General features: G+C 70.8%; 101 protein-coding genes and 1 tRNA gene. 28 read left to right on the forward strand and 74 right to left on the reverse strand.

The features are described from left to right. The 22 genes from JD276_RS13130 to JD276_RS13230 form a co-directional block, all read right to left on the reverse strand. A partial coding sequence (locus tag JD276_RS13130; RefSeq protein ID WP_200116116.1) for a hypothetical protein occupies positions 1-490 on the reverse strand: 490 nt, incomplete at its 3' end. Then, positions 480-827: a beta/alpha barrel domain-containing protein gene (locus JD276_RS13135; RefSeq protein WP_200116117.1), complete on the reverse strand. Its 348-nt coding sequence runs from the start codon at positions 825-827 to the stop codon at positions 480-482. The genes JD276_RS13135 and JD276_RS13130, both read right to left, overlap by 11 nt. After that, positions 824-1,024, reverse strand: coding sequence for a hypothetical protein (locus JD276_RS13140; RefSeq protein ID WP_200116118.1), 201 nt, complete (start codon positions 1,022-1,024; stop codon positions 824-826). Before JD276_RS13140 ends, JD276_RS13135 begins: the two co-directional genes overlap by 4 nt. Continuing rightward, positions 1,024-1,344, reverse strand: coding sequence for a hypothetical protein (locus JD276_RS13145; RefSeq protein WP_200116119.1), 321 nt, complete (start codon positions 1,342-1,344; stop codon positions 1,024-1,026). The genes JD276_RS13140 and JD276_RS13145 overlap by 1 nt, the downstream gene beginning before the upstream one ends. Positions 1,345-1,477: 133 nt before the next feature. Beyond that, positions 1,478-2,686, reverse strand: a complete 1,209-nt coding sequence (locus tag JD276_RS13150; RefSeq protein ID WP_200116120.1) for a DNA cytosine methyltransferase — start codon at positions 2,684-2,686, stop codon at positions 1,478-1,480. A gap of 117 nt (positions 2,687-2,803) precedes the next feature. Continuing rightward, positions 2,804-3,469 carry a DNA methyltransferase gene (locus JD276_RS16365; RefSeq protein WP_200116121.1) on the reverse strand — a complete coding sequence of 222 codons (666 nt, stop codon included), beginning with the start codon at positions 3,467-3,469 and terminating at the stop codon, positions 2,804-2,806. After that, positions 3,466-3,834 carry a hypothetical protein gene (locus tag JD276_RS13160; protein ID WP_200116122.1) on the reverse strand — a complete coding sequence of 123 codons (369 nt, stop codon included), beginning with the start codon at positions 3,832-3,834 and terminating at the stop codon, positions 3,466-3,468. Before JD276_RS13160 ends, JD276_RS16365 begins: the two co-directional genes overlap by 4 nt. A gap of 85 nt (positions 3,835-3,919) precedes the next feature. Then, positions 3,920-4,093 (reverse strand): hypothetical protein, encoded by a 174-nt coding sequence (locus JD276_RS13165; RefSeq protein ID WP_200116123.1) that lies wholly within the window; start codon positions 4,091-4,093, stop codon positions 3,920-3,922. Beyond that, positions 4,090-4,383, reverse strand: coding sequence for an FDXHR family putative zinc-binding protein (locus JD276_RS16440; protein ID WP_443673898.1), 294 nt, complete (start codon positions 4,381-4,383; stop codon positions 4,090-4,092). The genes JD276_RS13165 and JD276_RS16440 overlap by 4 nt, the downstream gene beginning before the upstream one ends. Further along, positions 4,352-4,864, reverse strand: coding sequence for a single-stranded DNA-binding protein (gene ssb / locus JD276_RS13170; RefSeq protein WP_200116124.1), 513 nt, complete (start codon positions 4,862-4,864; stop codon positions 4,352-4,354). The genes JD276_RS16440 and ssb overlap by 32 nt, the downstream gene beginning before the upstream one ends. Next, complete coding sequence (locus tag JD276_RS13175) at positions 4,864-5,412, reverse strand: hypothetical protein (protein WP_200116125.1); 549 nt, start codon at positions 5,410-5,412, stop codon at positions 4,864-4,866. Before JD276_RS13175 ends, ssb begins: the two co-directional genes overlap by 1 nt. After that, positions 5,409-5,624: a hypothetical protein gene (locus JD276_RS13180; protein ID WP_200116126.1), complete on the reverse strand. Its 216-nt coding sequence runs from the start codon at positions 5,622-5,624 to the stop codon at positions 5,409-5,411. Before JD276_RS13180 ends, JD276_RS13175 begins: the two co-directional genes overlap by 4 nt. After that, positions 5,621-5,800: a hypothetical protein gene (locus JD276_RS13185; protein ID WP_200116127.1), complete on the reverse strand. Its 180-nt coding sequence runs from the start codon at positions 5,798-5,800 to the stop codon at positions 5,621-5,623. Before JD276_RS13185 ends, JD276_RS13180 begins: the two co-directional genes overlap by 4 nt. Beyond that, positions 5,797-6,543 carry a hypothetical protein gene (locus JD276_RS13190; RefSeq protein WP_200116128.1) on the reverse strand — a complete coding sequence of 249 codons (747 nt, stop codon included), beginning with the start codon at positions 6,541-6,543 and terminating at the stop codon, positions 5,797-5,799. The genes JD276_RS13185 and JD276_RS13190 overlap by 4 nt, the downstream gene beginning before the upstream one ends. Beyond that, positions 6,530-6,916, reverse strand: a complete 387-nt coding sequence (locus tag JD276_RS13195; protein WP_200116129.1) for a hypothetical protein — start codon at positions 6,914-6,916, stop codon at positions 6,530-6,532. Before JD276_RS13195 ends, JD276_RS13190 begins: the two co-directional genes overlap by 14 nt. Before the next feature lie 427 nt (positions 6,917-7,343). After that, complete coding sequence (locus JD276_RS13200; protein ID WP_200116130.1) at positions 7,344-7,853, reverse strand: hypothetical protein; 510 nt, start codon at positions 7,851-7,853, stop codon at positions 7,344-7,346. Positions 7,854-7,968: 115 nt separating this feature from the next. Next, complete coding sequence (locus JD276_RS13205) at positions 7,969-8,514, reverse strand: hypothetical protein (protein ID WP_200116131.1); 546 nt, start codon at positions 8,512-8,514, stop codon at positions 7,969-7,971. Further along, positions 8,511-9,377, reverse strand: coding sequence for a PD-(D/E)XK nuclease-like domain-containing protein (locus JD276_RS13210; RefSeq protein ID WP_200116132.1), 867 nt, complete (start codon positions 9,375-9,377; stop codon positions 8,511-8,513). The genes JD276_RS13205 and JD276_RS13210 overlap by 4 nt, the downstream gene beginning before the upstream one ends. 483 nt (positions 9,378-9,860) lie before the next feature. Next, on the reverse strand, positions 9,861-10,052 hold the full coding sequence (locus tag JD276_RS13215; RefSeq protein WP_200116133.1) for a hypothetical protein: 192 nt from the start codon (positions 10,050-10,052) through the stop codon (positions 9,861-9,863). Between the two features lie 618 nt (positions 10,053-10,670). After that, positions 10,671-11,168, reverse strand: coding sequence for a hypothetical protein (locus tag JD276_RS13220; protein ID WP_200116134.1), 498 nt, complete (start codon positions 11,166-11,168; stop codon positions 10,671-10,673). Then, positions 11,155-11,967 (reverse strand): hypothetical protein, encoded by an 813-nt coding sequence (locus JD276_RS13225; RefSeq protein WP_200116135.1) that lies wholly within the window; start codon positions 11,965-11,967, stop codon positions 11,155-11,157. The genes JD276_RS13220 and JD276_RS13225 overlap by 14 nt, the downstream gene beginning before the upstream one ends. After that, the gene (locus tag JD276_RS13230; protein WP_200116136.1) at positions 11,964-12,152 is read right to left on the reverse strand and encodes a helix-turn-helix domain-containing protein; all 189 of its coding nucleotides are present in this window, start codon (positions 12,150-12,152) and stop codon (positions 11,964-11,966) included. Before JD276_RS13230 ends, JD276_RS13225 begins: the two co-directional genes overlap by 4 nt. A gap of 89 nt (positions 12,153-12,241) precedes the next feature. Here JD276_RS13230 and JD276_RS13235 point away from each other — a divergent pair, with 89 nt between their 5' ends. Continuing rightward, positions 12,242-12,541, forward strand: coding sequence for a helix-turn-helix domain-containing protein (locus JD276_RS13235; RefSeq protein WP_200116137.1), 300 nt, complete (start codon positions 12,242-12,244; stop codon positions 12,539-12,541). Positions 12,542-12,680: 139 nt separating this feature from the next. Continuing rightward, positions 12,681-13,883 carry an MFS transporter gene (locus tag JD276_RS13240; protein WP_200116138.1) on the forward strand — a complete coding sequence of 401 codons (1,203 nt, stop codon included), beginning with the start codon at positions 12,681-12,683 and terminating at the stop codon, positions 13,881-13,883. 34 nt (positions 13,884-13,917) lie between these two features. Here the strand turns inward: JD276_RS13240 and def are convergent, their stop codons facing one another. Continuing rightward, positions 13,918-14,481 carry a peptide deformylase gene (gene def, locus JD276_RS13245; RefSeq protein WP_200116139.1) on the reverse strand — a complete coding sequence of 188 codons (564 nt, stop codon included), beginning with the start codon at positions 14,479-14,481 and terminating at the stop codon, positions 13,918-13,920. A gap of 112 nt (positions 14,482-14,593) precedes the next feature. On the opposite strand from def, the gene orn reads away from it, so the two are divergent. Beyond that, positions 14,594-15,310 (forward strand): oligoribonuclease, encoded by a 717-nt coding sequence (orn, locus tag JD276_RS13250; protein WP_200116140.1) that lies wholly within the window; start codon positions 14,594-14,596, stop codon positions 15,308-15,310. Between the two features lie 94 nt (positions 15,311-15,404). Next, positions 15,405-15,480, forward strand: a tRNA-His gene (locus JD276_RS13255). A gap of 49 nt (positions 15,481-15,529) precedes the next feature. On the opposite strand, the gene JD276_RS13260 is transcribed toward JD276_RS13255, so the two are convergent. From JD276_RS13260 to JD276_RS13270, 3 genes are read right to left on the reverse strand one after another with little or no spacing between them, the layout of a single operon-like run. After that, a complete protein-coding gene (locus JD276_RS13260; protein ID WP_200116141.1) occupies positions 15,530-16,705 on the reverse strand; it encodes a thiolase family protein in 1,176 nt (391 codons plus the stop codon). Further along, a complete protein-coding gene (locus tag JD276_RS13265; RefSeq protein WP_200116142.1) occupies positions 16,702-17,361 on the reverse strand; it encodes a 3-oxoacid CoA-transferase subunit B in 660 nt (219 codons plus the stop codon). The genes JD276_RS13260 and JD276_RS13265 overlap by 4 nt, the downstream gene beginning before the upstream one ends. Continuing rightward, complete coding sequence (locus JD276_RS13270) at positions 17,358-18,110, reverse strand: 3-oxoacid CoA-transferase subunit A (RefSeq protein ID WP_200116143.1); 753 nt, start codon at positions 18,108-18,110, stop codon at positions 17,358-17,360. Before JD276_RS13270 ends, JD276_RS13265 begins: the two co-directional genes overlap by 4 nt. A 289-nt stretch (positions 18,111-18,399) precedes the next feature. On the opposite strand from JD276_RS13270, the gene JD276_RS13275 reads away from it, so the two are divergent. Next, a complete protein-coding gene (locus tag JD276_RS13275) occupies positions 18,400-19,143 on the forward strand; it encodes an IclR family transcriptional regulator domain-containing protein (protein ID WP_200116211.1) in 744 nt (247 codons plus the stop codon). Positions 19,144-19,150: 7 nt separating this feature from the next. On the opposite strand, the gene JD276_RS13280 is transcribed toward JD276_RS13275, so the two are convergent. The 11 genes from JD276_RS13280 to JD276_RS13330 all read right to left on the reverse strand — a co-directional run bounded on the left by JD276_RS13280 (position 19,151) and on the right by JD276_RS13330 (position 32,965). Next, positions 19,151-20,773 carry an amidohydrolase gene (locus tag JD276_RS13280; RefSeq protein WP_200116144.1) on the reverse strand — a complete coding sequence of 541 codons (1,623 nt, stop codon included), beginning with the start codon at positions 20,771-20,773 and terminating at the stop codon, positions 19,151-19,153. A 4-nt stretch (positions 20,774-20,777) separates the two neighbouring features. Beyond that, positions 20,778-21,818: an ABC transporter permease gene (locus JD276_RS13285; RefSeq protein WP_200116145.1), complete on the reverse strand. Its 1,041-nt coding sequence runs from the start codon at positions 21,816-21,818 to the stop codon at positions 20,778-20,780. An 11-nt stretch (positions 21,819-21,829) separates the two neighbouring features. Further along, positions 21,830-23,290 (reverse strand): ATP-binding cassette domain-containing protein, encoded by a 1,461-nt coding sequence (locus JD276_RS13290; RefSeq protein ID WP_200116146.1) that lies wholly within the window; start codon positions 23,288-23,290, stop codon positions 21,830-21,832. A gap of 36 nt (positions 23,291-23,326) precedes the next feature. Then, positions 23,327-24,307, reverse strand: coding sequence for a sugar ABC transporter substrate-binding protein (locus tag JD276_RS13295; protein WP_200116147.1), 981 nt, complete (start codon positions 24,305-24,307; stop codon positions 23,327-23,329). Between the two features lie 327 nt (positions 24,308-24,634). After that, positions 24,635-25,408 (reverse strand): helix-turn-helix transcriptional regulator, encoded by a 774-nt coding sequence (locus tag JD276_RS16010; protein ID WP_233615716.1) that lies wholly within the window; start codon positions 25,406-25,408, stop codon positions 24,635-24,637. Positions 25,409-25,555: 147 nt separating this feature from the next. Next, positions 25,556-27,049 (reverse strand): APC family permease, encoded by a 1,494-nt coding sequence (locus JD276_RS13305; protein ID WP_200116148.1) that lies wholly within the window; start codon positions 27,047-27,049, stop codon positions 25,556-25,558. Between the two features lie 179 nt (positions 27,050-27,228). Beyond that, on the reverse strand, positions 27,229-29,550 hold the full coding sequence (locus JD276_RS13310; RefSeq protein WP_200116149.1) for an arylsulfatase: 2,322 nt from the start codon (positions 29,548-29,550) through the stop codon (positions 27,229-27,231). Then, on the reverse strand, positions 29,547-30,338 hold the full coding sequence (locus JD276_RS13315) for an ABC transporter ATP-binding protein (RefSeq protein WP_200116150.1): 792 nt from the start codon (positions 30,336-30,338) through the stop codon (positions 29,547-29,549). Before JD276_RS13315 ends, JD276_RS13310 begins: the two co-directional genes overlap by 4 nt. Next, positions 30,335-31,171: an ABC transporter permease gene (locus JD276_RS13320; RefSeq protein ID WP_200116151.1), complete on the reverse strand. Its 837-nt coding sequence runs from the start codon at positions 31,169-31,171 to the stop codon at positions 30,335-30,337. Before JD276_RS13320 ends, JD276_RS13315 begins: the two co-directional genes overlap by 4 nt. Before the next feature lies 1 nt (position 31,172). Further along, positions 31,173-31,952, reverse strand: coding sequence for an ABC transporter permease (locus JD276_RS13325; RefSeq protein ID WP_200116152.1), 780 nt, complete (start codon positions 31,950-31,952; stop codon positions 31,173-31,175). Continuing rightward, positions 31,949-32,965 carry an ABC transporter substrate-binding protein gene (locus tag JD276_RS13330; RefSeq protein ID WP_200116153.1) on the reverse strand — a complete coding sequence of 339 codons (1,017 nt, stop codon included), beginning with the start codon at positions 32,963-32,965 and terminating at the stop codon, positions 31,949-31,951. Before JD276_RS13330 ends, JD276_RS13325 begins: the two co-directional genes overlap by 4 nt. A 353-nt stretch (positions 32,966-33,318) precedes the next feature. On the opposite strand from JD276_RS13330, the gene JD276_RS13335 reads away from it, so the two are divergent. Further along, entirely contained in the window at positions 33,319-33,915 is a 597-nt protein-coding gene (locus tag JD276_RS13335; protein WP_200116154.1) for a TetR/AcrR family transcriptional regulator, read from the forward strand. Between the two features lie 32 nt (positions 33,916-33,947). Here the strand turns inward: JD276_RS13335 and JD276_RS13340 are convergent, their stop codons facing one another. Beyond that, positions 33,948-34,985 carry a formylglycine-generating enzyme family protein gene (locus tag JD276_RS13340; protein ID WP_443673899.1) on the reverse strand — a complete coding sequence of 346 codons (1,038 nt, stop codon included), beginning with the start codon at positions 34,983-34,985 and terminating at the stop codon, positions 33,948-33,950. A gap of 208 nt (positions 34,986-35,193) precedes the next feature. Here JD276_RS13340 and JD276_RS13345 point away from each other — a divergent pair, with 208 nt between their 5' ends. Beyond that, positions 35,194-35,343 (forward strand): hypothetical protein, encoded by a 150-nt coding sequence (locus JD276_RS13345; RefSeq protein WP_200116155.1) that lies wholly within the window; start codon positions 35,194-35,196, stop codon positions 35,341-35,343. A 22-nt stretch (positions 35,344-35,365) separates the two neighbouring features. After that, the gene (locus JD276_RS13350; RefSeq protein WP_200116156.1) at positions 35,366-36,817 is read left to right on the forward strand and encodes an aldehyde dehydrogenase family protein; all 1,452 of its coding nucleotides are present in this window, start codon (positions 35,366-35,368) and stop codon (positions 36,815-36,817) included. A 65-nt stretch (positions 36,818-36,882) separates the two neighbouring features. Here the strand turns inward: JD276_RS13350 and JD276_RS13355 are convergent, their stop codons facing one another. From JD276_RS13355 to JD276_RS13375, 5 genes are read right to left on the reverse strand one after another with little or no spacing between them, the layout of a single operon-like run. After that, entirely contained in the window at positions 36,883-37,446 is a 564-nt protein-coding gene (locus tag JD276_RS13355) for a TetR/AcrR family transcriptional regulator (RefSeq protein WP_200116157.1), read from the reverse strand. Positions 37,447-37,487: 41 nt separating this feature from the next. Next, positions 37,488-38,231, reverse strand: a complete 744-nt coding sequence (locus tag JD276_RS13360) for an SDR family NAD(P)-dependent oxidoreductase (RefSeq protein WP_200116158.1) — start codon at positions 38,229-38,231, stop codon at positions 37,488-37,490. Between the two features lie 3 nt (positions 38,232-38,234). Continuing rightward, positions 38,235-38,597 carry a hypothetical protein gene (locus tag JD276_RS13365; protein ID WP_200116159.1) on the reverse strand — a complete coding sequence of 121 codons (363 nt, stop codon included), beginning with the start codon at positions 38,595-38,597 and terminating at the stop codon, positions 38,235-38,237. Continuing rightward, on the reverse strand, positions 38,594-39,802 hold the full coding sequence (locus JD276_RS13370; protein WP_200116160.1) for an acyl-CoA dehydrogenase family protein: 1,209 nt from the start codon (positions 39,800-39,802) through the stop codon (positions 38,594-38,596). The genes JD276_RS13365 and JD276_RS13370 overlap by 4 nt, the downstream gene beginning before the upstream one ends. 28 nt (positions 39,803-39,830) lie before the next feature. Further along, the gene (locus JD276_RS13375) at positions 39,831-40,370 is read right to left on the reverse strand and encodes a flavin reductase family protein (protein WP_200116161.1); all 540 of its coding nucleotides are present in this window, start codon (positions 40,368-40,370) and stop codon (positions 39,831-39,833) included. A gap of 115 nt (positions 40,371-40,485) precedes the next feature. Between JD276_RS13375 and JD276_RS13380 the strand changes: the two genes are divergently transcribed. Together JD276_RS13380 and JD276_RS13385 are read left to right on the forward strand one after the other, a co-directional pair. Next, on the forward strand, positions 40,486-41,430 hold the full coding sequence (locus JD276_RS13380; protein WP_200116162.1) for a LysR family transcriptional regulator: 945 nt from the start codon (positions 40,486-40,488) through the stop codon (positions 41,428-41,430). 100 nt (positions 41,431-41,530) lie between these two features. Further along, on the forward strand, positions 41,531-42,910 hold the full coding sequence (locus JD276_RS13385) for an aminotransferase class III-fold pyridoxal phosphate-dependent enzyme (RefSeq protein WP_200116163.1): 1,380 nt from the start codon (positions 41,531-41,533) through the stop codon (positions 42,908-42,910). A gap of 59 nt (positions 42,911-42,969) precedes the next feature. Here the strand turns inward: JD276_RS13385 and JD276_RS16370 are convergent, their stop codons facing one another. From JD276_RS16370 to JD276_RS13400, 3 genes are read right to left on the reverse strand one after another with little or no spacing between them, the layout of a single operon-like run. Next, a complete protein-coding gene (locus JD276_RS16370; RefSeq protein WP_200116164.1) occupies positions 42,970-43,941 on the reverse strand; it encodes a PDR/VanB family oxidoreductase in 972 nt (323 codons plus the stop codon). After that, positions 43,938-44,513: an aromatic-ring-hydroxylating dioxygenase subunit beta gene (locus JD276_RS13395; protein WP_200116165.1), complete on the reverse strand. Its 576-nt coding sequence runs from the start codon at positions 44,511-44,513 to the stop codon at positions 43,938-43,940. The genes JD276_RS16370 and JD276_RS13395 overlap by 4 nt, the downstream gene beginning before the upstream one ends. Next, positions 44,506-45,804, reverse strand: a complete 1,299-nt coding sequence (locus JD276_RS13400; RefSeq protein ID WP_307866576.1) for an aromatic ring-hydroxylating oxygenase subunit alpha — start codon at positions 45,802-45,804, stop codon at positions 44,506-44,508. The genes JD276_RS13395 and JD276_RS13400 overlap by 8 nt, the downstream gene beginning before the upstream one ends. Positions 45,805-45,993: 189 nt before the next feature. Here JD276_RS13400 and JD276_RS13405 point away from each other — a divergent pair, with 189 nt between their 5' ends. Genes JD276_RS13405 through JD276_RS13415 form a run of 3 tightly spaced genes read left to right on the forward strand, consistent with a single transcriptional unit; the run spans position 45,994 to position 47,935 of the window. After that, entirely contained in the window at positions 45,994-46,365 is a 372-nt protein-coding gene (locus JD276_RS13405; protein WP_200116167.1) for a hypothetical protein, read from the forward strand. Continuing rightward, complete coding sequence (locus JD276_RS13410) at positions 46,365-46,649, forward strand: hypothetical protein (RefSeq protein ID WP_200116168.1); 285 nt, start codon at positions 46,365-46,367, stop codon at positions 46,647-46,649. The genes JD276_RS13405 and JD276_RS13410 overlap by 1 nt, the downstream gene beginning before the upstream one ends. Next, positions 46,646-47,935: an amidase gene (locus JD276_RS13415; RefSeq protein ID WP_200116169.1), complete on the forward strand. Its 1,290-nt coding sequence runs from the start codon at positions 46,646-46,648 to the stop codon at positions 47,933-47,935. The genes JD276_RS13410 and JD276_RS13415 overlap by 4 nt, the downstream gene beginning before the upstream one ends. Here JD276_RS13415 and JD276_RS13420 read toward each other — a convergent pair. The 3 genes from JD276_RS13420 to JD276_RS13430 form a co-directional block, all read right to left on the reverse strand. Then, a complete protein-coding gene (locus JD276_RS13420) occupies positions 47,925-48,581 on the reverse strand; it encodes a response regulator transcription factor (protein ID WP_200116170.1) in 657 nt (218 codons plus the stop codon). The two genes, JD276_RS13415 and JD276_RS13420, sit on opposite strands and share 11 nt — an antisense overlap. A 5-nt stretch (positions 48,582-48,586) precedes the next feature. Further along, positions 48,587-49,144, reverse strand: coding sequence for a nuclear transport factor 2 family protein (locus tag JD276_RS13425; RefSeq protein ID WP_200116171.1), 558 nt, complete (start codon positions 49,142-49,144; stop codon positions 48,587-48,589). A gap of 94 nt (positions 49,145-49,238) precedes the next feature. Then, entirely contained in the window at positions 49,239-50,015 is a 777-nt protein-coding gene (locus JD276_RS13430; RefSeq protein ID WP_200116172.1) for an IclR family transcriptional regulator, read from the reverse strand. A 165-nt stretch (positions 50,016-50,180) separates the two neighbouring features. On the opposite strand from JD276_RS13430, the gene JD276_RS13435 reads away from it, so the two are divergent. Next, a complete protein-coding gene (locus JD276_RS13435) occupies positions 50,181-51,236 on the forward strand; it encodes a maleylacetate reductase (protein WP_200116173.1) in 1,056 nt (351 codons plus the stop codon). After that, positions 51,233-52,135, forward strand: a complete 903-nt coding sequence (locus JD276_RS13440) for a hydroxyquinol 1,2-dioxygenase (RefSeq protein WP_200116174.1) — start codon at positions 51,233-51,235, stop codon at positions 52,133-52,135. Before JD276_RS13435 ends, JD276_RS13440 begins: the two co-directional genes overlap by 4 nt. Positions 52,136-52,174: 39 nt before the next feature. Here JD276_RS13440 and JD276_RS13445 read toward each other — a convergent pair whose 3' ends face one another. Then, positions 52,175-53,116: a ThiF family adenylyltransferase gene (locus JD276_RS13445; RefSeq protein WP_200116175.1), complete on the reverse strand. Its 942-nt coding sequence runs from the start codon at positions 53,114-53,116 to the stop codon at positions 52,175-52,177. Next, entirely contained in the window at positions 53,116-53,886 is a 771-nt protein-coding gene (locus tag JD276_RS13450) for an N-acyl amino acid synthase FeeM domain-containing protein (RefSeq protein ID WP_200116176.1), read from the reverse strand. The genes JD276_RS13445 and JD276_RS13450 overlap by 1 nt, the downstream gene beginning before the upstream one ends. Before the next feature lie 236 nt (positions 53,887-54,122). Here JD276_RS13450 and JD276_RS13455 point away from each other — a divergent pair, with 236 nt between their 5' ends. Beyond that, positions 54,123-54,977 (forward strand): hypothetical protein, encoded by an 855-nt coding sequence (locus JD276_RS13455; protein ID WP_200116177.1) that lies wholly within the window; start codon positions 54,123-54,125, stop codon positions 54,975-54,977. A 69-nt stretch (positions 54,978-55,046) separates the two neighbouring features. Here the strand turns inward: JD276_RS13455 and JD276_RS16375 are convergent, their stop codons facing one another. Further along, positions 55,047-57,371, reverse strand: a complete 2,325-nt coding sequence (locus tag JD276_RS16375) for a putative bifunctional diguanylate cyclase/phosphodiesterase (protein ID WP_200116178.1) — start codon at positions 57,369-57,371, stop codon at positions 55,047-55,049. Between the two features lie 152 nt (positions 57,372-57,523). Here JD276_RS16375 and JD276_RS13465 point away from each other — a divergent pair, with 152 nt between their 5' ends. Genes JD276_RS13465 through JD276_RS13475 form a run of 3 tightly spaced genes read left to right on the forward strand, consistent with a single transcriptional unit; the run spans position 57,524 to position 58,727 of the window. After that, positions 57,524-57,871 carry a metallopeptidase family protein gene (locus JD276_RS13465; protein WP_200116179.1) on the forward strand — a complete coding sequence of 116 codons (348 nt, stop codon included), beginning with the start codon at positions 57,524-57,526 and terminating at the stop codon, positions 57,869-57,871. Then, entirely contained in the window at positions 57,871-58,164 is a 294-nt protein-coding gene (clpS, locus tag JD276_RS13470; protein WP_200116180.1) for an ATP-dependent Clp protease adapter ClpS, read from the forward strand. Before JD276_RS13465 ends, clpS begins: the two co-directional genes overlap by 1 nt. Further along, complete coding sequence (locus JD276_RS13475; RefSeq protein ID WP_200116181.1) at positions 58,161-58,727, forward strand: DUF2017 family protein; 567 nt, start codon at positions 58,161-58,163, stop codon at positions 58,725-58,727. Before clpS ends, JD276_RS13475 begins: the two co-directional genes overlap by 4 nt. A gap of 43 nt (positions 58,728-58,770) precedes the next feature. Here JD276_RS13475 and dinB read toward each other — a convergent pair whose 3' ends face one another. Then, entirely contained in the window at positions 58,771-59,985 is a 1,215-nt protein-coding gene (gene dinB, locus JD276_RS13480; RefSeq protein WP_200116182.1) for a DNA polymerase IV, read from the reverse strand. A gap of 207 nt (positions 59,986-60,192) precedes the next feature. Here dinB and JD276_RS13485 point away from each other — a divergent pair, with 207 nt between their 5' ends. Continuing rightward, positions 60,193-61,914 carry a glycerol-3-phosphate dehydrogenase/oxidase gene (locus JD276_RS13485; protein ID WP_307866577.1) on the forward strand — a complete coding sequence of 574 codons (1,722 nt, stop codon included), beginning with the start codon at positions 60,193-60,195 and terminating at the stop codon, positions 61,912-61,914. Between the two features lie 83 nt (positions 61,915-61,997). Next, on the forward strand, positions 61,998-63,512 hold the full coding sequence (gene glpK, locus JD276_RS13490) for a glycerol kinase GlpK (protein ID WP_200116184.1): 1,515 nt from the start codon (positions 61,998-62,000) through the stop codon (positions 63,510-63,512). 127 nt (positions 63,513-63,639) lie between these two features. Here glpK and gatB read toward each other — a convergent pair whose 3' ends face one another. From gatB to JD276_RS13535, 9 genes are all read right to left on the reverse strand, one after another. Next, a complete protein-coding gene (gene gatB, locus JD276_RS13495; protein ID WP_200116185.1) occupies positions 63,640-65,154 on the reverse strand; it encodes an Asp-tRNA(Asn)/Glu-tRNA(Gln) amidotransferase subunit GatB in 1,515 nt (504 codons plus the stop codon). Beyond that, positions 65,154-66,707: an Asp-tRNA(Asn)/Glu-tRNA(Gln) amidotransferase subunit GatA gene (gatA, locus tag JD276_RS13500; RefSeq protein ID WP_200116186.1), complete on the reverse strand. Its 1,554-nt coding sequence runs from the start codon at positions 66,705-66,707 to the stop codon at positions 65,154-65,156. Before gatA ends, gatB begins: the two co-directional genes overlap by 1 nt. A 14-nt stretch (positions 66,708-66,721) precedes the next feature. Continuing rightward, a complete protein-coding gene (gene gatC / locus JD276_RS13505) occupies positions 66,722-67,057 on the reverse strand; it encodes an Asp-tRNA(Asn)/Glu-tRNA(Gln) amidotransferase subunit GatC (RefSeq protein WP_200116187.1) in 336 nt (111 codons plus the stop codon). 58 nt (positions 67,058-67,115) lie between these two features. Next, complete coding sequence (locus JD276_RS13510; RefSeq protein WP_200116188.1) at positions 67,116-67,751, reverse strand: DNA-3-methyladenine glycosylase I; 636 nt, start codon at positions 67,749-67,751, stop codon at positions 67,116-67,118. 197 nt (positions 67,752-67,948) lie between these two features. Next, positions 67,949-70,390 carry an NAD-dependent DNA ligase LigA gene (gene ligA / locus JD276_RS13515; protein ID WP_200116189.1) on the reverse strand — a complete coding sequence of 814 codons (2,442 nt, stop codon included), beginning with the start codon at positions 70,388-70,390 and terminating at the stop codon, positions 67,949-67,951. Continuing rightward, positions 70,387-71,574 (reverse strand): tRNA 2-thiouridine(34) synthase MnmA, encoded by a 1,188-nt coding sequence (gene mnmA / locus JD276_RS13520; protein WP_200116190.1) that lies wholly within the window; start codon positions 71,572-71,574, stop codon positions 70,387-70,389. Before mnmA ends, ligA begins: the two co-directional genes overlap by 4 nt. Positions 71,575-71,723: 149 nt before the next feature. Further along, positions 71,724-72,947: a cysteine desulfurase family protein gene (locus tag JD276_RS13525; protein ID WP_200116191.1), complete on the reverse strand. Its 1,224-nt coding sequence runs from the start codon at positions 72,945-72,947 to the stop codon at positions 71,724-71,726. A gap of 97 nt (positions 72,948-73,044) precedes the next feature. Next, entirely contained in the window at positions 73,045-74,019 is a 975-nt protein-coding gene (locus tag JD276_RS13530; RefSeq protein WP_200116192.1) for a tetratricopeptide repeat protein, read from the reverse strand. 3 nt (positions 74,020-74,022) lie between these two features. Then, complete coding sequence (locus JD276_RS13535) at positions 74,023-76,032, reverse strand: DUF8094 domain-containing protein (protein WP_200116193.1); 2,010 nt, start codon at positions 76,030-76,032, stop codon at positions 74,023-74,025. 301 nt (positions 76,033-76,333) lie between these two features. Between JD276_RS13535 and JD276_RS13540 the strand changes: the two genes are divergently transcribed. Together JD276_RS13540 and JD276_RS13545 are read left to right on the forward strand one after the other, a co-directional pair. After that, on the forward strand, positions 76,334-79,270 hold the full coding sequence (locus JD276_RS13540; protein ID WP_200116194.1) for a hypothetical protein: 2,937 nt from the start codon (positions 76,334-76,336) through the stop codon (positions 79,268-79,270). Further along, the gene (locus tag JD276_RS13545) at positions 79,267-79,797 is read left to right on the forward strand and encodes a ribonuclease H family protein (protein WP_200116195.1); all 531 of its coding nucleotides are present in this window, start codon (positions 79,267-79,269) and stop codon (positions 79,795-79,797) included. The genes JD276_RS13540 and JD276_RS13545 overlap by 4 nt, the downstream gene beginning before the upstream one ends. 9 nt (positions 79,798-79,806) lie before the next feature. On the opposite strand, the gene JD276_RS13550 is transcribed toward JD276_RS13545, so the two are convergent. The 12 genes from JD276_RS13550 to JD276_RS13605 all read right to left on the reverse strand — a co-directional run bounded on the left by JD276_RS13550 (position 79,807) and on the right by JD276_RS13605 (position 91,296). Further along, positions 79,807-80,103: an Rv1322 family protein gene (locus JD276_RS13550; RefSeq protein ID WP_200116196.1), complete on the reverse strand. Its 297-nt coding sequence runs from the start codon at positions 80,101-80,103 to the stop codon at positions 79,807-79,809. Positions 80,104-80,151: 48 nt separating this feature from the next. Then, the gene (locus tag JD276_RS13555; protein ID WP_307866578.1) at positions 80,152-80,748 is read right to left on the reverse strand and encodes an aggregation-promoting factor C-terminal-like domain-containing protein; all 597 of its coding nucleotides are present in this window, start codon (positions 80,746-80,748) and stop codon (positions 80,152-80,154) included. A gap of 95 nt (positions 80,749-80,843) precedes the next feature. Beyond that, positions 80,844-81,440 (reverse strand): DivIVA domain-containing protein, encoded by a 597-nt coding sequence (locus JD276_RS13560; protein WP_200116197.1) that lies wholly within the window; start codon positions 81,438-81,440, stop codon positions 80,844-80,846. Then, positions 81,440-82,336, reverse strand: a complete 897-nt coding sequence (locus tag JD276_RS13565) for a phosphatidate cytidylyltransferase (protein ID WP_200116198.1) — start codon at positions 82,334-82,336, stop codon at positions 81,440-81,442. Before JD276_RS13565 ends, JD276_RS13560 begins: the two co-directional genes overlap by 1 nt. A 5-nt stretch (positions 82,337-82,341) precedes the next feature. Further along, positions 82,342-82,896 carry a ribosome recycling factor gene (gene frr / locus JD276_RS13570; RefSeq protein ID WP_200116199.1) on the reverse strand — a complete coding sequence of 185 codons (555 nt, stop codon included), beginning with the start codon at positions 82,894-82,896 and terminating at the stop codon, positions 82,342-82,344. A 49-nt stretch (positions 82,897-82,945) separates the two neighbouring features. Further along, entirely contained in the window at positions 82,946-83,665 is a 720-nt protein-coding gene (gene pyrH, locus JD276_RS13575) for a UMP kinase (RefSeq protein WP_200116200.1), read from the reverse strand. Positions 83,666-83,853: 188 nt separating this feature from the next. Next, positions 83,854-84,681, reverse strand: coding sequence for a translation elongation factor Ts (tsf, locus tag JD276_RS13580; protein WP_200116201.1), 828 nt, complete (start codon positions 84,679-84,681; stop codon positions 83,854-83,856). A gap of 43 nt (positions 84,682-84,724) precedes the next feature. Beyond that, on the reverse strand, positions 84,725-85,594 hold the full coding sequence (gene rpsB / locus JD276_RS13585) for a 30S ribosomal protein S2 (RefSeq protein WP_200116202.1): 870 nt from the start codon (positions 85,592-85,594) through the stop codon (positions 84,725-84,727). Positions 85,595-85,809: 215 nt separating this feature from the next. After that, a complete protein-coding gene (locus tag JD276_RS13590; protein WP_200116203.1) occupies positions 85,810-87,447 on the reverse strand; it encodes an amidohydrolase in 1,638 nt (545 codons plus the stop codon). Between the two features lie 102 nt (positions 87,448-87,549). Then, positions 87,550-88,950 (reverse strand): APC family permease, encoded by a 1,401-nt coding sequence (locus JD276_RS13595; RefSeq protein WP_200116204.1) that lies wholly within the window; start codon positions 88,948-88,950, stop codon positions 87,550-87,552. Positions 88,951-88,996: 46 nt separating this feature from the next. Beyond that, positions 88,997-89,854, reverse strand: a complete 858-nt coding sequence (locus JD276_RS13600) for a carbon-nitrogen hydrolase family protein (protein ID WP_200116205.1) — start codon at positions 89,852-89,854, stop codon at positions 88,997-88,999. Between the two features lie 50 nt (positions 89,855-89,904). Then, positions 89,905-91,296: an amidase gene (locus JD276_RS13605; RefSeq protein WP_200116206.1), complete on the reverse strand. Its 1,392-nt coding sequence runs from the start codon at positions 91,294-91,296 to the stop codon at positions 89,905-89,907. A 105-nt stretch (positions 91,297-91,401) separates the two neighbouring features. Between JD276_RS13605 and JD276_RS13610 the strand changes: the two genes are divergently transcribed. The 5 genes from JD276_RS13610 to JD276_RS13630 all read left to right on the forward strand — a co-directional run. Continuing rightward, positions 91,402-92,049 (forward strand): TetR/AcrR family transcriptional regulator, encoded by a 648-nt coding sequence (locus tag JD276_RS13610; protein ID WP_200116207.1) that lies wholly within the window; start codon positions 91,402-91,404, stop codon positions 92,047-92,049. Between the two features lie 291 nt (positions 92,050-92,340). Then, complete coding sequence (locus tag JD276_RS13615) at positions 92,341-92,745, forward strand: YraN family protein (RefSeq protein ID WP_200116208.1); 405 nt, start codon at positions 92,341-92,343, stop codon at positions 92,743-92,745. Beyond that, on the forward strand, positions 92,742-94,337 hold the full coding sequence (locus JD276_RS13620) for a YifB family Mg chelatase-like AAA ATPase (protein WP_200116209.1): 1,596 nt from the start codon (positions 92,742-92,744) through the stop codon (positions 94,335-94,337). The genes JD276_RS13615 and JD276_RS13620 overlap by 4 nt, the downstream gene beginning before the upstream one ends. After that, entirely contained in the window at positions 94,334-95,617 is a 1,284-nt protein-coding gene (gene dprA / locus JD276_RS13625) for a DNA-processing protein DprA (RefSeq protein ID WP_307866579.1), read from the forward strand. Before JD276_RS13620 ends, dprA begins: the two co-directional genes overlap by 4 nt. Positions 95,618-95,621: 4 nt before the next feature. Further along, on the forward strand, positions 95,622-96,287 hold a 666-nt coding region (locus JD276_RS13630; RefSeq protein ID WP_200116210.1), incomplete at its 3' end, for a site-specific integrase.

Consider the following 96,287-nt stretch of genomic DNA (forward strand, 5'->3'; position numbering starts at 1 on the left):
TCTCGGGTGCAACAGCACGAGAGAGCGCCGGGACCACGGCCAGGATCGCGTCGGCCTGATCCCCGAGAACGTTCGTCCACAGCGGTTCGTGCAGGCGCGGGGTGATCGTCCGCAGAACTTCGATCAGCCGCTCCCGTGCGTCTCCGTCCGGTACCGTGAGCGCCTCGTCCAGGGCGTCGAGTTTCGCGCGCATCTCGAACGCCCGCGCCCACACGCTTTCCCAATCCCCGTCGCCGTCTTCACCGATCAGATCCTGAGAGCTCGTTATCTTCACGATGTCGTCGCACTGCTGCTTGATGATCTCGCCGAGCGTTCGTGCGCCACTCCTCGTCCGCTCATGAGCTTCGGTGGACGCTTCGAGAGCATCAGCGAGACGACGAATCAGCAGAATCGCCTTGTCGAGTTCGCGCGCGGTGGGCTTGCCGACATAGGACGAGGAAGCGAACTCTCGTGCCTCCATCGCCAGAGAGCGGGTCTTCTCATCGGTCATGGTCGTTCTCCTCTCCGAGAATGGCGCGAGCGAGGTGAAGCGTGACCATCTCGTCGGCGCTTGCGCACCCGGCGGTGCTGGGTTGACGCATCGCTTCCAGAACCAATCGCATGTGAGCGAGCATCGGCCCTACCGTGCGAGACAGGGCGACGATCAGCGCGGCATCCCCCGGCAAGCGACATTCAGATGCCACCATCACGTCGTCGCTCATTCCGGTGCCAGCGAAGACGGACGGCCACTTCAAGTCGCGCGTCGCCCACCACTCGCCGGGCGTCGCCTCGTCTCGCAGCTGCTCAAGCTTGCAGATCGCACGCTCCAGAATCTCGATAGCGGTCACGACTTCACCTCCATGTTCTTGCGGCGGATCCATCCGCCATTGGGCTTGTCTACGTTTCCTCGGACGACGAGTTCGAACACGCGACCGCAGCGATCGCACCGCCATATGGTGCCGACGCCGATCGTCCAGTAGAGCGGCGGGATGCACATGCAGAACGGCTTTCCATCCGGCAATGGCACGTGCTTGATGATGCCCATCACTGCATCCCCTTGATGCCGAGCGCCGAAGCGATGTCCGGGCGCAGAGTGCCCTCTTCGTAGAGTGCGAGAGTTGCCTCGGACCGCTCGATCGGCTTATCCTCCTGGATCTCGAGCCGCATGATCGCGATGAGGTTCGTGATCCGCGCCTGCTCGTTCTGGATGCGCTGCTGCTCCACCAGGGCGATCGTCGCGGAGGCCTGCATGAGAGTGCCGTACTCCATCACCTTTTCGTGGTCTGGGTGCCCGCTCTCGTACTGGTCGTTCACGAGCTCGCGCCAGCCGAGAGCATCGGCGACATGGTCGGTTCGTTCAGTCATGGTGTTTCCTCCTCGTCTTCCGGCCCCCAGAGGTAGACCGTTCGGTTACAGCGGTCGCACCGCATGTAGTGGTTCTCGGGCGGCTCATACCAAGGCCCATAGGTCCGGTACGGTCGCCCGCAGTTCTCGCAGTTCATCCGGCGACCTCCGCGAACACGTGATCCCACGAGTCGCGTTCGGCCGGCGGTTCCAGTAGTGCGCCGAGGATCGACTCGGCGAGCAGCGGCGGGACCGCGTTCCCGATCGCGAGGAACCGCTCGCCCTGGTTCCCCGGCCAGGCCATGCCCGGCGGGAACGACTGCAACGCCGCCGCCTCCCGGTAGGTGACGCGAACTCCGGGAAGTTGACCCGGCTTCAGGCCCGACCTGCCCGAATGCCCTCCGACATCCCTCCGGCTGCCGTCGCCGAGCTGGCGGCCAACTAGCATCCCGCCCGCAGCGCGGCGAGAAGTCACAATAGTGGGCGCGGGACGCTCAGCAGGCCAGCTCGGTTTCTCGCTTGAGGCTTTGCTCGTGAGTGCCGTGATGCGATGTTGGCCGTTCAGCACCCATGCAGCCGTCTGGCTACCAGTAACAGTGTGTGCTGGCTCACACATCTCCCGCGGAATCTGGCCTGAAGTCTCGACTGCTGTCTTACCCGCCCCAGCGAAAACCCGCGACCGATCACCCACTCCGAGCGCCTCCGCCATCGACACCCACTTCTCGACCCCAGGGTCAAGGCGTACGGGATCGGTCGAGTAGTAGCGGGAGTGCGTCGGCGGGGGCGGCTGCACTTTGCCGTCGAGGCGGGCCATGAGGATCGCACGCTTCCGGGTCTGCGGCACCCCGTACTGCTCGGCGCGGAGTATGCCCGTCCACACGGAGTACCCGAAGCCGCGCATGATGTTCGCGTATGCGTGCCACACAGGCATGACCTCGGGCACCTGCTCCAGCGCCACGAGGCGGGGCCGGTGACCGTAGATGTGCGCAAGCGGTGTGAGTACGAGTGACGTACGAGGGTCGAGCGAGTCATTCAGGCGATGTAGCTTCTCCGCGTTCGTGTAGCGGTGCCCGTAGATGGCTCGCAGCACGTCATCGAGCGCTTTCCGTCCCTCCCCCTTGCCCGCCATCGAGAACGTTTGGCACGGCGGCGACGCGATGTACAGGTCGTGCTCCGGCACGAGATGAGGGTTGAACAGGCCCGTCCACACGTTCCGGTAGATTGTCCGCAGGCCGTTCGCCGATCGCATGCGGATCGCAGACGGAGCGATTTCCACCCCGTACTCCCGGATCCGGAGACGTTCGCACGCGACACCCCAGCCGAGGCCCGCGAAGTGATCCACCGCGATGATCTGGGCGCTCATGCTGTACCGCCTCGGGGCGTGAGTGTTTCCACGTTGTCCTCCTGGTGAAATGACGAGAGCGCCCCGACCGTGATGGGACGCTCTCTAGAATTAAGTAAGCCCCGTGATCTGCGGGGTTCAGAGTGAAGCGAAGTCGAACGCCTGCTGCTCAAGGCGCTTGGCTATGACTTCGCAGTAGCTTTCTTTAACCTCAACACCGATTGCTTTGCGCCCGAGGTTTCGGGCCGCGATGAGTGTTGCGCCGCTCCCAGCGAACGGGTCAGCGACCGTTCCGGGTGGGCACTTCTCGATCAGTGCCTCCATGAGCGCGACCGGCTTCTGGTGTGGATGCACGCGCCCGTTCCTCCCGAGAGACTGCACTGGTGCGCAGGTGATCACGTCACTCGTCCGTGGCCCGCGAAAGCCTTTCCCAAGTATGTAAATCTCTTGATGGGCAGGCTTCCAGGGCAGATCCATCGCACCCATACCGAGAGCGCCCTTGGTATCCCACACGAGCACTTGCCGCGTTCCTGCAGGGCGTGGTATTCGCCATGTTCCGAAGATGATCTGTGGAGCGTCCGGCCCCACAGTGCGTTCGTGTGTGAGGATCGCGTAGTCACGTAGCGTCGTGTCTTTGTCGCCTTCGATGCTGCGCGCGAGAGTGTCGCGGCGGGAGTTTGACTGGTAGTCGATGCCGTAGGGCACGTCGGAGACGAGCACGTCTGCAGCAGCCCATAGTGTCGGTATCTCCTCGCATTTCGCGTGGTATAGCGTCACGTAGTCGTCTTCGTAGTACGGCTTCACTGACTCCCACCGCCTTCGTGCTTTCCGCACACCCAGCACTCACCATTGGCCACACCGAACTCTTTGGAATCGCCTCTGTTGTAGTTGTGCCCTCTAACGGTGTCCTCGCACGCGGCGTAAGCGACTCCTGCCGCAATTTCAGTTCGGTACCGGTCGAACGCCTCTGGCTTAATTCCCATTTCGGCGAGGTGCTTATCTCGCCATGGTGCCCAGCGGTGCTTCGGTGAAAGCTCTTCATAGTCGTAACCGTCTTCCGTGTTCGACTCAATGCCACACCCAAGCGTGTAGCCTTCTCTGTTTCGCACGTACTGGACTTGCTGACGCGTGATACCGCAGATAAGGCATCGCTGTTTCACGTCGCTCATGTTTCACCTCCTGGTGGTACAGCGAACGGCCCCGCGCACTGGTACTGCACGGGGCCGTTCGCTAGGGATAAGAAAACCCCGCCTGTTAGCGGGGTTCGCGGGAGTTGAGGATGCTGGTCGTGTCCGACCGTTTCCGTTTGCGGCGGGCTTTCTGGATCGGGCCGGCGATGCATGCGATCAGGATGATGAGGATCACGATCGCGAGGACACCGACCACGGTCCAACCGAGGAGATCGATGAAGAGGGACCAGGGGTTCATACTGTTGCCTTTCGTCGTGCGAGTGCTTCTGCGCTCATCTTGGGGCCGCGCCAGGTGCCATTCTCTAGGCGGAGTAGCACGCCCGCGTACTTCACCTCGGATGGTGGAAGGCAGACGCGGTTACCCTGCTTGTCGGTGATGCGGTGAGCATCGAACACGGTTTCGCCTTCGAAGGTTTCGTGGCAGGCGCCGCAGTGCCCGGTCCGGTTACCGCGCTGTCTCCACGTCTTCCCGCAGGCCCCGTGACTGGTGTTGTGGTCAGAAGGGCTGGTCGGTGTCACCGAAACCACCTCCGAACGCTTGAGGGTCTTGGTTTTTAGAGCCGAACCCCTGCCCCCGGGACTCCTGGTGCCACCCAACCCCTGAACCCGCGCCAGAGCCGCCTGCGTAGGCTGCCTGGCCGTTGTTCTGGGTGCGGGTCACCTGGGCGGAGGCCCAGCGGAGGGTCGGCCCGACCTCTTCGACCTCGAGGTCGAGAGAGGTGCGCTGCTGGCCCTGGTTGTCGGTGTAGCTGCGCTGCGTCAGCCGGCCCTGCACGATGACACGCATACCCTTCGTGAGCGACTGCACCACGTGGTCGGCGTATTCACCGAACACTCGACACCCGAGCCAGAGCGCTTCCCCGTCCTCCCAGTCCTTCGTCTGCCGGTTCTGCACTCGAGGGGTGGATGCGATGCGGAACGTGCACCACGACTTCCCCGACTGGGAGACGCGCGGTTCTGGATCCGCGACGAGGTTGCCTACTACGGTAATGAGCGGTTCGCCTGCCATTAGATGGTTTCCTTTCCTGCGCGGACTGCGTCCACGACTTCTTGCTGGTACTTCGTGAGCGTGCCTGTGAAGGGCTCCTCGTAGGCTGCCGCCCCAATGGCGGCGAGGGTGAGTGCGTCGGCCTCGTTGTTGTTGCCGATCACCACATCGGGGTAGCGGCGCGCGGTGGCGAGCATCACCTCGTCCTTGCCCGCATTCCCCTTTCCTGTGGCGAACTTCTTCACCTGGGCTGGTGTGACCAGCAGCGGAGTATCGAGCGAGAGCCCGTTGATCAGCTCATCAACGAGCAACCACCATCCTCCGAACATGCGGTCCAACGACGAGGACTTCGCCGCGAACGCCGGCGACTCGATTACGAGATACGGATCTCCGAGCTCAGCCCGGAACGCAGACCACTCCTCAAGCTGTGAACTGATGAGAGCGATGCGATCCGGAAACTGCCACCAGTGGTTCTCTTTGGCGGTGCGAATTGTGATGCATTCGGCTTCTCCGTCTGTGATGGCGCACACGCCAGTGGCAGTGAGCGAGAAGTCCACTCCGAGGATCATGCGGCCTCCTTTCTTGCTGTGATTTCTGCGAGCATTCGTTCGGCACGCGCCTGCTGAAATGACTTCGGCTTGAACTGGCGACGGCTTGGGCGGCGCGGCATCGAATCCGTGGGACGTTCCAGCAGGGCGTCCTCGAGGCGCGCACCGGTCCACTCCCGTGACACTTTCTCGGGGTCTCGGGTTGCGAGGAACATTGCGAGATCGTCGATCATCGTTCTGCCGCCCTTCCTGCGAGGGCGACAAGCAGCGCCCGCCAGTCGACCTTCCCTGTTTCGATCGCGCCGCAGACTTGCTTCACCCATGCAGCGTCACGCTCGCGTACCGCGTCGATCAGGCCAGCAGCGACAGGTTGCACAGCCTCTAGGCGACGCTCACCGTCATCGGTCATGTGATCACCTCCTGATCGATCCATTCCTGAATCTTCAGCGGGTCGTTTCTGATTGCGCGCTCGGTGTAGGCGTGCGGGTAGCGCACCTGCTCGGGTGACTGGTCCACGATCCACTTCGAGAGGCGCAGCGCGGCAGGTTCGTCGATTACCGTGTCGCAGACGGTTTCCACGAGGTCTGCGATGCGACGTGGATCTACAGGACGAGCGGAGGAATTAGTTTTGGGTCCGTCAGTCTTGCTCGCGCGCGATACATCAAGACTGACTGACTTAGTAAGTAATCTCTCTATCTCTATCTCTAGCTCTGACTCTGACTCTGGTTTCGTTTGGGTTTCGCTGGGTTCGGTCGGGTTTTGATCCGAAACCCCCTGGGTTACGGCTGGGTTCCCCCTCGGTTTCCGAGGACGACCACCCTTCGCCCCGTTCTCCCGAGCAATCCGAGCCAACTCTTCACGCTCCGCACGAGTCTGCTGATGCTCCGCATAATCCCTGATCACATAGCAGCCAGCATCATCTTTCACCAGCAGTGGGCGACTCGGATGCGACCCCAACAACGCCTCAAGATGCGCCAACGGCCACATGAACTCAGCATCCTCAGAAGCAAACACTCCGTCGTTGTCAGCGATACGCGCCTCACCCAACATCTCAATGAACGTCCACCGAACCTCTACTGGCAGGCGCGTGATCTTCGGGTGCCTATGAAAGTCCACCACGATCTGGGTGAACAGGCGCTTATCCTTCGCCAACGTCTTCCTCCTTCCTGATCCTGATTGCGTCTGCGAACATCGCTTGACGGTCTCGATCTCGGCGCGCACGGGCCCGTAGCGCTTCCTCTTCGAGGATCTTGAGATCCACGGACCGTGCGAGGCGTTGCGCTGCGGTCGGCCACCCGAGCATCGACTGCTCGATGAGGTCACCCCACCCGACCTGGCATGCGTGAATCGAGAGCGCTTCGAGATAGAGACGCGCAGTGTGGTGCTCGCCCTTCCCCGCAGCGCTGTCGTGCATCTCGCACAGCTCTTGGGAGGAGAACTCGCGTGCGGCGAGACGCACCAGGTACCACGGCGTGTACAGCTCAGAACGGCTGGCCCCGTTCCTGCTCCTTGTTTCCGAGGTCATCTAGGTTCCACCTCATTCCGTTGGTGTCGGTGAACGGGATCGCTGACTCTGCCCGTGGTTCGTGCATGCTGATCGCCCACCCGTCAGGCGCGCTGCCCGAGTGTGCGAGGCCATGGCACCCCGTGTGGTTCCCTGAACCGCAGAGAGCGAGCAGATTGGCGAGGTTGTGCTTTCCTCCACGGCCAAGGAAGCGTCGATGGTGCAGGTTCGCTGCCGGTCGCTGGTGGCAGCCTTCGCACATGCCGTTGCACCTGTCGTAGACACGCTCCGGATGATCCTTCGGCATGCGACCCGACCGCTTGTTACTCATCCCGCACCAGCTCCCACAGGCGCACGTCCGGGGCCGGGCATGCATCCGATGCGAGGAAACGGGCGAGGCCGTCTCCTGACACGGGTCCAAGGATGGGCGGCAGGCCCAGCATTGCGCTCATAGCTTCTCCCTCTCTGGTCTGGGGTTCTGCTCCCACTCCTCGTCGGTGCTCCAGAGGATGGTGATGAGTGTGTAGATCCCGTGTTCTGGTGGTTCGATGACGACGCCGATACGGCCGGCGCAGTAGATCCACCGCCCCGTGGCCGGGTTGATGCGCACCGTCTCGGGGCTGAGGATCGCTGTCGTGATCTCCGGCCGCGTCAACCCCTGCCCGAGCATGAGGCGGGTGCTGTCCTTGAAATGAGGGGGCGCGTAGTAGTTCCCGATCTCCATGCGCGGAGCCGACGTGACTTCCGGGAACGCGGCCAGGTACTCCCCGGTCTGGACCCGGTAGTGGCCGCGCTGACGGTCCACCACAGACCTCACGGTGTGCATCTGCGTCCGAGAACTGCACACCCAGTCCTGACCCGTGAGAAGACGAAACGCGATCAAGTCCCGCGTCTCCCGCACCACCTCACAGCCGAGCTTCGTGAGCTCCTTCTTCGCCGTCTTCATCGCCTTGTTCACGGCGCCTCCGTAGGTCTCGTCCGGCACGTGCAGGGACGACAAAGGCCCGGGCGGATCTGAATCCATCCCGAGCCTTCACACTCGCTGCACGTGAGTAGCGGTTCGTACTCCGGCTTCACTGGAACTCTGCTTTCCGCGCCGTGCAGGCTGCTGCGATCTCCGGCCCCCACCAGCCGGCACCAGACGCCATCTCGTAGAACTCGGTGAGGTCTTCGACCGACTCGCACGCGGCAACGTCGTCCTGCCATCCATCAGGCGCAAGAGAAGCAACGGGAGCGTCACGCAGAGGTTGTACCGTGAACGGCGCCCGCTTGCCGCGGGACACCATCAGATTCACCGTGACCGGTGCCGTGATGTGGCTCATGTGGGAGATCCTGATACCACCGACGGCGTTCTTCCCGAACCGCACCTCGGGATCGTTGTAGAGCGTCATCCGGCGACCCGTGTAATCGGACGGATTCGGCCCCCACGCAGCCACCATCAGCCGGCGCATGGTCTTCCCGGGTCGGTAAGTGCGGCCAGGGAACTCGGCGATCTCGAACCAGACAGGCTGCTCCGCATTCCCCCTCAGCTTGCCCGTCACCGTGACGGTTTGGGGGCCTTCGAGGAAGTCTTCGGCGTTGATCTGGTCACTGTTCGCTTCGATGCTCATCTCACTCATATCTGCATTTCCTCGCTCTCGTACTTGTCGTGGAAGTCGTAGAGCAACCCCATCGAAGGCTTGATCTTCGTGATGCCATTGCGGAGCAGCCCCGGCCACTCCCCTGTCTCCACGCACCTCCGGTAGTCGTCGACGGCTTGCAAAGCCTCCGCCTCCCCGATTCGGGCGTAATCTTCGGTTTCGTCGAACCGGATCACGTTCACCTCATACGGTGGATCCTTCTCGACGGCGACAAAGATCATGTCGCGCTTCTCGCCCGTGATGCGCTCGAGGATGTCGATGTAGTGCCCGTACTGGATGTGATACCCGTACCTCTCCACAGAGGATCGGAAACCGTAGTAGCTGGCGTCGAGGGTGGTTTTCAGGTCGACGACGAACCCGCCTTCGGTGGGCATGTAGTCGAAACGTCCTCTGCGCTTTACGCCGTTGAGCTCGTGGAAGATCGACACCTCGGGGTTGCCTTCGCGTTCGAAGAGCTTCCGCGACTCCGGTTCCCGCAGAACAGACTCGGCCATATCCGCCGCCTGAGCCGCCTGTGCGGGCGTCAGAAGAACGTTCCCCGCGGCACGCTGCTCGGACTCCCACTGGACCGTGGCTGCCTTCGTGGACGCGTTTCCAGTAGCGGTCAGGTGCTCCTCCGGATACTCCGCGAAACTGGGGCCGGCGCCCAGGACCTTCGTGTGCACGACGGTTCCCAAGTCGAAAGCCGGACGGTGCACGCGGTGTCCGTCGAGCACCTGGTACTTGAACTTCCGTGGCGACTTCAGGATGAGCTTCGCCCCTGTAGAGGAAAGCTCATCCTTCGGCGCGTGGTACTCCCGCTCAGGGAGCCCGTACACGATGCCTTCTCGACTCGTCACCATTCCTCCTTTGCGCGGTCTCGCGCGTCGTCCACGCGATCCCAGAACCCATCACAGCCCGGATTGTCTCGACCCCAGAGCGACCCACACTCACCACAGCCACACCGCTGGTCGCGGTTATCGGGTGCCCATCCTGTGTCCTCACGATGCGTACGGGACATCACGCCTCCTTCTCCGGGATCGGCGGCGGGGCCAGACGGTGCCCCGCCGCGAGTTTGGCTTTCCACTGGTCCAGGCGTGTCGGTGCACACCGCGGGCATGCAGGGTTATGTCCTGCCGGGTTGTTCCCGTTGCTGCACGTTGTCGTACGCCGTGGTGTGCGCCCGTACAGGCCGGCACCGTGCGTGCCCGTGAACGAGATCAGCCCGTCAACCATCACTGCCACCTTTCATGCCGAGCCACCGCTTCAACGGCTTCCGGTACAGATACAGAACTGCCGCCCACAACACGATTGCGAGCGGCAGAAACAGGCCAGGTGGGATCTCCTCAACCATCGAGAACCCCGAGCGCGACCCCGAACGAGCGCAACGTATTGCGGATCTGCTCATCCGTCATCTCGCTCATACCCTCGTACTCGACCGCCATCGCCGCACACCCAGCGATGAACATCTCGCCCTGCCCTTGCGCAACATCACGGATCATGCGGGCGAACTCACCCAGATTCAGTTCATGCTTCATCCGTCTCTCCTCCTCAAAGCTTGTGCGGGGGCTGGTGCCGGGCGTCGTTCCATCACCCGGTCACCTTGTTTAGCCATGCCCCGTACGGGGTGGACCATCAGCGCGCCCCCGGAACGCTGGCCCTCCACTAGCAAGAGGGACTTTCGTGCCGTCGCCCGGACTCGAACCGGGCCGATGCCTCAACACTCGACGGCTGACCGTGCCTGCCTCTCACGTACTCGCCGCCTCTACGGGTCAGCAGTGAGGTGTAGCGACTCCACCCACCCTTGAGGGGCAATGAGGAAGCGGGCCGCCGTAACCGGTCGAAATTGAATGGATCTCTTCGCCGCCTAACGGTCGACAGCGCTCCCCCACCACGAGGGGCTGCCAGAGATCATGTATTCAGTGCTGCCTCCCCTCCGTAACCGGGGCCTGGTGGCCATCGTCCGGGGAGCGCTATGTTCGTGAATCCGCCGCTTTCAACGGCGACGGACCCTGTTTTTGGGTGCAGTAGGTGGACCCCACCGCGACACGGTGGGCTGAGACAGGGGCGCTGTTCGCGCTACTCGCGGGTCGTGAGAACCACCATCAGGACCAGACCGACGACGGTCACGCAGGCCAAGAGCGCTTCAGGCCACGTCACGACGCCACCGCCTCTGCAACGAGGTCGAACGCCCCAGCCTCGAAAGCGAGGCCCATCGTGAGATGCTCAGCAACGATCGGGCGGACTGCGATGATGTCGCTGTTGAACCGTTGGAACGAATCGCGCGAGTCGCGGTAGTTCTTGTACCGAATCTCGTTCATCACGTCGAGATCCTCGGGATCGACGTAGTACCACGTCTTCCGGTGGCCGGCCCCGAGAGTGACAACCATCTCGAAGTCCTCCATAACGAGGGGAGCGTTCCCGGCTGCGATCTTCGACAGCAGGGCGTCCGCGTGGCGTCCATGCGTCGCGTCGGCCTTCCGGATCTCCGACAGGAGCGCCTTCTCGAGGTCAACCTCAAGCCGGCCGGCGCGGACCTCGACCATGAGGGTTTCGATAGCCTGCGCTTCCGCGTCGAGCTTGCTCATGCCGATGGTCGCTGCCGCATCGACGGTCTCGAACCAGACGCGGGAGAAGATGTCACTGGTAGTCATCGTGGGACTCCATTTCGCTTGCGAGGATGATGAGAGACTCCGCTACCTTGCGGAGCTCAGTGGGGGCGACGAGCGCCCGGTGGATGGGTTGCACCTCTTCACGACCTGTCGGCCATGTACTGCTGAGGAACTTCGTGCGAGCGTTCTCGTACTGGAAGCGCTCGAGCGACGCGAGCGCTTGCCCGACCGCCTTGGATGTCTGAATGGCGTTGGCCCGGTCTGCTTCTTCGCCTGCGAGTACGGGCTTCACTTCTCGAGGCTTCGGGGCGGGGCGCTTGTACTCCTTGCCGTCGAGCCCGGTCACGGTCTTCACTTTCTCGGTGACCGTGTGCTCGGTGACGGTCGGCGTCTCCTCAATGACCTCACCGGTAGCGGCATCGACCAAAATCCCGTCAGCATCGAACGTCTCCACCCGAGCAGGCGACGAAAGAGGGGCGGTGTCTAGCGGCTCAGGTGGCTCAGACTGAGCCACCTGGCGAAGATCGTTCATGATCGTGTTGCGAGCCGCCCCGACGATGGGCGCGATTGCCCTGGTACTCATCCCTGCCTCGGCAAGCTCAGCAACCAGTTCGCGGCGAACATCGCGGGCGAGACGTAGCGGCTCATCCCCGAACAGATCGCGAATGTAAGCCGTCCAGGACACATATCCGAGAGTGACGTGATCTTCGAGCTCACGCGCCTGGTGCACGAGCTTCTGCAGCGACTGCATCGCCTCATTCGCGTTCGTCGCATGGAAGCGGATCCGCTCAGCACGACGCTGCGCCGCCTCGCGATCAAGGTAAGAGACTTCGGCACTCATGCCGCGACCTTGTCGCGGAGGGCGAGCACATCAGCCTTGAGGTAGCGTCGGTGAGACCCCGGGCGGATGTATCGGATCTTGCCCTCGTCGGCGTAGCGCGTAAGCTGCTTCGTGCTGAGGAACAGGAGCTTGGATGCTTCGGTGGGAGTGATGTACTTCGAGTCCGAATTAGTCTCTTTTGGCATACCTGAAACCATAGGTGGACGATTTGGAATAATCAAGCTCATCGGACAATAAGTTGCGAACACGTCCGATTTGTCCGTATACTGGGGCTATGAGCACAACAAGTCCGAGACAGCCCGCAGAGTCCAAGAACTCAATGGATTTCGAGGTCGGGCGACGCATCCATATGCTGATGTGGGATCGCGGAATCACGCAGACCGCGCTCGCCCCGCGAGTTGGCATCAATCAGTCTTCACTCGCGAAGAAGCTGCGTGGACAGCGCGGTTGGTCACTTGATGATGTGAGAGCAGTTGCTGCCGAACTGCAGACCACGGTCGGCTACCTCTTCGGGGAAACAGAAAACCCCCACCAGTCGCCTGATGGGGGCACGAACCGCCGCCCAACGGATTAGAAGGCCGTTGCTCTATCCACTGAGCTACGGAGGCGACCACATCAGCGTACTATGCCGGGCCGGCGCGCGTCTTCTCCGGCGCAGGCCCCGGGCCGCACCCGACCGCCCGCGCCCCGAGGATCGCCGGTAGGATCGTGTGGTGTCCCGCCCCTCCGCCGTCAAGCTCCCCTTCGAGGTCTGGGCGCTCGTGGCGGGGGCCTTCACCGTGGCGCTCGGCTACGGGGTCGTGGCACCCGCGATCCCGCAGTACGCGCACGCCTTCGGCGTCTCGAACCTCGCCGCCTCCGGCATCGTCAGCGCCTTCGCGCTGATGCGGCTCGTCTCCGCTCCCCTGGCCGGCTGGGTCGTGAGCCGCTTCGGGGAGCGGCGCGCCTACACGGCGGGGATCCTCATCGTGGCCCTGTCGACCGGCGCCTGCGCCCTCGCCGCGAACTACCCGCAGCTGCTCCTGCTGCGCGGTGCCGGCGGCGTCGGCTCGATCATGTTCACCGTCGCGGCGACCGCGCTGCTCATCAAGGTGAGTCCGGTCGAGGCGCGAGGCCGCGTCGCGAGCCTCAACGCCGCCGGCTTCCTGCTCGGCGGCCTGCTCGGTCCCGTCTTCGGCGCCCTCGTCGCGGGCTTCGGCCTGCGCGCGCCCTTCGTGTTCTACTTCCTCACGCTGCTCGCCGCGGCGACGGTCGTCTGGGTCGCGCTGCGCGGCTCGACCCTCGCCGGAGTCGGGAAGGACGCGGACCGGCGGGCCGCGATGACGCTCGGCGAGGCCCTGCGGGTGCGGCAGTATCCCGTGCTGCTGGGCTCCGTGTTCAGTTTCGGCTGGACGTCGTTCGGGGTGCGCGTCTCGGTCGTACCGCTGTTCGTCGCGGCCGCGTTCCACGGCGACGCCGCGATGGCCGCCTGGGTGCTGGCGGCGTACGCCGCGGGCAACGCGATCCTCATCTTCCCCTCGGGCCGCTGGAACGACACGATCGGCCGCAAGCCGCTGCTCATCGTCGGCATGGCGGTCGGGGCGGCGGCCTACTTCGCGTTCCCCGCCTCGCCGGCGCTCTGGGTCGCGTGCCTCGTCATGCTCGTCGCCGGCGCGGGCTCGGCGCTCGCCAATCCGGGCCAGCAGGCGGTGCTCGCCGACGTCGTGGGAAAGCGCCGGGGCGGCAAGGTCGTCGCGGGGTACTCGATGTCGAGCGACCTCGGCGGGGTGCTCGGCCCGCTCGTCGCCGGGGGCATCGTCGACGCAGCGGGATTCGGCTGGGCGTTCGCCGTCAGCGGCGCGCTGCTCGTGGCCTCAGCGATCGCGTGGTCGCTCGTTCCCGACTCTCGCGCGCTGCAGGAGCGGCCGGGCGAGTGAGGGATCCCCGGTCGGGCGCCGCCGGCGGCACGGGCTACCCCTCGAGGTCGTCGACCCCGGGCGTCCACGCGAGGCCCGGCTTGCCCCACCCGTTGCGGCGCAGCGCTTTCTGCGCCCCGCGGTTCTCGGGGTGCACGAGGCGGTCGACGTAGAGCAGGCCGTTGAGATGATCGAACTCGTGCTGCATGATCCTCGCGAACCACCCGCTCGCCCGCACCTCGAACGGCGTGCCGTCGATGTCCTGCGCGCGCAGCAGCGCCCGCGGCGAGCGCCGCAGCGCGAAGCGCTCGCCGGGGAACGAGAGGCAGCCCTCCTCCTCGTCCTCGCCCGGCAGACCCGGCTCCGGCGGGGTGATCCAGAGCTCGGGGTTGATCGCGACGCCGCGCTCGGGGGCCTCGTCCTGATCCTCGTAGATCCACACGAAGACGCGCTTCCCGACGCCGACCTGCGGCGCCGCGAGCCCGACGCCGGGCGCGGCGACCGTCGTCTCGAACATGTCGTCCACGAGGGTGCGCAGCCGGGCGTCGAAGTCGGTGACCGGTTCGGCGGGACGGTGGAGCACCGGCTCCCCCGCGATGGTGATGGGAAGAACTGCCATGCCGTCAAGCCTAGAGGCTCGCGCGGTCACCGCCGGCCCGAGCCGGCGCTAGACTGACGGTCTGGCGATCCGGGATCCCGGGCCGCCCGTCACCCGAGCCGAGGAGCAGCCAGTGTCGAACACCCCCGCCGAGCAGATCGTCTGGATCGACTGCGAGATGACGGGGCTCGACGTCGACCGCGACGGCCTCTGCGAGATCGCCGTGATCGTCACCGACTTCGAGCTGACCCCCCTCGATGCCGGCTTCGACGTCGTCATCGATCCCGGGACCGAGGCGATGGACCACATGAGCGACTTCGTGCGCAAGATGCACGAGACCTCCGGCCTCCTGCCCCGCATCGAGGCGGGGGTCTCCGTCGCCGACGCCGAGGAGCAGGTGCTGGCCTACCTGAAGCGCTTCGTGACCGCCGGGCGCCGCCCCCTCGTGGCGGGCAACACGATCGGGATGGATCGCCGCTTCATCGCCAAGTACATGCCCGCGCTCGAGGAGCGCCTGCACTACCGCAGCATCGACGTCTCGACGGTCAAGGAGCTGAGCCGGCGGTGGTATCCCGCCGCCTACTTCGGCGCGCCCGAGAAGCGCGGGGGGCACCGGGCGCTCGCGGACATCGCCGAGTCGATCCAGGAGCTGGCCTATTTCCGCGAGGCCGTGCTCGTCGCGGGACGGGGCCCCGACAAGCACGCGGCCGCGCAGCTCGCGGCGACGATCGGCTCCCGCTACGACGCCCTGATCCAGGGCGCCGGGGTGGAGGATCCCGCGGCCGGGGACGGCTCGGTCGGGATCGGGGAGCCGGCCGTGGACTCCGCCTCCGCGACCCCCTCGGAGTGACGCGCCCGGCGTTCACCGCCCCGTTTGGAGCGCCCCTGTTCATGGGCTATGATTGTGGGGTTGCCTCGCGAGCGCGTCTCGCCTGGTCAGCATGGTGGGCGTAGCTCAGTTGGTAGAGCACCGGCTTGTGGTGCCGGTGGTCGCGGGTTCAAGTCCCGTCGTCCACCCCAGGATCGGCCCCGGCTTTCGAGCCGGGGCCGATGTCGTTCTCGCGCTCGCTCACCGCTCGAGCACGACGGCGAGGCCCTGGCCGACGCCGATGCAGATCGTCGCCACGGCGACCCCGCCGCCGCGCCGCCGCAGCTCGTGCGCGGCGTGGCCGATGATCCGGCCCCCCGAGGCCCCGAGCGGGTGTCCGATCGCGATCGCCCCGCCGTGAACGTTCAGCCGCTCGGGGTCGAGCTCCGGCCAGCCCCGGAGGCACGCGAGCGTCTGCGACGCGAACGCCTCGTTGAGCTCCACGAAGTCGACGTCCGCCCAGGTCCTCCCGGCCCGCGCCAGCGCCGCGTTCGCCGCCTCGACGGGCGCGATGGGGAAATCATCGGGGTCGACGCCGTGCGCCGCCCTCCCGGCGATGCGGGCGAGCGGCTCCGCGTCGAGCGCCCCCTCGCCGCCGAGCAGCACCGCCGATGCGCCGTCGTTGATCGACGACGCGTTGCCGGCGGTCACCGTTCCCTCCCCGGGAGGGGCGAACAGCGGCGCGAGGCCCGCCAGCTTCTCCGGCGAGGTACCGTCGCGGATCCCCTCGTCGCGCGCGAGCTCCGCCCCCGGCACCTGCACGATCTCGGCGTCGTACCTGCCCTCCGCCCAGGCATCGGCGGCCAGCCGGTGCGAGCGCGCGGCGAACGCGTCCTGCTCCTCGCGGGTGATGCCGCGCTCACGGGCGACCTTCTCGGCGGCCTCGCCGTTCGAGATCGTCCAGTGCCCCGGCAGTGCGCGGTTCACCATCCGCCAGCCGATCGAGGTGTTCCACAGGGTCTGATTGCCGACGGCGGGCCACGGCCTGGCCGACTTCTCGACCACGAACGGTGCGCGGCTCATCGACTCGACGCCGCCGGCGAGGATCACATCCGCGTCCCCGGACTCGATGGCGCGCGCGCCCTGGATGACCGCCTCGACCGACGAGGCGCAGAGGCGGTTCACCGTCACCCCCGTGACCGAGGTCGGGAATCCCGCGAGCAGCGCGCCGAAGCGGGCGACGTTGCGATTGTCCTCCCCCGCCTGGTTGGCGTCTCCGAAGATCACGTCGGCGATCCGAGCGGGGTCGATCCCCGCGCGCTCGACCGCGGCGCGCATCACCACGGCCGCGAGATCGTCCGGCCGAACGCCCGAGAGCCCTCCCGCGGCACGTCCGAACGGGGTCCGCACCGCGTCGTAGACGAACGTGGAGGTCATGCGGGCACCTCCGCAGTCGCATCGGTCAGGGCGAGACCCGTCAGCTCGCGGAGCTGCTCGAGCGTGCTGTCGCCGAGCAGCTCGCGCACCGCGAAGCCGGCCGGGGTCACATCGAACACGGCGCGGTCGGTGTAGACGCGCGACACGCAGCCCACTCCGGTGAGCGGGTACGAGCACTCGGCCACGAGCTTCGACTCCCCCTGCTTCGTCAGCAGGTCGGTCATCACGTAGACGTGCTTGGCGCCGATCGCGAGGTCCATCGCGCCGCCGACGGCGGGTATGGCCCCCGGCGCACCCGTCGACCAGTTCGCGAGGTCGCCGTTCTCGGCCACCTGGAAGGCGCCGAGCACGCACACGTCGAGGTGCCCGCCGCGCATCATGCCGAAGGAGTCGGCGTGGTGGAAGTAGGCCGCGCCGGCGAGCGCGGTGACCGCCTGCTTGCCCGCATTGATGAGATCGGGGTCCACCCGCCCCTCCTCGGGCGCGGGCCCCATGCCGAGCATGCCGTTCTCCGTGTGCAGGATGATCTCCTGCCCCGCGGGGAGATAGTTCGCGACGAGCGTCGGCGCCCCGATCCCGAGGTTCACGATCGACCCCTCGGGGATGTCCGCGGCGATGCGGGCCGCGAGCCCCTGCCTGCTGATCCCGCCGGTCATCGCCGTTCCTCCCCGTCGCCGCCCGAGAGCGGGTTGCCCTCCAGATCCACGCCCCCGACGAACTCCCCCTCGCGCAGCCACCGCCGCTCGCCCACCGCGACGACGCGATCGACGAAGACGCCGGGGGTGACGACGACCTCGGGGTCGATGGCGCCGAGTTCGACGACCTCGTCCACCTGCACGATGGTGGTGCTCGCCGCCGACGCCATGATCGGCCCGAAGTTGCGCGCGGTCTCGCGATACACGAGGTTGCCCCACCGATCCGCGCGGCGGGCGCTGATGAGCGCGAAATCGGCCGTGATGGGGTACTCGAGGGCGTAGACCCTGCCCCCGATCTCCCGCGTCTCCTTGCCCTCCGCGAGCCGCGTGCCGACGCCCGTGGGCGTGAAGAACCCGCCGATGCCGGCCCCCGCCGCGCGGATGCGCTCGGCGAGGTTGCCCTGGGGAACGAGCTCGAGCTCGATCGCGCCCTCGCGGTAGAGCCCGTCGAAGACCCACGAATCCGACTGGCGCGGGAAGGAGCAGATGATCCTGCGCACCCGGCGCTCGGCGAGCAGCGCGGCGAGTCCGACGTCGCCGTTCCCGGCGTTGTTGTTCACGATCGTGAGGTCGCGGGCGCCCTGCTCGATCAGAGCCGCGATGAGCTCGACCGGCTGACCCGCGCGGCCGAAGCCGCCGATCATCACGGTCGCGCCATCCGGGATCCCCTCCACCGCCTCTCGCACGGATGGGACTTCTTTGTCGATCATCGGCGCCTCCTCCGGCCGCGGCAGCAGAGCTGCCGAACATTCGCTATACGAAAGATTTTTCGTATAGCGAAGATACTATCCCCCCTGGGGCTCTGCGGGAAGAGCCTCCCGGGAACTCGCGTCTCGGCCTGGGCGCCCGGTCGCCCAGTAGGGTGAGTGCGTGAGCGAGACGAGGAACGGGCACGGCGGTGCGAACGCGGACGGGCACGGCGGAGCGGCATCGGACGCGGGCGGATCGGACGCGGCGACATCCGGTCCGGGCGCATCCGGCGGCGCCCACCCCGATTTCGTGCAGTCGCTGGCCCGCGGCATCGCGGTGATCCGCGCGTTCGACGCCGAGCACGCGGAGCTCAGCCTCAGCGAAGCGGCGCGCCGCGCCGGGATCCCCGCCGCGGCGGCCCGCAGATTCCTGCGAACCCTCGAGGCGCTCGGCTACGTCCGCTCGGACGGGCGCCTGTTCTCGCTCACGCCGCGCGTGCTCGAGCTGGGTTTCAGCTATCTGTCGGCACTGACGCTGCCGGAGGCGATGCAGGCCCATCTCGAGCGGCTCTCCCGGGAGGTGCACGAGTCCGTGTCCGCAGCGGTGCTCTCCGGCGGCGAGATCGTCTACATCGCCCGCGTTCCGACGCGGCGCATCATGACCGTGGGGATCACGATCGGCACGACCTTCCCCGCGCACGCGACGAGCATGGGGCGGGTCCTCCTCGCGGCGCTGCCCGAGGAGGAGCTCTCCGCGGTGCTCTCGCAGCACCCGCCGACGCCGCTCACGGAGCGCACGATCGTCGACCGGGAGGCGCTGCTGCGCGAGCTCGCGCGGGTCCGCGAGCAGGGCTGGGCGATCGTCGACGGCGAGCTGGAGGCCGGGCTGCGCTCGGTGGCCGTCCCCGTGCGGGATCGCGCGGAGCGGGTCGCCGCGGCGTTCAACGTCTCGACGAGCGCGACGCGGGACTCCGTCGAGCGTCTCCGCACGCACCACCTGCCGCTCGCGCTGGAGACGGCGCGGGCGATCGAGGAGGAGCTGCGCCTGCTCTGACGGGGTCTCAGCGCGCGAACACCCGTCGGCCCGCGAACCAGGTCTCCGTCACCGCGAGGGAGCCGAGCTCCGCGACGTCCAGAGAGAACGGGTCGCGGTCGAGCAGGATGAAGTCGGCGGACCGCCCGGGGGTCAGGGTCCCCGTGACGTCGTCGACCCCGATCATCCTCGCTCCGTTGACGGTGAGCACCTCCAGCGCCTCCTCGAGCGACAGCGCCTGCTCGGGCCACAGCTCGCCGGGGTACTGGCCGGTGGGGTCGCGGCGCGTGACGAGCCCCGCGAGCGCCTGCCACGGGTTCGGCACCGGGCTGACCGGCCAGTCGGACCCCGCCGAGACGAGGACGCCGGCGTCGACGAGGTCGCGATTGGGGTGGATGCGCTCGGCCCGCTCGGCCGGCACCGCGGTCTTGATGGCGTCGGGCACCGGGCCGGGGTACCAGACGTAGGGCGAGATGTCGGCCGCGACGTCGAGCTCCGCGAAGCGCGGGACATCGGTCTCCGCCACGTACTGGCCGTGCGCGACCTGGCACCGGATGCTCCGCCCCTCCTCCCGGAGGCGCTCGACGGTGTCGAGGATCAGCCGGGTCGTCGCGTCGCCCGTGCTGTGGATCTTGGCGCCGAGACCGCGATCCGCGGCCGCCCGCAGCGCCTCGGACAGCTCGTCGGGCGTGAGGATCGTCGAGCCGCAGAAGCCGCAGCCGTGGTGCGCGTCCTCGAGGTACGGTTCGAGCATGGCGGCCGTCCGCGCGGGAGGGATCCCGTCGAGGAAGATCTTCACGAAGTCCGGGCGGTGATGCGTCGAGCGATAGGCCTCCGCCCGGTCGAGGAGCGGGGCTCCCACCACCTCGGCGCCGAGCACCTCGTCGTTCATCAGCAGGGACGTGACCACCCACGCCTCCAGCCGGCCGGCGGCGTCGAGGCCGTGGAGGGCGCGCAGGATCTCCGGCGTCGCGCCCGCGTCCTGGAACGCCGTGATGCCGTAGCCGTGCAGGATCTCCAGGCTGTGCCGGTAGGCCTCCCGCTCCTGCTCGTCCGAGAGGCCGTCCTCGCGGGCCGCGGCGAAGGCGACCGGCAGGCCGGCCCGCTCGAGCAGCACGCCGGTCGCGCGCCCCTCGGCGTCGCGGAGCACGCCGGCGCCGTCCGGCACCCCCGCGATCTCCATCGCCGCGCTGTTCGCCCAGCGGTTGTGCCGGCTGTCGTCGACGAGCACGGCGGGATGGCCGCCGCTCGCCTCGTCGAAGTCCCGCAGCGCCTCGGAGGTGCTGAGCCGGTCCAGCATGCCGACGGGCCAGCCGGCCCCGACGATCCAGGCGCCGGGTGCGAGCTGGGCCGCGCGCTCGCGGACGAGCCCCAGCAGCTCCTCGTAGCCGAGGCCCTCCGGCAGCGCGAGCTCGAAGAGGGCGGTGCGCCCGGCGAGCGCCGGGTGGTTGTGCCCGTCGACAATCCCCGGCATGACGAACGCCCCGCCCAGGGAGCGGACCTCCGTCGCGTTCCCGCGGTGCGCCAGGGCCGCCTCCGAGGAGCCGACGAAGACGATCGTGCCGTCCGAGACGGCGAGCGCCTCGGCCCAGGGCGCCTGCCGATCCGCCGTGAAGATGCGCGCATCGCGCAGGATGAGATCCGCGGCCACCGGACTACCGCCCGGCCTCTGCGCGTGCGAGAGCGCTCTCGCGGCGCTGACGGCGACGCGCGCTCTGGGCGATGGAGCGGCTGACGGCCTGCTGGATCCCGCGATCCAGCCCCACCGCCACGACGAGCGTGAGGCCCACGAGCATCGTCTGCACGTACGGCGAGACGCCGAGGATCACGAGGCCGTTGTTCAGCACGCCGACGAACACGAGGCCGTACAGCACGCTGCGGATCCGCCCCGCCCCGCCCTCGAAGGCGATGCCGCCCAGCAGCACCACGGTCAGCGCCTGCAGCTCCCACCCCTGCCCGATGATCGGGCTGGCGGCCCCGAGCTTCGCGGTCAGCATGAGGCCGACGAGGCCCGCGACGACCCCGGCGGCGACGTAGGTCGAGACCCGGATGCTGTTCACCTTCAGGCCCATGAGCTGGGAGGCCCGCATGTTGCCGCCGATCGCGAGGATCTCGCGGCCGCGGGTCGTGTGGTTGAGGATCCACCAGGCGGCGACGACGCCGATGACGAGGACGATGATCTGGATGCGGATGCCGAACACGGAGAAGGATCCGATCGAGGTGAACTCGGCGGGGAGCCCGCTGATTGAGCGGCCGTTGCTGAGCAGCTGGGCCAGGCCGAACCAGGCGCTCATGAACCCGAGGGTGACGACGAAGGAGTTCAGGCCCATGATCGACACGAGCACGCCGTTGATCAGGCCGGTGGACGCCCCGATGGCCAGGGCGACGAGGATGCCCGGCCACATCGAGCCGGTGGCCGCCATGGTCAGCGCTCCGCCGACCGATGCAAGCGCCGCGGCCGACCCCACCGACAGGTCGACGTTGGCCTGCATGATGAGGAACGCCACCGGAAGGGCGAGCAGGCCGAGCTCGGAGATCTGCAGCAGGATCGTCAGCAGGTTCGGCCCGCTGAGGAAGCGCGGGCTCGCCGCCGCGAAGAAGACGACGAGCGCGATGACCGCGAAGAGCACGCCGTTCTGCACGAGCAGGAGCCGGATGCGCTCCGCGGAGAAGCGGTTGGACGGGTTCTGTGCCATGAGTCGAGTGATTACCTTCCTGCGAGGTCGAGCAGGCTGCCGAGGAGGTGCTCCTCCATCTGCGGACCGGATCCGATCTCCGACACGGCGGTGTCGTAGATCACGTACGCACGCGAGCACATCCGCGCGATCTCGTCCGATTCGGAGGATGCGACGACGATGGTCACGCCGCTCTCGGCGAGCCCTCGCAGCGCGCGCACGATGTCGTTCTTGGCGCCGATGTCGACGCCCTGGGTGGGTTGGTTGAGCAGGAGCACTCGCGGCCGGTAGGGATAGATCCACCGCGAGAGGAGGTGCTTCTGGCGGTTGCCGCCGCTGAAGGCGCCGATCGGCGCCGAGCCCTCTGGGCCGTGCACCCGCATCTCCTCGCGCGACCTCTCGTACTCCGCGCCTCCCGTGGAGGGCATCACGGCCCCCGCGCGGGCGAGCCTGCGGAACCACGGCAGCAGCACGTTCTCCCGCGCGCTGAGATTCGTCAGCAGGCCGTCGCGCTCGCGATCGGCCGGCACCATCATCACGCCCGAGCGGATCGCGGCGCGGGGCGAGGCCGGGGCGAAGCCGCTCCCCTCGAGGGAGTAGCTGAAGCGCTCCGTGACCGCGTGCTGACGCCATCCGAACAGCGACTCCATGAGCTTGAACTGGTTGCCCGCCGCCATGCCGAACAGGCCCACGATCTCGCCGCGGCGGAAGCGCATGCGGCTCGGACCGTCGATCTCCAGGGCGACCTCCTCCGACTGCACGGCGGTGTGCGCCTCCAGCTCGGAGAATCCGGGGGCCAGCGCGTGCGAGAGCTCCGCCACGGTGAGGGTGTCGGTCGGGGTGTCGCGGACGACCCGGCCGCCGTTGAGCACGACGGCGCGCGTGCACACGTCCAGGATGTCGGGCAGGCGATGGGAGACGTAGACGACGGCGGTCCCCGCATCCGAGAACTCGCGGATGAGGCTGTGCAGGTTCTCCGTCTCCGCCGCGCCGAGCGCCGCGGTGGGCTCGTCCAGGAAGAGCACCTTCACGTCGCCGACGACGAGGCCGCGGGCGAGGTCGACGAGCTGGCGCTCGCCGATCGACAGCTCCGCGACCAGCGTGCCGGGCGGCACGTGCCCCAGCCCGACGCGCGTCAGGGCGTCGCGCGCGCGCTCCGGCCGCTCCCGGCGCGCGATGCCCGCGCGCCCCAGGAAGAGGTTGTCGTGGATCGACAGGCTGCCCACCAGCGCGGGCTCCTGGTTGACGACGGTGAGACCGCGCGCGCTCAGCGCGTGCGGCGTCGCGTGCTCGACGGTCTCGCCCTCGAGCTCGAAGGACCCCGACGTCGGGCGGAGCACGCCCGCGGCCACGCCGACGAGCGTCGACTTCCCGGCGCCGTTGTGCCCGAGGAGACCCACCACCTCCCCCGGAGCGATCGCGAACTCGACATCGTCGAGCGCCCGCGTCGCGCCGAAGTCCACCGTGATGCCCCGGAAGGCGATTCGCTGCACGTTGCGCTCCGATCCCAGCTTGCTCTCCGCCGCCCGCTACTTCGTCGGGGAGCGGAACTCGTCGACGTTGTCCGGCGTGATCTCCGTGGCCGGGACCGTCGTGGTCTCCACGGACCGCCCCTCGGCCGCGTCGATGAGCAGCTGGGCGTTGCTCTCCGCCAGCTCCGAGGTCTTCGAGACGAAGGCCGTCCGCCAGATGTCGTCGCCCGTCGCGATGAGGTCGAGCACCTCGTCGGTGGCGTCCGTCGCGCCGATGAACCACTCCGGATCGTCCTGCGAGACGCCGGAGTCGACGATCGCCTGACGAGCGCCGAGGCCCATGTCCGCTCCCGCGCTCAGCACGACGCGCGTGTCCGGGTCGGCGGTCAGCTGGCTCTGCATGTTGGCGTGCCCCTCGTTGCGGTCGAGGGTCTGGAGGTCCGCCACGGTGACGTTCGCGTCGGTCTCCGCCAGGCCGTCGCGGTAGCCGCGCGCCTGCTCCTGGCCGTACGGGTTGCCGAAGTCACCGAGGATCGCGACGCCCACGTTCTCGGAGTCGTAGTTCTCGACGATCCACTCCCCCGCCGCCTTGCCGAGCTCGACGCCGCCCTCGTAGGCGGGGGTGAGGGTGGAGGCTGCGACGCCGGGCCACTCGATGATGTAGCCGACCAGCGGGATGCCGGCGGTCTCCGCCTCGGTCGTCACCCCGGCGACGAGGTTGGCGTCGAGCGGGAAGCCGCCCATGGCCTTGACGTCGCCCCTCGCGATCCAGGCCTGCCAGTCGTTGACCTGCTTCTGCGCGTCGAAGCCGGGATCGTGGGTGAGGAACTCGTACCCGGCCTCCTCGATGATGGGCTCCATGAACACGAGCTGGTCCGCCCAGACCGCGACGTCCTGCGACGGGAAGCTCCAGGCGATGGCGCCCTTGCCATCGCCCCCGCTCTCCGGGGCGCCGGCGGCTTCCTGCGAGCTGCAGGCCCCGAGCGACAGGGCGAGCGCGGCCGCACCGGCCGCGGCGAGCAAACGTTGAGTCCGCATGTGATTCCTCCTGAGTACGATGCACGACCGTCGTGTCGGACGGCGGAGGCCGGAATCGCGTGGGCTGCTCTGCCGGCGATCGCGGGACCTCCCCGCTGGACGGTCCAGGTACCTATCACCCCATATCCGCGGAGCGAGATCCATCGGTCAGATGGCCGATCTTTCCGACGGTCGCGGCCGAACCCGCACCGCACGGGTCGCAGCCGCGGCCGCATCGCACGGGTCGCGGTGGCGCCCGCACCGCACGGATCGCGGCCGCATGGGTCCGCACGAGGCCGCACGAGGCCGCGCGGGGCGGCGCTCAGCACAGGCCGATCGCGGCGGCGCTCAGATCAGGCCGAGCCGCGCGCCCTCCATGGCGATGCCGACGCGGGAGCGCGTGCCGAGCTTGCGCAGGATGTTCTCGACGTGGGTCGCCACGGTGCGGCGCGACACGCACAGCTGCTCCGCGATCTCGGGGTTGCTCGCGCCCTCGGCGACGAGCCGCACGACGTGCAGCTCCCTGGGCGTGAGCCGCACACCGTCCTGCGCGGCCTTCTGCGAGAGCACGACGCCGAGGAAGGCCGAGAAGGCCTCCGCCGCCTCGAGCTGCTGATCGCCGAAGTCCGATGCGTAGGAGTTGGCGTGGATCGAGCCGATCTCCCCCAGCTGCGCGTGCAGCACCGGCAGCGAGAACCCGTTCCGATAGCCCGCCGGGGTCAGCCACATGCGCGCCGCGCTGCCCTGCGCGAACTGCCCGCCGCGCCACGTGAGCACGGCCGAATCCGCGACCACCCGGCGGTACATCGGGTCGGCGGTCACGAACGTGCTGCGCAGATGCATGAGCGCGGCGTCCTCGTACCCCTGCGCGAAGACGAAGCGGTGCCCGCGGTCGTCGTGCGGGCGGTACGTGACCGCCAGGCCGGCGAAGACCGTGGTGCGCAGGAACGCCGATGCCGCGAGACGGATCTTCTCGGCCGGATCCTTCTCGAGGGCGAGGTCGACGAGCTCGCGGTAGGCGATCGCCGATTTCCCCCCGCCCGTCCCGTACCGTCGAGGCGGGGCGCTCCCCCGGGAGCCGGACGCGTCGACGCGATCGACGAGAGCCTCTTCGGTGCCCATGGATTCTCCTCGTTGGGAATGCATGCCCGGCGGTGACGCCCGGGGACGGATGCCGGCGGCGCATCCCCACCGGCGGTGATGCGATGCTATGCGGCCGAACCTGACATATAGTAGCGCCGGTTCGCCCAGCAGGCCAGCCGCCCGCCGTTAGCCCCGCTGGTGCTCCGGCTGCCGCTCGGCCTCGGCCACCGCCTCCTCCTCGAGGGCGAGCGCCCGCTCCGACGTTCCGGCGGTCCACCCCGCCAGCGCCCATCCGACGAGCGCGACGATGGGCACGATCCCGAGGATGATCACCGACGTCGCGACGTCCGCGTCAGCGAGAACGTCGAAGTTCACCACGATCAGGGCCAGGAACCCGGCCATGAGCACCGCGGACAGCAGCGGCATGACGACGGTGTTCCAGGGCCGGCGGTCGGCCCGCGTCCTGCGGAAGAAGGCGAAGATCGCGAGAGAGGTGACCACGTAGAGCGTCACGAGGGCGGCCACTCCGAGCCCCGACAGCCAGCCGAAGAGCGTGGTCATCGGGTGGAGTCCGAGCAGCGCGAACGGCGTCACCGTCAGGAAGGCCAGTACGGTCTGTACCCGGGCGGCCGTCCCCGGCGCCTGGAAGCGATTGGTCCGCGCCAGGCCACGAGGCAGGATCCCGCGCCGGGCCATCGAGTGCAGGTAGCGATTGATGATGTTGTGGAACGCGAGGAGCGCGGCGATGAGGGAGGTGACGAGGAGTACGCTGGCCACCGGGGCGGCCCAGGGACCGAGCACCGCGCTGAGCGGGGCCGTGACGAACCCGGCGGGATCGCCCTGGATCGCCTCGACGGCCGCGCCCATCACCTGCGAGGGGCCGTAGTAGACCACGACCGTCCAGATGAGGAAGGTGAGGAGCAGCGAGATGAAGGCCACGGAGATGTAGGTGGCGCGGGGCACCGTGCGCTTCGCATCCTTGGCCTCCGCCGCGTAGAGGGTCGTCGACTCGAAGCCGAACATCGAGGCGATGGCGAACATGATCGCGATGCCGGGAGCCCCGGTCATGAAGGCCTGCGGGCTGAAGCTCGCCGCGACGTCGATCCCCTCTGCGGCGTGGTCGCCGACGAAGACGCCCACGGCGAAGGCGACGAGGATCAGCACCTCGAGCGCGACGAGCACGATCAGCACGTTCGCGCCCATCTTCACGTTCCTCTCGCCGAGGATCAGGATGACGACGAGCGTCACCGCGAAGATCGCCCACCACGGCACCCCGATGCCGAAGAACTCCTGCAGCATGCCCGACGTCGTGACGCTGACGAGCCCGTACATCGCCGCCTGGATGCCGCTGTAGGTGAGCAGGGCCAGCCACGCCGACACGACCCCCGCACGGTACCCGAGGCCCGCCTCGACGAGGGAGGAGAACCCTCCGTGGCTCGGCACGTAGCGAGTCATCGTCGTGAATCCCACGGAGAAGACCAGCATGACGAGGCCCACCACGACGTAGGTCGGGGGGAACCCGGCGCCGTTGCCCAGCGCGATGGCGATCGCCGACACCCCCACGATCCCGGTGAGCGGCGCCTGCGCCGAGAGGACGAAGAACACGATGTCGAACACCCCCACGGCGTTCTTCTTCAGCCCGGTCTGCGGGGCACGGGTCGTGGTCGAGTCGTTGGTCATAGTCTGCATTCCTTTTCTGCAAGCGGCTCCGTCGCCGCTCCCGTTCTCGCACCGCGGAGATGGGTGGCCCCCGTCCCTGGATCGGCGGGGCCCCACACCGAGGTTCGACGCGGGGACGCGAAGATTCAACGCACCGGTTCTGTCACCGGACCGGCCGCCCGCCGACCGGCGGCGCTCCGTCAGTCGGCGAGCACGGCGGCGGCGCGCCCGACCGCGCGGATGATCGACGGATCGTACGCCGAGCGCGCACCCGGCACGACCCGCACTCCGCGCAGCACCCCTCCTCCGAACCGGAACGGGCCCCTCCGCTCGCGCAGGTCCCAGTCGACGGGGCTGCCGTAGTCGTAGCCGACGCTGATGCCGGTGAACGGCGCCATCCCCATGAGCATCGGCACCTCGGCGATCTCGGCGACGGCCCGGCCGTCGTGCTCGAGGAGCACGCGGCAGCGCAGCCCGTCGAGCTCCTCCACCGCCAGACGGAGGCGCTGCTCCCCGGACGGGAGCGCTGCCGCCGCGCGATCCCGGTGCATCGCGCCGTAGGCGTTGTAGGAGAGGAGCGGGACGCCGCCGTCGAGGGCCGCCAGGTAGCCGCCGCCCTGATCGCCGTGGGCCACGAGCACCCCCTCCGCCCCCTCGCCCACGAGCACGTCGATCTCCATCTCGAACGACTTCAGCACCGTGAGCTGCGCCGAGCGGTAGCGCTCGAGCGGAGGCCCGTAGGGCGGCAGCGAGACGGGCTCGGCGAGCGCGAGCTCCGTCTCGGGACGCGTGCGGTGCATCGTGCCGTCGTCGTCGAGGGGGAAGACCGTGTTGCGCCAGGCCTCGCTCCGCCAGCGCTCGGCGAGGCGCCGGGTCCGCTCGGGCAGCTCCGCGGCGCGGTCGCTCGCCTCGGTCGGGTCCTCAGCGAGGTGGTAGAGCTCCCATCGGCCGCCGGCCGCGCCCTCCTCGCGGTCCGGCGGCTCGGGGGCGACCGCCTTCCACTCCCCCTCGACGAGGGCCCGCGAGCCCAGGCACTCGAAGTGCTGCAGATCGCGTCCCGGCGCGTCGGGGTCGCCCAGCACCCCCGCGATGCTCGCACCGTCGAACTCCTCGGCGGCGAGCCCGCACCGCTCGGTCAGCGCCGGCACCCCGGCGAGGTCGAGGAGCGTCGGCGTGAGGTCGGAGACGAACACGAACTGATCCCGCAGCCCGCGCAGGCGCTGAGGAGCGGCGGGCCACGACATCACGAGCGGCGCGTGCACGCCCCCCTCGTAGGTCGACGACTTGAAGGAGCGGAAGGGCGTGTTCGAGACCCGCGCCCAGCCCGCGGGATACTGGCTGAACACCTGAGGGCCGCCGATCGCCGCGATCTCCCGCGGGACGTCGCGCACCCAGTCCTCGGAGAGGCCGGCGATCTGGGCGAACTGGGCGAAGTAGCTGCGCGTGCCGCGGGGCCCGCCCTCCGCGGTGCCGCCGTTGTCGCTGGTGAGCACGACGATCGTGTTCTCCCGCTCCCCCAGCAGCTCCAGGTGCGCGAGCAGCCGCCCGACGCTCTCGTCGACCTCGGAGACGGCCGCGGCGTAGACCTCCATGTGGCGCGCGAACAGCGCTCGATCCTCGTCGCTCAGGCGATCCCAGCTCGGGATGCGGTCGTCGTCGGCGATGGCCCCCGTCGGCAGCTCCGCGTTCTCCGGCACGATGCCGAGCTCGCGCTGACGGGCGAAGCGCTCCTCGCGCACGGCGTTCCAGCCCGCCTCGTAGCGTCCGCGGAATCGGGAGATGTCCGCCTCCTTCGCCTGGATCGGGCCGTGGACGGAGGTGTGCGCGTAGTAGAGCAGGAAGGGGCGTTCCCGGTCGCTGGCCCGCAGCTGATCGATCATCGACAGGGCCTCGTCGGTCAGCTGATCCGTGAGGAAGTAGCCGTCGGGGAACTCGGGGACGTCGACCACCGAGTTGTCGCGGACGAGCCGATGGGGGTGGTGCAGCGAGGTGAAGCCGTCCATGCTCCCGAAGTAGCGGTCGAAGCCGCGCTGCAGCGGCCACGAGCTCTTCTCGGCGCCGTCGTGCAGTCGCGATTCGACCGTCAGGTGCCACTTGCCCACCATGAACGTCGCGTATCCGGCGGCGCGCAGCGACTCGGCGAGCGTCGGCGCCCCCGCGGGCAGCTCTCCCGCGAAACCGGGATAGCCCGGGTCGGTGTGGGCGACGAAGCCGAACCCCGCGCGGTGGGGGTTCAGACCGGTGAGCAGCGAGGCCCTCGCCGGAGAGCACATGGGCGCCGTGCGGTAGTTGGTGAAGACCCAGCCGCCCGCGGCCAGCGCGTCGATGTGCGGCGTGTCGATCTCGCTGCCGAAGGGGCCGAGGTCGCTGAACCCCAGGTCGTCGACGAGCATCACCACGATGTTCGGGGCCCCGGGAGGGGTCGGGGCCCCGGGGCGCCACCAGGGCTCCGCGTCGGAGACGAACTCCGACGCCCGCCCGCCGAACCCCTCGTAGCCGCGGGCGAAGGGCGGCGCCGTCACCTCGTCCCCCTGATGAGTTCGAGGATCTCGGTGCGTCGGGCCGAGAACTCCGGCAGCGACCGCGTGACCAGTTGGTCCCGCGCGCCGTCGAAGGCGATCTCGATGGTGCGCGTCACGCGCGCCGGCCGTTCCCCCAGCACGACGACCCGGTCGGAGAGGTACACGGCCTCGTCGATGTCGTGGGTGACGACGACGATGGTCATGCCGAACTCCTCGCGGATGCGCAGGCACAGATCCTCGAGCTCGAAGCGCGTCTGCGCGTCCACCGACGCGAACGGCTCGTCCATCACGAGCACCTCGGGCCGGTAGGCGATGGCGCGGGCGATCGCGACGCGCTGCTGCATGCCGCCCGAGAGCTGCCAGGGGTGCTTGCCCGCGACCTCGCCGAGCCCCACCGCCTGCAGCGCGGAGGCGACGCGCCCCTCCCGTTCGTCCCGCGGCAACCGCAGGTGCTTCAACGGCAGGGCGACGTTCTTCCCGACGGTGAGCCAGGGCATGAGCGAGCGCGTGTACTCCTGGAACACCAGCGCCATCTCCTGGGGCGGCCCCTCGATCGGGCGGCCGTCGATGAGGGCGTCCCCGGCGCTGATGCTCTGCAGACCGGTGAGGCACTTCAGCAGCGTCGTCTTGCCGATGCCGGAGGGGCCGACGACGCAGACGATCTCGGCGGCGTGGACGTCGAAGGTGAGGTCGGCGATGACGGGGATCTCCGCCGCCCCCGTCGAGTAGCTCTTGGCGAGCCCGCGCACGCTGAGACGGGCGGGCGCGGGGGCGAGGGTGGTGGTCATGAGTTCTTCTCCTGCTCCTGGGAGGCGATGTACCAGCGCAGCACGCGGCGCCGGAAGACGGTGAACAGCGCGGTCGAGAGGTATCCGATCACGCCGAGCAGCAGGATCCCCGCCCACATGTCGGCGATGGCGAAGGACTGCTGCGCGAGCAGCGTCGCGGCCCCCAGGCCCGTCGAGGATCCCAGCATCTCGCTGGCGATCATCACCACGAACGCGGTGATGAGGCTGACCTGGACGCCCGAGAGGATGCGCGGACCCGCGGCGGGCAGCACGACCTGGAGGAGCCGCTCGGAGCCGCTCAGTCGGTACACGCGCCCCACCATGCCGAGCGTGGGGTCCGCGCCGCGGATGCCGTCGATGGTCGAGATCAGCACCGGGAAGACCGAGGCGATCGTGATCGAGAGGATGCGGGTCTCGTTGCCGAAGCCGATGAGCGAGACGAAGATCGGGACGAGGGCGACGGGCGGGATCGCCCGGAAGAAGTGCAGGGTGGGCTCGAGGAGCCACGACAGCGGGCGCACGAGGCCGAGCGCCGCTCCCAGCACGAGGCCGATCAGGCAGGCCAGTGCGAACGAGAGCGCGAGGTTGCCGACGGAGGAGGCGACGTCCGCGATGAAGCGCGGCGTGCCCAGCAGTTGGACCAGGCGCTCGAGGATGACGCGCAGCGGCGGGAAGAAGGCGTTGGTGGACGAGGCCGAGGCGAACCACCACACCGCGACGAGCGCGACGGGCACCGCGAGCTCGACGCCGATGAGCACGCCCTTGGGCAGGCCGCTGCGGCGCTGTCTGCGGGCCGTGCGCGTGCGGAGCGGGATGCTCGAGGTGAGCGTCATGTCAGTGCGCCTCCTTCCGGTACTGCGGGTGCCAGTGCAGCAGCGAGCGCTCGCCCCACTGGCTCAGGCCCTGCACGATCAGGCCGAGGGCCCCGAGGATCAGGACGTTCGCGAACAGCGCCTCGCGATCGCCCCCGATCTGGGCGAGCAGGAGGCTCTGGCCGAGACCGGGTCCGCCTCCGAGCAGACCGGCGACGACGGCCACGATGAGCGCCGTCGGGGCGCACACCCGCACGGCTGTGCCGATGTAGGGCAGCGCACTGGGCAGCACGATCCGGCAGAGGATCTCGCCGCGCCCCATCCCGAAGGACCGCGCGGTGGCGCGGGCGACGGGATCGGTGTCGAACACGCCGGCCGCGGTCTGCACCGCGATCGCCACGAAGCAGCCGAAGAAGACCAGGAAGACGCCCATGTCGACGGTGGGCCCGAGCACCAGCACGGCGATGGGCAGCACGACGATCGGCGGGATCGGCTTGAGGAACTCGAACGGCACGCGGGTCGCATGCAGGGCGAGGGGCGACACGCCGACTCCGATGCCCAGGGCGACGCCCAGCACCACCGCGAGCACGAGCCCGCCGAGGGCCATGAGCAGCGTGGCGCCGATCGCCTGCCAGAGCGCGGCGGTGCCGAGCAGCCCGGCGGCGGCGGCGAGCGCCGCGCTCGCCGGGGGCAGGGCGCTCCCGGTCGCGCCCGGGGCCGTTGCGACGATCTGCCACGCCCCGAGCGACGCCGCGACCCCGAGACCGCCGAGGGCGTACTGCAGGATGCGGGACCGCCTCATCTCGACCCGTCCCCGAGGATCTTCCCGTCGAGGTCCACGCCCTGCTCCAGGAAGCCGAGCCGCACCAGCTTCTCGTTGATGCGGTCGAGGTCGGCGCGGCGCAGCTCGGTCGGCCAGTAGGGCGACTTCACGTCGGCCACGTCGAGATCCGAGCCGCTGAACTCGAGCCCGGCGGCCACGGCGACGTCGTTGTTCTCGTTGGCGAACTCGTTCGATCTGACGATCGCGCGCTGGAACGCCTCGATGGCCTCGGCCCGGTCCTTCGCGACCGAGTCGCCGGTCACCCACAGCCCGACGGCGCCCTCCTCGAAGAGGCCGACCGCTGCGGAGGCGATGCGCACGGCGCCGACCTGCTCCGCCTCGACCGTGAAGGGCGTCACCACGCTCGCGGCGTCGACCTTGCCGCTCTCGAGGGCGGAGACGGTGGAGGCGAAGTCGAGCGTCACCCACTCCACCGAGTCCGGGTCGACTCCGGCGCGGCTGAGCTCGTCGGCGATCGCGACCTCGAACATGGCCTTGCGAGCCGGGACGGCGACGGTCCGGCCCTCCAGCTGCGAGACGTCCGTGATGCCGCTCGCCCGACTGGCGTAGAGCCCCGAGTCGTCGTAGACCGACGGGTCCTCCGCTTCCGAGGCGCCGTCGACGTAGCCGTCGGCCGCCGCGACGATCGTCAGGGGGACGCCTCCCGAGAGCGCGTTCATCACCGGGACGCTGGGGGCGAAGGCGACGTCGACCTGCCCGCTCTGCACCGCGGCGAGGCCCGCGGCCGGGTTCGCGACGATCGACGTCTCCACCTGCAGACCCTCGTCCTCGAAGAAGCCTTCCTCCACCCCCGTGAGCAGGGAGCCGTCGGAGACGACGCCGGTCGCCGCGACCTGCAGCGTCTGCGGTTCTCCGGCGCCCCCGTCCGCGGAGGGGGCCTGCTCGCCCGGCTGTCCCGAGCAGGCGGACAGTGCGAGGGCCGCCGCTGCGGCGACCGCCGTCGTGGCACGGCGGAATCGGATGTTCGTCATGATCTCTCGTTTCCCGAGCGGCCCGGCAGGGCGACTCCGTTGTCGTGTGGTTTCGGGGAGAAGGAGCGAGCGCGGCGCTTTTAGTCACCGCTTGGAGATTTATAATAGGGCGGGATCACGCGCCCCGCAATCGTCTCCCGCGCCGATCGCCCGGCCGCTCGCGCACCCGGCCGTCGAGCGGGCGCTCCGCCAGCGCTGGAGCCGATTCCCGCCGCCGGGGAGCCGGTTCGGAGAGCGGACCGGGCGGGGGCTGCGGGCCCGGCGGCGGCCGGACTCGCCGCCCCGGCCGGCGCGGCGAGCGGGACGGCCGGGCCGCCGCGTGCTCCTAGGATGGACCGAAGAGGAGGATAGCCTTGCCCAAGATCGTCGACCACGACGAGCGCCGCCGGCACATCGCCGAGGCCGCGACGGCCGTCATCATGCGCTGCGGTTTCGCCGGCCTGACGATGCGCGAGGTCGCCGCCGAGGCGGGGTACGCGCACGGCGCCATCGCCCGCTACTTCCCCAACAAGCAGAGCCTGCTCACGGCCGCCTTCCTCCAGCTCACCGTCGCCGCGAACGACCGCATCGCCGCGGGCATCGAGGATCTGCGCGGGCTCGCCGCCCTGCACCGCATGTGCAGCGAGATCCTCCCCTACGGCAGCGTCGGCACCGCGTCGACCCGGGTGCTCCTCGCCTTCTGGGATCACGCGTCGGAGGATCCGGGCATCAGGGAGATCAACCGGAAGAACACGCTGCGGTGGCGCGGCCTCATGCACCGCTTCCTCGCCGAGGCCCGCGAGGACGGCGAGCTGGATCCGGAGCTGGACGTCGACGCCGCCGTCGACCGCGTCTCCGTGCACAACGCGGGATGGCAGGTGACCGCCGCCCTGACGCCCGACATCGCCGCCTCCGAGCGCATCGACGCCAGCCTGCGCGCGCTGCTCGACGGCTTCCGCCGGCGCGGCTGAGCGCTGCGATCGGGCGCCGCGACCGCCCTCCGTCAGGCCGGCGCGCGGTCGCCGCCGAGCGCGACCGTGCGGAACCCGGCGTTGCCCATCGACGAATCCGGGGTGTTCTGCGAGCGCGCCGAGTTGCGATAGCGATTGCAGTACGAGACGTGGCACAGGTAGCTGCCGCCCCGCAGCACCCGCGTTGCGCCCTCCCCCGGCCCCGGGGGATCCGCCACCGGCGAGCTCCGGTAGTAGGCGGCGTCGAACCAGTCGGCGCACCACTCCCAGACGTTCCCCACGGGCTGCCAGAGGCCGTACCCGTTCGGCTCGTAGGATCGCACGGGAGCCGTGGTCGCCCAGCCGTCCTCGCGGGTGTTGAGACGGGGGAACTCCCCCTGCCAGATGTTGACGCGCCATCCCTGGCCTGTCGGCCCGCCCTCCGCGTCGGGCTCCTCGTCCCCCCAGGGGTACTTGCGCGCCGCGAGGCCCCCGCGGGCCGCGTACTCCCACTCCGCCTCGGTGGGCAGCCGCCGCCCGGCCCACCGGCAGTAGGCTGCGGCGTCGTTCCAGCTCACGTGCACCACGGGGTGGTCGTCCAGGCCGTCCAGCGACGACAGGCGCCCTCCCGGATGCCGCCAGTCGGCGCCGGCCACCCCGTACCACCACGGCGCGCCCGGCACCGCGCCCGTGATGTCCTCGCGCGGAGCGGCCACCGCGAGGTGGAACACGGCCGAGACCCCGAACAGCTCCGCCTCGGTCTCGTACCCGGTCGCCTCCGCGAACCGCGCGAAATCGGCGTTGGTGACGGCCGTCGCGTCGATCGAGAACCCCTCGAGCTCGACCCGGTGCAGCGGCAGCTCTCCGTCGGCCGCCAGACCGTCGCCCGAGGAGTCGCCCATGACGAACGACCCGCCGGGGATCCGGGCCTGCTCGATCGAGTGGGCCCGCCGCGCCTGAGGCGCCGGCTCGACCCGGGCCGCGGGGCCGGACCCGCCGGACCCGCCGTCGCCGCCGAGCGGCGCCCCGGGCGCTCCCGCCCGCGCGGGCGCCCCGCAGCTGCACCCCGTTCCGCCCGAAACCGTCATCATCGCTCCTTCGCCGGCCTCCGATCCGCTCCGCGCATCGGAGGCCCGTCCGCGTGTCCACCGTACCCGCGACCCGATGCGCCGGCACCGCGAAACGCGCGGGCGACGCCGGAGCGGTTCTGTCAGCGGACCGAGGAGGCCGCGATCCCCCTCGGAAGCCGTTGTATGGAGAACGGGCGCGCGCGGAAGCACCCGCGAACGCGCGCACCCGATGAACCCCGTCACCGAAACCAATAGATTGGGCGCAGTCGACGACCGCGAGGACGCGGTCTCGAGGGCGGGCGCCTCCGCGCCCGTCGATCCGCGACGCGACGCGCCGCGCAGGCCCGAGGGCTCCGCGACCGCGGCGACCGCCGAATGAACGATCCCACCGAGGAGAACCCATGAGCGCAACCCCCGAATTCACGACCCAGCTGCTGCTCGACGGCGAGTGGCGCCCCGGAGGCGGCGGCACCTTCACGAGCATCAACCCCGCGACCGAGGAGGCGCTCACCGAGGTGGCGAGCGCCGACGCCGCGGACGCCGACCGTGCCGTCCGAGCCGCACGCGCAGCCTTCCAGGGCGAATGGGCGGCCACGCCGCCCTCGGTGAGGGGACGGCTGCTGAACCGCCTGGCCGACCTCGTCGAGCGGGACGCCGAGACCCTCGCGACGCTGGAGTCCCTCGACATGGGCGGCCTCCCCGGCGCCTCCCTCGCGATGCACATCCCCAACTTCGTCGCGTCGCTGCGGTACTACGCCGGCTGGGCCGACAAGCTGACCGGCGAGACGCTCCCGAACGACGGCTACATGGGCCGGCCCGCCTTCGCCTACACGCAGCGGGAGGCCCTGGGCGTCATCGCCGCGATCGTGCCGTGGAACTCGCCCATCATGATCCTCGGCTGGAAGCTCGCCCCCGCCCTGGCCACCGGCAACACGATCATCGTCAAGCCCGCGGAGGACGCCTCGCTCCCGATCCTCCACATCGGCAAGCTCGCCGTCGAGGCCGGCTTCCCGCCCGGGGTCGTCCAGGTGCTCTCCGGCCCGGGCTCCGTCGTGGGCGAGGCGCTGACCCTGCACCCGGGCGTCGACAAGGTGTCCTTCACCGGCTCCACCGAGGTGGGCCGGCGCATCCTGCGCAACTCCGCCGAGACCTTCAAGCCCACCACCCTCGAGCTCGGCGGCAAGAGCCCCAACATCGTCTTCGAGGACGCCGACCTCGAGGCCGCGATCGGCGGAGCCGCCGCGGGCATCCTCGTCAACTCCGGTCAGGTGTGCGCCGCGGGATCGCGCATCTTCGCGCACCGGAGCGTCTACGAGGCCGTGCTCGACGGCCTGCAGCAGGCCGTGCGGTCGCAGGTCGTGGCCGACCCCTTCGACCCGAGGGCGACCATGGGGCCGCTCGTCAACGCGAAGCAGCGCGACCGGGTGCAGGAGTACATCGAGCAGGGCGAGGCCGAGGGCGCCCGGCTGGTGGCGGGCGGCGGCAGGCGCGAGGGGGCCGGCTTCTTCGTGAACCCCACGGTCTTCGCCGGCGACAACGACCTGCGCATCGCGAGGGAGGAGATCTTCGGCCCCGTCGCGACGGTCATCCCCTTCGAGAGCGACGACGAGGTGATCCGACTCGCGAACGACAGCAGGTACGCCCTGGCCGCGACCATGTGGACGAGGGACGTGCGGCGCGTGCACGCGGTGTCCTCCGCGCTGCAGGCCGGCGCCGTGGGCGTCAACGGCTGGTCTCCGCTCATGCCGCAGCTGCCCTGGGGCGGCGGGAAGGACTCCGGGATCGGGAGCGAGCTCGGCACCGAGGGGATCCTCGCCAACACCCGGGTGAAGACCGTGACCGTCGTGCTCTGACCGGCGGCGTCGGTCCGGACGCGCTCGGCCCCGCCCCCGAGCTCCGCGGGCGGGGCCGAGCGCCGTCAGCGCGGCCGCTGCGTCTCGATCAGCCGCACGAAGAGGTCGAGCGCCTCCTCCGTGTGGGCGAGCTGCGGCGCGGTCAGCTGCTGGAGCACCGCGCCGTCGAAGGCGACGTGGATGAGGCGGGCCAGCACGTCGACCCGCTCGTACCCCTCGGCCCGCAGCACCTCCCGGATCGCGTCGAGGTAGCCCTCGGAGAGCAGCTCGGCCAGTGGCGCGAGCTGGGGGTTGCGGCGCGACTCCAGGAGCACCTCGTAGTGGAAGGCCTGCAGGTCGGGGTCGCTGCGCACCGCCGCCACGAGCGTGCGTGCGAGGTCGTCGACCCGCCCGCCGGCGCCCGGAAGGCTGCGGTCGATGGACTCGGCCACGGCGGTCTTGACGGCGGCGACGAGCAGGGCGTCCCGGTTGCCGAAGTGGTAGGTGATGAGGCTGTTGCGCACCCCCGCCTCTTCGGCGACGGAGCGGAACGTCATGCCCCGCAGGCCCCGACGCGCCACGACCGCGATCGTGGCGCGGACGAGCGCGTCGCGACCGCGGCCGTATCTCGGGCTCTCCGGCGTCGTCATACCGCCCAGCGTATCGGCCCGGTCCCGCGGGGCGCCCCGGGTCATCGCATGAAGACGCCGCCGTTGACGTCGAGCGTGGCCCCCGTGACGAAGCCGCTGTCGGGCCCGACGAGGTACGCCACCGCGGCGGCGACCTCCTCGCTGGTTCCGACGCGGCCCACGGGGATCGTGCGCCCGACCGCGGCGGCGTCCTCCTCGCCTCCCATCGCGGGGGTGCGGATCGCCGCGGGCGCCACCGCGTTGACGGTGACCCCGGCGTCGGCGAGCTCGCGCGCGAAGATCTTCGTGAGCACGAGGGCGCCGGCCTTGGAGGCGGCGTAGTGCGCGCCGGCCACGAGGCCGCCCTGCTGCCCGGCGAAGGAGGACATGTTGACGATGCGCCCCCACCCCCGCTCGCGCATCGCGGAGCCGGCGAGCTGGCTGAGCACCAGATAGCTGCGCAGGTTCGTCGCGAGGACGTCGTCCCACTCGTCGGGCTCGATCTCCCACACGGATCGCTTCACCGTCCGGCCCGCGTTGTTCACGAGGACGTCGGGCGCGCCCCAGGCCGCCTCCTGGTCTGCGAAGCATCGCCGCAGCGAGCGGACGTCGGCGACGTCGACCTCCAGGGCGCGGGCGGTCTCGCCCGTCGCGTCCAGCTCGGCGGCGAGCGCCGAGGCCGCCTCCCCGTTGATGTCGGCGATCCCGACCCTGAAGCCGTCGGCGTGCAGCCGTCGCGCGACGGCCTCGCCGAGCCCCTGTGCCGCTCCGGTCACGAGTGCGGAGCGCCGCTGTTCCGTCGCCACCGCCTACTCCGTCCCGAAGAACAGGTCGCGGCCGATGCGGGCCTCGATCTTGTAGTAGTGCCACATGAGGTGCTCGCCGACGGGCGTCTCCCTGATGATGTTCGCGATCGCGCGCACCTCGTCGTAGCCGGGGGCGTCGAGCAGGATGTACGCGGTCCAGGGCGCCGCCGACGACGGGCCGACCTGCAGCGTGTCGTCGTCGAAGGTGCCGATCACCCGCACGCCGAACCGCTCGCCGAGATTCGCGAACGCGCTCTTCGTCGCCTCGAACACCAGCCTGCGCTCCTCGGCGTCCGCCGCGAAGAACGGATCGCGCACTCCGATGCAGATGAGGGCGCGCACCCCGTCGCCGGCCGCCGCGCTCATGCGGACGCCTCCACGCGCAGGCTGCCGTGCTCGGGAGCCATCGAGAGCCCGAGGGAGCTCGAGGCGATGAACTCGTGCGCGGCGAACGACGACACGGGCATGAACAGGCCGGCCTGGACGTCGCGCCACATGCGTTCGAAGGGGAGCGACTTCGCATAGGCGGCGCCGCCGACGACGTCGATCAGCCGGCTGAAGGCCTCGACCGCGTTCTTCGTGCAGACGTGCTTCACGAGCGCGCTCTGCGCGACGATCTCCTGCAGCCCGAACTCGTTGTAGTAGTCGTCCGTGCCGAACTGCGCGGTGTGGCGGTAGATCAGCGCGCGGGCGCTCTCGATGAGGATCTCGGCGTCGGCGATCGCGTCCTGGGCGCGCGCGTCGTCGACGAGGCCCCGGCGGCGCACCTGCTGCTTCGCCCAGTCCAACGCGCCCACGGCGAGGCCGACGTAGACGGCGCCGAACGCCGGCTGCGAGGAGCCGAACACGGTCTCGGCGACCGTGGCGTCGAGGTGGCCGACGGGGAAGGAGTGCACGACGTCGGCGTCGGGGACGAACACGCCGTCGAACTCGAGGTCGTTGCTCTGGGTGGCGCGCATCCCCATCATGTTCCAGACGGGGTGGATCGTGATGTTGGGGTCGGCGAGGTCGATCTTCATCATCAGCAGCTGCGGGCCCCGCTCGGGATCCTCGAAGCGGGCCGTCGTGGAGGCGTGCGTGGCCACGGCGGAGTTGGTGCCGAAGTTCTTGCGCCCCGTCACCCGGTAGCCGCCCTCGACCCGCTCTGCGCGCGTGCGGGCGTCGGTCATGAGGTTGGGCGTGCCGAACTCGCTGGTGATGGCCGCCCAGATGAGCCTCCCCTCGGCGGCCTCGCGCAGCAGGCCCTCGAGGCGCGGACTCTTCGTCTTGCGCCACACCGCGGCCCACTGCGCGAGCGGGGTGAAGTGCATGTTCACCGCGAGCGCGGTCGCCGCGTCGGCGGAGGCGATCCGCTCGACCACGGGGATCACCTCGAAGAGCGTCGCGCCGTGACCGCCCAGTTCCTCGGGTACGGAGAGGTTCAGCAGGCCGATCTCCCACATGTCGTCGTAGTTCTCGTGCGGGAACGCGTTGTTCGCGTCGTTGTCGGGGGCCCGGTCGCGGAACCGCTCGACGAGCTGGTCGGCCATGGCCAGGAACTTCTTCTGGCGGGCGGTGTAGAGCTGTTTCATCGTGGTGTCTCCGATTCGTAGGGGTGGGTCAGTCCGCGAGCGGCGAGTGGGCGCCGTAGGTGCGGGATCCGTAGGTGAGGGTCTCGAGGTCCTGCGCGCGCGCGTCGACCACGCGGCCGACGATGAGCAGGTGACTGCCCGCGACGAGGAACTGCTCGGCGTGGCAGTCGAAGGAGGCGGCGGCGGTCGACAGCACGGGCGATCCCGTGCGCATGAAGCCCCACTCCTCCCCGAACTTGTAGCGCGTCTCCGGTCCCGACGCCCCGGCGAAGTCCCGGGCGATCGGCACGTTGGCCGTCGACAGCACGTTGACCGCGAAGCAGCGGTTCGTGCGGACCGCGTCGGCCACCGGCGCGCCCCGGAACAGGCCGATCACGAGCGTCGGGGGGTCGGCGGAGACCGACATCATGGCGGTCACGGTCTGGCCGAAGCGTCCGGCGCCGCCGTCCGTGGTGACCAGGGTGACCGAGGCCGTGGCCTTGCCCATGCCCGCGATGAACCGCCCGCGGATCTCGGGGCCGGAGGCCGGTGAAAGCGTCAGGCGCTGCAGGTCGGCGTTCGAGGACATTTCGGCTCCACCTTTCGTCGTGGCTCGAGTTGGACTAATTTTGCAGTTGCGCAGTATCTGGATCAAATGAATATAAGAGTGGTAGTCCATTCACGGAATCGATGAGGTGAGGAACATGGGGTCCCGGCTCGACATCACCCTGATGCAGCTCGAGAGCTTCATCGCCGCGGCGTCCTGCGAGAGCATCAGCGCCGCCGCTGAGCAGCTGCACACCTCGCAGTCGAACCTCTCGGTCGCCGTCGCCAACCTCGAGCGGCGGCTCGGGGTCGAGCTGCTGGTGCGCCGCCGGTCGAAGGGGGTGGGGGTCACCCCGGCGGGTCGCGATCTCCTCGTCAGGGCCCGGGCGATCGTCGAGGCGTCGCGGGAGCTCGAGGACGCGGCCAGGGGCGGCCGGGAGGAGCTCGAGGGGGATCTGCAGGTCGGATGCCACCTGCCCCTGACCTCCTTCTACGTGCCGGGCCTCATCGCGGGGGTGCGCGACCGGGCCCCGGGAGTGCGCCCCTCGATCAGGGAGGGCAACCAGGACGAGCTGCAGCAGGCCGTGCACGACGGCGAGCTGGACCTGGCGCTCGTCTACGACCAGTCGCTCCCGACGCGGCTGAGGTTCCACCGCTTCGCCTCCGTCTGGCCCTACGCCATCGTCGCGCCGGGAACCGCGATCGCGGCGCGCGGCACCACGAGCCTCGCCGAGCTGTCGACGCTCACGATGGTGAACTACGAGGCCGTGTACGCGGCGGGGCGCTCGCACGAGCTCTTCCGCAGCGCGGGGCTGCCGCTCCCCGCCGAGATCCGGGCGAGGAGCCTCGACTCCGTCCGCGCGCTCGTGGCCGCGGACCTCGGCTTCTCGATCCTCAACCAGCGGTGGGGCACGAACCTCACGGCAGACGGGGCCGAGGTGGTCCCCGTCGAGCTGACCGATCGCGTCTCGCCGATGGGCATCGGAGTGCTGACCCGGCGCAGCGCCCTGAGCGCCAAGACCGCTCTCGCGATCGAGATCCTGCGCGCGCACGCCGTGCACCGCCACCCCGAGCACGATCCGCTCGGCGAACCGCTCGCTTGATATTCAACCTGCGCAGATGCACAATTATCGGCATGCGCGCACGCCCTCGTCCGCGCAGCTACGACAGACGCCGCGAGGAAGCGGTGGAAAGGTGCAGATCATGACCGTGCTCACCCCCGACTCCGCGATCCGCGCGGCCGGCGACTACAAGACCGCGACCAAGAACTTCTGGCATCCGATGAGCCCGTCGAAGCAGGATCCGTCGCAGGAGACCCTCATCGTGGTCTCGGGCGAGGGCAACTACGTCACCGACGCGGACGGCAATCGGCTGCTCGACGGCGTCGGCGGCCTCTGGAACGTCAACGTCGGCCACAACCGCGCCGAGGTGAAGGACGCCATCAAGGCGCAGCTGGACCAGCTGGCGTACTACCAGTCGTTCGACGGCGTCGCCCACCCCCGGGTCTACGACCTGGCCGACCGCCTCGTCGGCATGCTCGCTCAGGAGGACGCGCACCGCGTGCTGTTCGGCTCGAACGGCTCCGACGCGGTCGAGACCGCGCTCAAGCTCTCCCGCCAGTACTGGATCGCGGCGGGCGAGCCCGGCCGCGTGCGCTTCCTCTCGCTGCGCAACTCCTACCACGGCATGCACATCGGCGGCACCTCGGTGGGCGGCAACGCCGTCTACCACTACAACCACGGCCCGCTGCTGCCGGGGGTCGAGCTGCTCGACTCGCCGTTCCTCTACCGCAATCCGTGGAACACGGAGGACCCGGCCGAGCTCACCGACCACCTGATCCGTCAGCTCGAGGAGCGGATCGAGTTCCTCGGCGGACAGACGATCGCGGCGTTCATCGCTGAGCCCGTGCAGGGAGCCGGGGGCGTCATCGTGCCCCCCGAGGACTACTGGCCGCGCGTGCGGGAGGTGCTCGACCGCCACGGCATCCTCATGATCTCCGACGAGGTCGTCACCGGGTTCGGCCGCACCGGCAACATGCTCGGCAGCCGCGGATGGGGGGTCAAGCCCGACATCATGGCCTTCGCCAAGGGCATCTCCGCCGGCTACATCCCGCTCGCCGCGACGGTCTTCAACCGCAGGGTCGCCGACGCCATCGAGAACGGGCCGGGCTTCTCGAACGTCATCATGCACGGCTACACCTACAGCGGGCACCCCACCGCCGCCGCGGCCGCCCTCGCCGTGCTCGACATCGTCGAGCGCGACGACCTGCCGGGCAACGCCGGCCTCGTGGGGGCCGTGCTGCAGGACGAGCTGCAGGCCCTCGAGTCCCACCGCTACGTCGGCGAGACCCGGGGCAAGGGCCTCATGGCCGCGATCGACCTCGTGGCCGACAAGGGCACCCGGGAGTCCGTCGACCCGTCGAGCGGCATCGCCCACAGGATCGCGGCCGCCGCCCGGGAGGAGGGCGTCGTGGTGCGTCCCGCGGGCACGAAGATCATCCTGTCGCCGCCGCTGACTCTCGAGGCCGACGAGGCCAGGGAGATGGTGCGCGCCCTCGACGCCGCCCTGTCACGGGTCGACTGACGCCGGGCCGGCATGATGAAGGGGGTGGATCCGCGGATCCACCCCCTTCGACGTCGGCGTCAGTAGAGCTCGATCACCAGCCTCGGAGACTTCGCCCGCGACACGCACAGCGCGATCTCGCCGCCCGCCTCCTTGTCGGCCTTCGACAGGCAGTTGTCGCGATGGTCGGCGACGCCCTCGATCAGGCCGCTGACGCAGGAGCCGCAGACGCCCTCCTCGCAGGACTTGAAGACGTCGATGCCGTTCTCCTCGAGAACGGAGAGGATCGTCTGGTCGGCCGGGATCTCGAACTCCTCGCCGGTGTCGAGCTCGACGGTGAACGCGGTGTCGCCGCTCGTGTCGATGTCGACCCCCTCGAAGTGCTCGACGTGGAAGTTGCGCTCCCCCAGAGCCGGCTCCACGACGGCGCCCAGCTGCTCCATGAAGCCGACCGGACCGCAGGTGTAGACGTGGGTCTTCTCGGTCGCCCCCGCGCTGTCGGTCGCGTCGGAGATGATCCGGGCGAAGAGCTGGGGCCGGGCCGCGCGCTCCGTGCCGAAATGCAGGTGGACCCGGTCGCGGAACTCGGCGCGCTCCTCGAGGAGATCGACGAAGGCGGCCTCGTCGCGCGACCGGGCGAAGTAGTGCAGCTCGAAGACGGCGCCCCGGGAGTAGAGTTCGTAGGCCATGGACAGCAGCGGGGTGACCCCGATCCCGCCGGCGACGAGGATGTGCTGCTCGGCGTCCTCGGCGATCCCGAGCAGGTTGCGGGGCTTGCCGATGAGCAGCCGGTCGCCGGGCTCCACCCGGTGCAGGGCGCTGCTGCCGGCGCCCTCCGGTTCGCGCTTGATCGCGACGAGCAGCGAGGACGGATCCCCCGGCGCGCTGCAGAGCGAGTACTGCCGCAGCACGCCGGTCGGGCCGGTGATGTCGACGTGGGCGCCCGCGGAGAACGGGGTGAACGGGCGTTCGTCCTCGTGCACGAGTCGCAGCGTGCGGATGATGGGCGTCTCCTCGGTGACCTCGGCCACCCGCACCACGACGCCGCTCACAGCAGGAACCCGGCGGCCGGCGTGGAGTCCTGGCTGTCGATCAGCCGGATCACCTTCAGCGCGATCCGATCGTCGGCGGGGGTGGCGCCGAAGCGGACCCGGTACTCCACGTCGCCGGCCCAGAGGTGGTGCGTGCCGCGCTTGTAGGCCACGATCACCTGCGCCGCGCGGAGCAGCACCCCGTCGTCGTCGACCTCGCCGCAGATGAACCGGCCCAGCGTGCGGACCGTCGTCGCGGCGTCCACCGCGGCGATCGCGTACCCCTCCGTCAGGCGCACCACGCGCGAGCGCCGCATGGCGTCGTCGTCGAACACCATGTTCAGGCTGCCGGCGAAGTCCTCGGTCTCGGGATCGATCGGGATCACGTAGATGCCGTCCTCCGAGTAGAGCTCCTGCCACTCCTCGTAGTTCTTGCGATCGAGCAGCTCCGCCTCGTAGGAGACGAGATCCACCGCTCGGGCGACCCTGGGGTCGGCCACCGAGACGCCGGAGTAGGACAGGGGGCGCTTGTAGGTGCTGCGACCGGTCAGCCACGCGCCCGGCTTCACCTTCGATGCTGCGGATTCAGTCATCGCTCATCATTTCCTTCCACTTGTAGTAGGCCGCGCGCATGCCCGACTCGTCGGTCACGTGCGAGGTCGGCCACCCCTCCTCCGTCCGCGTCTCCCGGGCGGATCCGCGGTTCACCATCACCGGCAGCTCGGGGCCGCCGACGGCGCCGCGCTGCACCCGGTCCCAGCCCTCCGCGTCGTCCGGGGTGCCGAAGCCGAAGGGTCCCTGGAAGTTCTCGTGCGCGCGCATGCGCTCCCGGTTCACGCGATCGACGATCTCGGGCGGGCCGTCGGGGCCTATCGCGATGTGCTCGATGACGGTCTCGTCGACCGACACCGGCCGCAGCGTGCGGAAGAAGGAGATCGACATCGACACGTTCGGGAAGAGGTTCAGGTTGAAGCCGGTGCCGTGCATGGAGTAGACGAGCCTCCGGATCTCCTCCTCCGAGACGCCGTTCGCCCGCAGGTCGGCCACGAGACCGTCGAAGCGGGGCTGCAGCGGCTCGCTGCCGTCGTCGGCCTCGAGATCCGAGTGCTCGGGCACCATCTGCATCACGGAGTGCCCGTTGCCGAGCACGTGGGTGACGGCGGAGGGATCCGTCATGAAGCTCATCATCTCCGCCGTCTCGCTGTCGACCGTCGCCATCCACGAGCGGTGCACGATCGGGAAGTGGTAGCCGTCGGTCGTGTTCTCGAGCTGGATCTTCCAGTTGCCCTTGAAGGTGAACCGGTGCGTGCCGAGGACCTTGAGGGGGTACCCGGCGCCCTGGGCCATGAAGCGGTCGATCCACATCTTGACGTCGCCGAGGAAGTCCTCGAGCGGCTCGATGTCGTGGTTGAACGTCGCGAAGATCATGCCGTTGTACTGCTCGGTGCGCAGCTTCTTGAGGCCCATGTTCTTTTTGTCCATGATCCCCTCGTACCCCTCGGGGTACGGGATCCCCCGCAGGGCGCCGTCGAGGCCGTACGACCACGCGTGATAGGGGCAGGTGAAGCCGTTGACGACGCCGGACCGCGTCTCGCACACGGTCGCCCCGCGGTGGCGGCAGCGGTTCAGCATCGTGTGGATGTTGCCCTTGCGGTCGCGGGAGACGATCACCGGCTGCCTGCCGACGTGGGTCGCCTTGAACGCGCCCGCCTTGGGCAGCTCGCTGATGTGCGCGACCCAGACCCAGGTCCGCTCGAAGATCTTCGTCATCTCCTCCTCGAAGATCTCCGGGTCCGTGTACATGCGGCCCGCGACGCGATCCTCGAGCACGAGATCGGCGGGTTCGAACTCGTAGACATTCTCCTCTGTGAACTCAACGGTCACCGAACTGCCTCCATTCAAGGGTGCGATTGCCCCCGACGATGCGGCCGGCGGCTGAAGTACGGGCATCAGTCTAGAAATCCGAGAGGCCCGGGATAATTGGCGATCCCCTCAGCGTCATAGGGGTTTCCCCTACGCCCGTACGGCACATCCCATCTGCCCCGCGCCATCGTCTCCGCATAGCCTGGGGGCATGTCGGCCCAAGACCCACACCCCGACGAGGCGATCGACGCGGTGCTCCACGCGCTCGCGGCCCCGCTCGTCTCGGCAGAGAACTATCTGGCGGGCGTCCGAGCGCGTACGCGGTCCCTCGCCGCCCACCCGGTCGTGCCCGAGGAGCTCGGCGGCGAGATCATGCGCGGCATCGACGGCGCCATGCGCAGCCTCGAGGAGGCCGCCGCGACGATGACGGCCTTCGCGCTGCTCGGCGAGGCCGGCAGGCCCGGGTGCCCGGCGTGCGACGCCGCCCGACCCGTCGACGGCCGGGAGGGGCGGCCCGAGGCCGACGGACCCCGCCGGTTCACCGGCGCGAGGAATGTGATCACCACCGAGGAGGAACACTGATGCTGCGACTGGACACGCCGGACGACCAGCGCCGGATGACCCTGGTCTGCTACCTCGACACCTTCGGGTACGGCTGGAAGCACGTGGATCTGTTCACGCACGATCTCGAGGGCAACGAGCTCAACTGGGTCCACTGGGGGGTTCCCGAGGACGGCCCCGAGGCCGCGGATCGCGTCACCGCCCGCGTCGAGCCGACGCTCAAGCGCACCTCCGAGTGGCGGCACCGGGTGAGCCCGGTCGGTCAGGACTACTGGGTCGCCGATGTCGTCTGGAGCGACGGGTGAGCGCATTCGCGCCGTGGTCCCTCGCCGAGCTCGTCGCGGACCTCCGATCGGGCGCGCTCGCTCCCGCGGACGCGCTCGAACGCTCCCGCGAGCGCATCGACGCGACGGACGCCGCGATCCGGGCCTGGGTCGTGACCGACTTCGAGCGCGCCGGTGCGCGGGACGCCTCCGGTCCGGCATCCGGCGGCGCCGGGCGACGGCCGGCGGGTCGCGGGGCGCTCGCCGGTGCGCCGATCGGCGTCAAGGACATCATCGACGTGCGGGGGCTCCCCACGCGGTGCGGTTCCGCGCTGCGGGCCGGCGCGCCGGCGAGCGCCTCGGACGCCGGGATCGTGACCGCCTGGCGCGCGGCCGGCGCGATCCCCGTCGGCAAGACCGTGACCACGGAGTTCGCCTACTTCGCCCCCGGCCCGACCGGCAATCCGGCCGCTCCCGGCCGCACCCCGGGGGGCTCGTCCAGCGGTTCCGCAGCGGCCGTGGCGTCGGGCCAGGTGCCGCTCGCGCTCGGCTCGCAGACCGCCGCCTCCGTCACCCGGCCGGCGGCCTTCTGCGGAGTGGCCGCGCTCGTCATGACGCGGGGGCGCTTCGCCGCGGACGGCGTCGTGGGCCTCGCGCGCAGCCTCGACAGCCACGGGTTCTTCGCCGCCGGCGCGGAGGATCTCGGCGTGGCCTGGTCGGCGGTGAGCGGGGAGGCCGTCGAGCGCGTCGAGGCGCCGCGGCTGCTGGTGTGGGATGCGGCGTCGCTCGGCGGCGTCTCCGACGACATGGCCTCGGCCGTGGACGAGGCGATCTCCGCCCTGCGCTCCCGGGGCGCCGAGATCGAACGGTTCCCGGAGCCGGCGCTGGTGGACGAGGCCACCGCCGCGCACCTCGTCGTGATGGGGTACGAGGCGGCCGTCGAGCGCGCCGAGGAGCTCGCCCGGCCCGAGCGCCTCAGCCCCCAGCTGCGCGCGCTGCTCGAGGGCGGACGCGGGATCCCGCGCGCCGACTACGACGAGGCTCGCGGGGTGATCGAGCGGGCACGGCGACGCGTCGAGGCGCTGACCGCGGAGGGCGCGGCGATCATCGGCCCCGCCGCGCTGGGCGCCGCCCCCGAGGGCCTGTCGGCGACGGGCGATCCGATCCTGAGCCGGGCGTGGCAGGCGCTCGGGCTGCCGGTGGTCGCGGTGCCCGGCCTGCACGACCCGGGAGGGCGTCCGCTCGGCGTGCAGCTGATCGGCGAGCCGAACCGCGAGTCGCGGCTGCTGGGCACCGCCGCCTGGGTGCAGGAGCGCCTCAGACCGTGAGGCGGTGCAGGTAGAGATCGCGCACGAGTCGTCCCAGGCTCTCCGCGGAGGTCTTGGCCCGGATGCGCGTGCGGTGCACGTCGACCGTCTTCACGCTCGCGCTGAGCCTCGTGGCGATCTGCTGACTCGACAGGCCGTCCATGACGAGGCGCAGCACGTCGCGCTCCCGGGGCGTCAGGCCGTGCAGGCGCGCGCTCAGCTCGCGCCTCGCCGAGCGGGCGGCGAACGCGTCCCTCGCCGCGGAGAGCTGCGCCTGCACGGTCTCGACCATCGTCTGCGGCTCGTACGGCTTCTCGAAGAACCCCACCGCGCCGGCGCGCATCGCGCGGACGGCCGAGGGCACGTTGCCGTGCCCCGAGCAGAAGAGCACCGGCGCGGGATAGTCGCGCTCGAGCAGCTGCTCCTGGAGCAGCAGGCCGCTCAGGCCGCGCATCCGGAGCTCGAGGATGACGACCGCGGGCTCCTCCTCGTCGAACTCGCCGAGGAACGACGGCGCATCGGGGTAGGTGAGCGCCACGATCCCGACGCTCTGCAGCAGATATGCGAGGGAGTTGCGCACCCCCTCGTCGTCGTCGACGATGTGCACGACCGGCGTGTCCTCGAGGACCTCGCGCCCCGGGGTCAGGTCTGCATGGTGGAGCGCCATGTCGTCTACGCGTCCATGAGGACCGACTGCGAGGGGAATGCCTCGGCGAAGTCGTTGGGCAGCGGCGCCACGAAGACGTTCTCGGTGCGGGTGCGGGTGATCCTCCACACCCCGTCCTCCCTGCGGAAGGCGTTGTTGAGCCGGCTGGAGCGCAGCAGCGCCTTGCCGTCGGAGAACAGCCAGGGCTGCATGTGGATCCACTGCCCCGTCGCCGTGTCGCCCGTCACATGGATCTGCTCGGACGTCAGGTAGTGGGCGTTGAGCAGCAGCAGCGGATCCTGCCTGGTGCCCCAGAACCCCTGGAAGTGACGCCGGATCGCGTCCTTCCCCTCCGCTCGTCCGAACTGATCGTCGTAGTACTCGCCGACGCCCTCCCACACCGCGTCCTCGGTGTAGAGCTCGAGGATGAGCTCGATGCGCTCGGCGTCGTCGGTCACCCCGGGCTCGGGCAGCGGCGTGTCGCAGAGGAACATGTAGCGCGCCTGCACCCGGCGGATGTCCGCCTCCGCTTCCAGCGCGTCGATCCGCTTCAAGAGGCTGTCGAGAACTTCCTGCGTGGCCATGTCACTCCCTCGTGCTGTCATTCGCGATGACCGGGTCATCGCCTGGCCCCGACACTAGGTCAGGAGGCGGCCGCCGGAAGAGGCTCCGGTCTGCTCAATGAACCGGGGTGCGGAGCATGGCGCGGGAGATCTCGGTGGCGGCCGCCCAGAGCGCGTGGATGGTCGTCCGGTCGTCGTGGCGCTCCGCGCGCACGGTCGCCGAGATGACGGCGATCACGTGGTTGCCTCCCCGGTACGAGACCGGCACGGCGTAGGTCTTCGCGCCCGGGACGACCAGCCCCTGCTCGCTCGCCCACCGCCGCTCGCGGATCTCCGCGTACTCGGCCCGCAGCTCCGGGGCGATCGTCTCGTCGTCGCCCGCCCAGTAGGCCTGCAGCACGCGCCCCGAGACCGTCTCCTCGGCCGGCACCGACCCCCCGACCGCCGCGAGGATCGCGATCTCCCTGCGACCCCCGATCCGGTCCAGGTACACGACGTCGTCGCCGTGCGGGATGGCGAGGTGCACCGCGAGCGCCTTGGTGGCGGCGCGCAGGTCGACGAGCGTCGGGCGGGCGACCGTCCGCAGGCGCGCGGGGCCGGGCACGTGCTGCCCGAGCTCGTAGATCAGCCATCCGAGGCGGTAGCCCTTCGGGGTCTTGTCCATAAGGCCGTGCTCGACGAGCTGCTGGGCGAGGCGGAAGGTGCTCGCCTTCGAGACCCCGGACCGCTGCGAGAGCTCCGTCAGGCCGAGCGTGTGAACGCTCCCCGAGAAGGCCTCGAGCAGCAGCCGCACCTTCCCCAGCACCGTGTCGTCACCGGCCTCCTCCGCCACCGCGGCCCCCTTCCCGCTCATCCCCGAGCCGTCGTCCGAGTGCGCCGTCGCTCCTCGCATGGGCACCAACTATACCCACCGTTTCCACCGCCGGGGTTCGGTCAGCGAACCGATCGGGTCTCCCCGATTCGAGCACGCGATAGGCATGGAGTGCCGCCCGGGCGACGACGCAGGCGCGGGGAACGGCCGAAGCCGCCGAACCGGCGAATACCTCGAAAGGTCACTATGAGATTCATCCACGACTCACTGCCCCAGCGGGTGCGCTTCGCCTCCGGGGAGGCCCGCGAGCAGCTCGCTCAGGAGATCGACGAGCTCGGCGCCTCGCGGGCGATGGTCATCGCCGCACCCGCCGAGCGGCCGCTCGCCGAGCGTATCACCGCCGGCCTGCCGATCGCGGTCGAGCACGACGACGTCGCGCCCCACGTGCCCGTCGAGGTGGCCGAGCGCGCACGCGCGGTCGCCGCCTCGGAGAACGTCGACGTGCTCGTCACCGTCGGCGGCGGTTCGACCACGGGCCTCGCGAAGGCCGTCGCGCTCACGAGCGGCGTGCCCATCGTCGCCGTACCGACGACGTACGCGGGATCCGAGGCCACCAACGTCTGGGGCCTCACCGAGGGCTCCGTGAAGACCACCGGCGTCGACCCCCGCGTGCTGCCGCGAGCGGTGGTCTACGACGCCGAGCTCACGCTGTCGCTGCCGATCGAGCTGACCGTCGCCAGCGGTCTCAACGCCCTCGCGCACTGCATCGACTCGCTCTGGGCGCCCCGGGCCGATCCGATCAACGCGGCCATGGCGAGCGAGGGCATCCAGTCGCTCGCCTCGGGCCTGCCGCGTCTCGTGAACGACCCCTCGGACCTGGACGGCCGCGAACTCGTGCTGCACGGCGCCTACGTCTCGGCCGTGGCGTTCGCTTCGGCTGGCTCCGGCCTGCACCACAAGATCTGCCACGTGCTCGGCGGCATGTTCGACCTGCCCCACGCGCAGACCCACGCCGTCGTGCTGCCGCACGTGCTCGCGTTCAACGGCTCGTTCGCGCCGAACGCCGAGGCGCGCATCGCCGCGGCGTTCGGCGCCCCCACCGCGAACGAGGGCCTGCGCCGGCTTCGCGAGGCCCTCGGCTCGCCGAGGGCGCTCAAGGACTACGGCCTGCCGGAGGACGGCCTCGCGGCGGCTGCCGCTGCGACGGTGCCGCTCGTTCCGGCCGGCAACCCCGCTCCCGTCACCGAGGACGGCCTCGTCGAGCTGCTGCACGCGGCCTGGGCCGGAGAGGAGCCGAAGTGAGCACGATCCCCGACATCGGCGAGGAGCAGCGGCAGCGCGAGGAGGAGCTCACCGAGCGGGTGATCCGGTCGTTCGACTCCTGCGCCGATCCGCGGCTGCGGCGGGTGCTCGCCGGTCTCGTGCGCCACCTGCACGCGTTCATCAGGGACGTGCGCCTGACCGAGGAGGAGTGGAACCGGGCGATCGCCTTCCTCAGAGAGGCCGGCGACATCACCGACGACCACCGGCAGGAGTTCATCCTGCTCTCCGACGTGCTCGGCGCCTCGATGCAGACCGTCGCCGTGAACAACGAGGCCTACGCCGACGCGACCGAGGCGACCGTGTTCGGCCCCTTCTTCGTCGAGGGCTCCCCCGAGATCGCCATCGGCGGCGACATGTCCTTCGGCGCCACGGGCGAGCCTTGCTGGGTCGAGGGCACCGTCACCGACACCGACGGCAACCCGGTGCCCGGCGCGCTCATCGAGGTCTGGGAGGCCGACGAGGACGGCCTGTACGACGTGCAGTACGACGACGAGCGCACGGCGGCCCGCGCCCATCTCTTCAGCGACGATGCGGGCCGCTACGCGTTCTGGGGCATCACCCCGACGCCGTACCCGATCCCCTACGACGGCCCCGTCGGCAGGATGCTCGACGCCGTCGGGCGGTCGCCGTACCGCGCCTCGCATCTGCACTTCCTGGTCGACCGAGCCGGGTACCGCCGCCTCGTGACCCACATCTTCGTGGCGGGCGACGAGCTGCTCGACTCCGACAGCGTGTTCGGGGTGAAGGAGTCCCTGGTCAAGGAGTTCGAGCCGCAGCCCGCGGGTACGCCCACGCCGGACGGACGGGATGTGAGCGGAGCCTGGAGCCGGGTGCGCTTCGACATCGTGCTGGCCCCGGAAGCCGCGCTCCGGCGCTGAGCCCCGGCGCTCGATGTGACGCCCGAAGCGGCCCGGGCGTCACATCGAGCGGCGGGCGATGTCGGCGAGCGTGTAGCTGCCGAGCGGATTGAGCCCGAGCCGCTGCCGGGCTGCGGCGAGGAGGAGGTGCCGCGTGTGGGCGGGCCTACCCGCCCGCACGACGCGGGTGCGCATCCGGTAGGCGTCGGTGTAGGCCACTCGGGGAGCCCAGACGGGCTGCCTGCGGCGGTTGCCGACCCCGGCGGTCAGATGCAGGAACGCCTGCGCGGTCCCGATGGCGGAGGCGAGATCGACGCCGATCGAGATCGACGGGAGCGGCGCTGCGGGGGCGCCCCCCTCGCCGAGCACCGCCCGCAGCGACCGCAGATCCGTGTACGGCGGGATGTAGGGCAGGCAGCGGGCGAGATCGACGCCCGCCTCCGCGATCTCGTCGAGGGGCGCGTCCGGGGAGAACCCCATGAGCCGCTCGAAGGTCCACGGCGAGTCGGGCGCGAACGAGGTGACCTGCGCGGCGAAGCCGACGTTCATCACGAGGAGGTCGGGGATGCCGCGCGCCCTCGCCCCCCGCGCGACGAGCGTGCCGATCTCGGGCCTCGTGAGCTCGGACTCGTCGAGCACGAGCGATGCGCCGTCGAGGAACGGATCGAGGGTGTCCTCGACGACGCCGCCGAGGAACGTCTCGACCTCGGCGTCCGGATTGATGTCGAGCACCCGCTCGCGGAAGACCTCGGCCTTGTTCCTGCCGAACGACGACGCGGTCGCCCCCTCGACCCGGTTGACGTTCTCCGGCTCGAACACCTCGGGGTCGGCGATGCTGAAGCGGGCGACCCCCATCCGCGCGAGTTTGAGGCCCAGCTGGAAGCCGTCGCCGCCGACCCCGGCGATCGCGACCTTCCCGCTCATGAGCGCCCGCTGCTCGTCCTCGCTCCAGAACCCGTAGTTGCGCGAGAACTCGGGCGCGGCGACGGTTCTCGACGTCATCAGGCGGCCCGCTCGCCGCAGGTGCCCGTGGAGACCCGCCCGAGGTACGTCATCGCGGGCTCCGCGGACCGATAGCGGTCGATGAACCCCCCGCCCCGCGCGTTCACCCGTTCCGCCGACGCCGGGATGTCGATCTCGATGGGGAGGTTGTAGTCCAGGTAGTGCTCCACGTACCGCGGCTCCCCGATGCGCGCGATCGCGATGGCGCCCCTCAGGTGGCGCTCGAACCAGGGCTCGATGATGGCGAAGGTGCGCTCCAGCCCGTGGTTGGCGATGTAGGCGAGCATGAGCGCGAAGAGGTGCCACTGCACCGCGTCCTGCAGCGCGGCGGCCTCGTGGCGCGCGATCACGCGGGAGACCTCGACGCTCCGGGGCGTGAGGTCTCCCGGCGCGAACGCGTCGGGGCAGAAGTCCTCGACCGGCAGCGGCCGTTCGGTCCCGCGCAGGATGAGCCGGGACACGCCCACCACCCGCACTCCCGCCCCGTGGTTCTCGAACACGCCGAACGTGACCGATCGCGCGTCGTCGGGATCCCGGTCCGTGCCGTCGGACTGGAGGTCGCTCTCGGCGAGCTGGCCGGTCTGCTCGACGTAGACCTTCCGGCGCAGCCGGAAGTGGGCGGCGTACTCCGCCTCGAGACCGGGCATCGCGACGCCGTCGACGGCGAGCACGCCGCAGGCGAGTCGTGCCGTCGGGTCGTGGGAGAAGAGGTCGGATCCGATCACGGGGATGACGTCGTGATTCGAGACAGAGCGATCGATGCGGGACAACGCCGGGGTCCTCCTAGATGCCGCACGGCCTCGTTCGCCGCGCACAGTTATGGGCCGCCGGGCTGCGCTCGGACGGCTCCTGTGATACTCATTCTGCCCCACCTTCCCCCGAATCCGTCGTCGCGACGACACGGCGCGGCGCGCGAGGGCCGCGCGGGGCCCGGCGCGAAACCCCCGATGAGACCGCCCGCGTTGGTACGATGTACCAAAATTACGACGTCGCGATTGGAGCAACGGTGCCGGAAGACAACTGGAATCGGGCGAGCGGCCTGCGAGCCTGGCCGGGTTCCGACGACGTGCGGCTCAGGGTCCTGGACAGCGCGATGCGCCACGTGGAGTCGGTCGGCCTCTCCCTCAGCGTCGACGCGGCGCTCGTCGAGCGGCTCTCGGGCGAGGCCGGGGTCTCAGCGAAGCAGTTCGCGCAGGTCTGGCCGTCGCACGAGGCGTTCCTCACCGATCTGTTCTGCGAGCTGGCGAACCGGGCGCGGATCGACCGCGCCGACACCGAGACGCTGCTGACCACCTGGCAGTACCTGAGCATGCGCAGCGACGACCTGCGCTCGGCCGAGGGTCGGCGCCGGGTGCTCATCGACGTGATCCGCACGGCCGCGCAGTACAACTTCGACGTCGTCACGGCGTCGAGCAAGTGGCGCACCTACGCCGCGCTCTCCACGACGATCACGTCCTGGCCCGAGGGGCGATCCCGCACCCGCGTGCTCGACGCCCTCCGGGCCAGCGAGCTCTCCTTCGTCGAGACCATGGAGAGCTTCTACCGCAACGTGCTGCCCACCATCGGCTACCGGCTGAAGCCCATGTTCCACGACGACTACCAGCCCTTCGTCGTGGCGGCGGCGTCGGTCATCGAGGGCCTCGGGATCGTGCGCGCGACGGTCCCCGCGCTGGTCGAGGCCCACTTCGACCTCGAGGTCGAGGACGGCCCCGAGCCCTGGTCGATCGCCGCGCTCGCCTTCGTGGGCGTCGTCGACGCCTTCATCGAGCCGGATCCGGAGTTCGTCGCGGACGAGGCGATCTCCCGGCTCAGCACCGGGGTCGACGTGACCCCGCGCTCGCAGTCCGAACCCGACTACTGAGCCCGCTCGGCGCGCCGGGGGCCGGCGTCCCCGCACGCGGTGGCGCTCGGGGGCCGGGATCCCTGGCGCTCAGTCGATGCTCGCGCGCGACCCCCAGCGCCGGATGCGGTCCATCGTGAGCGGGAGCGAGAGCGGCCTGCCGAAGTGATAGCCCTGCGCGTTGCGCACGCCGATCTCGGTCATCACCCCGACCATGGCCGGCGTCTCGATGCCCTCGACGACCATCGTGTAGCCCAGCTTGTCGCCGAACCCCTGCAGCGCCTTCAGCACCTCGCGCTGACGCACGTCGTCGAGGTCGTTGATCAGGCTCTTGTCGATCTTGAGGATGTCCATCGGGAAGTGCACGAGCGCCCCGACGGAGGAGTCCTCGGACCCGTAGTCGTCGAGCGCGATGGTCACCCCGGCGGCCTGCATCTCCTCGGCGTCGCGCCGCAGCTCGTCGGTGGCGGCGCGCAGGGACCGCTCGTTGAGCTCGATGCAGAGGGAGATCTCGGGGTGGGCGAGGGAGGCCTCCCGGATGAACGGACCGAGCTCGGCGTCGCTGATCTGCCCCAGCTCGAGGTTCACCGTGATGCACGCGATGCCCGGCTCGAGCCGGCGGAACTTCTCGGCCGCGTCGAGGGCCTTCGTCACGACCTGCTCCGTGAGCTCGTTCATCAGGCCGAGGCTCTTCGCCCTCGCTACGAGCGAGGGCGGGGAGATGGGGCCGAGCTCGGGGTCGACATAGCGCACGAGCGCCTCGAACGCCCAGATCCTCCCCTCATCGAGGCTCACGATGGGCTGGAAGGCGAGTGACAGCCGGCCCTCGCGGATCGCCCTCGCCACGATGTCGTTCGTGCGGCTCGAGCGGTGCGAGGAGATGCCCACGCTGCTGCCCTCGGCGGCTCCGTCGCGGCGCGAGCGCTTGACCTTCAGCATCGCCCGATCCGCGTCCTCGACGAGGGCCTGGGCGTCGAGCTCGCGGTGGCTCGAGAAGGCGAGGCCCGCGCTGACCGCCGGCCGGAGGTCCTGCCCCTCCAGCTCGAGCGGCTGGCTCACCGCCTCGACGATGCGGTCGGCGGCCTCCCTGGCCTGCTCGAGCGAGACCAGGCCGGAGAGGATGACGACGAACTCGTCGCCCCCGACCCGCGAGACGAAGCCCCCGCCGCCGGCCGCGCTCTGCAGGCGGCCGGCGATGGCCCTGAGCAGTTCGTCTCCGGCGCGGTGCCCGAAGGTGTCGTTGAGCTTCTTGAAGTTGTCGAGGTCGATGAAGAGCAGGGCGATGCCCTCGTGGTAGGGGCGGTTCTCGTTCGCGTCGACGAGCGCCTCCTGGAAGGCCCCGTAGTTCGGCAGGCCCGTCAGCGCGTCGCTGTTCGCGCGCCTCTCGAGCACGTGCACCTCGTCCTGCATCCGCGCCGCCTCGCTCGCCACGTGCGCGAGGGTCGCCAGCGCGCGCTCGTCCTCACGGGTGAAGGGCGCTCCGCCGATCCTACGCGAGGCCACCACGTACCGGCCGGAATCCGCCTCGACGGCCACCTCGGCGCCGATCTCGTTCCGCCCCGGCCCCTCGTCGCGGAGCTCGACGCGGTCGGCCTGCACGATGGCCTCCGCGCGATCCTGCAGGGCGGCGGCCAGTCCGCCGCCGGACTCCCTCGGCAGCTCGACGGCCGCGTCCACGATCGCGCTCAGCCGACGCTCGGTGTCCGCGTACCGCTGCCGCTGGGCGAGCATGTAGAACACCGACGCCGTGAGCAGGAGCAGGAACCGGGTCCGGTTCGCCCGGGGGTCCCCCTCGAGCCACGGGATGACCGTGGAGTCGAGGGAGCTCATCAGCGCGGCCGTCGCGGCGACGATGAGGACGACGAGCCCGATCCGGGAGGGGCTGACGGCCGAGACGCCGAAGGCGCGGTCGGACGCCGGACGGAGCCGCTGCCGCGCGAGCTCGACGAGGACGACCAGGCCGTAGTAGGCGGCGGTCCCCACCAGCAGGCCGAGCGCCGCCCAGCCGGTCGTTCCGCCGAGCCCGAGTCCGATGGCGACGAACGCGAAGGCGCCGGCGGAGCTCACCCCCGTCGCGTAGAGCGTCTGGAGGAGATCGCGGCGGGCGATCGCCTGGGAGATCGCGACCCCGAACGTCCAGATGCAGACGTCGAGGAGGTGCGAGTGGTCGCGGGGGTGGATGGCGAGCATCACGAGCGTCACGCCCACGAGCGGTGATTCGGGATGGCGCCCGACGCGCATCTGGAAGGGCCCGCAGATGATCACGCCGGCCACCAGCGCGATCACGAGCGTCCACGACGGGGGCCCGGACACGACGATCTCGAAGGCGCCGTATCCGATGGCGCCGAGGGCGAGGCCCGCGAACGGGAGGGCGAAGAGGAGGTCCCGCTTCGTCGTATCCTCGCGTATGAGCACGACCCATCTCCCACCCATGTCTCGGCGAACCCGCCCCTCGGTCGAGGCGCGGGGCGCGGCAGCTCGGCAGTGTCAATCATGACATGCGGGGCGGCGCCCGGCCGTCCCCCCACGGGGTGTACCCCGCCGAGGCCGCTGTGTAGGCTGAAATCATGCTCACCCTGTCGCACGAGGAATTCGAGGCGCTCGTCTCGGACGGGCTCGACAGCCTGCACGACGACATGCTCGCCGCGCTCGACAACGTGATCTTCCTGGTCGAGGACAAGCCGAAGGACGGGAGCGGGATCCTCGGGGTGTACGAGGGGTTCTCGCTCGCCGATCGCACCCAGTACGGCTACGGGGAGGAGCCCGACCGGATCACCCTCTTCCGCGAGAACCTGCTCGCCCACTGCGAGGATCTCGACGAGCTGATCAGCGAGATCCGGGTCACGCTGGTGCACGAGATCGCCCACTTCTACGGGATCACCGAGGAGCGGATCCACGAGCTGGGGTGGGGCTGATGCCCGCGACGGACGTCGGCGCCGAGCGGCGGCAGAGCGAGCAGCGGGCGCCCGAGCGCCCGTGGCAGACGGTGGTGTGGGACGACCCCGTCAATCTCATGTCGTACGTCTCCTACGTCTTCCAGGCCCACTTCGGCTTCAGCCGCGAGCGGGCGGAGGAGCTGATGCTGCGCGTGCACCAGGAAGGCAGTGCGGTCGTCGCGGAGGGCGGTCGCGAGGCGATGGAGATGCACGTCGAGGCGATGCACGGGTACGGCCTGTGGGCGACCGTGCGGCAGGGAGGACCGGCATGAGGCTGCTCCCCCTCCCCGGCGGCGGCCTGCGGCTGCGGCTCGACCCCGACGAGGCGGCCCTGCTGGATCAGCTCGTCGGCCAGCTCATCGAGCTGCTGCAGGGGCACAGCCGCACGGCGCTCGACCCGGATCCGCTGTTCGCGAGCCTCGAGGTCGGCGGCACCGACGAGCGGCCGGCCGATCCCGCGCTCGCCCGGCTCTTCCCCGACGCGTACGAGGGAGACGAGGAGGCCGCCGGGTTCCGCAGGGTCACGGAGCAGGGACTGCTCAACCGGAAGCTGCAGGACGCGATGTCGGTGACCTCCGCGCTCGGCCTGGGCGGCGGTCCGGAGGTCGAGGATCCGGTCGAGCTGGAGATCACTCCCGAGACGCTCCCGGTGTGGGTGCGCACCCTCACCTCGCTGCGTCTCGCCATCGCGGCCCGCGTGGGGCTCGAGCACGAGAGCGACCACGCGCTGCTGCTGCACGACGAGGAGACCCGCGGCACGGTGCTCGTCTACGACTGGCTCGCGGCGATCCTCGATTCGGTGCTCCGGATGACCCCGCCCGTTCCGGAGGGCTGAGGCGGTTCGTGCCGACCCCGCCCCGGCGCGTCAGTCCGGCGCGTCAGGCCGGCGGCTCCAGCGAGCGGTGGTCGACGACGTCCTCGCGCGGGGCGAGCAGCCGCGCCGAGGTGACGCCGAGGCTGCCGAAGCGGCCCCGCACCTCGTCGACCGCCTGATCGACGGCCTTCCACCCCTCGTCCTCGCTCCACAGCCCCATCGCCTCGCTGCCCTCGGCGACGAGCTGCTCGGCCCGCACGCCGATGAGGCGCACCGGGCGGCCGGCGGCGCCGAGCGCCGCGAAGAGCTCGCGGGCCGTGCGGTAGATGCGCTGCGTCGCGTTCGTCGCCTCGGGCAGGGTGCGCGAACGGGTCACCGTCTCGAAGCTCTCCCAGCGCACCTTGATGGCGACCGTCCGCGCCTCGACCCCGTGCTGCCTCAGCCGCTCGCCGGTTCGGGTGGCGAGCCGCAGCAGCTCGCGCTCGAGCAGCGCCGGATCGGTCTGGTCCTCCGCGAAGGTCTCCTCGTGCCCGATGCTCTTCTCGATGCGCGTCGTCTCGACCCGCCTGGCGTCGCGTCCGTTCGCGAGCTCGTGCAGCCTGCGGGCGTTCGCCTCGCCGACGACGCGCCGCAGCGATTCCATGGGCTCCACCGCGAGGTCGCCGATCGTGTGGATCGCACGCGAGCGCAGCGCGCGACTCGTGGCCTGGCCGACGCCCCACATCGCCTCGATCGGCAGCGGGTGCAGGAACTCCAGCGTGCGGCCGGGCGGGATCTCGAGCACGCCGTCGGGCTTCGCGCGCTGCGACGCGAGCTTCGCGACGAACTTGGTGCCGGCGAGCCCCACCGATGCGGGCAGCCCCGTCGTCTCCCGCACCCGCTCGCGCAGCAGGCGGGCGATCTCGGCGGGCGGGCCGAAGAGGCGCATGGACCCCGCCACGTCGAGGAACGCCTCGTCGATGCTCAACGGCTCGACGAGCGGCGTGAACTCCGCGAACACCTCCATCACGCGTCGCGAGGCCTCGCGGTACTTCGCGTGCACCGGGGGGATGAGGACGAGCCGCGGGCAGAGCTGCTTCGCCCGGGCGACCGGCATCGCGGAGCGCACGCCGAATCGGCGCGCCTCGTAGCTGGCGCTCGACACCACGGAGCGGGCCGTGTCATGGGCCGCCGCGACGGGGAGGCCGCGCAGCTCGGGCCGTTCCAGCAGCTCGACGGAGACGAAGAAGGAGTCCATGTCGACGTGCAGCATGGAGGCCTCGCGTCGTCCGTCGGTCATGCATCCATTGCACCACACGCCTCCGACACCGGCGAGCGGGCGGAGGACGCGCGAGCGGGCGAGCGGCGCCGATCCGTCTGCGGGGTCTGGGAGGACGCGGAGGAGCCGATGTCGGCTCCGTCTTGTAGCGTAGGGATCGAGCAGCCGCACGGGCGAGCGCACGGGCGGCTGCGGGCAGGAGTTCCCCGGCTTCGAGAGGAGCAGATCGTGATCGAATCGCGAGAGACCGGCGTCCGACCCGAGGTCTCCGCCCTCCGGGATCGCCCGCGCGCCGAGGTGCTCATCATCGGCGGAGGCATCAACGGCATCGCGACGTTCCGCGAACTCGCGCTGCAGGGGGTCGACGTGGCCCTGGTCGAGCGCGGCGACTTCGTCTCGGGCGCCTCCTCGGCGTCGAGCCACATGGTGCACGGCGGCATCCGGTATCTCGAGAACGGCGAGCTCCGGCTCGTGCAGGAGGCCGTTCTCGAGCGCAATCGGCTCATCAGGAACGCGCCGCACTACGTGAAGCCGCTGCAGACCACGATCCCGATCTTCAAGACCTTCTCCGGGGTGCTCACGGCCCCCTTCCGACTGCTCGTGACCCACGGGCGCGGCAGGCCCCGCGAGCGCGGAGCACTGCTCATCAAGCTCGGCCTGCTCGTCTACGACACCTTCTCCCGGGCCGGCGGTCGCGTGCCGCGCCACCGCTTCCACGGCGCCCGGCGCTCGCTGACCGAGCTGCCCCGGCTGAACCGGAGCGTGCGCTACACCGCGAGCTACTACGACGCGTCCATGCACGATCCCGAGCGGCTCGCCCTCGACGTGCTCGCGGACGGCTCGGCCGCGGGCGGGGAGCGGGCCCGGGCCGCGAACTATCTCGCCGCGATCGGGCTGCACGACGGCCGCGTGAGGCTGCGCGACGAGGCCGCGGGCGAGGAGTTCGCGTTCGAGGCCGACATCGTCGTCAACGCGAGCGGCCCGTGGACCGATCTCACCAACGCCGCGCTCGGCGCCCCCACCTCGTACATGGGCGGCACGAAGGGATCGCACATCGTGCTCGACCACCCCGAGCTGCACGCCGCCACCGCCGGCCGCGAGATATTCTTCGAGAACTCCGACGGGCGCATCGTGCTGATCTACCCGCTCAAGGGCCGCGTGATGATCGGCACGACCGACATCGACGCGGATCCCCGCGAGCCGCAGCGGTGCACGGACGAGGAGATCGACTACTTCGTGCAGCTGGCCGGGCACGTCTTCCCGTCGATCCGGATCGACCGATCGCAGATCGTCTACACCTTCTCGGGCATCCGGCCGCTGCCGCGGCACGACGACACGGCGCCCGGCTTCGTGTCCCGCGACTACCGCATCGTGCCCGGCTGGATCGGACGGGTGCGCGTGCTGAGCCTCGTCGGGGGCAAGTGGACCACCTTCCGAGCCCTCGCCGAGCACCTCGGCGACGAGACCCTCCGCCTGCTCGGCAGGAGGCGCAGGGTGAGCACGAGGAACACGCCGATCGGCGGCGGAGCGGGCTATCCGCGCGACGCCGCCGGCCGCGCGCTCTGGATCGCGAGGCACCGCGGCGATCACGACCCCGAGCTGGCGGGCGCGTTGCTCGACCGGTACGGCACGAGGGCCGCGGAGGTGCTGCGCGCGCTGCCCGCCTCGCCGCGCGAGCTCCCCCGGCTCCCCGGCCACTCCGCCGAGGAGTTCGCGCACCTCGCGCGCACCGAGCACGTCCTCCACCTCGACGACCTGCTGCTGCGCCGCACCTCCGTCGCCTTCGTCGGCGGGCTGAGCGTCGCGGCGCTCGAGGAGGCGGCCGAGGCCGTCGCCGAGGCGCTCGGCTGGGACGGGGAGCGGGTGCGCGAGGAGGTCGAGCGGGCCGCCGCGATCCTGCGCGATGCGCATCGCGTCGAGCTCGGCCGCCCCGGCGCCGCACCGCTCTGAGCGCCGCCGTTCCCCTCCCCTAGGCTGGCAGGTGACGCGGTGCCGCGATCCGCCCACCGCATCCGTCTCGCGAAGGAGCTCCGATGCCCCGCTACATCATCGCCATCGACCAGGGAACCACCTCGACGCGGGCGATCGTCTTCGACCGCGCCGGCGGCATCGTCTCGGTCGGGCAGCAGGAGCACCGTCAGATCATGCCGCAGGCGGGCTGGGTCGAGCACGACCCCGTCGAGATCTGGAGGAACGTCCAGGAGGTCGTCGGGACGGCGCTCGGCAGGGCGGGCCTCACGAGGCACGACATCGCGGCTGCGGGCATCACCAACCAGCGCGAGACGACCGTCGTCTGGGACCGCCGCACGGGCGAGCCCGTGTACAACGCCATCGTGTGGCAGGACACCCGCAGCCAGAGCATCGTGGACCGGATCGCGGCGCGGGGCGGCGCGGACCGCTTCGCGCAGATCACCGGGCTGCCCCTCGCGACCTACTTCTCCGCCTCGAAGATCGCCTGGATCCTCGAGAACGTCGAGGGGGCGCGGGAGCGGGCCGAATCCGGCGATCTGCTGTTCGGCACGACCGACTGCTGGGTGCTGTGGAACCTGACGGGCGGGGTCGAGGGCGGCGTGCACGTCACGGATGTCACCAACGCGTCGCGCACCCTCTTCATGGACCTCGAGACCCTCGAGTGGCGTGACGACATCCTCGCCGAGTTCGAGGTGCCCCGCTCCATGATGCCGACGATCCGGTCGTCCTCGGAGATCTACGGCCACGCCGAGAGCTCCTCGCTGCTGCGGGAGACGCCGATCTCCGGCATCCTGGGCGACCAGCAGGCTGCGACATTCGGCCAGGCCGCCTTCTCCGCGGGCGAGAGCAAGAACACCTACGGCACGGGCTGCTTCCTGATCTTCCAGACCGGGGAGCAGATCGTCCACTCGGCGAACGGCCTCGTCACCACCGTCGGCTACCGGCTCGGGGACGAACCGGCCACGTACGCGCTCGAGGGGTCGATCGCCGTCACCGGATCCCTGGTGCAGTGGCTCAGGGATCAGCTCGGGCTCATCGACAGCGCCCCGGAGGTCGAGCGCCTCGCCGCCTCCGTCCCCGACAACGGCGGCGTGTACCTCGTTCCCGCCTTCTCGGGCCTGTTCGCGCCGTACTGGCGCCCGGACGCCCGGGGCGCGCTGGTCGGGCTCACGAGGCATTCCAACCGCGGGCACATCGCGCGCGCCGCGCTCGAGGCCGTCGCGTTCCAGACCCGGGACGTGCTCGACGCGGTGAACGCCGATGCCGGCGTGCCGCTCACGGAGCTCCGCGTCGACGGCGGCATGGTCGCCAACGACACGCTCATGCAGTTCCAGGCGGACGTGCTCGGCGTCCCGGTCGTGCGCCCCGTCGTCGCGGAGACCACCGCGCTCGGCGCAGCGTACGCCGCCGGCCTGGCGGTCGGGTTCTGGTCGGGCCCGGAGGAGCTGCGGGCGAACTGGCGAGAGGATCGCCGTTGGGAGCCCGCCATGGAGCCCGCCGAGCGGGAGCGTCAGCTGCGCCTCTGGAGGAAGGCCGTCACCAAGTCCATGGACTGGGTCGACGAGGACACGCGCTGAGCCGCGCGGGGTCCGGGAGGCCCCGGACCCCGCTCCGCTTCCCGCTATCCCGCCGCCGCCCCTCGCTCCGCTCCGTGGGCTGCCGCCGTGTGCGGCACCGCGGCGGGGCGGAAAGCTCCGCTTCCCGCTATCCCGCCGCGCGCTGCAGCACGAGCTCGCGCACGCGGGCCGCGTCGGCCTGCCCGCGCATCGCCTTCATGACGGCGCCGATGATGGCGCCCGCGGCCTGCACCTTGCCGTCGCGGATCTTGGCCAGCACGTCGGGCTGCTGGGCGAGCGCCGCGTCGACCGCCTCGATGAGCGCGCCGTCGTCCGACACGATCGCAAGCCCGCGGGCCGCCACGATCTCCTGCGCCGTGCCCTCGCCGTCGATAATGCCCTGGATCACCTGGCGCGCCAGCTTGTCGTTGAGGGTCCCCTCGTCGACGAGCGCGACGACCGAGGCCAGCTGGGCGGGCGTGATGAGGTCGGACGACACCGCGGAGCGCTCGTTCGCGATGCGTGCGATCTCGCCCGTCCACCACTTGCGCGCGGTCTGCGACGGCACGCCGGCGGCCACCGTCTCCTCCACCGCGCCGAGCAGGCCCGAGTTCACGACGTCCTGGAACTCCAGGGCGGTGAAGCCCCAGTCGGCGCGGAGGCGGCGGCGGCGCAGCGTCGGGTGCTCGGGCAGCTCGGCCCGGAGCTCCTCCACCAGCTCGCGCGAGGGCGTGAGGGGGGCGAGGTCGGGCTCGGGGAAGTAGCGGTAGTCGTCGGCGTCCGACTTCGGCCGCCCGGGCGAGGTCTCCCCCGTGTCCTCGTGCCAGTGACGGGTCTCCTGGACGATCGAGCCGCCGCCCTCGAGGATCGCGGCCTGCCGCTGGATCTCGTGGCGCACGGCCCGCTCGACGGACCGCAGCGAGTTCACGTTCTTCGTCTCCGTGCGGGTGCCGAGCGGCTGGGCCGGCCCGCCCGCTGGCACGCGGCGACGCAGCGACACGTTCGCGTCGCAGCGGATGTTGCCGCGCTCCATGCGGGCGTCGGAGATGCCGAGCGCCACGACGATGTCGCGGATCGTCGAGACGTAGGCGGCCGCGATCTCGGGGGTGTCGCCCTCCCCGCCGAAGATCGGGCGCGTCACGATCTCGACGAGGGGGACGCCGGCGCGGTTGTAGTCGACGAGCGAGTACTCCGCCCCCTGGATGCGCCCCGTCGAGCCGCCGACGTGATTCAGCTTGCCCGCGTCCTCCTCCATGTGCGCCCGCTCGATCGGCACGTGCACCACTCGTCCGGAGGCGAGCTCGATCTCGACGGAGCCGTCGTGGGCGATCGGGTCGTCGTACTGCGAGATCTGGTAATTCTTGCCCATGTCGGGGTAGAAGTAGTTCTTGCGGGCGAAGCCGGAGCGCTCCGCGATCTCGCAGCCGAGGGCGAGGCCCAGGCTGATGGAGTAGCGCACGGCCTGCTCGTTCAGCACGGGCAGCGAGCCGGGCAGGCCGAGGCAGACGGGGGCGAGATTCGTGTTGGGGTCGGATCCGAACACGTTGGGAGCGGTCGAGAACATCTTCGTCCGGGTGTTGAGCTCGACGTGCACCTCGAGCCCGATGACCGGTTCGAAGAGCTCGAGGGCCGCGTCGAAGTCCATGAGTGTCGTCTGGGCCATCAGCGGGCCGCCTTTCCGTTCGAGGCACCGTCGAGGGGCTGCGATCCGACGAGCGCCGGGGCCTGGGCCCAGAACGGGCCGCCGTCGCGGTCCCGGATCAGCTGCTCGATCGCCGAGCCCGCGCGGTACAGCCGGGCATCCTCGAACGCCGGGGCCATGAGCTGCAGACCGACGGGCAGCCCGTCCTCCGCGGCGGTGCCGATCGGCAGGCTGAGGCCCGGGATCCCGGCCAGGTTCGCGGGGATCGTGGTCGCGTCGTTCAGGTAGTCCTGCATCGGATCCCCCGCGTGCTCGCCGAGTCTCCAAGCGGTCGTCGGCGCGGTCGGCGAGGCGATCACGTCGACCCGTTCGAAGGCCGAGGAGAAGTCGCGCTGGATCAGGGTGCGCACCTTCTGGGCGCTGCCGTAGTAGGCGTCGTAGTAGCCGGCCGACAGCGCGTAGGTGCCGAGGATGATACGGCGCTTCACCTCGGGGCCGAAGCCCGCGGCGCGGGTGGCGCTCATCACGCTCTCGACGGTGCCTCCGCCCGCGGGCTCGACGCGCAGGCCGAAGCGGACGGAATCGTACTTCGCGAGGTTACTCGAGGCCTCGGCCGGCAGGATCAGGTAGTAGGCCGCGACCGCGTACTCGAAGTGGGGGGCGTCGATCTCGACGATCTCCGCGCCCTGCGCGGAGAGGAGCGCGAGCGCCTCCTCGAAACGCGTCCGCACCCCGGCCTGCACGCCGGAGGCCTGGAGCTGCTTGACGACCCCGACGCGCAGCCCCCTGAGTGAGGCGGGATCGGCGCCCCCGCGAGCGGCCTCGGCCATCGAGGGCCAGGCGAAGTCGAGCGAGGTGGAGTCGTGCACGTCGTGACCCGCGATCACGTCGTGCAGCAGGGCCGTGTCGAGCACGGTGCGGGCGCACGGGCCGATCTGGTCGAGCGAGGAGGCGAGGGCGATCGCCCCGTACCGGCTCACGCCGCCGTAGGTGGGCTTCACCCCGACCGAGCCGGTGACGGCGGCGGGCTGCCGGATCGAGCCGCCGGTGTCGGACCCGAGGGCGAGCGGCGCCTCGAAGGCGGTGACGGCCGCGGCCGAGCCGCCGCCGGAGCCTCCGGGGATGCGGTCGAGCGACCACGGGTTGCGCGTCGTCCGATAGGCGGAGTTCTCGGTGGAGGATCCCATTGCGAACTCGTCCATGTTGGTCTTGCCGATGGAGACCAGGCCGGCGGCGCGCGACCTGGCGACCGCCGTCGCGTCGAAGGGCGACATGTAGCCCTCGAGGATCCGGGAGCCCGACGTCGACGGCATGTCGGTCGTCACGAGCACGTCCTTCACCGCGAGCGGGACGCCCGCGAGCTCGCCGAGCTGCTCGCCCGCGGCGCGGCGCGCGTCGATGCCGCGGGCGGCGGCCAGGGAGGCCTCCGCGTCCGTGGCGAGGAAGGCGCCCACCTGCTCGTCGACCTCGGCGATGCGGTCGAGGTGCGCGCGCGTCGCCTCCTCGGAGGAGATCCCGCCCGAGGCGAGTTCCGCCGCGAGCTCCGCGGCCGTCAGCTGAATCAGTTCGCTCATGTCGTCGGAGCCCCTCACTGCTCTTCGCCGAGGATCGAGGACACCCGGAACATGCCGTCCGCGGCATCTGGCGCATTCGAAAGCGCCTGCTCGCGGGTGAGCACGTCGGCGACCTCGTCGGGCCTGGTGACGTTGTTCAACGGGATGGGGTGGCTGGTGGCCGGCACGTCGTCCGACGCCACCTCGCTCACCTTGGCGATGTTGGCGAGGATCGAGTCGAGCTCGGAGGTGAGCGACGCGGTCTCGGCATCGGTGAGGGCGATCCGGGCGAGACCCGCCAGGTGCTGCACGGTCTCCGCCGTGATCTCGCCCCTCGCCCCGCTGCTGTGTGCCGCACTGGTTTCAGACATGCTGCTCCATCGGAGTGGTGGGATTCTACGAACCCGTCCATCCTACCGGCGTCGCCCGTCACTCCCGTCGCGAGCCGTCCTCGTTCCAGAGCCCCGAGCAGCCCCGGCGGTGGCTCCCGACGAGGTGGGCGTCGACGATGCCGATCGCCGTCATCAGCGCGTAGACCGTGGTCGGGCCGACGAAGGCGAAGCCGCGGCGCTTCAGGTCCTTCGCGAGGGCGACGGACTCCGCCGAGGTGCTCGGCACCTCCTCATCGCGGAGCGGAGCGGGAGAGCGCTCCGGCATGTAGGACCAGACCAGGCCGCTCAGGCCGATGCCCTCCTCGCGCAGCCGCAGCGTCGCGCGGGCGTTGGCGATCGTGGCGTCGATCTTGCGGCGGTTGCGGATGATGCCCGCGTCGGAGAGCAGTCGCCGGACATCGGGCTCGCCGTAGGCGGCCACCGCCTCGGGGTCGAAGCCGTCGAAGGCCGCCCGGAAGGACTCGCGCTTGCGGAGCACGGTGAGCCAGGAGAGGCCCGCCTGGAACGCCTCGAGGCTCAGCCGCTCGAAGACCCCCGCCTCGGCGCGCACGGGCACGCCCCACTCGGTGTCGTAGTACTCGGTGAGCAGCGGGTCGGACGTGGCCCAGGCGGCGCGCACCGGCGCCTCCCCGGCCACGCGCCCGCGGGTCTCCGTCTTCGCCTGCTGGAACATGAGCGGCCTCCCTCTCTCGTGCCCCCTCGCCCGTCTGCAACGCCTTCGTTTCTCGTACCCCCGCCCGATGCGGGCCGGTGCGTTTCAGACTAGCGACGCCGCGCGCGCCGAGGAGCGGTTGCGCGGCATCTGTGGATAACTTCCCGGGAGACGCCCTTGGGGACGGCGGCCCGGCGCACCGTGCAGGCCGGGACCGCTCACGCGGTTCCGGCCGCGGAACCGGTTTCGGCATCCGCCTCGGCTTCGGCGTCGGTCCCCGGATCCCCCTCGGACTCCGGGGCCAGCCCGAGCGCCGCGGGCCCCTCGGTCACGAGCACCGCGAACTGCGCCGCGTCCAGCACCGGGATGCCGAGCTCCTCGGCCTTCGAGAGCTTCGACCCCGCTCCCGGCCCCGCGGCCACGTAGTCGGTCTTCTTCGACACGCTCGAGGCGGCCTTGCCGCCGGCCTGGATGATGGCCTCCTTGGCGCCATCGCGGGTGAAGCCCTCGAGCGAGCCCGTGGCGACGACGGTGAGGCCGGAGAGCACTCCCCCGACCTCCGCGGCCGCCCCGGGGCCGGGGTGCCCGGGCGTCGCCCACTGCACGCCGGCCGCCGCCCAGCGATCCACGATCTCGCGGTGCCAATCGACCTCGAACCATTCCTTCAGCGACTCCGCGATGATCCCGCCGACCCCCTCGACCTCCGCCAGCTCCTCGGCGCTGGCCGCGCGGATCGCGTCGAGCGAGCCGAACCAGTCCGCCAGCGCTCGCGCCGCCACCGGCCCGACGTGACGGATGTTGAGCGCGACGATGAGCCGCCACAGCGGCTTCGTCTTCGCCTTCTCGAGTTCGCTGAGGAAGGTCTCGGCATCCTTCGACGGGGAGATCACCCGGTGATCCTTGCGGAGCCCCGCCTTGCGCCGCTCGGCGGCGCTCAGCCCCTCGGCCTCCGGCGGATAGTCGAGGGACACCCGCTGGAACGGCCGGCGCCGCACGAGGTCTCCCGGGCTGCCGTCCGGCTTCGGATCCTCCCGCCGGGGCTCCCCCGTCTCGCCGTCGCGCACGACGACCTCGATCGGCACGAGCTGATCGATCGTCAGATCGAACAGCCCGGCTTCGGTGACGAGGGGCGGCTCGGCCGGGATCTCGGGCTGGGTCAGCGCGGCGGCGGTGATCTCCCCGAGCACTTCGATGTCGAGGGCGCCGCGGGATCCGATGTGCTCGACCCGGCCGCGCACCTGCGCGGGGCACGCCCTGGCGTTCGGACAGCGCAGGTCGATGTCGCCCTCCTTCATCGGCCGCAGCTCCGTGCCGCACTCGGGGCACGCCTCGGGCATCTGCCACTCGACCTCGCTGCCGTCGCGACGCTCCACCACGGCGCCGAGCACCTCGGGGATCACGTCGCCGGCCTTCCTCAGCACCACCGTGTCGCCGATGAGCACGCCCTTCGCCTTCACCACCTGCTGGTTGTGCAGCGTCGCCTGGCTCACGGTCGACCCGGCGACCTTCACCGGGGCCATGACCGCGTAGGGCGTGGCGCGGCCCGTGCGCCCCACGCCGACCCGGATGTCGAGGAGCCTGGTGTGCACCTCCTCCGGGGGGTACTTGTAGGCGATCGCCCAGCGCGGGGCCCGGCTCGTCTCCCCCAGCTCCGCGTGCAGCTCGAGCTCGTCGACCTTCACGACGATGCCGTCGATCTCGTGCTCGACGTCGTGACGGTGCTCGCCCCGATCCTCGATGAAGGCGACCACCTCGTCGATCGAGTCGAACACCCGCGAGTGCGGCGACACCGGCAGCCCCCAGGCGTCGAGCAGCCGGTAGGCGTCGGACTGGTTCTCGAAGGCGGGGTGCGACCAGGCGCCGATGCCGTGCACGTAGAGGGAGAGCCTGCCGAGGCGGTCCCGCATCAGCGCGAGCTCGGCGGCGGTCTTCTTCTCGGCCCGCTGCCTGAGGCTGCCCGCGGCGGTGTTGCGGGCGTTCGCGAACTCGGGGTATCGCACCGGGATCTGATCCTCGGAGCGGCCCCTCGCGGCCTGCTCGCGCGCGAACTCGGCCTGCAGCTGGTGCTGCCGCGCGTTCAGCGCCTCGAAGTCCTCGCTGGTGAGGAACACCTCTCCCCGCGCCTCGAAGAACTCGGGGATGCCCTCGCCCTCGAGCCGCCGCGGGATGACGGGGATGAGGTCGACGTTCTCGGTGATGTCCTCGCCGACCCGGCCGTCCCCGCGGGTGGTCGCGGTCTCGAGCTCGCCGTCGCGATAGGCGAGGCTGATCGCGAGCCCGTCGATCTTGAGCTCGCTCAGCCACCGCACCGGCCGGCCGGCCGCCAGCCTCGTCTTCTCGGCCCACTCGCGGAACTCGTCGATCGAGAACACGTTGTCGAGGCTGAGCATGCGCTCGGCGTGCTCGTGCTCGGGGAACCCCGCGGAGACGATGGCGGCGCCCACCTGCTGCGTCGGACTGTCCTGGCCGGCGAGCTCGGGGAAGGCCTGCTCCACGGCCTCGAGCCGGTGGATCAGCGCATCGTACTCCGCGTCGGAGACGAGGCTCGTGGCCTCGGAGTAGTAGGCCAGCCGGTAGCGCTCGATGTCGGCGGTGAGGCGCTCGGCCTCGGCGCGCGCGGCGTCGAAATCGGCGGGGATCTCGTCGGGGTTCGTGTTCACGCCTCAAGTCTAGGAGCGGCCGTCGTCATCCGCTCGGGCGACTCCGGCAGTGCGCGGTCGATCGTGAACTGCCCGAGCACGCGCGTGCCGACGTAGAGCACCGCCGTCTGCCCCGGGGCGACGCCGAGCAGGGGCTCGGCGCGCTCGAGGTCGACGTCCACCACGACCTCGTGCGTGGCGCCGTCGCGGTGCTGCTCGGTGCGTTCCTCGTCGGGGATCGGCGCGAGGCGAGCGGTCGCCGGCACCGGGTCGGCGTGCGCGCGGATCTGGACCTCGCAGTCGAACGGGGCGCTCACGTCGAAGCCGGGCTCCCCCGCCCAGCTGTAGCGCCCGCCCGCGATGCGCGCGATCGCCAGCCGCTCCTTCGGCCCCACGACGACCTCGTTCGACACGGGCCGGATCGAGAGCACGTACCGGGGCTTGCCGTCGGCGGCGGGGCGGCCGAGCTGCAGGCCCCGGCGCTGCCCGACCGTGTAGCCGTTCGCCCCGTCGTGGCGGCCGACGACCGCGCCCCCCTCGTCGAGGATGTCGCCGGGCGCGCGCTCGAGGTGATCCGAGAGCCATCCCCGCGTGTCGCCGTCGGGGATGAAGCAGATGTCGTGGCTGTCGGGCTTCTGCGCCACCTGGAGGCCGCGGCGTTCGGCCTCCGCGCGCACCAGGTCCTTGGAGGGCGTGTCGCCCAGCGGGAAGTAGCAGTGCGCGAGCTGATCGCTCGTGAGCACCCCGAGCACGTACGACTGATCCTTCGCCCAGGCGCTCGCCCGGTGCAGCTCCCGCCCGGCGGAACCGCCCCGCAGCGTCGCGTAGTGCCCCGTCGCCACCGCGTCGAAGCCGAGCGCGACCGCCTTGTCGAGCAGTGCCGCGAACTTGATCTTCTCGTTGCAGCGCATGCAGGGGTTGGGGGTGCGCCCCGCCTCGTACTCGGCGACGAAGTCGTCCACCACGTCGGCCTTGAATCGCTCGCTGAAGTCCCACACGTAGAACGGGATCCCGAGCAGGTTCGCCGCGCGGCGCGCGTCCATCGCGTCCTCGATCGTGCAGCAGCCGCGCGAGCCCGTGCGCAGCGTGCCGGGCATGCGGCTGAGCGCCAGGTGCACGCCCACCACCTCGTGACCGGCCTCGACCGCGCGGGCGGCCGCCACCGCGGAGTCCACCCCTCCGCTCATCGCCGCCAGAATCTTCACCCGACCAGTGTACGGGCCGCCTCGCCGCGAGACGTGCAGGGAGCGGCTCCGGGGCGCCCGCCAGAGGAAGATCCGCCGTCAGCGGAACCGAAACCGCGTTCGGCGCACCGCTGCAGGCAGATCTTCCTCCGCAGGCAGGCTCGGGGCGGTCAGCTGAGCCCGGCGGCGCGGGCGCGGGCCACGGCGTCGGGCAGCGCGGCGAGCAGCGCGTCGACCTCCGCGTCGGTCGTGCCGGCCCCCACCGTGAGGCGCAGCGCTCCGGCCGCCTCCTCCTCGGGGATGCCCATCGAGCGCAGCACGTGCGAGGTGCGGACCACGCCGGCCCCGCACGCCGAGCCGACCGAGGCGGAGATGCCGGCCGCGTCGAGCAGGAAGACGAGCGAGTCGCCCTGGCAGCCGGGGAATGTGAAGTGGGCGTTCGCCGGGATGCGCCGAGGCTGCTCGCGATCCTCGTCCCCCGCGGGGTCGCTGCCGCGCAGCACCGCGTCGGGCACGGCCGCCCGCACCCCGGCGACGATGCGGTCGCGCAGTCGGCGCAGGTGGGCGACGCGAGCCGGATCCGGGGTCGCGCGCCCCGAGGTGACGAGCGCGAGCGCCCGCGCGAAGGCCACCGCGGCGGCCGCGTTCTGGGTGCCCGAGCGGGATCGCTGCTGCGAGCCGCCGTGCAGGATCGACATGGCCTCGGTGCGCCGGCCCAGCATCAGCGCGCCGATGCCGACGGGGCCGCCGATCTTGTGCGCCGAGACGCTGAGCGCCGCCGCCCCCGAGGCCGCGAAGTCGACCGGCACCTGCCCGAGCGCGGCGACCGCATCGACGTGCACCGGCACCCCGCAGGCCGCGGCGACCGCGCACAGCTCGGCGACGGGCCACACGCTGCCGACCTCGTTGTTCGCCCACATGATCGACACCAGGGCGACCCGCTCGGCCCCCTCCTCGGCGAGGGCCGCGGCGAGCACCGCCGGCTGCAGCACCCCCTCGGCGTCGGTCGGCAGCCACCGCACCTCGGCGCCCTGCTCGCTCTCCAGCCACTCGGCTGCCTCGTTCGTCGCACTGTGCTGCCCCTCGGCGATGAGCAGCACCGGCCCGATGCCGGCCTTCCGACGCGACCAGAAGATGCCCTTCAGGGCGGTGTTGATGGACTCGGTGCCGCCGCTGGTGAGGATCGTCTCGGCCGGATCCCCGCCGAGCGCCCGCGCGATCGTCTCGCGGGAGCGCTCCAGCGCCTCGCGCGCGATCTGCCCGTGCCCGTGCGTCGAGGACGGGTTGCCGATCGCGCGCAGCGCCTCGACGTAGTCGTGCAGCACCGGCTCGGGCATCGGGCAGGTCGCCGCGTGATCGAGGTAGGCGCGGGTGCGCGGCTCCTGGACGGTCATGACGCTGGCCCTCTCGCTCGGGCGGATCGGATGGGGCGGCGCGGTCCGCGGCCCCCGCAGCCGGGGCTCCCGCGGACCGGGCCGAGGATCCGGCGGATCAGTAGAGCAGGTTGGCGAGCCTGCCCCGCGCGGCGATCACTCGGGGATCGGCGACGCCGACGACCTCGAAGAGCTCGAGCAGGCGCTCCCTGATGCGGGCCCGATCGGCGTCCTCGCGGTTCGCCTCGAAGAGCTCGAGCAGGCGCAGGAAGGCGTCCTCCACGTGCCCGCCGGAGACGTCGAGGTCGGCGACGCGCATCTGGGCGTCGACGTCGGAGGGGGCTGCGGCGGCTCCGGCCCGGATCTCCTCAGCGGAGAGGCCCTCCAGTCGGTGCAGCAGGCGCAGCTGCACGAGCGCCGCTCGGGCCTCGGCGTCGGCCGGGGCCTTGGCGAGCACCGCCTCGTACTCCGAGATCGCGGTCGCGTAGTCGCCGCGCTCCGCTGCCTCGACCGCGGCCAAGTGCGCCGGCGGGATCTCGGGCTCGGCGGGCGCCTCCGGCGCGCCGTCGAGGTCCGGCGCGCTCACGCGGCCGGCGACGCCCTGCTGCTCGGCGAGCTCGATCAGCCGGTCGAAGAACTCCCGCACCTGCGGCTCGGGCAGCGCACCCTGGAACAGCGGCACGGGTCGCCCGCCCACGATGGCCACGACGGTCGGGATCGACTGCGCCTGGAAGGCCTGGGCGAGCCCGGGGTTGGCGTCGACGTCGACCTTCGCGAGGACCACCCGACCCCCGGACTCCCTCGTCACCCGCTCGAGGATCGGGCCGAGCGTCTTGCACGGCTGGCACCACTCGGCCCACAGGTCGACGACGATCGGCACCACGGTCGAGAGCTGGGCGACCTGCTCGAAGGTCTGGTCCGTGACGTCGAGCACGACCGAGGGGACGTCGACGACCTGGCCGCCCCCGCCCGGTGCGCCGCCCTGCGGGCCCCCGCCGCCCGCAGCCTCGCCGCGAGGGCTCTGCGCGCGCGCCGCGAGGTGGCTGAGGTCCATGCCCCCGCCGGGGATTCGTTCTGGTATCTGCTGGGTCATGTCTCAGTCACTCGCTCCCACAAGTTCGGTCGTTGAGCCGAGCACCTGGATCGGCGCTCCGCTGCTCTTGCTCGGCACGAAGAACAGCATCTGGTGCGCGACCTCGCGCACCAGCCGGTCGTGCTGGCCCGTGAGGCCGGAGAGCGCCGTCACGCTCCCCACCGCGGTCGGCTTCGCCTTGCCGTCGCCCGGGGCCTCCACGCGGTTCTCGATCACGGTGGTCGCCACGAGCGCGCCTCCCACGCCGGTCGACAGGCTCACGGTCGGCTCCTCGCCCTGCGCGGCCGTCGCGGAGTAGGACATGTTGAAGCCGTCGGCCGCGGCCCGCTCCTTCGCCTCCGCGACCCAGCCGGCGCCGCTCCGCTCGATGAGCGGATCGCCCTCGATGTCGAACAGCTCGGCCTCCGCCGCGCCGGCGCCCTGCTGCAGCACCGCAGCGTAGGCGGTGCCCACCTCGCCCGGCGGTACGGTGAGGCTCTGCAGGTCGTCGGACAGGAGGGCGGTGCCCTCCTCCGCCGGCGCCGCCTCCGGCATCGAGATGCCGCCGCGCAGCGAGATCACCCGGGACACCAGGTAGTTCTCGTGGGGCGTCGCCTGCGTCAGCACGAGGGCCAGGGACGGCGAGGTCGGCTCCTCCTCGGAGCTCTGAGCGCCCTCGCCGCTCTGGTCGTCCTGCTCCTCCGCCGGCTCCTCGCCCTCCGCGGGCGCGCTCTCGGTCTGCGGCTCGACCTCCGTGGAGGTGTCGTCCTCCCCGGTGCCGCTGTCCTCCTCGCCCGCCGAGGCGACGGTCACGAACAGCGTCCGCGGCCAATCCTCGGTGCTCTGCACGAGCTCGTAGTCGAGCGTCTCCTCCGTGATGCGCGGGGGGATCACGGTGTACTCGGGAACGGCCTTCCGGATGGTGTAGTTGGCGCGCCGCTGCGCGAGGGCGTCGCCCGTGAACCGCGCCTCCAGCGCCTCAGCGTCGAGATCGTCGTCGCCCGCCGCTGCGACCTCCGCGACGCGCTGCACGATGCGATCCACCTGAGCGTCGTTCACCGGCACGGGAGCGGCGTTGCTGACCTGCTCCGGCGGGACGTCCTCCTCCGTCTCGGCCGGGGAGAAGTCGGGCCAGTAGCCGGCCGAGCAGCCGCTCAGGCCCAGCGCGAGCGCGAGGCCGGCGGCGGGCAGGGCGCGGCGGAGCGCGCGGCGCTCGGTCTTCGCGGGGGTCGCCGGAGCACCGGCGTCGGCACCACCGGCCGACTTCGCGGCGGCCTCGCTGCGGCGCTTCGCCCGCCGGTCGCCGCCGAAGACGTTGCGGATCCCCTGCAGCGGACCTCGCCGGCCGCGCCGCGGCCCGAGCCCCCGGCGGTCGTGATCGATCGCGAGCAGGTACAGCACGCCCCCGACGACGGCGAACAGGCCGCCCGCGACCAGCAGCGGTCCGGCGAACGGGGTGCGGCGATCCTGCACCCAGGAGATCGACAGCTCCTGAGGCATCGGCTCGGCGCCGTCGCTCGCGATCAGCACGGCCTGGTCCTCGGCGAGCTCGACCGGAACGCGCACGTCCGTCTCCCCGTCGTCGGCGCTGCGCTCCTCGAGCCACATGTCGCTCCCCCGCGGGTCCACGGGCGCCGCGGCGCCCTCGTCGCCGGTATCCTCCGCCGCCTCGCCCTCGGCCCCGTCTCCGGTCTCCTCGCCGCCGGCCTCGGCCGGAGGAACCGCCTCGCCCACCAGCTGCCGCGACTGGCGGTCCGCCGACAGCTCGGCGTGGTCGTAGGGGGCGACCCACGCCTCGACGTCGCGGAGGGCGCCGGTCGCGACGAAGGCGTTCTCGCCGTCGACCACCACGTTGGCCTGCCCGGGAACCTGCTGGAACACCTCTCCGGGCACGACCGCGTACGCGGCGTCGGAGGCGGTGTCCGCCCGATAGACGATCTCGGCGGGTCCTGCGAGGAAGGTGCGCTGGCCGATACCCAGCAGCAGCAGCACGCCGGAGAGCACCAGCGCCGCGATCGCGAGCACATACCGCACTAGGGACTCCTCTTGTATCTCTGAGTTGCCCGCGCGACGTCTCTTCACGCGCCGCGCAGGAGCATTCTGCCACCAACGGTACCGGAGCTTCCCGTGCCTCAAGTGGACGCTTCCCGAGTCGCGGGAGCCGACCGTTCGATGCCAGGTTCCCCCAAGCGAGAATTGAACTATCATAGAGCGGCAGTGGCCGCGGGCGCCTCTCAGCCGTTTCCCGAGGGCTGTTCGCCCGCAGTTCCACCTCGCAGTGAGCGCGCCCGACGACCTCGAGCGCGTGGAAACGCCGTCGATCTCCGGAGGGTCCGTGACCGAGCCAGCACAGCAGTTCTCCCCCGCGTTCCGCGGCTACAACCGCGAAGAGGTCGACGAGCGCGTCTCGGCTCTCACGCAGCACATCGGCACTCTGCAGTCGCATCTCGAATCGCTCCAGGCCGCCCACCAGCAGGCGACGCGGCTGAGCGACGAGCAGCGGACGCTGATCGCGGATCTGCAGGATCAGGTCGCCGAGCTCGGCGCCACGGGCTACTCCGGCCTCGGGCTGCGCGTCGAGAAGAGTCTCCAGGTCGCCGAGGATCACGCCCAGCGCCTCATGACCCAGGCGGACGCCGACGCCGAGAAGCTCCGGCGGGCGACGGAGCTCGAGACCCAGCGGCTGCTCTCCCAGGCCCAGAAGCGCGCCGACGAGCTCGTCACCTCGGCCACGGAGCAGGCCGAGATCCTCATCACCGGCGCCCGCACGGACGTCGCGCAGCAGTCGGCCGAGGCGAACGCCGAGAAGGAGCGCCTCCTCGAGGAGGCGCGGCGCACCGCCGAGCTCACGCGCGGCGCGGCCGAGCGGGAGACGGAGTCGCAGCTCGAGAGCGCGCGGCGCGAGGCGAGCGCGATCCTCGCCCGCGCGAACGCGGAGGCCGAGCGCCTCTCCGCCGAGACCGCGGCCGCGGCGAACGAGCTGCGGGCCGAGACCGAGCGGCAGGCCGCCGAGTTCGCCCGGCGGCGGGCGGAGGACGAGCGCGAGGCGGAGCTCGAGCGCACCCGGCTGGCGCAGGAGAGCGAGCGGGCGCGAGCCGAGTTCGCCGCGAAGCAGCAGCGCGACGAGGCGGAGCTCGAGGCGCGGTACACGGAGCTCGAGCGCACGCTGAAGGCCGAGGTCGAGCAGCAGAGGCGCACGCTCGGCGCCGAGATCGAGGAGCTGCGCGGCCGCATCGCCCAGGAGCGCGAGCAGCACGACACCGCCCTCGCGCAGGAGCGGGAGGCCCACGATCGGCGGATCTCCGCCGAGCTGCAGAGCCACGCCGATCGCATCGCGCAGGAGCGGGAGGCCCACGAGTCCGAACTGGCGCGCGGCGTCGAGTCCCAGCGGGCCGAGCTCGCCACGCTCGCCGATCAGGCGGCTCGCGAGCGGCAGCGGGCCGACGAGCGGGCCGCCGAGGAGCTCGAGGCCGCGCGCGCCGCGCAGGAGCAGCGCCTCGCCGACGAGCTCGAGCGGCACGGCGACACGCTGCGCGCGGAGAACGCCCAGCACGCGGCCCGCATCCACCGCGAGCGCGAGGCGCACGAGAAGCGCATCGCCGACGAGCTCACGGCGCACCAGGATCGCATCATCTCCGAGCAGGAGCGCCAGGGCTCCGCCCTCGCACAGGAGCGCGAGGCGCACGACGCCCAGCTCGCGGGCGAGCTCACCGCGCACCAGGATCGCATCGCCGCGGAGCGCGGCGCGCACGAGGCGTCGCTCGCCGAGGAGCGCGAGGCGCACGACACCGCCCTCCTCTCGGAGCGGGAGACGCACGACGCGACGCTCGCGACGGAGCGCCGGGCGCACGACACCGCCCTCTCCGAGGAGCGGCGGACCCACGATGCGACGCTCGAGCGCGAGCGCCAGGAGCACGGGGCGCGACTGGCGCACGAGCGGCAGACGCAGGAGACGACGCTGGCGCGCGAGCGGCAGGCGCACGACACCGCCCTCGCGCAGGAGCGGGAGGCGCAGGAGAGCGCCCTGTCCCAGGAGCGCGCCGGGCACGAGAACCGCATCGCGGAGGAGCTCGCCGAGCACCGGGATCGGATCGCCGCGGAGCGCGCCGAGCACGAGACCGCCCTCTCCTCGGAGCGCCGTGAGCAGGAGCGCGCGCTCGCCGAGCAGCGGGCGACCCAGGAGGCCGAGCTGGCGGCGGAGCGTGCCGACCACGAGGCCCGGATCTCGGACGAGACCACCGTGCACGAGGAGCGCCTCGCCGCTCAGCGGGCGGAGCACGAGCGCTCCATCGACGACGAGCGCACCGCCCTCGCGGAGCGACTGCGCATCGACCGGGACGAGGCCGCTGCCGAGCTCGGCATGCAGCGCGAGGCCCTCGAGCTGGAGCTGGAGCGGAAGCGGGCGGGGCTCGACGCCGACATCGCCCGCGAGCGCGAGGAGCACGAGCGCTCGCTCGCCGTCGCCGCCGAGCAGCACGCCGCGGAGCTCCGGGACCGCCAGGAGGCGGCGACGGCCGCGATCGACCGGGAGGTCGAGGCGAAGCGGAGCGCGGTCACCGAGGAGACCGACGTGCTGCGCGCGACGACCGTCGAGGAGCTCGCGGAGTACCGGGCCGCGGAGGAGGCGGCCCTCGCGATGCTCCGCGCCGAGGCCGAGGACGCCGCCCGTGCGCTGCGCGAGCAGATCGAGGCCGACACCATCGAGTTCAATCGCTCCTCGGCCGAGCAGCGCGAGCAGCTCGAGCAGGAGCTCAGCACCCGTCAGCGCGAGGCCGCCGAGACCTCGCAGCGCGAGCTCGACGCGGTGCGCGCCGAGCTGGCCGAGCTGCAGGCGCGGCTCGCCGAAGCCCGCGCCGAGTACGAGCGCAAGACCGCCGAGGCGACGCAGGACGCCCGGAGCATCCGTGCGTCCGCCGAGCAGCAGGCGGCGGAGATCGTGCGGGAGGCCGAGCAGCGCGCCCACACCACCTTCACCGCAGCGGAGAACCGCGCGGCGAAGGTGCTCGCGGCCGCCGAGGACCGCATGTCCCAGCTGAAGGTCGAGCGCAGCGCCGTCGCCCGCTACTTCGAGAGCCTCGGTGAAGTGATCACGAACGCGCAGAAGCTCGGCACCGTCACGCGGAACGCCACCGACGTAGCCGTGACCCCCGACGCCGAGCCGGACGTCGCGCACCGCGATTCAGCGGACCGCGATCCCGCGGGCGGGGGCGCCGGAGCGGACGATGCCGAGGCGCGGGGTTCCGAGGTGCGGACCGGCGGGGTGGAATCGTGACGATCACCGCGGCCGCCGACGGGTCGGCTCTCGGCAATCCGGGCCCGGCCGGATGGGCCTGGGTCGTCGACGACGGTCAGTGGCGCGCCGGCGGATGGCCCCGCGCGACGAACAACCAGGGCGAGCTGATGGCCGTCCTCGACCTCCTGCGCGCCACCGAGCCGCGCGCCGACGAGCCGCTGCTCGTGCTGTGCGACAGCCAGTACGTGATCAACTCCGTGACGCAGTGGATGCCGGGCTGGAAGCGGCGCGGCTGGCGCAAGGCCGACGGCAAGCCCGTGTTGAACCGGGAGCTGCTCGAGCAGATCGACCGCGCCCTCGAGGGCCGCCAGGTGAGGTTCGAGTGGGTCAAGGGCCACGCCGGGCACCCGCTCAACGAGGCCGCCGACGCTCGCGCGCGCGCCGTGGCTACGGCGTTCCAGGCGGGGCGGGATCCCGAGCAGGGACCGGGGCTGGCGGGCGTGATCGCTCCCACCGCCTCCGAGGTCGGCCTACGGCAGCCCGCGCCCCCACCCACGCTCTTCTAGCGCCGCGCCTCAGGCGATCCGCCAGCAGTGGGCGTGGTAGTGCCGCCGATCCCGGACCGCCGCGTCGTCCCCGAAGAGATGCTCGGCGCTCCAGGCCACGACGTGCGCCTGGCCGGGCGGCACCTCCTGCCCGCATGCGGGGCAGCGGTAGGCCTTCTCGGCGCGGTGGGCCGGGATCTCGCGCACGAACCACTCGACGCCCCGGCGGGTCTCGAGACGGGCGCCGCCGTGGGCGAGGCGCGTCACGTCGCGCGGAGGCGTCCGCGCAGCGCGCTGATACTTGTTCGCCCGCCGGCTACGCGCCACGGCGCATCGCCCCGACGTCGCGGCGGGCCTCGGAGCGCACCCCGGCGGTCACCACCAGTGGTTGGCGGTCCAGAACTGGTAGGCCTGAGCCCAGCCGCCGTAGCGACCGGTCGCATAGCCGTGCGCCCACCGGAGGTTGTCGACCGGATCGTAGCCGTTGCCGGGCACCTTGCTGCAGGGGTTCGCCTGGATCAGACCGCAGGCGCCCGAGCTCGCGTTCGTCGCGTTCGGGTTCCAGCCGCTCTCCTTGCTGGCGATGAAGTCGACGTATCCCCAGTCGCTCTCGGGAATGCCCGCGGCGGCCATCCACTCGGCCGGAGCGCCGCCGCCGGTGTAGAGCGGCAGTTCCTGGGTCGGGGCCTGCTGCTCCGGCGCCTGCGTCTCCTCTTCCTCGGGTTCCGGCTTCGGCTCGGGCTTGGGCTTGGGCTCGGGGAGCTTCTCGATGGGCGACGCCTCGAACACGAGGTTGTCGTCGGGGTTCTCGGCGGGGACGAACTCCTGATAGATCCGGTCGCCCGGCACCAGCATCGATGCGTCGTCGGCGGAAGCGCTCGGCATCGCGAAGGGCGCGACGACCGCGGTGCCGAAGAACGCCACGACCGCGGAGGCGGCGCAGATGCCCCGGATCCGGGACCGGCGAGACACTGCGGGGGCTGGGGAAAGCGTCTGGGAGGAAGTCACAATGTAACGATTCTATCTCGGGAGCCGGAAATGATCCAGTGCCGCGTGCACCGCCCCGGTCAGCGGGTGGCGAGGATCAGATCCACCACGGCGTCGAGCAGCGCGTCGACCTGCTCCTCGTCGTAGCCGCGGAGCTGGGTGTGGAAGACGACGTCGCGCACCTCCGCGGGCTTCATCATCTCGCGGCTCTCGAACATCTCCGAGATGCGGTCCAGGAAGGCGTCGACCTGCGAGCGACGATAGCCCGTCGCGAGGAGCCCGCGCACGCGGAAGCGCTTCCCGCGCGGCCGCTGCAGCCGCCCGCGCACCTCGGAGAGCAGCTGGCGGGTCTCCGCCCACCAGGCGTCCTCCCCCTCCGCGCGGATCTTCGCGCGGCGCTCCCGCTCGAAGAAGACCTCCTCGAGGCGATCCATCGCGGCGTCGACGTAGCGCGCCGCGTAGCCCTTCCGCTTCACGCGGAAGGCCGTGCGGCGCACCTCTGCGGCGGTGATCCCCCCGGCGCCGGGCTCCTCCCGCCCCTCGTAGGTGGAGCGGGCCCGCGCGAGGAACGCGTCCACCTCGTCGGGCCGGTACCCCGGCTGGGAGCCGGTGGCGAACGGGAACGCCGTATGCGGGTTCTCCGAGGTCTTGGGGGTCTTGGTTGCGGTCTGGTTCATCACAGCACTCCCAGGGTGAGGGCCACGCCGTACACGCCGACGGCCGAGGGAAGGAGCGAGTCGAGCCGGTCCAGGAAGCCGCCGTGCCCGGGGATCCAGGAGCTCATGTCTTTCACTCCGAGGTTTCGTTTGATGAGCGACTCCGTGAGGTCGCCCCCGGTCGCGGTGAGCAGCACCACGACGCCGAGCAGCACTCCGACCCACCAGGGCTGCTGCAGGGCGAGGAGCGACACCGCCACCCCCGCGAGGACGGCCACGAGGGCGGCGCCCCCGAAGCCCTCCCAGGTCTTGTTCGGGCTGATCCGGGGCGTCATCTTGTGCTTGCCGAGGGTCACGCCCGCCGCGTACGCCCCCACGTCGACGGAGACGACGACGAGCACCAGGGCGAACACCCACCACTCCCCCCGCGGCGCCTGCACGAGCAGCACGGCGAACGAGGCGAGGAACCCGACGTACACGAGGGAGAAGAGCCCGGAGAACACGTCCCGGATCAGCGTGCCCAGGGGCACGCCCCAGCTGGGCACGAGCCCCTCGACGAGGCGCCACAGCGTGAGCAGCGCCGACGCGGCGAAGAGGCCGAGCAGCATGCCCTCCGCCCCGCGGAAGTAGGCGCCCGCCACGATCACGAGCCCGCCGAGCACCACGCCCACGCGCGGCACCCGGCGGCCGGAGATGCGGAAGGCGGAGGCCAGCTCCACCAGCGCGACCGAGACGATCGCGGCGACGAGCAGCACGAAGAGCTGCTTCAGGAAGAACAGGCTCGCGACGAACACCGCACCGAAGACCAGCCCCGATCCGATGGCGAAGAAGAGATTCCGGCCCGCTCGGGCTTCGATACGGGCGTTCGTCGCTTCGAGCTGCGCGCGGAGCTCGTCGCGACGGTCAGCACCCGACATGGGAGCTAGACCTCCAGCAGTTCGGCTTCTTTGCGCTTCATCGCATCGTCGATCTGCTCGATGTGCTGCTTCGTGACCGTCTCGAGCTCCTTCTCGGCCCGAGCGACCTCGTCCTCGCCCACCTCGCTCTTGAGCGCGTCGAGATCGTCCTTCGCGCGGCGGCGCAGATTGCGCACGGCGACGCGGGCGTCCTCGGCCTTGCTCTTGACGATCTTCACGAACTCCTTGCGGCGCTCCTCGGTCAGCTCGGGCAGCGACACGCGGATCACGGAGCCGTCGTTGCTCGGGTTCGCCCCGAGGTTCGGCATGTCCCTGATCGCCTGCTCGATGTCCTTCATCGCACCCTTGTCGTAGGGGGTGATGAGCAGGCTCCGCGCGTCCTGGTTCTGCACCGAGGCGAGCTGCGGGAGCGGCGTGGGGGTGCCGTAGTAGTCGACTTGCACGCTCTGCAGCAGAGCGGGGTTGGCGCGGCCGGTGCGCACCGTGGCGAAGCTCTCCTTCGCTGCATCAACGGCCTTGCTCATGCGGTCCTTGGCGTCGGCGAAGACCTCATCGATCACGGTGTTCTCCTTCGGGGTCGAATTCTTCCAGCATACCGGCGCGGGCGGGTCAGCTGCGAACGAGCGTTCCCAGCTTCTCGCCCCGGATCGCGGCCGTCACGTTGCCCGCGGGCTCCATTCCGAACACCCGCATCGGCATGCGGTTGTCCATGCACAGGCTGAACGAGGTGGAGTCGACGACCTTGAGCCCCCGCACGAGCGCGTCGCCGTAGCTGATCTCGTCGATGAGGGTCGCGTTCGGATCCTTGTTGGGGTCGGCCGTGTAGACGCCGTCGACGCCGTTCTTCGCGACGAGCACCTGATCCGCGTGGATCTCGAGGGCGCGCTGCGCCGCCACCGTGTCCGTGGAGAAGTACGGGAGCCCGGCGCCCGCGCCGAAGATCACGACGCGCCCCTTCTCGAGGTGGCGGATCGCCCGGAGGGGGATGTAGGTCTCCGCGACCTGCGTCATGGTGATCGCCGACTGCACCCGGCTGGAGACGCCCGCCTGCTCGAGGAAGTCCTGCAGGGCGAGCGCGTTCATGACGGTGCCCAGCATGCCCATGTAGTCGGCCCGGGCGCGGTCCATGCCGCGCTGCGAGAGCTCGGCGCCCCGGAAGAAGTTGCCGCCGCCGACAACCACCGCGACCTCCGCGGACTCCATCGCCGCGGCGATCTCGCGGGCGATCTGGCTGACCACGTCGGGATTCACCCCGAGCGTCCCGCCGCCGAAGGCCTCTCCGGAGAGCTTGAGCAGGACTCGGCGCTTGCGATCAGGGGTCTCGGTCACGGGTTCTCCTTGTGGTCTTCTCGGTTGGCGTGCACGGGCCAGATACAGCGTACCGCCGACGCGGGGCGGCGGAGGGCGGGCGGACGAGGGGCCGGGATCGCGCAGCGGTCGGCGCGGGGCGGGATCCCGGGTCGCGCGGTGGGCGCAGCACGAAGCCCGGGCGAGAACGCCCGGGCTTCGTGGTGGTGTTAGGCGCCGACCTTGCAGCGGGCGAAGCCGGTCACCGTGATACCGGCCGCCTGGGCGACCTTCTCGACGGTGCGCTTCTCCTCGTCGAGGGCGTGCACCTGCTCGTTCAGCACGATCTGCTTGAAGAACGCGCCGAGGCGACCCTCGACGATCTTCGGGAGGGCGGCCTCGGGCTTGCCCTCGTTCTTCGAGATCTCGGTGACGAGCTCGCGCTCCTTCTCGACGTCCGCCTCGGGAACCTCGTCGCGGTTCACGTAGAGGGGCTCGGCGAAGGAGATGTGCTGGGCGATGCTCAGCGCGGCCTTCGCGTCGTCGCCGGTGTAGCCGACGACCACGCCGATCTGCGGGGGCAGGTCCTTGGAGGTGCGGTGCAGGTACACCGCGGTGTTGCCCTCGATGACGACGACGCGGCGCAGTTCGAGGCGCTCGCCGATGACGGCCGCCTCGTCGGTGACGAGCTCGCCGACGGTCTTGCCCTCGACGGGGGCGGCGAGCGCCTCCTCGAGGTTCTTCGCCTTCGCGGCGACGATCGCGTCGAGCACGCGGTCGGACAGCGCGATGAACTTCTCGTTCTTCGCGACGAAGTCGGTCTCGCAGACGAGCTCGATCATCGTGGCCTGGCTCTCGCCCTGCTTCACGGCGACGAGCCCCTCGCTGGCCTCGCGGCCCTCGCGCTTCGCGACGCCCTTCAGACCCTTGAGACGCAGGATCTCGATGGCCTTCTCGATGTCGCCCTCGGCCTCGGTCAGGGCGTTCTTGCAATCGACCATGCCGGCGCCGAGGCGCTCGCGCAGTTCCTTCACAGCGGCCATGCTCACTGCAGCCATGTGTGACTCCTTACAGGTAAGTCGTTGGATGTGGGGGTGGAGCTTACTCCGCGGCGGGAGCCTCGGCGGCCTCGGTCGAAGCCTCGGCGGCTTCCGCCGGAGCCTCGGCACCGGTCGCCTCGGCTGCGGGAGCCTCGGCGGCCTCGGTCTTCTGCTCGGCGTTCAGCAGCTCGACCTCCCACTCGGCGAGCGGCTCGGCGGACGCTTCGCCGGCCTCGGGCTTCTGGTGGCGCTCCATCAGGCCCTCGGCCGCGGCGTCGGCGATCACGCGGGTGAGCAGCGACACCGAGCGGATCGCGTCGTCGTTGCCCGGAATCGGGTAGGTGACCTCGTCGGGGTCGCAGTTGGTGTCGAGGATGGCGATCACGGGGATGCCGAGCTTCTTCGCCTCGTCGATCGCGAGGTGCTCCTTCTTGGTGTCCACCACCCACAGGGCCGAGGGGGTCTTCGTCATGTGACGGATGCCGCCGAGCGACTTCTGCAGCTTCTCGAGCTCGCGCTTCTTGAGCAGCAGCTCCTTCTTGGTGAAGCCGCTCGTGGTGCCCTCGAAGTCGAGCTGCTCGAGCTCCTTCATGCGCTCGAGGCGCTTGGTGACCGTCTGGAAGTTGGTCAGCAGGCCGCCGAGCCAGCGCTGGTTCACGTAGGGCTGGTTCACGCGGGTCGCCTGCTCGGCGATCGACTCCTGGGCCTGCTTCTTCGTGCCGACGAAGAGGATGTTGCCGCCGCGGGCGACGGTGTTCTTCACGAACTCGTACGCCTCGTCGATGTAGCCGAGCGACTGCTGCAGGTCGATGATGTAGATGCCCGAGCGCTCGGTGAAGATGAAGCGCTTCATCTTCGGGTTCCAGCGGCGGGTCTGGTGTCCAAAGTGCACGCCGCTGTCGAGCAGCTGGCGGATGGTGACGACGGCCACGGCCGTTCTCCTGTTCTGCGCGCCCCTCGGGCGCGCGATTGCGGTTGTTCATCGGCCGCGGATGCGGCCAGATCCTGGTGCCCGCGGGCGCCGCCGCTCCGTGAGGGAGACCGTTGGCGTCGCTTCCGGTGTTCGGGCACGCGAAGTCACCTCTGTCGAGGTGCATCGTCAAGTGTAGCACCGCCGGCGGGGCGGAGCGGGCAGCCCGATGGGCGCTACACCGTCGGATCCCGGTGGACGATCACCCCGTCGACGACGGTCAGCAGCACCGGCAGCTCGGGCAGGGCCTCTGCCGCGGTTCTCACCGGATCGCCGCCGAAGACGGTCACATCGCCCACCGCACCGACGACGAGGCGCCCTCGGTCTCGCCACCCGCGCGCCAGCGCCGGCCACAGCGTATAGGCCAGCAGCGCCTCTTCGCCGCTCAGCCGCTCCTCGGGCTCGAAGACGGTCGTCTCATCGGTTCCGGGTACGTGCCGCCCGCGAGCCCAGGCCATGCCGATGCGCGGATCGTAGTCTGCGACCGGCCAGTCCGAGCCGAGCACCACCCTGGCGCCCGCGTCGAGCGCGCTGCGGCAGCGGTAGCCGGTCGAGCGGCGCTCCGGCCCGAGGCGCCGCGACCAGTTGTCGCTGAAGTCGGCCTTGCGCCACTGCATGTGCAGGGGCTGCATCGAGGCGGTGGTGTCTGAGAGTCCGAGCTTGCGCACATCCGCGTCGCTCATCACTTCGAGGTGCTCGATCGAATGCGCGGGAAGGCCCGGACTCCGCGTCGGTAGCGCTGCGTAGGCGTCGAGCACATCGCTCACCGCGCGGTCGCCCACCGCGTGCGTGGCGATCAGGATCCCCGCGTCGTGATACCTGCGGATCACGCGCGTGTACTCCGACCACTCCGGCCAGGCGGCGCGCAGGCCCTCCCCCTGGGCATCGTGCTCGTGCAGCAGCGCGGTGCCGGTATCGATCACCCCGTCCGAGAAGAGCTTGACCGCGCCGCCCTCCCAGAGGCGACCGCGCTCGTCCTTCGTCCGGATGATGCGATCCTGATCTTCGTCGGTGAAATGCACCTTGTGCCACTCGTGCACGACGATGCGCTGGGGCAGGCGCCCGCGGCTCTCGAGCTCCCGCAGCAGCTCCCGGGTGCGAGCCGTGCCGTCCATGATGGCGCAACCGGTGAGCCCGACGGCGGCGAAGCCCCGCAGCACGGCCTCCAGTCGATCGAGCTCGGCCTCGATATCCGAGACGGGAACCGCCTCGGTCATGAAGCTGAGGATCGACATCTCGCAGAGCTCGCCGGTGAAGCGCCCGGTCTCGTCGACCACCGTCTCACTGCCATCGGGGTAGCGGATCGGCTCGTCGACCCCGGCGGCGACGAGCGCCGACAGCGAGGCGAGGCCGGTGTGCCCGTCGTAGAAGCGGAGGAAGACGGGGCGGCCCTCGACGATGTCCTCGAAGACGCTGCGGTCGATGCCGGTCTCCTCGAACATCTCATACTCGAGGTTCCACCCCTCCAACCACTCGTCGGGGCCGAGGCGATGGTGCTCGGCGGCGAGACGCGCCCGGAGTTCCTCGGCGGTGCCGACTCCGCCGAGATCGATACCGCGGGTGGAGACCGCGCCCGAATCGGGGTGCGCGTGCGAATCCCACAGCCCGGGCGTCACCGTACCCCCGCGCGCGTCGACGATCGGCGTCCCGTCGGGGGCGGCGGCCCGTATCTCATCGTCGGATCCGATCGCCGCGATGACGCCGTCGCGGATCAGCAGGGCGCTCGCGGTCCCATCCTCCTCGGCGTTCGTGCGCAGGCGCGCTCCGATGATGGCGACGGATCCGCCCGATCCGCCGATGTGCTCCGTGCTCATGGCCGTGCTCTCCTTCAGTTCTGTTCGGGTCGGTCTCGTTCGGTGGTCCCGGCCGGGCCGGTCCCGGCCGGATCGGTCCTGGCCGGGATGATGCCCGGCCGGTCAGTCCCGCTCGGGGACCGGGCCCACAGCGGTGTCGGTGCCGATCTGAGCGCTCTCAGTGCTCCGCTCGGCGCCCTCGACATCGAGGCCCGGAGCCGGGCGGCGGAAGCCCTTCGTCAGGAAGAGCAGGTAGACGACGCCGACGGCGAGCCAGATGCTGCCGATGGTGAGGGCGAGCCCGCCCAGCTGGAACAGCAGGTAGATGTCGACCGCGAAGCCGAGCACGGGGATGATGATGAACCCGAGCAGGTTCCTGCCCAGCGGCATCGAGGCGCGGCTCTTCCACCACAGGGCGATCACGCAGACGTTCGCGATCGCGAACGCGAGGAACGCGCCGAAGTTGATGAGCGAGGTCGCGTCGCCGATGGTCAGGAACAGGCCGGCGAAGCCGATGGCCGCGATCAGCAGCAGGTTGAAGACCGGCGTGCGGAACTTGTCGTGGAGGAATCCGAAGAGCTTTCGCGGGAACACGCCGTCACGGCCCATCACGAAGAGCAGGCGGCTGCCGCTGGCCTGCACGGCCACGCACGAGGCGAGGCCGCCGATGAGGATCGTGGTGTTCACGACGCCGGCGAACACGGGCCCGCCGACGAGCGTCAGCACCTCGTACCCCGCGGTGTCGACGTTGTCGAAGTCGAGGCTGGGGTGCGCCCACTGCATGACGAAGGAGGTGAGGACGAAGACGATGCCGCCGGAGAGCACGACGTAGACGATGCCGCGGGGCACGTTGCGTTTCGGATCCTTGACCTCCTCGCTGAGCGTGCTCACCGCGTCGAAGCCCAGGAAGGAGTAGGCGGCGACCGCGGCGCCCGCCGCGATGGTCGAGATCGTGGCGGCCTCGGGCCAGATGGCGACGCTCACCGGATTGTCGGTGCCCGAGGCGAAGGCGACGCCGAAGCCGATCAGCACGGCCACGCCGAGGAGCACGATGAGCAGCAGCACGCGGTTGAAGCGATCGGCGAGCTTGAGGCCGACGATGTTCACCAGCGTGCAGAAAGCGATGATGATGATGCCCCAGGCCCACGAGGGCAGGAAGGTGAACTGCGCGCCGAAGTAGAGGCCGGTGATCAGCCACGCCACCATCGGCAGGAAGAGGTAGTCGAGCAGGATGATCCAGCCCGAGAGGAACCCGAGCTGACTGCCGAGCGTGCGCCGGGCGTAGGTGTAGATCGATCCCGAGGCCGGGTACTGCCGGGCGAGCTTGCCGTAGCTGATCGCGGTCAGGATCATGGCGCCCGTCGCGAAGACGTAGGCCATGGCCGCCGCGCCGTTCGACAGGTTCGAGATGACGCCGAAGGTGGCGACCACGACGCCGGGAGCCATGTACGAGACCCCGAAGACGACGAGCCCGATGAGACCCAGTTGGGGGATGAGTTTCTTGACGTGGATGTTCGTCGACATGCGTCGATCACTCCTTCGGGATCAGTGCGTGTATGGGTGACAGGGGTCAGGAGGTGCGCGGTGTCCAGGTGTCGGGCGAGATCCGGCCCTCGTACACGGGGAGCTCCAGCGGTTCGTCGCCCGCTTCGAACTGCTTCCAGAGGCAGTTGAGGCCTGCCGTGCCGCGCTCGCGGATCTCTTCGACCAGGCCGAGGTGGAGCACGTCGGTGATGACGCATGATTCGGCCGCTGCGGCACGGCTCCGCACGCGACCCTCGGGATCGACGACGAGGCTCTGGCCGACGGCACTCGGCGTCGCGGCGTTGACGCTCGCGACGAACACCTGGTTGACGATCGCGTTCGCTCTGGCCAGCACGAGCTCCTGCTCGCGGTCGATGGTCGGGGTGAGCACCACGTTGATGATTGCCTCGCAGCCGAACCAGGCGAGCTGCCGGTGGATCTCGGGGAACCAGGCGTCGTAGCAGATGGTGAGCCCGATCCTGCCGCGACCGGGGATGTCGAAGTAGACGATGCGGTTGCCCGGCCGCACCTTCTCGTAGGGGCGCCACGGGAATATCTTGCGATAGGAGGTGACGAGCTCGCCCTCGGGAGAATACACGGGCAGCGTGTTGAAGATCGTGCCGCCGTCGTTCTCGAGCACACTGCCGGGGATCAGCCAGACGCCGTGCTTCTTGGCGATCTCGCCGATCCGCCGCGACCGCGGCCCGTCGAGCGGCTCGTTCTCAACGGCCCGCGGGCCGCTCTCGGTGAAGCCGTCTGCGGCGTTCGTGAGATGGAGCTCGGGGAACACCAGGAGCTCGGTCGCCGGGAACTGCTCGACGACCTCTTTCACGCGGATCGCGAACTCGTCGAGCGATGGGTTCGAGGGCAGTTGCATCAGTGCGATGGGCAATGATCTGGACACGGAGCCTCCTCTGTCCGTCCGTTCTTGTCTCTTCATCGGATGGGGATGACTCAGAGAGCCGGCCACCAGTCGGCCCCGGTCCAGAGTTCCAGCTCGGCCTCGATCGCCGCACCGATGCTGAACACCGACCGGTCGTCGTAGGTCTTGCCGACGATCTGCACCCCCGTGGGTACGCCGTTCGGCGCGCGCCCCGACGGCACGGAGAGCACCGGCACCCGGCCGACGACGTTGAAGGGCAGCGTCATGAGATTCGTGAAGGCGGCGTCGGGATCCGCGCACGCGTCGTCGGCGGCGAAACCGGTGTTCGCCACGCTGGGGCAGATCAGCGCGTCGTAGCGCTCGAGCAGATCACCCAGCGGGCGGTAGAAGCGAGCCTCCCCCTCGAGCCCCTCGGCGTAGTCGATCGAGCTGGCAGAGCGCCCGATGAACCCGCGGGTGTAGGGCATCAGGAGCGCCTCGCGGGCCGGGTCGCCTCGCACGTGGTCCTCGATCGACGAGCCCATGATCGCGCCGAAGTGCGCCCAGGCCAGTTCGAGCAGCTCGTCCAGGCTCCAGGGCAGTTCGACCTCGTCGACCGTCGCGCCCGCGGCGCGCAGGGCATCGCCCATCGCGAGCGTGTTCGCGACCACCGCAGGATCGGGAGAGTATGCGCCCAGGGTCGGACTCAGCGCGATGCGCACCCCGGCGAGAGGCGTCGGCGCACCTGAGAGCGTGATCGTCTCGCGGAGCGAGGCCTGATCCTGCGCCCAGGGGCCGGAGATCACGTTCTGCAGCCGCGCGACATCGGCCACGGAACGGCCCATCGGCCCGTCTGCGCAGTACGTGTCGCTGTTGTAGGGGGCGAGGCCCGGCACCCGCCCGAACGGGGGCTTGAAGCCGATCACACCGCAGAAGGAGGCGGGGATGCGGATCGAGCCACCGATGTCGGAGCCGGTGGCCAGCATGGTCGACCCCGCTGCGAGCGCCGCACCGGAGCCGCCGGAGGAGCCGCCGGGCGTGAAGTCGGTGTTGAAGGGGTTGCGGGTGACGCCCCAGAGCTGGGTGTGCGTCACGGGGGCGCAGCAGAACTCGGGGGTGGTGGTGCGGGCGTGCACGACCGCACCAGCGGCCAGGATCCGGTCGACGATCGGGTGGGTGACCTCGGCGATCTCGCCCTCGAGCAGCAGCGAGCCGTCCTGGTGCAGGCGCCCCTGAATCGGCTGCTCGTCCTTGAGCATGAGGGGGATCCCCTCGAGCGGCCTGGCCGTGCCCTCGGCGAAGCGCCGCTCGGACTCGCGTGCGGCGGCGAAGGCCGACTCTCGCAGCTCCTCGGTCACCGCGTTGATCACGGGTTCGGTGCGTTCCACGCGCTTCAGCGTCTCGGTCAGGAGCTCGACCGGCGAGAGCTCGCCGCTTGCGAAGCGCATGGTCGCCTCGGTGGCGGTGAGGTGCGAGATCGTCATCGTTCTCCCTGAGTTCGGCACCGTTCGACTGAGCCTCTGCTGCGACTCGGCGATGCATCGCCGTACAGCGTACGGCTCACCGTGTACGGTCAGTAAAGTGGAGAAATGGCCGAGTGTCAAGATCCGTCGGGAACGCCTCCACGCAGCGCGGGCGCGGTGCCGCTGAGCCACGCCTCCATCACCGATGCCGCAATCGACTTCATCGAGCGGCGAGGACTCGACCGGTTGTCGATGCGCGCGCTCGCCGCCGAGATCGGCTGCGGCACGATGAGCCTCTACTCGCACATCCGCAACCGCGACGACCTGACCGCCTCGATCGTCAGCACGCTCGTGAGCCGGAGCCGGATACCCGAGACGGCCGGCCGCGTGTTCGGGAGCTGGCAGGAGATGGTCGTCGCTCTGCAGCAGGCCTACATGGATCTCGCGTGCCGCTACCCCGCCTCGTTCGAATTGCTGGCGCTCGCCCCCTACGATGCTGCGCCGGTGGCGAGCTACCTCGAGGAACTCGTGGAGGCGCTGCATCGTGGCGGGCTCCCGAAGGACCGGGCGTACGAAGTGCTCGGAGCGGTGGACGCCTACTCCACAGGTTTCCTCACGGTGTGGGCGCGCACCCAGGTGAGCAGCGAGGGGCCCGACGATCACGCGTCGCAGAACCTGCGGAGCCAGCGCACACTCGAGGTCTTCGAGCGCGGGCTACGGGTGTTCATCTCGGGTTTCGAGCGCGAGTTCGAACGCGCCGACGAGCGGGGCTGAGCCCGCCCGAGCCGGCCCCGCGGGCGCTGCTCCGCGAGCAGCCCTTCAGCGGGAGATCTGCCCCCAGCGGTGCGAGATCCCTGATCCCACGTCCGCTGACGTCAGATCTTCCGCTGGGAGCCGCGCTCCGCTCCGTGGGCCGCGGCGGTGGCCGCGGTGGCCGAGGCTCCGAACGCTGCGCGTCCTCCGCACTCGTCCACAACCCGCGTCGATGCCCTTTCCCATCCACAATCGGGCCGAGCGGTTCCCCGCCCGCCGCATCCCTCCCAGGCTGGTGCCAGGAGGTACGAGATGACACACACGACACGGAGCGAGGCCGGCGGGGCGGCCTCCCGCGACACCGCGCACAACCGGAGGCTCGGCGCTCAGGGCGAGGCCATGGCGGCGGAGCACCTCGAGCAGCACGGGTACCGGCTGCTCGCGCGGAACTGGCGCACCCGCGACGGCGAGCTCGATATCATCGCGCTCGACGGCGACACCCTCGTCGCCGTCGAGGTGAAGACCCGCCGCGGCAGCGGATACGGCAGCCCGCTGGAGGCGATCACCATGCGCAAGGCGCGTCGGCTCCGCCGGCTGCTCCTCGCGTGGGTCCGCGCGGAGCGGCCCGGGATCCCGCGGCTGCGCGTCGACGCGGTCGGCATCACCCTGCGCCCGGGCGATCGGCCCCGCATCGACCACCTCAGGGGCATCTCATGAGCTCCCCGGTCTGCCGCGCGGCCGCGATCGCGCTCACGGGCATCGAGGGCACGACCGTCATGGTCGAGGCCGCCCTCTCTCAGCAGCTCCCCGGCATGGCCATCATCGGCCTGCCCGACGCGGCGCTGGCCGAGGCCAAGCTCCGGGTGAGGACGGCGACCGCGCAGGCCTCGCTCCCTCTGGCCGACAGGTTCGTGCTCATCAACCTCTCCCCGGCCGCCCTCCCCAAGCAGGGCTCCGGCTTCGACCTCGCGATCGCTCTCGCGGCTCTCTCGGCCTCACGGCATCTGCCACCCGGGCGCCTGCCCGGCACCGCGCACATCGGCGAGCTCGGCCTCGACGGCGGACTCCGCAGACCGACCGGCCTCCTGAGCGCGGTGCTCGCGGCGAAGTCCCTCGGCTTCGAGCGGGTGATGGTGCCCGCGATCTGCAGCGCGGAGGCGGCGCTGGTGCCCGGCATCGAGGTGGTCGCGGTCCGGGATCTCGCGGGTGCAGTGGCCTGGCACCGGGGCGATCCCGCCGACCGGGCCGGCTGGTGGCTCGAACCGCGCCCCGCACGGTCGGCGCCGCTCGCCCGCGCCGAGGGAAGCGAGCCTCGAGGCGACCCCGATCGCGAGCCGGCGGGAGCGCCGGACATGGCCGACGTGATCGGGCAGCCCGAGGCCGTCGAGGCGCTCACCGTCGCCGCGGCCGGGCGGCATCACGTCTCGCTGCTGGGCCCTCCGGGCGCCGGCAAGACCCTCCTCGCGACGAGGCTCCCCTCGATCCTGCCCGATCTGACCACGGAGGAGTCCCTGCTCGCGAGCAGCATCGCCTCGCTCGGAGACTCGTCGCTGACGAGGCTCGTGAGCCGGCCGCCGTTCGAGAGCCCGCATCACACGGCCTCGGCGGTCGCGATCATCGGCGGCGGCGACTCCAGCGGGGTGAGGCCCGGGGCGATCACGCGGGCCTGCCACGGCGTCCTCTTCCTCGACGAGGCGCCCGAGCTGCCGAGAAGCGTGCTCGACGCGCTCAGGCAGCCGCTGGAGTCCGGGGTCATCGAGATCCACCGCTCGCATCTGCGCGCCACCCTGCCCGCGAACGTGCAGCTCGTCATCGCCGCGAACCCCTGCCCGTGCGGCAACGCCGGATCGCCCGACACCGCGGAGCAGTGCCGCTGCTCCCCCAGCGTTCGCGTGCGGTATCTCCAGCGCATCTCGGGCCCGTTGAGCGACCGCATCGATCTGAGGCTCACCGTTCGTCGCGTCTCGACCGCGCTGCTCGGTGAATCGATGCCCCGCCGGCTCGGCAGCCGGGAGCTGCGGGAGCGGGTGACCCTCGCACGGGATCGAGCCGCGGCGCGGCTGACCGGCACGCCGTGGAGGGTGAACGGCGAACTTCCCGGCACCTGGCTCAGGGGGTCGGCCGCACGCCTCCCGCGCGGCGACACCGCGGTCCTGGACCGGGCGCTCTCGCGAGGCGCGCTCACCCTGCGCGGCTACGACCGCGCGCTGCGGGTCGCCTGGACCATCGCGGACCTCGAGGGGAAGGAGCGCCCCGGCCGGCAGGAGCTCGCCAGGGCGCTCGTGCTCAGGGGCGGAGCGATGCCGTGAGCCCCGAGGAGATCCGAGTGCCGGCGGACGCCGGGCTGCGCCGCAGCCTCGCGCGCCTCGACGGCGCCGGAGAGACCGGAGGGTCCGGTGAGCCGGAGATCGACCGGGGACGCGCTGACGAGCTGCTCGCCAGGGTGGCGTGGTCGCGACTGGCGGAGCCGGGAGACGGACTCGCGGGAGAACTGCTGCGAGCGCTCGGCGCGACCCGGATGCTGGGGCTCCTCGTCTCGGGCGCGGGGGCGAAGCGCATCCGGGAGATCGCGGCGGCCGCGGGGGCGTCGGAGATCGGGACGAGGCAGCTGGGAGCGGGGCTCGAGCGCTGGCTGCCGAGGCTGGACCGTGCGGCCAGCGTCTCGGATGTCCAGCGCGGCGTCGCCGCCGGCATGCGCGTGCTGCTGCCCGGCGATCCCGGGTGGCCCTCCTTCCTGGAACGACTGGGCGAGCACGCCCCGACGCTGCTCTGGTTCCGCGGCGATGCCGCCCTCCTGTCGGCGCCGTCCCTCGCGGTCGTGGGAGCCCGGGCTTCGACGGGGTACGGCGCGCACGTCACGGCGGAGATCACCGACGGCGTGTGCGCCGCCGGGGTCACCATCGTCTCGGGCGGCGCCTACGGCATCGACGCCGTGGCCCACCGTACGGCGCTGGCGGCCTCGGCATCGACGATCGCCGTGCTGGCGGGCGGCCTCGACCGCCCGTACCCGGTCGCGCACACGTCGCTGCTCGGCAGGATCGCAGACCGCGGGCTCCTCTGCTCGGAGATGGTGCCGGGCTCGGCTCCCACCCGGTGGCGATTCCTGCAACGGAACCGGATCATCGCCGCGCTCTCCTCCACGACGTTAGTGGCGGAGGCCGGCGTGCGCTCGGGTTCGCTCAACACCGCGGGCCACGCCGCCGAGATGGGGATCCCGCTCGGTGCAATTCCCGGGCCGATCACCTCGGCGTCCTCGAGCGGGTGCCACCGGCTCATCCGCGAGTACGGAGCCGCGCTCGTCACCGGGACGGAGGATGTCCTGGAGCTCCTGCGCAGCGCCGGCGGCGTCCCGCCGGGCGAGCTCGACGGGGGCGGCGAGTCCTCGCGCGAGCCCGCCCTGCACCGTCGCGTCATCGATGCGCTGCCGCTTCGCGGGGCCCGGTCCTGCTCCGAAGTCGCCCGCCTCGCGGGGGTCTCGCCGGATGAGGCGCGCGGCGCCCTGGCCGAGCTCGAGCTCCTGGGATCCGTCGAGCGTCGCGAAACGCCGGGGGCCGCCGAGTCGAAGTGGAGCCTCGTGCGTCGAGAATGAGATCATGCAGCTCGAGCAGGCGATTCAGCGGTTCCTCTCCGCGGTCGAGTTCGAGTACGGCTATTCGGAGCACACGATCAGGGCCTACCGGCGGGATCTCGCGGCGTTCGCGGGTTACGCCGAGAGCCAGGGGGCCCGGCGCCTCGCAGACCTCGACCTCGAGCTGCTGCGCGGCTGGCTGTGGGAGCGGCAGAACTCGGGACTCGCCGCGAGCACGATCGCCCGCAACGTCGCCACGCTCAAGTCGTTCGGCGGCTGGCTCGAACAGCGCCGGCTCGTACCGGGCAGCCCCGCCTCCCGACTGCGGGCGCCCAAGGCGCCCCGTCGGCTTCCCCGGGTGCTCGCCGACGAGCAGATGACCAGGATCCTCGCCCGCGCCGCTCGTCGCGCCGAGAGCGGGGATCCCGAGCAGCTCCGCGACCATGCGGTGCTGGAGCTCCTCTACGCCACCGGTCTGCGGGTCTCGGAGCTCAGCTCGTTGCCGCTCGACGGCCTCGACCTGCGGGAGCGCACCGCGCGGGTGCACGGCAAGGGCGACAAGGAGCGCGTCGTGCCCTTCGGGCGTCCGGCAGCCACGGCCCTCGAGCGGTACCTCTCCGCGGCGCGCCCGCTGCTCGCTGCTCGCGCAGATGATCCGGGCCGAGCCGGCCCCGGCGCTCCCCCGCCCGCG

Source organism: Leucobacter chromiisoli, assembly GCF_016522505.1.
In the GTDB taxonomy this organism is placed as follows: domain Bacteria; phylum Actinomycetota; class Actinomycetes; order Actinomycetales; family Microbacteriaceae; genus Leucobacter; species Leucobacter chromiisoli.

What these genes read in the sequence shown, in the direction of transcription:
- JD276_RS13140 (WP_200116118.1), bottom strand. Translation starts at nt 1,024, where the DNA reads ATGGGCATCATCAAGCACGTGCCATTGCCGGATGGAAAGCCGTTCTGC.
- JD276_RS13145 (WP_200116119.1), bottom strand. Translation starts at nt 1,344, where the DNA reads ATGACTGAACGAACCGACCATGTCGCCGATGCTCTCGGCTGGCGCGAG.
- JD276_RS13150 (WP_200116120.1), bottom strand. Translation starts at nt 2,686, where the DNA reads ATGAGCGCCCAGATCATCGCGGTGGATCACTTCGCGGGCCTCGGCTGG.
- JD276_RS13160 (WP_200116122.1), bottom strand. Translation starts at nt 3,834, where the DNA reads ATGAGCGACGTGAAACAGCGATGCCTTATCTGCGGTATCACGCGTCAG.
- JD276_RS13165 (WP_200116123.1), bottom strand. Translation starts at nt 4,093, where the DNA reads ATGAACCCCTGGTCCCTCTTCATCGATCTCCTCGGTTGGACCGTGGTC.
- ssb (WP_200116124.1), bottom strand. Translation starts at nt 4,864, where the DNA reads ATGGCAGGCGAACCGCTCATTACCGTAGTAGGCAACCTCGTCGCGGAT.
- JD276_RS13175 (WP_200116125.1), bottom strand. Translation starts at nt 5,412, where the DNA reads ATGATCCTCGGAGTGGACTTCTCGCTCACTGCCACTGGCGTGTGCGCC.
- JD276_RS13180 (WP_200116126.1), bottom strand. Translation starts at nt 5,624, where the DNA reads ATGATCGACGATCTCGCAATGTTCCTCGCAACCCGAGACCCCGAGAAA.
- JD276_RS13185 (WP_200116127.1), bottom strand. Translation starts at nt 5,800, where the DNA reads ATGACCGATGACGGTGAGCGTCGCCTAGAGGCTGTGCAACCTGTCGCT.
- JD276_RS13195 (WP_200116129.1), bottom strand. Translation starts at nt 6,916, where the DNA reads ATGACCTCGGAAACAAGGAGCAGGAACGGGGCCAGCCGTTCTGAGCTG.
- JD276_RS13205 (WP_200116131.1), bottom strand. Translation starts at nt 8,514, where the DNA reads ATGAGTGAGATGAGCATCGAAGCGAACAGTGACCAGATCAACGCCGAA.
- JD276_RS13210 (WP_200116132.1), bottom strand. Translation starts at nt 9,377, where the DNA reads ATGGTGACGAGTCGAGAAGGCATCGTGTACGGGCTCCCTGAGCGGGAG.
- JD276_RS13215 (WP_200116133.1), bottom strand. Translation starts at nt 10,052, where the DNA reads ATGAAGCATGAACTGAATCTGGGTGAGTTCGCCCGCATGATCCGTGAT.
- JD276_RS13220 (WP_200116134.1), bottom strand. Translation starts at nt 11,168, where the DNA reads ATGACTACCAGTGACATCTTCTCCCGCGTCTGGTTCGAGACCGTCGAT.
- JD276_RS13225 (WP_200116135.1), bottom strand. Translation starts at nt 11,967, where the DNA reads ATGAGTGCCGAAGTCTCTTACCTTGATCGCGAGGCGGCGCAGCGTCGT.
- JD276_RS13230 (WP_200116136.1), bottom strand. Translation starts at nt 12,152, where the DNA reads ATGCCAAAAGAGACTAATTCGGACTCGAAGTACATCACTCCCACCGAA.
- JD276_RS13235 (WP_200116137.1), top strand. Translation starts at nt 12,242, where the DNA reads ATGAGCACAACAAGTCCGAGACAGCCCGCAGAGTCCAAGAACTCAATG.
- def (WP_200116139.1), bottom strand. Translation starts at nt 14,481, where the DNA reads ATGGCAGTTCTTCCCATCACCATCGCGGGGGAGCCGGTGCTCCACCGT.
- JD276_RS13260 (WP_200116141.1), bottom strand. Translation starts at nt 16,705, where the DNA reads ATGACCTCCACGTTCGTCTACGACGCGGTGCGGACCCCGTTCGGACGT.
- JD276_RS13265 (WP_200116142.1), bottom strand. Translation starts at nt 17,361, where the DNA reads ATGACCGGCGGGATCAGCAGGCAGGGGCTCGCGGCCCGCATCGCCGCG.
- JD276_RS13270 (WP_200116143.1), bottom strand. Translation starts at nt 18,110, where the DNA reads ATGATCGACAAAGAAGTCCCATCCGTGCGAGAGGCGGTGGAGGGGATC.
- JD276_RS13285 (WP_200116145.1), bottom strand. Translation starts at nt 21,818, where the DNA reads ATGGCACAGAACCCGTCCAACCGCTTCTCCGCGGAGCGCATCCGGCTC.
- JD276_RS13295 (WP_200116147.1), bottom strand. Translation starts at nt 24,307, where the DNA reads ATGCGGACTCAACGTTTGCTCGCCGCGGCCGGTGCGGCCGCGCTCGCC.
- JD276_RS16010 (WP_233615716.1), bottom strand. Translation starts at nt 25,408, where the DNA reads ATGGGCACCGAAGAGGCTCTCGTCGATCGCGTCGACGCGTCCGGCTCC.
- JD276_RS13305 (WP_200116148.1), bottom strand. Translation starts at nt 27,049, where the DNA reads ATGACCAACGACTCGACCACGACCCGTGCCCCGCAGACCGGGCTGAAG.
- JD276_RS13315 (WP_200116150.1), bottom strand. Translation starts at nt 30,338, where the DNA reads ATGACCACCACCCTCGCCCCCGCGCCCGCCCGTCTCAGCGTGCGCGGG.
- JD276_RS13320 (WP_200116151.1), bottom strand. Translation starts at nt 31,171, where the DNA reads ATGACGCTCACCTCGAGCATCCCGCTCCGCACGCGCACGGCCCGCAGA.
- JD276_RS13325 (WP_200116152.1), bottom strand. Translation starts at nt 31,952, where the DNA reads ATGAGGCGGTCCCGCATCCTGCAGTACGCCCTCGGCGGTCTCGGGGTC.
- JD276_RS13330 (WP_200116153.1), bottom strand. Translation starts at nt 32,965, where the DNA reads ATGACGAACATCCGATTCCGCCGTGCCACGACGGCGGTCGCCGCAGCG.
- JD276_RS13340 (WP_443673899.1), bottom strand. Translation starts at nt 34,985, where the DNA reads ATGATGACGGTTTCGGGCGGAACGGGGTGCAGCTGCGGGGCGCCCGCG.
- JD276_RS13345 (WP_200116155.1), top strand. Translation starts at nt 35,194, where the DNA reads ATGAACCCCGTCACCGAAACCAATAGATTGGGCGCAGTCGACGACCGC.
- JD276_RS13350 (WP_200116156.1), top strand. Translation starts at nt 35,366, where the DNA reads ATGAGCGCAACCCCCGAATTCACGACCCAGCTGCTGCTCGACGGCGAG.
- JD276_RS13355 (WP_200116157.1), bottom strand. Translation starts at nt 37,446, where the DNA reads ATGACGACGCCGGAGAGCCCGAGATACGGCCGCGGTCGCGACGCGCTC.
- JD276_RS13365 (WP_200116159.1), bottom strand. Translation starts at nt 38,597, where the DNA reads ATGAGCGCGGCGGCCGGCGACGGGGTGCGCGCCCTCATCTGCATCGGA.
- JD276_RS13370 (WP_200116160.1), bottom strand. Translation starts at nt 39,802, where the DNA reads ATGAAACAGCTCTACACCGCCCGCCAGAAGAAGTTCCTGGCCATGGCC.
- JD276_RS13375 (WP_200116161.1), bottom strand. Translation starts at nt 40,370, where the DNA reads ATGTCCTCGAACGCCGACCTGCAGCGCCTGACGCTTTCACCGGCCTCC.
- JD276_RS13380 (WP_200116162.1), top strand. Translation starts at nt 40,486, where the DNA reads ATGGGGTCCCGGCTCGACATCACCCTGATGCAGCTCGAGAGCTTCATC.
- JD276_RS13385 (WP_200116163.1), top strand. Translation starts at nt 41,531, where the DNA reads ATGACCGTGCTCACCCCCGACTCCGCGATCCGCGCGGCCGGCGACTAC.
- JD276_RS13395 (WP_200116165.1), bottom strand. Translation starts at nt 44,513, where the DNA reads ATGACTGAATCCGCAGCATCGAAGGTGAAGCCGGGCGCGTGGCTGACC.
- JD276_RS13405 (WP_200116167.1), top strand. Translation starts at nt 45,994, where the DNA reads ATGTCGGCCCAAGACCCACACCCCGACGAGGCGATCGACGCGGTGCTC.
- JD276_RS13410 (WP_200116168.1), top strand. Translation starts at nt 46,365, where the DNA reads ATGCTGCGACTGGACACGCCGGACGACCAGCGCCGGATGACCCTGGTC.
- JD276_RS13420 (WP_200116170.1), bottom strand. Translation starts at nt 48,581, where the DNA reads ATGGCGCTCCACCATGCAGACCTGACCCCGGGGCGCGAGGTCCTCGAG.
- JD276_RS13425 (WP_200116171.1), bottom strand. Translation starts at nt 49,144, where the DNA reads ATGGCCACGCAGGAAGTTCTCGACAGCCTCTTGAAGCGGATCGACGCG.
- JD276_RS13430 (WP_200116172.1), bottom strand. Translation starts at nt 50,015, where the DNA reads ATGCGAGGAGCGACGGCGCACTCGGACGACGGCTCGGGGATGAGCGGG.
- JD276_RS13435 (WP_200116173.1), top strand. Translation starts at nt 50,181, where the DNA reads ATGAGATTCATCCACGACTCACTGCCCCAGCGGGTGCGCTTCGCCTCC.
- JD276_RS13445 (WP_200116175.1), bottom strand. Translation starts at nt 53,116, where the DNA reads ATGACGTCGAGAACCGTCGCCGCGCCCGAGTTCTCGCGCAACTACGGG.
- JD276_RS13465 (WP_200116179.1), top strand. Translation starts at nt 57,524, where the DNA reads ATGCTCACCCTGTCGCACGAGGAATTCGAGGCGCTCGTCTCGGACGGG.
- clpS (WP_200116180.1), top strand. Translation starts at nt 57,871, where the DNA reads ATGCCCGCGACGGACGTCGGCGCCGAGCGGCGGCAGAGCGAGCAGCGG.
- JD276_RS13475 (WP_200116181.1), top strand. Translation starts at nt 58,161, where the DNA reads ATGAGGCTGCTCCCCCTCCCCGGCGGCGGCCTGCGGCTGCGGCTCGAC.
- dinB (WP_200116182.1), bottom strand. Translation starts at nt 59,985, where the DNA reads ATGACCGACGGACGACGCGAGGCCTCCATGCTGCACGTCGACATGGAC.
- glpK (WP_200116184.1), top strand. Translation starts at nt 61,998, where the DNA reads ATGCCCCGCTACATCATCGCCATCGACCAGGGAACCACCTCGACGCGG.
- gatB (WP_200116185.1), bottom strand. Translation starts at nt 65,154, where the DNA reads ATGGCCCAGACGACACTCATGGACTTCGACGCGGCCCTCGAGCTCTTC.
- gatA (WP_200116186.1), bottom strand. Translation starts at nt 66,707, where the DNA reads ATGAGCGAACTGATTCAGCTGACGGCCGCGGAGCTCGCGGCGGAACTC.
- gatC (WP_200116187.1), bottom strand. Translation starts at nt 67,057, where the DNA reads ATGTCTGAAACCAGTGCGGCACACAGCAGCGGGGCGAGGGGCGAGATC.
- JD276_RS13510 (WP_200116188.1), bottom strand. Translation starts at nt 67,751, where the DNA reads ATGTTCCAGCAGGCGAAGACGGAGACCCGCGGGCGCGTGGCCGGGGAG.
- JD276_RS13525 (WP_200116191.1), bottom strand. Translation starts at nt 72,947, where the DNA reads ATGACCGTCCAGGAGCCGCGCACCCGCGCCTACCTCGATCACGCGGCG.
- JD276_RS13530 (WP_200116192.1), bottom strand. Translation starts at nt 74,019, where the DNA reads ATGACCCAGCAGATACCAGAACGAATCCCCGGCGGGGGCATGGACCTC.
- JD276_RS13560 (WP_200116197.1), bottom strand. Translation starts at nt 81,440, where the DNA reads ATGAACCAGACCGCAACCAAGACCCCCAAGACCTCGGAGAACCCGCAT.
- JD276_RS13565 (WP_200116198.1), bottom strand. Translation starts at nt 82,336, where the DNA reads ATGTCGGGTGCTGACCGTCGCGACGAGCTCCGCGCGCAGCTCGAAGCG.
- tsf (WP_200116201.1), bottom strand. Translation starts at nt 84,681, where the DNA reads ATGGCTGCAGTGAGCATGGCCGCTGTGAAGGAACTGCGCGAGCGCCTC.
- JD276_RS13590 (WP_200116203.1), bottom strand. Translation starts at nt 87,447, where the DNA reads ATGAGCACGGAGCACATCGGCGGATCGGGCGGATCCGTCGCCATCATC.
- JD276_RS13595 (WP_200116204.1), bottom strand. Translation starts at nt 88,950, where the DNA reads ATGTCGACGAACATCCACGTCAAGAAACTCATCCCCCAACTGGGTCTC.
- JD276_RS13605 (WP_200116206.1), bottom strand. Translation starts at nt 91,296, where the DNA reads ATGACGATCTCGCACCTCACCGCCACCGAGGCGACCATGCGCTTCGCA.
- JD276_RS13610 (WP_200116207.1), top strand. Translation starts at nt 91,402, where the DNA reads ATGGCCGAGTGTCAAGATCCGTCGGGAACGCCTCCACGCAGCGCGGGC.
- JD276_RS13615 (WP_200116208.1), top strand. Translation starts at nt 92,341, where the DNA reads ATGACACACACGACACGGAGCGAGGCCGGCGGGGCGGCCTCCCGCGAC.
- JD276_RS13620 (WP_200116209.1), top strand. Translation starts at nt 92,742, where the DNA reads ATGAGCTCCCCGGTCTGCCGCGCGGCCGCGATCGCGCTCACGGGCATC.